The 115,343-nt window shown below is 35.7% G+C and carries 112 protein-coding genes, 1 other RNA gene, 1 riboswitch and 1 other annotated feature (1 of these 115 running past the window's edge); of the genes, 95 read left to right on the top strand and 18 right to left on the bottom strand.

Features of this window, described 5'->3' with window-relative positions; all coding sequences use genetic code 11:
• The 9 genes from csaB to ilvB all read left to right on the top strand — a co-directional run.
• Positions 1–848: the 3' portion of a polysaccharide pyruvyl transferase CsaB gene (gene csaB, locus EZV73_RS16560; protein WP_240841518.1), read on the top strand. The gene continues 238 nt to the left of window position 1, outside the view; only the last 848 of its 1,086 coding nucleotides appear in the window; its start codon lies off the left edge, out of view; the stop codon is at positions 846–848.
• Between the two features lie 8 nt (positions 849–856).
• On the top strand, positions 857–1,588 hold the full coding sequence (locus EZV73_RS16555; RefSeq protein WP_240841517.1) for a WecB/TagA/CpsF family glycosyltransferase: 732 nt from the start codon (positions 857–859) through the stop codon (positions 1,586–1,588).
• Positions 1,589–1,610: 22 nt separating this feature from the next.
• A complete protein-coding gene (locus tag EZV73_RS16550; RefSeq protein ID WP_240841516.1) occupies positions 1,611–2,432 on the top strand; it encodes a transketolase in 822 nt (273 codons plus the stop codon).
• Positions 2,425–3,351 (top strand): transketolase family protein, encoded by a 927-nt coding sequence (locus EZV73_RS16545; RefSeq protein ID WP_240841515.1) that lies wholly within the window; start codon positions 2,425–2,427, stop codon positions 3,349–3,351. The genes EZV73_RS16550 and EZV73_RS16545 overlap by 8 nt, the downstream gene beginning before the upstream one ends.
• 103 nt (positions 3,352–3,454) lie before the next feature.
• Entirely contained in the window at positions 3,455–4,558 is a 1,104-nt protein-coding gene (locus EZV73_RS16540; RefSeq protein WP_240841514.1) for an AI-2E family transporter, read from the top strand.
• Between the two features lie 164 nt (positions 4,559–4,722).
• Positions 4,723–4,963, top strand: a binding site (T-box leader).
• Positions 4,964–5,256: 293 nt separating this feature from the next.
• Positions 5,257–5,496 (top strand): ACT domain-containing protein, encoded by a 240-nt coding sequence (locus EZV73_RS16535; protein WP_240841513.1) that lies wholly within the window; start codon positions 5,257–5,259, stop codon positions 5,494–5,496.
• A gap of 1 nt (position 5,497) precedes the next feature.
• Positions 5,498–6,481 (top strand): ketol-acid reductoisomerase, encoded by a 984-nt coding sequence (gene ilvC, locus EZV73_RS16530; RefSeq protein ID WP_240841512.1) that lies wholly within the window; start codon positions 5,498–5,500, stop codon positions 6,479–6,481.
• Entirely contained in the window at positions 6,478–8,133 is a 1,656-nt protein-coding gene (gene ilvD, locus EZV73_RS16525) for a dihydroxy-acid dehydratase (RefSeq protein ID WP_240841588.1), read from the top strand. The genes ilvC and ilvD overlap by 4 nt, the downstream gene beginning before the upstream one ends.
• Positions 8,133–9,764 carry a biosynthetic-type acetolactate synthase large subunit gene (gene ilvB / locus EZV73_RS16520; protein ID WP_240841587.1) on the top strand — a complete coding sequence of 544 codons (1,632 nt, stop codon included), beginning with the start codon at positions 8,133–8,135 and terminating at the stop codon, positions 9,762–9,764. Before ilvD ends, ilvB begins: the two co-directional genes overlap by 1 nt.
• Positions 9,765–9,780: 16 nt before the next feature.
• Here ilvB and EZV73_RS16515 read toward each other — a convergent pair whose 3' ends face one another.
• Positions 9,781–10,140: a hypothetical protein gene (locus EZV73_RS16515; RefSeq protein ID WP_240841511.1), complete on the bottom strand. Its 360-nt coding sequence runs from the start codon at positions 10,138–10,140 to the stop codon at positions 9,781–9,783.
• A gap of 187 nt (positions 10,141–10,327) precedes the next feature.
• On the opposite strand from EZV73_RS16515, the gene rpsA reads away from it, so the two are divergent.
• From rpsA to EZV73_RS16340, 35 genes are all read left to right on the top strand, one after another.
• Positions 10,328–11,485: a 30S ribosomal protein S1 gene (gene rpsA, locus EZV73_RS16510; protein WP_240841510.1), complete on the top strand. Its 1,158-nt coding sequence runs from the start codon at positions 10,328–10,330 to the stop codon at positions 11,483–11,485.
• Positions 11,486–11,528: 43 nt separating this feature from the next.
• Positions 11,529–12,161 carry an endonuclease III gene (nth, locus tag EZV73_RS16505; protein WP_240841509.1) on the top strand — a complete coding sequence of 211 codons (633 nt, stop codon included), beginning with the start codon at positions 11,529–11,531 and terminating at the stop codon, positions 12,159–12,161.
• A 29-nt stretch (positions 12,162–12,190) separates the two neighbouring features.
• Positions 12,191–14,260 (top strand): cell division protein FtsA, encoded by a 2,070-nt coding sequence (locus EZV73_RS16500; RefSeq protein ID WP_240841508.1) that lies wholly within the window; start codon positions 12,191–12,193, stop codon positions 14,258–14,260.
• A complete protein-coding gene (locus EZV73_RS16495) occupies positions 14,257–14,946 on the top strand; it encodes a DUF2225 domain-containing protein (protein WP_330637160.1) in 690 nt (229 codons plus the stop codon). The genes EZV73_RS16500 and EZV73_RS16495 overlap by 4 nt, the downstream gene beginning before the upstream one ends.
• A 90-nt stretch (positions 14,947–15,036) precedes the next feature.
• Positions 15,037–15,732 (top strand): DUF2225 domain-containing protein, encoded by a 696-nt coding sequence (locus EZV73_RS16490; protein ID WP_240841507.1) that lies wholly within the window; start codon positions 15,037–15,039, stop codon positions 15,730–15,732.
• Positions 15,725–15,931 carry a hypothetical protein gene (locus EZV73_RS16485; protein WP_240841506.1) on the top strand — a complete coding sequence of 69 codons (207 nt, stop codon included), beginning with the start codon at positions 15,725–15,727 and terminating at the stop codon, positions 15,929–15,931. The genes EZV73_RS16490 and EZV73_RS16485 overlap by 8 nt, the downstream gene beginning before the upstream one ends.
• A 167-nt stretch (positions 15,932–16,098) precedes the next feature.
• Positions 16,099–16,659 (top strand): bifunctional adenosylcobinamide kinase/adenosylcobinamide-phosphate guanylyltransferase, encoded by a 561-nt coding sequence (cobU, locus tag EZV73_RS16480; protein WP_240841505.1) that lies wholly within the window; start codon positions 16,099–16,101, stop codon positions 16,657–16,659.
• A 2-nt stretch (positions 16,660–16,661) separates the two neighbouring features.
• A complete protein-coding gene (gene cobS / locus EZV73_RS16475) occupies positions 16,662–17,390 on the top strand; it encodes an adenosylcobinamide-GDP ribazoletransferase (RefSeq protein WP_240841504.1) in 729 nt (242 codons plus the stop codon).
• A 1-nt stretch (position 17,391) separates the two neighbouring features.
• Positions 17,392–17,970, top strand: coding sequence for a histidine phosphatase family protein (locus EZV73_RS16470; RefSeq protein ID WP_240841503.1), 579 nt, complete (start codon positions 17,392–17,394; stop codon positions 17,968–17,970).
• 9 nt (positions 17,971–17,979) lie between these two features.
• Positions 17,980–19,368, top strand: a complete 1,389-nt coding sequence (locus EZV73_RS16465) for a cobyrinate a,c-diamide synthase (RefSeq protein ID WP_240841502.1) — start codon at positions 17,980–17,982, stop codon at positions 19,366–19,368.
• Complete coding sequence (locus EZV73_RS16460) at positions 19,358–20,875, top strand: cobyric acid synthase (RefSeq protein WP_240841501.1); 1,518 nt, start codon at positions 19,358–19,360, stop codon at positions 20,873–20,875. The genes EZV73_RS16465 and EZV73_RS16460 overlap by 11 nt, the downstream gene beginning before the upstream one ends.
• A 1-nt stretch (position 20,876) precedes the next feature.
• Positions 20,877–21,821 carry an adenosylcobinamide-phosphate synthase CbiB gene (cbiB, locus tag EZV73_RS16455; RefSeq protein WP_240841500.1) on the top strand — a complete coding sequence of 315 codons (945 nt, stop codon included), beginning with the start codon at positions 20,877–20,879 and terminating at the stop codon, positions 21,819–21,821.
• Positions 21,818–22,861: a threonine-phosphate decarboxylase CobD gene (gene cobD / locus EZV73_RS16450; RefSeq protein WP_240841499.1), complete on the top strand. Its 1,044-nt coding sequence runs from the start codon at positions 21,818–21,820 to the stop codon at positions 22,859–22,861. Before cbiB ends, cobD begins: the two co-directional genes overlap by 4 nt.
• A complete protein-coding gene (locus tag EZV73_RS16445) occupies positions 22,849–23,658 on the top strand; it encodes an undecaprenyl-diphosphate phosphatase (RefSeq protein ID WP_240841498.1) in 810 nt (269 codons plus the stop codon). The genes cobD and EZV73_RS16445 overlap by 13 nt, the downstream gene beginning before the upstream one ends.
• Positions 23,659–23,668: 10 nt before the next feature.
• The gene (locus EZV73_RS16440) at positions 23,669–24,802 is read left to right on the top strand and encodes a DUF362 domain-containing protein (RefSeq protein ID WP_240841497.1); all 1,134 of its coding nucleotides are present in this window, start codon (positions 23,669–23,671) and stop codon (positions 24,800–24,802) included.
• 68 nt (positions 24,803–24,870) lie between these two features.
• The gene (locus EZV73_RS16435; protein ID WP_240841496.1) at positions 24,871–25,335 is read left to right on the top strand and encodes a chemotaxis protein CheX; all 465 of its coding nucleotides are present in this window, start codon (positions 24,871–24,873) and stop codon (positions 25,333–25,335) included.
• On the top strand, positions 25,335–25,802 hold the full coding sequence (locus EZV73_RS16430) for a tRNA (cytidine(34)-2'-O)-methyltransferase (RefSeq protein ID WP_240841495.1): 468 nt from the start codon (positions 25,335–25,337) through the stop codon (positions 25,800–25,802). The genes EZV73_RS16435 and EZV73_RS16430 overlap by 1 nt, the downstream gene beginning before the upstream one ends.
• Before the next feature lie 191 nt (positions 25,803–25,993).
• Entirely contained in the window at positions 25,994–27,661 is a 1,668-nt protein-coding gene (locus tag EZV73_RS16425) for a Na/Pi cotransporter family protein (protein ID WP_240841494.1), read from the top strand.
• 307 nt (positions 27,662–27,968) lie between these two features.
• A riboswitch (glycine riboswitch) is annotated at positions 27,969–28,070 on the top strand.
• Between the two features lie 175 nt (positions 28,071–28,245).
• A complete protein-coding gene (locus EZV73_RS16420; RefSeq protein WP_240841493.1) occupies positions 28,246–28,644 on the top strand; it encodes a GrdX family protein in 399 nt (132 codons plus the stop codon).
• Positions 28,641–29,585 carry a thioredoxin-disulfide reductase gene (gene trxB / locus EZV73_RS16415; protein WP_240841492.1) on the top strand — a complete coding sequence of 315 codons (945 nt, stop codon included), beginning with the start codon at positions 28,641–28,643 and terminating at the stop codon, positions 29,583–29,585. The genes EZV73_RS16420 and trxB overlap by 4 nt, the downstream gene beginning before the upstream one ends.
• A gap of 55 nt (positions 29,586–29,640) precedes the next feature.
• On the top strand, positions 29,641–29,958 hold the full coding sequence (locus EZV73_RS16410; protein WP_240841491.1) for a co-chaperone YbbN: 318 nt from the start codon (positions 29,641–29,643) through the stop codon (positions 29,956–29,958).
• Between the two features lie 84 nt (positions 29,959–30,042).
• Positions 30,043–31,329 (top strand): glycine/sarcosine/betaine reductase component B subunit, encoded by a 1,287-nt coding sequence (locus EZV73_RS16405; RefSeq protein WP_240841490.1) that lies wholly within the window; start codon positions 30,043–30,045, stop codon positions 31,327–31,329.
• Between the two features lie 38 nt (positions 31,330–31,367).
• Complete coding sequence (gene grdA / locus EZV73_RS16400) at positions 31,368–31,844, top strand: glycine/sarcosine/betaine reductase complex selenoprotein A (protein ID WP_240841489.1); 477 nt, start codon at positions 31,368–31,370, stop codon at positions 31,842–31,844.
• Between the two features lie 167 nt (positions 31,845–32,011).
• Positions 32,012–33,322, top strand: coding sequence for a glycine reductase complex selenoprotein B (gene grdB, locus EZV73_RS16395; RefSeq protein ID WP_240841488.1), 1,311 nt, complete (start codon positions 32,012–32,014; stop codon positions 33,320–33,322).
• A 72-nt stretch (positions 33,323–33,394) separates the two neighbouring features.
• Positions 33,395–34,930 carry a glycine/sarcosine/betaine reductase complex component C subunit beta gene (grdC, locus tag EZV73_RS16390; protein WP_240841487.1) on the top strand — a complete coding sequence of 512 codons (1,536 nt, stop codon included), beginning with the start codon at positions 33,395–33,397 and terminating at the stop codon, positions 34,928–34,930.
• Positions 34,931–34,939: 9 nt separating this feature from the next.
• Positions 34,940–36,118 carry a glycine/sarcosine/betaine reductase complex component C subunit alpha gene (gene grdD / locus EZV73_RS16385; RefSeq protein WP_240841486.1) on the top strand — a complete coding sequence of 393 codons (1,179 nt, stop codon included), beginning with the start codon at positions 34,940–34,942 and terminating at the stop codon, positions 36,116–36,118.
• Between the two features lie 643 nt (positions 36,119–36,761).
• Positions 36,762–37,988 (top strand): BMP family protein, encoded by a 1,227-nt coding sequence (locus EZV73_RS16380; RefSeq protein WP_240841485.1) that lies wholly within the window; start codon positions 36,762–36,764, stop codon positions 37,986–37,988.
• Positions 37,989–38,253: 265 nt separating this feature from the next.
• Complete coding sequence (locus tag EZV73_RS16375) at positions 38,254–39,780, top strand: ABC transporter ATP-binding protein (protein ID WP_240841484.1); 1,527 nt, start codon at positions 38,254–38,256, stop codon at positions 39,778–39,780.
• Entirely contained in the window at positions 39,780–40,886 is a 1,107-nt protein-coding gene (locus EZV73_RS16370; RefSeq protein ID WP_240841483.1) for an ABC transporter permease, read from the top strand. Before EZV73_RS16375 ends, EZV73_RS16370 begins: the two co-directional genes overlap by 1 nt.
• On the top strand, positions 40,886–41,857 hold the full coding sequence (locus EZV73_RS16365; protein ID WP_240841482.1) for an ABC transporter permease: 972 nt from the start codon (positions 40,886–40,888) through the stop codon (positions 41,855–41,857). Before EZV73_RS16370 ends, EZV73_RS16365 begins: the two co-directional genes overlap by 1 nt.
• 178 nt (positions 41,858–42,035) lie before the next feature.
• Positions 42,036–42,404 carry a DUF2089 domain-containing protein gene (locus tag EZV73_RS16360; RefSeq protein WP_240841481.1) on the top strand — a complete coding sequence of 123 codons (369 nt, stop codon included), beginning with the start codon at positions 42,036–42,038 and terminating at the stop codon, positions 42,402–42,404.
• 9 nt (positions 42,405–42,413) lie between these two features.
• Complete coding sequence (locus EZV73_RS16355) at positions 42,414–43,847, top strand: DUF4097 family beta strand repeat-containing protein (protein ID WP_240841480.1); 1,434 nt, start codon at positions 42,414–42,416, stop codon at positions 43,845–43,847.
• 10 nt (positions 43,848–43,857) lie between these two features.
• Positions 43,858–44,004, top strand: a complete 147-nt coding sequence (locus tag EZV73_RS16350; RefSeq protein ID WP_240841479.1) for a hypothetical protein — start codon at positions 43,858–43,860, stop codon at positions 44,002–44,004.
• Positions 44,005–44,075: 71 nt separating this feature from the next.
• The gene (locus EZV73_RS16345; protein WP_240841478.1) at positions 44,076–44,984 is read left to right on the top strand and encodes a hypothetical protein; all 909 of its coding nucleotides are present in this window, start codon (positions 44,076–44,078) and stop codon (positions 44,982–44,984) included.
• Positions 44,985–45,069: 85 nt separating this feature from the next.
• Positions 45,070–45,987 (top strand): DUF4097 family beta strand repeat-containing protein, encoded by a 918-nt coding sequence (locus tag EZV73_RS16340; protein ID WP_240841477.1) that lies wholly within the window; start codon positions 45,070–45,072, stop codon positions 45,985–45,987.
• A 55-nt stretch (positions 45,988–46,042) separates the two neighbouring features.
• Here EZV73_RS16340 and EZV73_RS16335 read toward each other — a convergent pair whose 3' ends face one another.
• The 6 genes from EZV73_RS16335 to EZV73_RS16310 form a co-directional block, all read right to left on the bottom strand.
• Complete coding sequence (locus EZV73_RS16335; RefSeq protein ID WP_240841476.1) at positions 46,043–46,732, bottom strand: response regulator transcription factor; 690 nt, start codon at positions 46,730–46,732, stop codon at positions 46,043–46,045.
• Positions 46,725–48,089, bottom strand: a complete 1,365-nt coding sequence (locus tag EZV73_RS16330; RefSeq protein WP_240841475.1) for a cell wall metabolism sensor histidine kinase WalK — start codon at positions 48,087–48,089, stop codon at positions 46,725–46,727. The genes EZV73_RS16335 and EZV73_RS16330 overlap by 8 nt, the downstream gene beginning before the upstream one ends.
• Before the next feature lie 64 nt (positions 48,090–48,153).
• Complete coding sequence (locus tag EZV73_RS16325; RefSeq protein WP_240841474.1) at positions 48,154–49,356, bottom strand: ABC transporter permease; 1,203 nt, start codon at positions 49,354–49,356, stop codon at positions 48,154–48,156.
• A complete protein-coding gene (locus tag EZV73_RS16320; protein ID WP_240841473.1) occupies positions 49,334–50,029 on the bottom strand; it encodes an ABC transporter ATP-binding protein in 696 nt (231 codons plus the stop codon). The genes EZV73_RS16325 and EZV73_RS16320 overlap by 23 nt, the downstream gene beginning before the upstream one ends.
• 10 nt (positions 50,030–50,039) lie before the next feature.
• Entirely contained in the window at positions 50,040–51,311 is a 1,272-nt protein-coding gene (locus EZV73_RS16315) for an efflux RND transporter periplasmic adaptor subunit (protein WP_240841472.1), read from the bottom strand.
• A gap of 103 nt (positions 51,312–51,414) precedes the next feature.
• Entirely contained in the window at positions 51,415–53,247 is a 1,833-nt protein-coding gene (locus EZV73_RS16310; protein WP_240841471.1) for a HAMP domain-containing sensor histidine kinase, read from the bottom strand.
• Between the two features lie 117 nt (positions 53,248–53,364).
• Between EZV73_RS16310 and rpoN the strand changes: the two genes are divergently transcribed.
• The 10 genes from rpoN (at position 53,365) to EZV73_RS16260 (ending at position 65,438) form a co-directional block, all read left to right on the top strand.
• Entirely contained in the window at positions 53,365–54,750 is a 1,386-nt protein-coding gene (rpoN, locus tag EZV73_RS16305; protein WP_240841470.1) for an RNA polymerase factor sigma-54, read from the top strand.
• A gap of 159 nt (positions 54,751–54,909) precedes the next feature.
• Complete coding sequence (locus EZV73_RS16300; RefSeq protein ID WP_240841469.1) at positions 54,910–55,962, top strand: sugar-binding domain-containing protein; 1,053 nt, start codon at positions 54,910–54,912, stop codon at positions 55,960–55,962.
• Between the two features lie 21 nt (positions 55,963–55,983).
• Positions 55,984–56,988, top strand: a complete 1,005-nt coding sequence (gene gap / locus EZV73_RS16295; RefSeq protein ID WP_240841468.1) for a type I glyceraldehyde-3-phosphate dehydrogenase — start codon at positions 55,984–55,986, stop codon at positions 56,986–56,988.
• Positions 56,989–57,263: 275 nt separating this feature from the next.
• Entirely contained in the window at positions 57,264–58,451 is a 1,188-nt protein-coding gene (gene pgk / locus EZV73_RS16290; protein ID WP_240841467.1) for a phosphoglycerate kinase, read from the top strand.
• Between the two features lie 9 nt (positions 58,452–58,460).
• The gene (tpiA, locus tag EZV73_RS16285) at positions 58,461–59,207 is read left to right on the top strand and encodes a triose-phosphate isomerase (RefSeq protein WP_240841466.1); all 747 of its coding nucleotides are present in this window, start codon (positions 58,461–58,463) and stop codon (positions 59,205–59,207) included.
• Between the two features lie 9 nt (positions 59,208–59,216).
• The gene (gene gpmI, locus EZV73_RS16280; protein WP_255813565.1) at positions 59,217–60,725 is read left to right on the top strand and encodes a 2,3-bisphosphoglycerate-independent phosphoglycerate mutase; all 1,509 of its coding nucleotides are present in this window, start codon (positions 59,217–59,219) and stop codon (positions 60,723–60,725) included.
• Positions 60,726–60,749: 24 nt separating this feature from the next.
• Positions 60,750–62,060, top strand: a complete 1,311-nt coding sequence (gene eno / locus EZV73_RS16275) for a phosphopyruvate hydratase (protein ID WP_240841465.1) — start codon at positions 60,750–60,752, stop codon at positions 62,058–62,060.
• Between the two features lie 296 nt (positions 62,061–62,356).
• On the top strand, positions 62,357–62,587 hold the full coding sequence (secG, locus tag EZV73_RS16270) for a preprotein translocase subunit SecG (protein ID WP_240841464.1): 231 nt from the start codon (positions 62,357–62,359) through the stop codon (positions 62,585–62,587).
• A 37-nt stretch (positions 62,588–62,624) separates the two neighbouring features.
• Entirely contained in the window at positions 62,625–64,646 is a 2,022-nt protein-coding gene (locus tag EZV73_RS16265; RefSeq protein WP_240841463.1) for a sodium-translocating pyrophosphatase, read from the top strand.
• Between the two features lie 480 nt (positions 64,647–65,126).
• Positions 65,127–65,438, top strand: a complete 312-nt coding sequence (locus EZV73_RS16260; RefSeq protein WP_240841462.1) for a hypothetical protein — start codon at positions 65,127–65,129, stop codon at positions 65,436–65,438.
• A 12-nt stretch (positions 65,439–65,450) separates the two neighbouring features.
• Here EZV73_RS16260 and EZV73_RS16255 read toward each other — a convergent pair whose 3' ends face one another.
• Positions 65,451–65,798, bottom strand: coding sequence for a helix-turn-helix domain-containing protein (locus EZV73_RS16255; RefSeq protein WP_240841461.1), 348 nt, complete (start codon positions 65,796–65,798; stop codon positions 65,451–65,453).
• Positions 65,799–65,940: 142 nt separating this feature from the next.
• Here EZV73_RS16255 and EZV73_RS16250 point away from each other — a divergent pair, with 142 nt between their 5' ends.
• From EZV73_RS16250 to EZV73_RS16180, 15 genes are all read left to right on the top strand, one after another.
• Positions 65,941–66,564 carry a flavodoxin family protein gene (locus EZV73_RS16250; protein WP_240841460.1) on the top strand — a complete coding sequence of 208 codons (624 nt, stop codon included), beginning with the start codon at positions 65,941–65,943 and terminating at the stop codon, positions 66,562–66,564.
• Positions 66,565–66,627: 63 nt separating this feature from the next.
• Positions 66,628–67,383: a DUF169 domain-containing protein gene (locus EZV73_RS16245; protein ID WP_240841459.1), complete on the top strand. Its 756-nt coding sequence runs from the start codon at positions 66,628–66,630 to the stop codon at positions 67,381–67,383.
• A 129-nt stretch (positions 67,384–67,512) separates the two neighbouring features.
• The gene (gene rnr / locus EZV73_RS16240; protein WP_240841458.1) at positions 67,513–69,642 is read left to right on the top strand and encodes a ribonuclease R; all 2,130 of its coding nucleotides are present in this window, start codon (positions 67,513–67,515) and stop codon (positions 69,640–69,642) included.
• A gap of 1 nt (position 69,643) precedes the next feature.
• Positions 69,644–70,456 carry an HAD family hydrolase gene (locus EZV73_RS16235; protein ID WP_240841457.1) on the top strand — a complete coding sequence of 271 codons (813 nt, stop codon included), beginning with the start codon at positions 69,644–69,646 and terminating at the stop codon, positions 70,454–70,456.
• A gap of 82 nt (positions 70,457–70,538) precedes the next feature.
• Positions 70,539–70,997, top strand: a complete 459-nt coding sequence (gene smpB / locus EZV73_RS16230) for an SsrA-binding protein SmpB (protein WP_240841456.1) — start codon at positions 70,539–70,541, stop codon at positions 70,995–70,997.
• A gap of 236 nt (positions 70,998–71,233) precedes the next feature.
• Positions 71,234–71,601, top strand: a transfer-messenger RNA (tmRNA) gene (gene ssrA / locus EZV73_RS16225).
• 203 nt (positions 71,602–71,804) lie between these two features.
• Positions 71,805–73,760, top strand: coding sequence for a sensor histidine kinase (locus EZV73_RS16220; protein WP_240841455.1), 1,956 nt, complete (start codon positions 71,805–71,807; stop codon positions 73,758–73,760).
• A 1-nt stretch (position 73,761) separates the two neighbouring features.
• Positions 73,762–75,348, top strand: a complete 1,587-nt coding sequence (locus EZV73_RS16215; RefSeq protein WP_240841454.1) for a peptide ABC transporter substrate-binding protein — start codon at positions 73,762–73,764, stop codon at positions 75,346–75,348.
• Positions 75,349–75,485: 137 nt separating this feature from the next.
• The gene (locus EZV73_RS16210) at positions 75,486–76,580 is read left to right on the top strand and encodes a leucine-rich repeat domain-containing protein (RefSeq protein ID WP_240841453.1); all 1,095 of its coding nucleotides are present in this window, start codon (positions 75,486–75,488) and stop codon (positions 76,578–76,580) included.
• 10 nt (positions 76,581–76,590) lie between these two features.
• Positions 76,591–77,040, top strand: coding sequence for a hypothetical protein (locus EZV73_RS16205; protein ID WP_240841452.1), 450 nt, complete (start codon positions 76,591–76,593; stop codon positions 77,038–77,040).
• 11 nt (positions 77,041–77,051) lie between these two features.
• A complete protein-coding gene (locus EZV73_RS16200) occupies positions 77,052–77,618 on the top strand; it encodes a response regulator transcription factor (protein ID WP_240841451.1) in 567 nt (188 codons plus the stop codon).
• Positions 77,619–77,746: 128 nt separating this feature from the next.
• A complete protein-coding gene (locus EZV73_RS16195) occupies positions 77,747–79,411 on the top strand; it encodes a methyl-accepting chemotaxis protein (protein ID WP_240841450.1) in 1,665 nt (554 codons plus the stop codon).
• Positions 79,412–79,700: 289 nt separating this feature from the next.
• Entirely contained in the window at positions 79,701–80,273 is a 573-nt protein-coding gene (locus tag EZV73_RS16190) for a helix-turn-helix domain-containing protein (protein ID WP_240841449.1), read from the top strand.
• Positions 80,274–80,283: 10 nt separating this feature from the next.
• Positions 80,284–81,432: an alanine/ornithine racemase family PLP-dependent enzyme gene (locus EZV73_RS16185; protein ID WP_240841448.1), complete on the top strand. Its 1,149-nt coding sequence runs from the start codon at positions 80,284–80,286 to the stop codon at positions 81,430–81,432.
• A 2-nt stretch (positions 81,433–81,434) separates the two neighbouring features.
• Complete coding sequence (locus EZV73_RS16180; protein WP_240841447.1) at positions 81,435–82,874, top strand: PLP-dependent aminotransferase family protein; 1,440 nt, start codon at positions 81,435–81,437, stop codon at positions 82,872–82,874.
• A gap of 27 nt (positions 82,875–82,901) precedes the next feature.
• Here the strand turns inward: EZV73_RS16180 and EZV73_RS16175 are convergent, their stop codons facing one another.
• Entirely contained in the window at positions 82,902–83,159 is a 258-nt protein-coding gene (locus EZV73_RS16175) for a hypothetical protein (RefSeq protein ID WP_240841446.1), read from the bottom strand.
• A 98-nt stretch (positions 83,160–83,257) separates the two neighbouring features.
• Here EZV73_RS16175 and EZV73_RS16170 point away from each other — a divergent pair, with 98 nt between their 5' ends.
• On the top strand, positions 83,258–84,517 hold the full coding sequence (locus EZV73_RS16170; RefSeq protein ID WP_240841445.1) for a diguanylate cyclase: 1,260 nt from the start codon (positions 83,258–83,260) through the stop codon (positions 84,515–84,517).
• An 18-nt stretch (positions 84,518–84,535) separates the two neighbouring features.
• Here EZV73_RS16170 and EZV73_RS16165 read toward each other — a convergent pair whose 3' ends face one another.
• Both EZV73_RS16165 and EZV73_RS16160 read right to left on the bottom strand, forming a co-directional pair.
• Complete coding sequence (locus tag EZV73_RS16165; RefSeq protein ID WP_240841444.1) at positions 84,536–85,282, bottom strand: Sir2 family NAD-dependent protein deacetylase; 747 nt, start codon at positions 85,280–85,282, stop codon at positions 84,536–84,538.
• A 10-nt stretch (positions 85,283–85,292) separates the two neighbouring features.
• The gene (locus tag EZV73_RS16160; protein ID WP_240841443.1) at positions 85,293–86,000 is read right to left on the bottom strand and encodes a hypothetical protein; all 708 of its coding nucleotides are present in this window, start codon (positions 85,998–86,000) and stop codon (positions 85,293–85,295) included.
• A 126-nt stretch (positions 86,001–86,126) separates the two neighbouring features.
• On the opposite strand from EZV73_RS16160, the gene EZV73_RS16155 reads away from it, so the two are divergent.
• The 7 genes from EZV73_RS16155 (at position 86,127) to EZV73_RS16125 (ending at position 92,757) form a co-directional block, all read left to right on the top strand.
• On the top strand, positions 86,127–87,797 hold the full coding sequence (locus tag EZV73_RS16155; protein WP_240841442.1) for a LytS/YhcK type 5TM receptor domain-containing protein: 1,671 nt from the start codon (positions 86,127–86,129) through the stop codon (positions 87,795–87,797).
• Complete coding sequence (locus EZV73_RS16150) at positions 87,794–88,546, top strand: LytTR family DNA-binding domain-containing protein (RefSeq protein ID WP_240841441.1); 753 nt, start codon at positions 87,794–87,796, stop codon at positions 88,544–88,546. The genes EZV73_RS16155 and EZV73_RS16150 overlap by 4 nt, the downstream gene beginning before the upstream one ends.
• 109 nt (positions 88,547–88,655) lie before the next feature.
• Positions 88,656–89,147 (top strand): hypothetical protein, encoded by a 492-nt coding sequence (locus EZV73_RS16145; RefSeq protein ID WP_240841440.1) that lies wholly within the window; start codon positions 88,656–88,658, stop codon positions 89,145–89,147.
• A 25-nt stretch (positions 89,148–89,172) separates the two neighbouring features.
• The gene (locus tag EZV73_RS16140) at positions 89,173–90,786 is read left to right on the top strand and encodes a carbon starvation protein A (protein ID WP_240841439.1); all 1,614 of its coding nucleotides are present in this window, start codon (positions 89,173–89,175) and stop codon (positions 90,784–90,786) included.
• A gap of 66 nt (positions 90,787–90,852) precedes the next feature.
• Complete coding sequence (locus EZV73_RS16135) at positions 90,853–91,128, top strand: hypothetical protein (RefSeq protein WP_240841438.1); 276 nt, start codon at positions 90,853–90,855, stop codon at positions 91,126–91,128.
• An 8-nt stretch (positions 91,129–91,136) separates the two neighbouring features.
• Positions 91,137–92,054, top strand: coding sequence for an ArsA family ATPase (locus EZV73_RS16130; protein WP_240841437.1), 918 nt, complete (start codon positions 91,137–91,139; stop codon positions 92,052–92,054).
• A 61-nt stretch (positions 92,055–92,115) separates the two neighbouring features.
• A complete protein-coding gene (locus EZV73_RS16125; RefSeq protein WP_240841436.1) occupies positions 92,116–92,757 on the top strand; it encodes an HAD hydrolase-like protein in 642 nt (213 codons plus the stop codon).
• Between the two features lie 13 nt (positions 92,758–92,770).
• On the opposite strand, the gene EZV73_RS16120 is transcribed toward EZV73_RS16125, so the two are convergent.
• Positions 92,771–93,154 carry a VOC family protein gene (locus tag EZV73_RS16120; RefSeq protein ID WP_240841435.1) on the bottom strand — a complete coding sequence of 128 codons (384 nt, stop codon included), beginning with the start codon at positions 93,152–93,154 and terminating at the stop codon, positions 92,771–92,773.
• Between the two features lie 84 nt (positions 93,155–93,238).
• On the opposite strand from EZV73_RS16120, the gene EZV73_RS16115 reads away from it, so the two are divergent.
• The 3 genes from EZV73_RS16115 to EZV73_RS16105 all read left to right on the top strand — a co-directional run bounded on the left by EZV73_RS16115 (position 93,239) and on the right by EZV73_RS16105 (position 95,779).
• Positions 93,239–94,834 (top strand): alpha-glucosidase, encoded by a 1,596-nt coding sequence (locus EZV73_RS16115; protein ID WP_240841434.1) that lies wholly within the window; start codon positions 93,239–93,241, stop codon positions 94,832–94,834.
• 40 nt (positions 94,835–94,874) lie between these two features.
• Positions 94,875–95,324, top strand: coding sequence for a MarR family winged helix-turn-helix transcriptional regulator (locus tag EZV73_RS16110; protein WP_240841433.1), 450 nt, complete (start codon positions 94,875–94,877; stop codon positions 95,322–95,324).
• 98 nt (positions 95,325–95,422) lie between these two features.
• Positions 95,423–95,779: a PilZ domain-containing protein gene (locus EZV73_RS16105; protein ID WP_240841432.1), complete on the top strand. Its 357-nt coding sequence runs from the start codon at positions 95,423–95,425 to the stop codon at positions 95,777–95,779.
• Between the two features lie 22 nt (positions 95,780–95,801).
• Here EZV73_RS16105 and EZV73_RS16100 read toward each other — a convergent pair whose 3' ends face one another.
• Positions 95,802–96,890, bottom strand: a complete 1,089-nt coding sequence (locus EZV73_RS16100) for an ABC transporter substrate-binding protein (protein ID WP_240841431.1) — start codon at positions 96,888–96,890, stop codon at positions 95,802–95,804.
• Between the two features lie 79 nt (positions 96,891–96,969).
• On the opposite strand from EZV73_RS16100, the gene EZV73_RS16095 reads away from it, so the two are divergent.
• Positions 96,970–97,860 carry a diguanylate cyclase gene (locus tag EZV73_RS16095; RefSeq protein WP_240841430.1) on the top strand — a complete coding sequence of 297 codons (891 nt, stop codon included), beginning with the start codon at positions 96,970–96,972 and terminating at the stop codon, positions 97,858–97,860.
• A gap of 3 nt (positions 97,861–97,863) precedes the next feature.
• On the top strand, positions 97,864–98,997 hold the full coding sequence (locus EZV73_RS16090) for a YibE/F family protein (protein ID WP_240841429.1): 1,134 nt from the start codon (positions 97,864–97,866) through the stop codon (positions 98,995–98,997).
• Here the strand turns inward: EZV73_RS16090 and EZV73_RS16085 are convergent.
• Both EZV73_RS16085 and EZV73_RS16080 read right to left on the bottom strand, forming a co-directional pair.
• Positions 98,994–100,952: a cell wall metabolism sensor histidine kinase WalK gene (locus EZV73_RS16085; RefSeq protein WP_240841428.1), complete on the bottom strand. Its 1,959-nt coding sequence runs from the start codon at positions 100,950–100,952 to the stop codon at positions 98,994–98,996. The genes EZV73_RS16090 and EZV73_RS16085 overlap by 4 nt on opposite strands.
• Positions 100,924–101,610: a response regulator transcription factor gene (locus EZV73_RS16080; RefSeq protein ID WP_240841427.1), complete on the bottom strand. Its 687-nt coding sequence runs from the start codon at positions 101,608–101,610 to the stop codon at positions 100,924–100,926. The genes EZV73_RS16085 and EZV73_RS16080 overlap by 29 nt, the downstream gene beginning before the upstream one ends.
• A 151-nt stretch (positions 101,611–101,761) precedes the next feature.
• Here EZV73_RS16080 and EZV73_RS16075 point away from each other — a divergent pair, with 151 nt between their 5' ends.
• From EZV73_RS16075 to EZV73_RS16055, 5 genes are all read left to right on the top strand, one after another.
• A complete protein-coding gene (locus EZV73_RS16075; protein ID WP_240841426.1) occupies positions 101,762–102,112 on the top strand; it encodes a RidA family protein in 351 nt (116 codons plus the stop codon).
• Positions 102,113–102,170: 58 nt separating this feature from the next.
• Positions 102,171–102,623 carry a GNAT family N-acetyltransferase gene (locus EZV73_RS16070; RefSeq protein ID WP_240841425.1) on the top strand — a complete coding sequence of 151 codons (453 nt, stop codon included), beginning with the start codon at positions 102,171–102,173 and terminating at the stop codon, positions 102,621–102,623.
• A 106-nt stretch (positions 102,624–102,729) separates the two neighbouring features.
• Positions 102,730–102,936: a hypothetical protein gene (locus tag EZV73_RS16065; RefSeq protein WP_240841424.1), complete on the top strand. Its 207-nt coding sequence runs from the start codon at positions 102,730–102,732 to the stop codon at positions 102,934–102,936.
• A gap of 29 nt (positions 102,937–102,965) precedes the next feature.
• A complete protein-coding gene (locus EZV73_RS16060) occupies positions 102,966–103,130 on the top strand; it encodes a hypothetical protein (RefSeq protein WP_240841423.1) in 165 nt (54 codons plus the stop codon).
• 37 nt (positions 103,131–103,167) lie between these two features.
• A complete protein-coding gene (locus EZV73_RS16055; RefSeq protein WP_240841422.1) occupies positions 103,168–103,716 on the top strand; it encodes a helix-turn-helix transcriptional regulator in 549 nt (182 codons plus the stop codon).
• Between the two features lie 14 nt (positions 103,717–103,730).
• Here EZV73_RS16055 and EZV73_RS16050 read toward each other — a convergent pair whose 3' ends face one another.
• From EZV73_RS16050 to EZV73_RS16040, 3 genes are read right to left on the bottom strand one after another with little or no spacing between them, the layout of a single operon-like run.
• Positions 103,731–104,582 (bottom strand): ABC transporter substrate-binding protein, encoded by an 852-nt coding sequence (locus EZV73_RS16050; protein ID WP_240841421.1) that lies wholly within the window; start codon positions 104,580–104,582, stop codon positions 103,731–103,733.
• On the bottom strand, positions 104,560–105,300 hold the full coding sequence (locus tag EZV73_RS16045; RefSeq protein WP_240841420.1) for an ATP-binding cassette domain-containing protein: 741 nt from the start codon (positions 105,298–105,300) through the stop codon (positions 104,560–104,562). Before EZV73_RS16045 ends, EZV73_RS16050 begins: the two co-directional genes overlap by 23 nt.
• Positions 105,297–105,989, bottom strand: a complete 693-nt coding sequence (locus tag EZV73_RS16040; RefSeq protein WP_240841419.1) for a GTP-binding protein — start codon at positions 105,987–105,989, stop codon at positions 105,297–105,299. Before EZV73_RS16040 ends, EZV73_RS16045 begins: the two co-directional genes overlap by 4 nt.
• A gap of 97 nt (positions 105,990–106,086) precedes the next feature.
• Here EZV73_RS16040 and EZV73_RS16035 point away from each other — a divergent pair, with 97 nt between their 5' ends.
• From EZV73_RS16035 to EZV73_RS16000, 8 genes are all read left to right on the top strand, one after another.
• Entirely contained in the window at positions 106,087–106,746 is a 660-nt protein-coding gene (locus EZV73_RS16035; protein WP_240841418.1) for a Crp/Fnr family transcriptional regulator, read from the top strand.
• A 40-nt stretch (positions 106,747–106,786) separates the two neighbouring features.
• Positions 106,787–107,386, top strand: a complete 600-nt coding sequence (locus EZV73_RS16030) for a TetR/AcrR family transcriptional regulator (RefSeq protein WP_240841417.1) — start codon at positions 106,787–106,789, stop codon at positions 107,384–107,386.
• 107 nt (positions 107,387–107,493) lie between these two features.
• The gene (locus tag EZV73_RS16025) at positions 107,494–108,867 is read left to right on the top strand and encodes an MATE family efflux transporter (RefSeq protein ID WP_240841416.1); all 1,374 of its coding nucleotides are present in this window, start codon (positions 107,494–107,496) and stop codon (positions 108,865–108,867) included.
• A 130-nt stretch (positions 108,868–108,997) separates the two neighbouring features.
• The gene (locus tag EZV73_RS16020; RefSeq protein WP_240841415.1) at positions 108,998–109,717 is read left to right on the top strand and encodes a ferric reductase-like transmembrane domain-containing protein; all 720 of its coding nucleotides are present in this window, start codon (positions 108,998–109,000) and stop codon (positions 109,715–109,717) included.
• A gap of 151 nt (positions 109,718–109,868) precedes the next feature.
• Positions 109,869–110,948: a GGDEF domain-containing protein gene (locus tag EZV73_RS16015; RefSeq protein WP_240841414.1), complete on the top strand. Its 1,080-nt coding sequence runs from the start codon at positions 109,869–109,871 to the stop codon at positions 110,946–110,948.
• A gap of 275 nt (positions 110,949–111,223) precedes the next feature.
• Complete coding sequence (locus EZV73_RS16010; protein ID WP_240841413.1) at positions 111,224–111,394, top strand: DUF362 domain-containing protein; 171 nt, start codon at positions 111,224–111,226, stop codon at positions 111,392–111,394.
• Between the two features lie 234 nt (positions 111,395–111,628).
• On the top strand, positions 111,629–113,443 hold the full coding sequence (locus EZV73_RS16005; RefSeq protein WP_240841412.1) for an ABC transporter ATP-binding protein: 1,815 nt from the start codon (positions 111,629–111,631) through the stop codon (positions 113,441–113,443).
• The gene (locus EZV73_RS16000; RefSeq protein ID WP_240841411.1) at positions 113,436–115,163 is read left to right on the top strand and encodes an ABC transporter ATP-binding protein; all 1,728 of its coding nucleotides are present in this window, start codon (positions 113,436–113,438) and stop codon (positions 115,161–115,163) included. Before EZV73_RS16005 ends, EZV73_RS16000 begins: the two co-directional genes overlap by 8 nt.
• The last annotated feature ends 180 nt before the right edge of the window (positions 115,164–115,343 follow it).

Raw genomic sequence — 115,343 nt, 5'->3', positions numbered from 1 at the left:
GTCTTTTACAGGAGTCTACAGGTAGACTCAGTATCTATTATTATTTGTTTATTTATTTTGTTGCCATGATTTTTAAGAAGAAAACCATTATTTTTTCTCATGGCATTGGTCCGATTTATAGAAAAAGAAGCAAGAAACTGGTACAGTTTGTTTTTAACAGGGCAGCTTGTATCAGTGTAAGAGATAAGTATTCAAAAGAAGAATTGATATCTTATGGCGTAAAACCATATAGGATTGATGTTACAGCTGATCCTGTTATCAGTTTTAAGAAATTTGGTTCAGAGCTTGGTCTAAACTTATTTAAGAAGTACGGTAACTTCGATCCGAATCTTAAGACCATTGGTTTTGCTGTTAAGGGGTCGAAAGTTAAAGATGTGACAGACGATTTTGTAGCTGTCATAGACAAGCTAAAACAAGAGCCTTGTAACATCGTTTTGATTCCTTTTCATTATTCTGAGGACTTGTCTTTAATAGAAAAAATTATAGAAAAGTCTTCTCATGAACTTATCAGTATTAATGAAAAACACAATGTTAGTGAAATATTCAGTATTGTAGAAGCTGTAGATGTTTTGGTCAGCGTTAGATTACATGCTTTGATTTTCTCAGCTGTGTCTGAAACGCCGATGGTAGGGATTACTTACGATCCTAAAATCGATGCATTTTTAGAGTCGATACATGAAGAAGCTGTTTGTAGTATTGATGATATGCAAACAGATTTATTAGCCGACAAGATTCACCATCATTTGGACAACAGTCAAGCAATCAAAAATAGGTTGAAAAGTGATGTGTTTAAGTATAAGGTACTACTTACAAAGTACAATAGCAGTATTGAAGCTATGATAGATTAGAGGTTTTTATGGATGATAATATTGTAAAACTATTTGGAGTGAAATTTCATAAAGTAGATGAAGATGGTGCTTTTAAAAGATTTCTATATCTCCTAAATAGAAAAACATATTCAATGATTTTTACACCAAATCCTGAAATTGTTATGATGGCACAAAAGGATTTGGAATATAAGGATATCCTGGCAGAGGGGGATTTGGTAATTCCTGATGGTATTGGTATTATTATGGCGTCAAGAATTAAGAAATTGGGTCTTGAACAGAGATTACCAGGTATAGAAATGATGGAAAGTATTTTGAAGTATTGCAATAATGCTAAAAAATCGATATACTTACTAGGGTCGAGTAATGAGAATGTGGAAAAAGCTGCTAATAACATCAAAGAAGCTTATCCAAATCTTGTTATTGCAGGCTATCATGATGGTTTCTTTGATGAAGCCGAAGAATTAAAAATCGTTGATAAAATCAATGAAGTAAAACCTGATATTTTATTCGTAGCAATGGGAGCGCCTAAACAGGAAAAATGGATGTACAAACACCGTAAAATTCTGAATGTAAGAGTTTCTATGGGTGTCGGTGGCTCATTAGATGTATGGGCAGGCGCTGTTAAGAGAGCACCTAAGATATTTAGATCAATTGGTATGGAATGGTTCTACAGAGTCATTACCAATCCGAGTCGTATCAAGAGAAGCTTGGTGTTACCTCAATTTTTATTAAAAGTTCTTTTATCACGTAATGGGTAAACTATATAAATGGAGGAAAACAATGAATTTAGGCGAAATGAAAGGCGTTGCTAGCCAGATTAGACAAGATATTGTTGAAATGGTTCATGCAGCAGGTTCTGGTCATCCAGGCGGTTCATTATCATCAGCAGACTTAATGACTGTTCTTTATTTTGATGAGATGAACATCGATCCAAATGAAGCAGATATGGCTTCTAGAGACCGTTTTGTTCTTTCTAAGGGACATGCGGCACCTGTGTTGTATTCAACACTTGCAAGAAGAGGATTCTTTGATCCATCAGAGCTTGTACAATTAAGAAAAATGGGTCACATGCTTCAAGGTCACCCAAATATGACTTATATTCCTGGCGTAGATATGTCTACAGGTTCTTTAGGTCAAGGTTTTTCAGCTTCAGTTGGTATGGCGCTTTCTGCTAAGTTAGACGACGCTTCATACAGAACTTACGCACTTTTAGGTGATGGCGAATTAAATGAAGGTTTAATTTGGGAAGCAGCAATGAGTGCTGCACACTATAAGTTAGATAACTTATGTGCAATGCTTGACTACAATGGTTTACAAATTGATGGTGCAAACGAAGAAGTTATGGGCATTAAGCCTGTAGATAAGAAGTTTGAAAGCTTTGGCTGGCATGTTATCCACGTAGATGGTCATGACTTAGAAGCAATTCAAGCTGCATTCAAGGAAGCGAAAGAAACTAAAGGCAAGCCTTCTGTTTTAATTGCACAAACAGTTAAGGGTAAGGGCGTGTCATTTATGGAAGGTGAAGCTTCTTGGCATGGTTCTGCACCAAATAAAGAGCAGACAGAACAAGCGATTTCTGAATTAGGAGGTGCTCATGAGTAAGATTGCAACACGTGAAGCTTATGGTAAGTCTTTAGCACGTTTAGGTTTAGAAAACAAAAATATTGTTGTTTTAGATGCCGATTTATCAAAATCAACTAAAACAGCTGAATTTAAGAAAGTGTGCCCAGAGAGATTCATCAATGTAGGTATTGCTGAGCAAAACCTTGCTGGTATTTCTGCTGGTCTAGCTACAACTGGTAAAATTCCATTTATGTCGACTTTTGCTATGTTTGCTGCTGGTCGTGCATTTGAAATTATTAGAAATGCTATCTGTTATCCAAACTTAAATGTTAAGGTGTGTGCAACGCATGCAGGTTTAACAGTTGGTGCTGATGGTGCATCTCATCAAGCGATCGAAGATTTAGCTTTAATGAGATCTATTCCAAATATGGTTGTATTAAATCCTGCTGATGCAGTATCTGCTGACAAGATTATTGAAGCAGCTGTTGCTTACGATGGTCCTGTTTATGTAAGACTTGGTAGAGCACCTGTTCCAGTGGTATACAATGAAGATTCTAAGATTGAAATTGGTAAAGCCAACACAATCAAAGAAGGTACTGACGTTACAATTATTGCAACTGGTATCATGATTGCTGAAGCGATGGATGCTGCTGAAACTTTAGAAGCTGAAGGCATCAGTGTTAGAATCATTGATATGCATACAATTAAGCCTTTAGATAATGAAGCAGTCATTAAGGCTGCTAAGGAAACAAAGGCAATTGTTACAGCAGAAGAACACACTATCTTTGGTGGTTTGGGTTCTGCAGTAGCAGAAGTATTGGTTGAAAACCATCCTACTAAGATGAGAAGAATTGGTGTGAAAGACACATTTGGTGAGTCTGGTACGCCAGCTGAACTTCTTGAGAAGTATGGCTTAACAGCTAATGATATTGTAAAAGCAGTTAAAGAAGTATTGTAATTAAGCGCTCTTATGAGCGCTTTTATAATAACTTAAGGAATTTGTAAGGATTATTTATTGTTCTTGTTATCTTTATACTTTACAATATTCTTAAGGAGGAAATATGAAGAAATTTAATCAAAGAAGCTTTATCGCCTTACTTGTGTTTGGTGGTATTTTATTCTATTACGTTTTAAGTAATTATGATTTGTTTCCATTAGTAAAAAAGGCCTTATCTCCAGTCATCGGAGGTTTTGTTATTGCCTATCTAATGGATCCGATGGTCAGATTTATTACTGAAATTAGTAAGGGAAAGATTCGTCGAGGATTCTCGATTTTAATATCTGTTTTCATCATTATCGGTATGCTGATTCTAATGGGTTCAGTCTTGATACCAAGTTTGGTAAATTCTATTACAGATATAGTTGGTAAAATTACAAATCTTGTAGATGGAGGTTTTGATTTTACATTCTTGCAAAACCTTTTAAATAGGATTAATAGTAATTTAGCTGATCAAGTTATAACAACTATTGAGTCATCTTTACAATCGATTCTATCAACTTTAGGAACCTTGACAACATCTATTTTAAATGGTGCATTGATAGCACTTGGAGGCGCATCGTCAGGTATTTATTCATTCTTTATGGCCTTTATTGTGGGCTTGTATATGTTGGGTGGAAAGGCCGATTTAATCAGTCGTGTAAAAAGACTTAACTATGCCATTTTTGAGAAAGATACAGCTGATGAACTCCTAAGAATCACTAGAAAAAGTGATGAAATATTCTCAGCCTTCTTCGTTGGTAAAATCATTGATTCTGCAATAATTGGTGTTTTATGTTTCATTTTGATGTGGATCTTCAAGATACCAAATGCAGCAGCTATTGGCTTCTTTGTTGGTGTGACGAATATTATTCCATATTTCGGACCGTTTATTGGGGCAGTTCCTGCTGTTTTGATTACTTTGGCAAGTGGAACATTCGTCCAAGTGTTTATTGTCATTGCACTTATTGTTGCTTTACAACAGTTTGATGGTCTGATTTTAGGACCTAAGATCTTGGGTGACAAGGTGGGTGTTGGCGCTTTCTGGATTATTGTTTCAGTAACCGCTGGTGGTGCAATTGCAGGTGTTGTAGGTATGCTTATTGGTGTGCCAGTTGTGGTGCTTTTCAAGACTCTAATTGAAGAGTATGTCGACAATACATTGAAAGAGAAAAAACTAAATGTGTAGCAAGTGCTACACATTTTTTTTAATTGAGATAAAATTGCAAGATGTAATAGAATTTTAAGTTTTCTGAATTGTTCGTTCAAATCAGTATTTATACATTCTTATAAATAATTATAAAAAAAGTGTTGACACCCAAATGTGGTATATGTATAATTGCTATTAATAAATCAAATGTTTTGATGGAGACAGAAGTAATAGAAACTGTTTTGCAGAGAGTCATCGTTTGCTGAAAGATGATAAATAAGACTTTTACTTAAATCACTCCTGAACTGCTCGTCGATATGTAGACGATGCCGCCTGCCACCGTTAAATGGCTATATGGTTGAACAAGATTAGCTTGCGACCTGAGTAAGAGAGACACGTATGTGTAATTAGAGTGGTACCGCGGATTTAGAATTCGTCTCTAAAATCCCGGACCTATATAAATGCTTTGATGGAGAAGAAAAATACTGAAGATCTGTTGTAGAGAGTCAATGGTTGGTGAAAATTGACACAGGTTAGTATAGAATGGTAGCTCCTGAGCAGTTTGCCTGAACAGTTAGTAGGGTAAAACGGCTGTCCCCGTTACAGGACTATATGGTTGAACAAGATTGGCTTGCGACCTGACGGACTACAAGAAGATTCTTTTATCTTTATGAATTTAGGTTCGTAGAGATAGAAGAGTCTTTTTTTAATATCAAATTTTACAGAAGGAGGAAACGATGGAAAAATTTTTACAAGCAAAAGCAGATCACGGTGTGGATACACTCTTAAAGGTTGTTGGTGTACTGAGAAGGAAAGAATTCACGGTCAGTGATGTAAAGATGTCATCACCGCCTAATGCCTGTTCCAAATTAGAGATTAGACTGCAAGACTCAAGTGATTTAAGTTTTAACAGAGCAATGGCTCATTTAGAAAAAATTGTGGGAATTAGAGATGTTGAATTAATGGAGGAGTTTTAAAATGAAAATGTATTACAATGGTGACAGTGACTTAAAAGTATTAGAGGGTAAAAAAGTAGCAGTAATCGGTTATGGATCACAAGGTCATGCACATGCACTTAACTTAAAGGAATCAGGTGTAGATGTGGTAGTTGGTCTTTATGAAGGTTCAAAGTCTAAGGCTAAAGCTGAAGCTGAAGGTTTAACAGTTATGCCCGTTGCAGAAGCTTGCAAGTCTTCTCAAGTGGTTATGATGCTTATCCCGGATGAAAGACAAAGAGATGTTTATGAAGCTGAGGTAAAGGCAAATTTAGATGATGGTGATGCTTTGGTATTTGCACATGGCTTTAACATTCACTATGGTCAAATCACACCACCAGAAAACGTAGATGTATTTATGGTAGCGCCTAAGGGTCCTGGTCATTTAGTAAGACGAGTTTACCAAGAAGGCAAAGGTGTACCTGGTTTATTAGCAGTTTACCAAGATTATACCAAAACAGCTAAAGACAAAGGTCTTGCATATGCTAAGGGTATTGGTGCAACTAGAGCAGGTGTTATTGAAACAACTTTTAAAGAAGAGACAGAAACAGATTTATTCGGTGAACAAGCTGTATTGTGTGGTGGTGTTACTGAGCTTATTAAAGCTGGTTTTGATACTTTAGTAGATGCTGGTTACCAAAAAGAAATTGCCTACTTTGAATGTCTACATGAGTTAAAGTTAATCGTAGATTTACTTTATGAGGGTGGTTTTGAGAAGATGAGATACTCTGTAAGTGATACAGCTGAGTATGGTGATTACATGGTTGGTAAGAGAATCGTAAACAATGAAACTAGAGATGAAATGAAGTCAGTTTTAGCTGAAATTCAAAATGGTGAGTTTGCTAAAAACTGGTTAAACGAAAATAAAATCAACAGACCACAGTTTAATGCTATTAAGAAGCAAGAACTAGAGCATGATATTGTAGAAGTTGGACAAAAGCTAAGAGGAATGATGTCGTGGATATAAGAAGTAAAGTAGTCAAGTCAGGCGTTGAAAAAACGCCTCACCGTTCACTTTTAAAGGCACTTGGCTTAACGGATTATGAGATGAAAAGACCCTTTATTGGTGTTGTTAATTCATACAATGAAATAGTACCTGGTCATGTGCATTTAAGACAAGTTGCTGAAGCTGTAAAAAATGGTGTGAGAATGGCAGGCGGTGTACCATTTGAGTTTTCTACCATAGCGGTTTGTGACGGTATTGCCATGAACCATGTTGGGATGAAATACTCTTTAACTTCTCGAGAGTTAATTGCAGATAGTGTAGAGATTATGACAAGAGCTCATGGCTTTGATGCTCTGGTATTTATACCTAACTGTGACAAAACGGTACCTGGCATGTTAATGGCTGCAGCAAGACTTGATGTACCATGTATCTTCATTTCAGGTGGCCCTATGTTAAAGGGGTATACAAAGTCTGGTAGAGCCATAGATTTAACATCTGCCTTTGAAGGTGTTGGTGCATTTAAGGCTGGTAGAATTGATGAAGTGGAGTTAAAAGATATTGAGGACAATGCATGTCCGACATGTGGTTCATGTTCTGGCATGTTTACAGCTAACTCGATGAACTGTATGACTGAGGTATTGGGACTTGGACTTTCAGGTAATGGAACAGTACCAGCGGTATATATGGAAAGAATGAGAATGGCAAAAGAAGCTGGTATCAAGGTTATGGAGCTTCTTGAAATGAATCTTAAGCCTTCTGATATCTTGACTGAAAAGGCTTTTGAAAATGCAATGGTTTCCGATATGGCCTTAGGTTGTTCAACCAATACGGTATTACACTTAACAGCCATCGCTCATGAAGCAGGCGTTGAACTAGACCTTAATAAGATTAATGAGATAAGTCGAAAAACACCGAATATCTGCAGGTTGAGTCCTGCTGGTCCACATCATATGGAAGACTTAGAAGCTGCTGGCGGAATCAGTGGTGTATTAAAAACTTTAAGTCCTTTACTACATATGGATGTGATGACTGTAGAAGGTGTATTAGAAGACAAACTTAAAAATGTTGTTGTTAGAGACCGAGAGGTCATTAGATCAATTGAAAAGCCGTACAGTGAAACGGGTGGCATTCAAGTACTATTTGGTAATTTAGCTGAAGACGGGGCGGTCGTAAAAAAATCAGCAGTATTACCTGAGATGATGACTATGAAGGGGCCTGCAAGAATCTTTAACTCTGAAGAAGATTGCGCAAAAGCCATATTTGAAGGAAGTATTAATAAAGGGGATGTTCTTGTGATTAGATATGAGGGACCTAAAGGTGGACCTGGTATGCAAGAAATGTTAACACCGACTGCTGCATTAAATGGTATGGGATTAGATGAATCGGTGGCTTTAATTACAGATGGTAGATTTTCTGGTGGCACAAGAGGTGCAGCCATAGGTCATGTTTCTCCAGAAGCTTATGAAGGTGGCTTGATTGCCTTTGTAGAAGAAGATGACTTGATTGAAATTGATATACCTAGAGGTCGTTTAGAACTCTTGGTAGATGTGACTGAAATCGCTCTTAGAAGATCGAGACATCAACAGATTCATAAATCATATCCTGGCTATTTAGAAAAATACCGTTCAGGTGTTTCATCGGCAGCAAAGGGAGCAATTTGGGAGAAAAAATAATGAACAATGGTGCTGAAATATTATTAAAAGCTTTGAAAAAGCAAGGGGTAGATGTTTTATTTGGTTATCCTGGCGGTGCGGTCATTCCTTTATATGATGCACTTTATAGAATGGGTGGCTTTAAGCATTATAGAACTGCCCATGAACAGGGTGCTGTTCATGCAGCAGACGGTTATGCTAGAGCAACTGGTGAAGTAGGTGTCTGTATTGCAACTTCAGGTCCTGGTGCAACCAATACCATTACAGGTATTGCTACTGCTTATATGGATTCAGTGCCTTTGGTTGTTATTACAGGACAGGTACCAAGTGGTCTTTTAGGAAAGGATTCTTTCCAGGAGATAGATATCACAGGGGTTACCTTCCAGATTACCAAACACAATATGTTGATTAAAAATGTAGAAGACTTAGAACAGGCTGTACACGATGCCTTTCACATTGCCAAAAGTGGCAGACCGGGTCCTGTACTGATTGACATACCAAAAGATGTTTTCTTACAACAAACAGCTTATCATGACGGCTCTTTATTTGAAAAGGCAAGTTTTGACTTTGCTGATTCTGACAAGGTAAAAGAAGTAGTTGAGCTTATTGAAAAGGCTGAAAGGCCAATCATTTATGCAGGTGGAGGTGTCAAACTTGGAGAAGCTTCAGAAGCCCTTCGAAAACTTGCAATCAAAAATGATATTCCTGTGTGTAACACCTTGATGGGCTTGGGGACTTTTCCTAGGGATCATGACTTATCACTTGGCCTAGTAGGCATGCATGGTTTTCCAGAAACCAATCTTGCCATAGCAGGCAGTGATTTGATTTTGGCCATTGGAGCTAGGTTCTCTGATCGTGTAACTGGTAATACCAAAACCTTTTCTACAAAAAGCAAGGTTGTTCATATTGATGTTGATAAGACAGAGTTTAGTAAGAACATCAAGGCTGATTTGACTGTTTTAGGTGATTTAAATGATTTGCTTGTAAAAGTAGAACGTGGTTTGTCTGTTAAGAAACGCGATAAGTGGAAGTTCCAAATTCATCAGTACAAGCCAACTAAAGAAAATATCGGTCCATTCCATCCGAAAAAAATATTTGATTCACTGAATGAACACTTTAAGGATGCAGTTGTATCTACAGATGTAGGTCAGCATCAAATGTGGGCAGCTCAGTATTATGATTTCAAGACCCCAAGATCATTTATAACATCTGGTGGACTTGGTACCATGGGCTTTGGCTTAGGTGCTGCGATTGGTGTTTCTGTTGGCCATAAGGAATCGCTTTTAATAACAGGAGATGGTTCTTTTAGAATGAACTTAAATGAGCTTGCAACAGTATCAAAGTATAAGTTGCCAGTAACCATTGTTCTGTTCAATAACCAGGCTCTTGGTATGGTTAGACAGTGGCAGGGCATGTTCCAAGATGAAAGATATGCTGAAACTTGTATCGATGACGAAGTGGACTATATTGCACTCGGTCATGCTTTTGGTATCAATGCCTACCGTGTAAGTAATTCAGAAGAGCTTGAAAGTGTGCTTTCAAGAAGAAAGAGAGATGAGCCATTACTGATAGAATGTAGAATTGATAAGGATGAAAAGGTATTGCCTATAGTACCACCTGGACAATCTATTAGTAACTTCATTTTAGGATAGGCTATGCCTATCCTTTTTAATACGGCAAAATATCTAATAGGACCAAGGCAACAGCAATTGCATTTAAGATGCATAAAATTAGATGGACCCATTTCACATTGAAGTGTTCAATATGATTGTTGGATAAATTTCTTTCAAAGGCCATGTTCTTTTGAAGTGTATGGGTATCCATTGGGTTACCTCTAAAGCTACCGGTTGCTATTTTATGGGCTCTCATGTTGACAACTGCCTGATTTTGACCGATGGCTCTTCTAATAAAGAAGTAAGCAAATGTAAGAGCGCCTAAAAGATAGATCATAGATTTGTCAAAGTTTAAAAATATCAGGCATAAAACTTCTATTGTAAGTAATAAGATGGGTTCGATGAATCGTTTCATAAGGTCCTCCTTTAGTATCTATTATAATAGATACATTTTACACTTTATAAAGAAGAAAAAAAGGGTCATAACATGAAAAGGAAAGAATGAGACATGAAAATGTACTTATTAAAAGAAGATTAAACTATTGGAATGACCTGTCTATCTAGTGTATAATAGTGGTGATTAATATTTAAGGAGGGTTTTCATGACAGAATCAATGGATGCCTACATGGACGAAATAGAAAAGTCTATGCAGGTACTAAAAAAAGGAGATATTGTAGAAGGTACAGTTATTTCTGCAAATGAGGATGAGGTACTGGTTAATGTAGGTAGTGCTATGGATGGCGTAGTAACTGTTGAAGAGTTAGAGGATCATCCAATTAATCCATCAGAACATTACAAGGAAGGCGATAAGATTACTGTTCTTGTTATCAAGGCTGATGATGGAGAAGGTAATATGCTTTTAAGTAAAAAGCGTGCTGAATATGTACAAGTTTGGGACGACTTTGATGCATCTATAGAAGGAAATAAGACTTTTAAGATTAAAGTTAAAGGTGCTATCAAGGGTGGTGTAACTTGCGAACTTAAAGGTGTAAGAGGTTTTATTCCTGGTTCGCAATTAGCACTTAATTATGTTGAAGATTTAGAATCGTATGTTGGCGAAGACTTAGAAGTAAAGGCTATGGAATACAACAGAGAAAAGAACAGTGTTGTATTATCAGCTAAAGCAGTGTTAGCTGAAAAAAGAGAGCAACTTGGCAAACAGTTATATGATTCTTTAACAGAAGGTCAAATATATACAGGTACTGTAACAAGACTTGCAGATTTTGGTGCCTTTGTAGATATCGGTGGTGCAGATGGTTTGATCCATGTGACAGAGTTATCTTGGAAGAGAATCAAACATCCATCTGATGTTGTAAATGTTGGTGACAGAGTAGAAGTTGCGGTTATAAAAGTAGATAAAGAATCAAAGAGAATTGGTCTTAGATTAAACGATGTTCAAGACAATCCTTGGATGAATATGGATGCATATTATCAAGAGGACGATGTTGTAACAGGTAAAGTTGTAAGACTTGCAAGTTTCGGTGCTTTTGTAGAGCTAGAGTCTGGTATTGATGGTTTGTTACACGTATCTGAAATCTCTGAAGAACGTATCAGCAAGCCAGCAGATGTGTTGGAGCTTGGTCAAGAAGTGGAAGTTTTAATCATTGGTATAGATACAGAAAATCAGAAAATGAGCTTTAGTATGAAAGCGCTTGTTGAAGATGAAGTAGAAGATTTCGATGAGTACCTTGAAGAAGAAACTCATGAAACAACTATAGGAAGCTTGTTTAAGGATAAGCTTAAGAATCTAAAGTTATAATCCTAAGTTTTCTTAGGATTTTCTTTTGTATATTGGAGAAAATATGAGACGAGAAAAAGCGAACAAGATAATTGATTTACTTCATGAGACTCATCCAGATGCGGTATGTGAACTTGATTTTACATCCCCCTATGAGCTTTTAGTGGCAACAGTACTTTCTGCTCAAACAACAGATGTGAAGGTCAATCAGGCAACAAAAAAACTCTTCCCAGTTGCCAATACACCTGAAAAAATGATCACATTGACGCCAAATGAGATTAGATCCTATATAAAAACACTTGGACTAAGTAATTCTAAAGCGGGCTATGTATATGACTTATCTATGTCTCTTTTAGAGAAATTTGATGGTCAAGTGCCGACAGAAATGGATGATTTGACATCTTTAAGTGGTGTCGGTAGAAAAACTGCCAATGTGGTTAGGAGTGTGGCCTTTAACATTCCATCTATGGCTGTTGATACACATGTCAAGAGGCTAGCCAATCGTATAGGTTTTTCTAATACTGAAAATGTTTTAATTATTGAAGAGGACTTGAAAAGACAAATACCTAAAAAAAGATGGATACTTGCCCACCACCTGCTGATTTTTCATGGCAGGAGGGTTTGTAAAGCTAGAAATCCTGAGTGTGACAGGTGTTCTTTAGTATCCCTATGTAAATATTATAAGAAAAACACTTAATATGGTATACTGTTTTGGGAGGGTGAATTATGAACGAAGCTTTATTCTCATTGGATATCGGGACTAGGACAGTCGTTGGTGTTGTATCGGTATTAGAAGGTGATCAATACAGGGTCATTGATTATGAAATCAAAGATCATCCAGACCGAGCTATGTACGACGGTCAAATCCACGATATCAGTAAAGTTACAGAAGTGGTTTCAAGTGTTAAAGAGACTTTAGAAGATAGAAACAATCTGACATTTAAGAGCGTGGCTATAGCCGCGGCGGGTCGTGCCTTAAAAACAGAAAAAATAAGCGTTGAAAGAGAGCTTGAGCCTGGTCAAACCATTACTCAAGAGGTTATCAACAATGTAGAAATGGAAGCCATACAAGAAGCCCAAAGTCAAATTGAAGTTGACAAACGTACTGGAGAAAGTCGTTATTACTGTGTGGGTTACAATGTATGCAACTATTATATCGATGGTGTTATTAATATCAATCCTAAAGACCATAGAGGTAATACTTTAAAGGTAGAGTTGATTGCGACTTTTTTACCTCATATTGTTGTGGACAGTTTATATACAGTAGTGGACCGTGTGGGACTTGAAGTACTCAATATGACACTTGAGCCGATTGCTGCTATTAATGTAGCCATTCCACAAAACTTAAGGCTTTTAAACTTAGCTTTAGTCGATGTAGGCGCAGGCACATCGGATATTGCCATTACAAAAGAAGGGACTGTTATTTCCTTTGGTATGGTTGCATCAGCAGGTGACAGGTTTACTGAAGAAATTGCCAAAAGTTTTTTACTTGATTTCGATCAGGCAGAGAAGTTAAAGGTGTCATTGAATCATCTAGATGTTCATACCTATACTGATATCATAGGCATGACTCATGAAAAAACAACTGAAGAAATCATTGAACCTATTAAACCTGCTATGATTCAGACTGCTGAAATGGTTGCCAAGCAAATACTTGAATTTAATGAAAAATCACCAAGTGCAGTATTTTGTATAGGTGGTGGTTGTCAGGTACCTGGATTTACAGATTTACTTGCAGCAGAATTAGAGTTGCCTAAAGAAAGAGTGGTAATAAAACCTGTAGAAACTTTAGATAAAATCAGTTTTGATGGTCAGGCCTTAAAGGGACCTGAGTTTATTACACCACTTGGTATAGGTGTGACTGCTATTAAAGAAAAAGAAAATGATTTTCTTCAAATCATGGTTAATGATAAATCTGTTAGACTGTTTAATTCAAAAGTATTGACTGTATCGGATGCCTTGATATTAGTGGGCTATCATGCCAGGGCTTTATTGCCTGAAAGAGGTAGGCCTCTTGCGTATACCATGAACAATCGCTCAAGAGTCTTAAAGGGTGGGCATGGCACGCCTTCTAGAATATTTGTTAATGGTAGTCTAGCTGCTTTAGACTACAAATTAAAAAATAAAGACGTTGTTCACGTTGAAGCAGGTGAAAAGGGTTCAGATGCCAAAATGAACTTAAACGATCTATTAAGACCTTTTGAATTTGTTTTTAATGATGAAAGACTAAAAAGCAAACACAGCATCAGGGTCAATGACCTTACGTGTGACTTAGACTATGATATTCAAAGTGGTGATGAGATTTCTTATGAAGAAATGCGTACTTTAAGTGATTTAATGTTATTTAGAGGGATTGATTCAAAACAAGTTGAAATCTATGTAAATGGTGAAATTGCTACTGGTGACAGGCTCTTACAAGCTGATGATATCGTAAGAACACGTATGATTCAAGAAATGCCTGATATCACAGAGATAATCAGTGAAGAAGTCATTCAAGACATTGAAGTAGATGATTTTGTGATTGAAGAAGTTGAACAAGCTACAAGTGAAGAAGTTAAGCCAGTTATTATAGAATCATACAACTATGAATTGATTGTTAATGGTCAACCTGTATCAGTAAAGGGCATCAACAGAAAAATGGTTTTCGTGGATGTTTTTGAGTACATTGATTTTGACATTAGCAAACCTCAAGGCATTTTAGAGCTGACTCTGAATGGGCAAAAAGCCAATTATAGGGAGTTCTTAAAAAATGGTGATGTGATAGAAATTTATTGGCGTCAAATGAAAGGGATGTGATTAAGATACACCTATATGATAAATCTGTAGTGTGCCCAGTGTGTAAACATGAGTTTCTAACAAAAAAAGTAAAATCAAAAAGTATAAAAGTCTTAGAAAGGGATACAGATTTAAAAGCTGAATACGAGTTCGAAGATCCAACCTTTTATGGAGTGAATGTGTGTCCTAATTGTGGACATGCAAGATTTGAAAGTGATTTTAACGATGTTAATGTAACTGCAACAGCTAAGATAAAAAACGAAATTTCTTTAAAGTGGAAGGCTAGAGACTTCTGTCAAGAAAGAACAATAAAAGAAGCTATAGAGGCGCATAAGTTAGCGCTTATCAATTATAATTTAACCAACTATAAACCTAGTGTTATTGCCAAGACTTGTTTAAGATTGTCTTGGTTTTACAAAGAAATAGATGCTACTAGCTCAGATAAGTTTGCTATGTATGCCCGTCAGAAGTTTGAAGAAGCCTATGTAGAGGAAGCTATAAATAATCCAAAAGAAGAACTGATGATTGTCTATCTTTTAGGAGAGTTTAACAGACGAGAGGGTAACTACAAAAAAGCCATGGATTGGTTTACAATGGGTTTAAGAAATCCATTTTTAAGAAATGATCGATTTCTTAATAGAACCCTCAGAGAGCAAATGGCTAAAGTCAAGGATGAATATAAGAAGACTAAGGAAATAGCCAGCTAAATACAAATTTATTTGCATGAAACTCTTTAGCATGACTTTGAATGGGTATTATAGAAAGTGTACGGTTAATTATGTACAACCGAAAGGAATGTGATTAATATTTATTTATATGATAAATCTATCGTATGCCCAGTGTGTAAACATGAGTTTACAACAAAAAAAGTAAAATCAAAGACAATTAAAGTCGTTAAGAGAGAAAGTGATTTTAGAGCAGAATATGAGTTTGACAATCCAACCTTTTATGGTGTAGATGTATGTCCTAATTGTGGCCATGCTAGATTTGAGAGTGATTTTAACGATGTGAATGAAGCTGTAAAAAAGGCCATTCAGGATAAAATCGGATCAAAGTGGAAATCTAAAGACTTCTGTCAAATCAGGTCTCTAAATGATGCTATAGAAGTTCATAAACTTGCTCTTTTAAACTACAATATATCTCATTACAAACCGAGTGTTATTGCCAAAGTATGTTTGAGACTGTCTTGGTTTTATAGAGAGATGAACAGTGAAGATGCGGATAAGTTTGCCATGCATGCCCGTCAAACCTTTGAAGAAGCATATATGAAAGAAAACTTAGATGAGAATCCTAAAGAGGAGCTTACTATACTTTACCTGTTAGGAGAGCTTAACAGACGAGAAGGCAACTTTAAAAAGGCTATGGAATGGTTTTCTTTAGGACTCCGTAGTCCGGTTATTAATGATGAAAAGTTTTTAAGTGAATCATTAAAAGAGCAGATGGTTATTGCAAAAAATGAGTTCAAGAAACTAAAGGATAAAGAAAATGAATAAGATGGCTTATGGTTTGATTGTTACAGGTATAATAATTGTTCTTGCTTATATAGTTTATCAACTATTAATAGCTACCATGCCTTTGATACTTAAAATCGCCATCATATTCATACTAACAGGCATTAGTCTTTTAATCTTTAAACTCTTGAAAGATAGAAAAACAGAAGTCAAAGAACAAGAAAAATACAAAGATTTATAGTCAAAAAAGCATATCGCAGAGATGTGCTTTTTATTGGTTTGAACACTTTGTTTTCATAAGTATCGAAGCACTCGATGTGCTGAGTTCTTATTTTTTTGTTTTCTCTTCAGATATGTTTGTAATCTGATAAAGTCTTGTCTATAATAAGGATGTATAAAGGAGTGATTATGAGTAAAATAGTGCTTGTAACAGGTGGTGCAAGAAGTGGTAAATCTACATTTGCAGAAAATGAAGTTAGAAAACTAAATAAGAAAACAGCTTATATAGCAACGGCTATTGCTTTTGATGATGCTATGAAAAGCAGAATCAAGAAACATATTGAGCAAAGACCGAGTATTTGGACGACTTATGAAAAGCCAACTCAAGTCCATGAAGTCATTGATGAAGTAAGAAAGTCTAATGAGGTTGTCTTATTAGATTGTATTACAGTATTGATTACAAATACCATGTTTCAAGATAGACTTGATTTTGATAGATTGACAGAAGAAGAAGTGGATGCAGTTGAAAAGAAAATAACAGATGATCTGAAGTTATTGGTGGCTGAGCTTGAAAAGACCGATTTAACAGTTTATATGGTAACCAATGAGGTCGGTTCAGGTATTGTGCCGGAAAATAGACTGGCAAGAATTTTTAGAGATTTTGCAGGACGTGCCAATCAGTATTTGGCTTCTCTTGCTGACGAAGTATATATGACGGTATCTGGTATACCAGTAAAGATAAAGGGGTAAAAATGAAACGTTTGATTCTGATGTTGCAGTTTTTAACCAAGTTGCCTTTGCCTTTTGAAATAAATGCCACTGAAGAGGATTTCTCTAAAGGGGTCATTTATTTTCCTGTGGTTGGTTTGATCATAGGTCTTCTAATGGCAGGCATTTTTTATGGGGTAAGTTTAATCAGTAACAGTTTGATAGCTGCAGTTCTAGTTGTAGCTTTTGAAGTCTTTATTACAGGTGGTCTGCATCTGGACGGACTTGCAGATACTTTTGATGGTCTGTATTCCTATAGAGACAAAGACCGTATGCTTGAAATCATGAAAGACAGCCGTGTGGGTACAAACGGGGTCCTGGTTTTAGTGATCAGCTTGACTTTAAAAATGGCACTCTTATATTCTATTAGTGACCCTGTTAAAGTCATTATTCTTATGCCTGTGGTATCTAGATGTATGGTTGTTCTGACAGCTGCTATTTCAAAATATGCTAGAGAAAAAGGCATGGGTGGCTTTTTTATTGAAAAAACAAGTAAGGGACAACTTGTAGTTGCACTATTGATAACTGCAGTTCTTCATATTATCAAACCTGAACTCTTGTTTGTGACTCTTGTGGTTTTAGTTTTAACCCTTATCTACAGATATCATGTCTACAGTAAAATAGATGGTGTCACTGGCGACGTCTTAGGTGCAATTGTTGAGTTAAGTGAAGTTTTTTATTTAATGATTTATGTATTGGTTTTAGGAGTTTAAGATGAAAGTTTATTTATTACGTCATGGTGAAACAGATTCTAATATTCGTCATGAATTTGCAGGGATAACAGATTCAAAGCTATCGGATTTAGGTAAGAAGCAAGCGGTTGATGCGCATTTAAGATTTGAGCATTTAGAGTTTGATACGGTTTTATCATCACCTCTTTCTAGAGCGCTTGATACAGCGCGCGTTTTTACAGACAGTAAGGTTGTTGTCCATGAAGGTCTAAAAGAAATGAACTTTGGCATGTTTGAAGGCCTTACCTATGAAGAAATCAAAGAAAAATATCCAGAGCAAATAGAAATCTGGCACAAGGATACTAAAAACTATGTTTTTCCTGAAGGACAGAGTTTGAGAATGTTTTATGACCATGTGGTAGAAACATATCAAGAAATTCTAGATACATATAAAGTAGAAAATCTTTTGATTGTTGCACATTCTGGTGTTATTCGTTGTATTTTGGCACATGAAATTGCAGAGAACTTTGAACATTATTGGAGATACTCAGTTGATAATTGTAAACTTGCAGTAATTGAATATACTGAAGATTATCATTACTTAACAGGATTAAACTTATAGGAGTTGTTTATGAGAATTATGTTAGCTGGGACCAGCAGTGATGTTGGCAAAACAACCGTTGTTCTTGGCATTATGAGGGCTCTTAGAAACCGAGGTTTAAAGGTACAAGGTTACAAAGCCGGTCCCGATTATATAGATACAGCATTCCATACCTTTGCAACAGGCGTTTCATCTAGAAATCTAGATACCTGGATGCTTGATGAAAACATCATAAAGGGGCTTATGGGCAAGCATTCAAGCCAAGCAGATATTGCCATTATGGAAGGTGTTATGGGCATGTATGATGGTGCCGATGTTAAATCTTTGGTGGGTTCATCAGCACATCTGGCAAAAATGACAGATACACCAGTTATCTTGGTCATCAACGGTGCTGGGGTTGCTGCTAGTGCTGCAGCCATGGTTCTTGGCTTTAAGATGTTTGATCCCCATGTAAATGTAGCAGGGGTTATTGTTAACAAGGTATCTGGTAAAGGACATTATGATCTTATAAAGGAAGCCATTGAACACCATGTGGGTATTCCATGTGTGGGTTATTTGACTAAGAATGAAAATATCTCTTTAAAAAGTAGACATTTGGGCTTGATACCAAGTGTTGAGGTAGACGCACTGGATGAAAAAATTGATGAAGTTTCAAAGATGATTGAATCGACTGTTGATTTAGATCTCTTAATGAAACTGGCGACACAGGCAAAAGATCATCCGGCAATAGAGTCTACTGTTAAGGATAAGATTTTAAAGATTGGTCTTCCTCTAGACAATGCCTTTAACTTTTACTATCAGGACAACTTAGACCTATTAGAAGAGATGGGATGTGAATTGATTAAGTTCAGTCCACTTGAAGATGAAAAACTACCTCTTGGGCTTGATGGCCTTTATATAGGCGGTGGCTTTCCAGAAGTCTTTTCCAAAGACTTATCTAATAACAAGTCTATGATTACGTCTATTAAAGACAGTATAGAAGCTGGTTTACCAACCTATGCTGAATGTGGTGGTCTTATGTATTTGACGGCCTATATTGAAAACTTAGATGGTCAGAAGTTTGATATGGTGGGTATTTTTGAAAATGGTTCTAAGATGACCAAAAGGCTTCAGAGATTTGGTTATGTAGAGGTCGTTCAAAATGCACCTACTCCAATTGGAAACAAGGGACTGGAGTTTAAGGCCCATGAGTTTCATCGATCGGTTGTATTGGAGTCACCTAATGATTTGGGACCTATACAAAAATATGATATTAAAAAACAGAAAAAAACGGACTTATTGTCTTGGCATTGCGGTTATATGAAGTATAATTGTTTAGGAGCTTATCCTCATATACATTTTTACAGCAATAAACAAGTGGCAAAGGGTTTTGTTAACACATGTATGACATATAAAATGGAGAAGAATAATGAAGCGTAAATCAATTATGATACAAGGGACGGCATCTTCAGTAGGGAAGTCTATTTTAACAGCAGCATTTTGTAGAATTTTTAAGCAAGATGGCTATTCAGTAGCACCATTCAAGTCTCAAAATATGGCTCTAAACTCATTTATAACTGAAGAAGGATTAGAAATGGGTCGTGCTCAGGTTGTACAGGCAGAAGCTGCACAGGTTACACCGCATGTTCTTATGAATCCAATACTTCTGAAGCCATCTACAGATAAGAAGGCACAAGTTATTTTTATGGGAAAAGTTCATAAGAATATGAGTGCTGTAGAATACCATGAGTTTAAACCAGAGTTAAAATTAATGGTAAAGGATGCTTATAGTAAGTTATCTGATCAATACGATATTGTGGTTTTAGAAGGTGCTGGTAGCCCTGCTGAAATCAATTTAAGAGAAAATGACATCGTTAATATGGGGATGGCAGAACTTTCAGATTCTCCAGTAATCTTAGTTGGCGATATCGATAGAGGCGGTGTGTTTGCTTCTATCTACGGTACCATCATGTTGATGACTGAAGAAGAAAAGAAACGCATCAAGGGTGTGATCATCAACAAGTTTAGAGGGGACATTGAAATCCTTAAGCCAGGTTTAGAGATGATTGAAGATTTGACGGGTGTTCCTGTTCTGGGTGTTGTACCATACACACACTTACGTATTGAAGATGAAGATTCATTATCTGAGCGTTTTAAGTTCGATGCAGAAAAAGAAGGTCAAATCAAGGTTGAAATTCTTTATTTACCGCATGTGTCTAACTTTACAGATTTTAATATTTTTGAAACTCAGGAAGATGTTAATGTAAGATATGTTATGAGAGGTCAGACTATTGGTGATCCAGATGTTTTAATCATTCCGGGGTCAAAAAATACCATTGAGGATTTGATTTATTTAAGAAATTCAGGTCTTGAAGAGCAAATCATCCGATTATCTAGAAAAGGCAAGAGAATTGTCGGTATTTGTGGTGGTTATCAAATTCTAGGTAACAAACTTTCAGATCCGCTTCATACTGAAAGTGCCATTTCTGATATCCATGGCCTTGGACTTTTAGATATTGATACCGTTTTTGAAGCAGAAAAAACAACAACACAAGTTTCTGGTAGAATCACATCTTCTACAATAGAAAGTTTAAATAACCTTGAAGTAGCAGGTTATGAAATTCATATGGGTGTGACAAGCTTAGGTGAAAAAGCGAGTCCATTTGTAGAGATTACTGAACGTTTAGAAGAAGAAGTCTCAATTATGGATGGAGCTATTTCTGATGACGGTAAGGTCTTTGGTTCTTATATTCACGGTATTTTTGATGATGTCAACTTTACTAGAACCTTCTTAAACGAAATTAGAAAAGAAAAAGGTCTAGATGATCTTACTTCAAAAGTACAAAGTTTTGATGAGTTCAAAGAAACAGAGTATGAGAAGTTAGCAGATGTTGTTAGAAAGAATGTCGACATAAAAAAAGTATATGACATTATAAAGGCTTGGTAAGATGATACAGATTACAGTCGGTTATGTCATGGACTTGATATTAGGTGATCCTTATTTCTTATACCATCCGGTTAGGATCATAGGTCATCTGGTAAGGTTCTTAGAAAAAGGACTTCTAAATTTAAATGACAAGCCAAATGTTCAAAAATTTAAAGGCTTGATACTTTTAATCACAGTATCAGGTCTATCTTTTCTTGTCCCATTTGTCATTTTATTAGCCTTACATAAAATTCATCCACTATTAAATCATGTTATGGAAAGTATCATGATTTATCAGATATTTGCAACTAGGTGTTTGGATGTAGAAACAAAAAAAGTATATAGGGCCCTAAAAGAAGGAGACATGGAAACCGCTAGAAAGATGATTGGCTATCTTGTATCTAGAGATACAGATGTGATGACTGAAGAAGACATCATCAAGGCAGCTATAGAAACCATAGCTGAAAATCTAGGTGACGGTGTTATAGCCCCTATGTTTTTTATTTTCATTGGCGGTGCACCACTGGGCTGGTATTACAAGGGTGTCAACACCTTAGACTCTATGGTGGGTTATAAAAATGACAAGTACAATCATTATGGCTATTTTTCGGCTAAATGGGATGATGTTTTAAATTACATACCAGCTAGACTGACAGCCTTGTTCATTATAATAGCTGGCTTCTTTTTACGATTGGATGTAAAAAGGGGCATGAGAATTTTAGCTAGAGACAAACGCAACCATTCAAGTCCAAACAGTGCTTATCCCGAATCTGCCGCAGCAGGCCTTTTGGGTATACAGCTAGGTGGCAAGGCCTCTTATTTTGGCAAGGTATCTATGAAGAAAACCATGGGTGATCCTTTTAAGCCTATTGATCTTTTAGACCTACTTAGAACTAGGAAGCTCTTATACATGACTTCTATAGTAGGATTTGTTGTTTTCTCTTTAATTAGATTGGGGTTAGTATGATCAAAAAACACGGTGGCAATGTTTATAAGTTTGCAAAAGAAAATCATATAGCAGTCAGCGAAATTCTGGATTTTTCTGCTAACATCAATCCACTAGGTTTGCCGAAGGGTGTTCATGAAGCTTTTTCAGATTTAGAAAGTATTTTAAATTATCCAGATCCAGATTATGTGGACCTTGTAGAGGCCATTGCAAGATTTGAAAACATATCAAGTGATTATATTCTTGTTGGCAATGGTGGTATAGAGTGTATTTTTCTTGTTGCTGAACATTTAAAACTTAATAGGATGTTGATTCCAGTACCGACATTTGTTGAATACGACAGGGCCTATAGCAAGTATGGTCAAGTTGAAAAAGTAGTTATTGAAGAACCTTTTACTTTGGATGTTGAAAAACTTATAACTAAACTTGATTCCTGTGATGGCATTGTTATCTGTAACCCTAATAATCCGACCGGTCATTTGGTTGATAGAAAGGATTTACTAAAGCTCTTAGAGACTGGTAAGATGATTGTTGTAGATGAAGCCTTTATAGATTTTACAAATGATGAGGCTAGATCGTCAATGGTTAAATACATAAATGATTACGACAATCTGGTTATCACTAAGTCATTAACAAAGTTTTTTGCCATGCCTGGTTTAAGGCTGGGTTATCTGATGACCTCGAATAAAGCACTTTTAAATGATATCAAAGAGTCAAGGATGCCTTGGTCAATAAATGCCATAGCAGCAAAAGCTGGTAGCCTCGTATTAAAAGACGAGGACTATATAAGTAAAACCAAAAGTTGGATTAAAGAAGAGCGACAGTACATGCTTAAAGCATTAAGAACTTTAGATATTGAGGTCTTTAACACAGAAGGAAATTATATTTTTTTAAAGTCTATACTTGAATTAGACAAAAAGCTTGCTAAATATGGTATCATGATAAGAAGCTGTTCAAATTATGATGGACTTACAGCAGGTTACTATAGATTTGCTATAAAAGATAGAGAAAAAAATGAAGTATTATTGGCAGCACTAAAGGAGATATTATGGAAATCATAAAAGTTATCATATTAGGAATTGTTGAAGGTCTTACAGAGTTCCTACCGGTTTCTTCTACAGGACATTTAATTTTGGTTTCAAGATTTATGTCTTTAGAAGGTAAGTTCAATGATATATTTAATATTGTCATTCAATCAGGCGCTATACTGGCGGTAATCGTTTATTTCTGGAAAAAGGTCTTTCCACCGCTTCCTAAGAAAGGTGATCTAGACAGTGCAGATAAGCTTAAGAGATACATCAACCTATGGCTTAAGGTTATTGTTGCTATTATACCTGCAGGTGTGATCGGCGTTTTATTTGAGGACAAGATAGAAGAACTTTTGTTTAATCCACTTACAGTGGCCATAGCCCTTATAGTGGGTGCAGTGATACTCTTATACATTGAATCCAAACCAAAACCAGAAAAAGTAACACATGAAGATGATATTACATATAAAGAAGCTTTTATTGTTGGTATTTTTCAATGTTTGGCTTTGATTCCAGGTATGTCTAGGTCTGCTTCTACTATAATAGGTGGCCTGGTCATGGGCTTTAGAAGAGCTGTTGCAGCAGAATTTTCATTCTTTATGGCCATTCCTGTTATATTAGGTGCATCGCTGATTAAGCTATTAAAGGCTGGTTTTGGCTTTACATCTTATGAATATTTACTCTTAGGCATTGGTACTCTTGTATCATTTGTTGTTGCATATGCAGTTATAGCAGTCTTTATGAATTTTATCAAGAAACATGACTTTAAGGTATTTGCATATTATAGAATAATCTTAGGTATTGTTGTTTTAATTTCAATGTTTATTTAGTGGAGTTATCATGAATGTATCAATTAGAGGGTGTGACTCATATGATGAAACCCTACTTTATAACCAAATAAAAAAGAATATTGAAGACTTAGGTGGTTTAGACAAGTACTTTGAAGTCGGCCAGACCATACTTTTGAAAGTGAATCTTTTAATGAAGAGAAGGCCGGAGGAGGCAACAACGACGCATCCAAGCTTCGTTAAGGCGCTGGCAAAACACCTAGTAGACTTTGGTTTAAAGGTCATCATCGGTGATAGCCCTGGTGGACCATATAATAAGTCGGCTCTTGCCGGTATTTACAAAGTATGTGGTTATGAAGACTTGGTGAATGACCATATTTCGCTGAATCAAAATTTTGGAAGCTTTACATCCGCTTGTGATCAGGCCTTATTAATGAAACAAATTGAAACCATTGATGTCATTAATGATGTGGACCATGTTGTTTCTGTATCAAAACTTAAAACACATGGCATGACCCTATTTACTGGGGCAGTAAAGAACATGTATGGTACCATTCCTGGTCTTAAGAAGGCAGAGTATCATTATACTTTACCTTCAATAGACGACTTTTCAAACATGCTTGTAGATGTATGTTTGAATGCAAAACCGACCCTATCTTTTATGGATGCTGTTGTTGGCATGGAGGGGGCTGGGCCATCAAGTGGCGAGCCAAGACAAATAGGGCTTGTAATCGCTTCAAATTCCCCGTATTATTTAGATGTAGTGGCATGCAAGATTGTTGGCATAGATCCACAAGATGTACCAACTATCAAACGTTGTTACGAAAGAAAAATTATATTAGAAGAAAATTTAAAGGTTGTGGGAGAATCGGTCGAAGACTATTATATCTCTGATTTTAAGATTCCAAGTATTAAAGGTGTTGGTTTACTTGAAAACCGAGTACCCAAGTGGCTTAATAATATGGTTGATTATGTTATTAAACCCCGACCAGAAGTTATGTCAACCTGTATTGGTTGTGGTGAATGTGCAAGATGCTGTCCAGCAAAGGTTATAGAAATGGTGGATGATAGACCGGATATACATTTATCAGAGTGTATCAGATGTTTCTGTTGTCAGGAACTTTGTCCAGCAAAAGCGATTAATATTTACAGGCACCCAATTGGAAAAATTATGATGAAAATTTAAGAAGTATAGGTTATTCTTTGTTAATATGGGTATACGAGAAGTAATCGCGACTATATCAGGAGGTTCGAATGAAAGTTGAATATATAAATCCATTTATTAAAGCAAGTACTGAAGTGTTAAAAATGATTGCACAAACTGAATTTAAAACAGGTAAACCATATATGAAATCAAGTCCGTTTACACCATCGAGTGTTCTTATAGTTGTCGGGATTACAGGTGAAATACAAGGTCAAGCTGTTATCAGTATGACTCAAGAGTTGGCTATGGGTGTTGCATCAAAGATGATGATGGGCATGCCGGTAACTGAGTTAGATGAAATGTCTAAATCAGCCTTATCAGAGTTAGGCAATATGATCATGGGTAATGCTGCGACTTTATTATACAATGAAGAAGTACAAGTAGACATTACACCACCATCATTAATGGTTGGAGAGGGCATTACTATATCATCTTCTACTATGACAACAATTGGTGTACCGCTGAATTCAGAATTAGGTACAATGAACTTTGACATTTCTATTAAGGAGAATTAATGATAAACATCGTATTATATCAACCAGAAATTCCACCTAATACGGGCACGATTGCAAGAACATGTGCAATAACAGGTATTAAACTTCACTTGATTAAGCCACTTGGCTTTTCAATAGATGACAAGGCCGTAAAAAGAGCGGGATTAGACTATTGGCATCTACTTGATTTAGAAGTACATGAGTCTGTAGAAGACTTTTTAGACAAGTATGGTGAGGAAGATATATATTTAGCTACAACTAAAACAAATAAGTTTTACACAGATGTTAAGTATACTGAGAATTCTTTTATCATGTTTGGTAAAGAAACTGCTGGACTGCCAGCTTGGTTACATGAAAAATATAAGGGAAAAGAAATAACAATACCGATGAAAAGTCATCCAGACGTGAGATCTTTAAATCTATCAAATTCGGTGAATATCGTTGCATTTGAGGCTTTACGCCAACTTGATTTTCCTGGTTTAAAGTAAGAAATAGCGGGTAATTTGTATCATATACACTTTACCTGTTTTTATTTTTTTTGTAATTTCACATTAACATTTTTAACAAAAAATCTGCTCTGTTAACAAAGTTAACACAATCTTAACACAAGACATAAAAAAGTAGTGTATAGTAACCTTGTTAGTTATTGTTTATTTTATTGGGAGGAATATTTTACATTATGAAAGAACTGATGAGCACACCCGGTTGGGAAATGTTTGTACTTCTATTTTCTGGTTTAGGTTTATTCTTATATGGAATGAATTTAATGAGTGAAGGTCTTGAAAAAGCAGCGGGTAACCGTTTGAAATCTATTGTAGGTGCATTAACAACCAATCGATACGTTGGTGTAGCGGTAGGTGCATTTGTAACAGCAATTGTACAGTCATCTTCAGCATCGACTGTAATGGTAGTAGGTTTTGTTAATGCAGGTATTATGACATTAACACAAGCCATTGGTGTTATTATGGGTGCCAACATTGGTACAACAATGACTTCTGTTCTTGTCGCTCTAAAGTTAACAGACTTAGCACCGTTCGCTATCGGTATTGGTGTTATGTTGATGTTATTTTCTAAAAATACAAAAACAAAGAAATACGCACAAATTTTACTTGGCTTCGGTATCTTATTCTTAGGTATGGATACAATGAAAGCTGGTATGAGTGATCTTAAGAAGAATCCGGTACTAGGAGAAATCCTTGCATCATTTGGTGAACCAGGCTTCTTTAATACAGCGGCAGCTATATTTGTTGGTTTTGCTATGACAGCTATCGTACAATCATCATCTGCAACAACAGGTATCTTAGTTGGTCTTGCGGCAACTGGTAATATTTCATTAGCTGCAGCATTCCCTATCTTATTAGGTACAAACATCGGTACATGTGTAACAGCTATGTTATCTTCAGTAGGTGCCAATAAAAACGCAAGAAGAGCGGCGGTGATGCATTTAACTTTCAACTTGATAGGTACAGTTCTATTTATTATAGCTCTTAGAATACCAACCCTTTGGTTTGTAGAAGAAATACTAGCAGGACGATTTGGATTTGATACAGCTAAGCAAGTTGCATCTGCACACGTTATCTTTAACTTAGTAACTACATTCTTATTAATATGGTTTGCACCTATCCTTGTTAGATTTGCAAAACTTATTATTCCTGAAACGGAAGATGAGAAAGAAGAAGTTGAAGGTGTTAAGTACCTTGATGAGCGTATCTTAGAAACACCATCTATTGCAATGGCTCAGGTTTCAAGAGAAGTACTTCATATGGGTAAACTTTCATTAAAAGAATTCCAGTATGCTGTAGATTCATTTATTGAAGGTGACGTAACAAAAGCTAAGAAGACATTTAAAACTGAAAGAATCGTTAATGAGTTAGAACATGATATTGCAAACTATCTTGTTAAACTGACGAATACAAGCATTTCTTACCAAGAAAGAGAAATGATCGATGGTTTATTCTCAACAATTGGTGATATTGAAAGAGTTGGTGATCATGCTGATAACTTAGCAGAGATGACTGTATATAGAGTAGAAAACAATTTATCATTCTCTGAAAGTGCTATGGAAGAAATCAAGCACATGAGTGAGAGAGTAATTAAGTCTTACAAACAATCTTTAACTGCTATTAAAGAAGGCAACCATGAATTAGCCAGATCTGTTATTGAACGTGAAGGCGAAATCGACTTAATGGAAAAGAATTTACGTAAGAAACATATCAGAAGATTAAACGAAGGCAAGTGTCAACCTGCTGCTGGTGTTTTATTCTTAGATATCATTAACAACCTTGAAAGAATTGGTGACCATGCAAGTAATATTGCAACAGCAGTTCTTGATAGTGCAGTCGCATAAACTAGTGCCAACTGACTTTCAGTTGGCCTTTTTTTGTCCCGATTTTACTGGGAAAAAAATTGCTCAACGCTAGTTGTTTCAGTGGTCTAAGTAATATAACACAATCTGCTTATTTAGGTGTATAACCTACTAATTTTCATCCAATTATTGTCAAAAAGGAAAACGTTTTCTAGAAAAAATGCATTTTTCGTGATTTTTTTTAATTTTGACAAAAATATATCATTCTTTTTCTTGCATTTTGAGAATTAATTATATATAATCAACGTGTAACAAATCAGAAGACGAAAATTTCATATGAAGATTCTGAATGACGAAACAGGGAGAGAGCTCATTGGAGCCGCCGAAGGCATAAGTTGTATACACGCCCGTATACAGTGAATTTCTCAGGCAAAAGGACCGGTTTTTGACAGATCTCTGGAAAGCAAATAGAATTTGCACCGACGGGGCAATTCCTTTTAAGGAAGGAAGAAACTCTCAGGTTATTAACAGAGGAAGTGGCAAGCTTATTTGTCATTTCCTTTTTTTATTTTCGATTTAAACATAATCTATTGGGTATGAAGAGGATGTTTTTAGAAAGGACAATCATGATTATTATTACAAATAATGAATCTGTATATAATACATATAAAGATGACATTGAAATAGAATATTTTGAGGCGTACAAATTTCTCGATGTGCTGAGATATTGTAGAGATCGTGTACACAAAGGTGCCAAACTCTTAACGCACCCCTTAACAGGGAGTATAAAGCCTAATGAAACACCTTTCAAATCTGTTATGATGTCAAAGGAAACAGGTCCATTAGATGTGGAATCATTAATGATGATTGACAGTGCCATTGAAGTAACTGAAAAGTTTTTAAACAACCATGAAGTGAAAGATTGGCCTGAAAAGATTTTAGATGATTTTAGACTGATTGATTTTGGCCTTATAAAAGGTGCAATCGAATCAGCTGGAGTGTTAATTACAGGAGGATTAAAATGAGCAAGTTATATGATGTAATCATCATCGGCGCTGGTCCTGCAGGTTTAGCTGCTGGTCTATATGCTGCAAGAGCTAAGATGTCTGCTTTAATCATTGAGAAAGACAGAAATGGTGGACAAATCGTAACAACTGATGAAGTTGCTAACTACCCTGGTGGTGTTGAGGAAGAAACTGGTCCTTCTCTAATCGCTAGAATGGTTGCTCAAACTGAAGAGTTTGGTGCTGAAAGAGTTAAAGCTACTGTAGTAGATGTTAACTTAGAAGGTGACATCAAAGTTGTTAAGTGTGAAGAAGCTGAATACCAAGCAAGAGCAGTAATCATTGCTACTGGTGCTTCTCCAAGAAAATTAGGTTGCCCAGGCGAGCAAGAATTAACTGGTAAAGGTGTTTCTTACTGTGCTACATGTGACGCTGACTTCTTTACTGATTTCGAAGTATTCGCAATCGGTGGTGGTGACACTGCAGTAGAAGAAGCAATGTTCTTAACTAAGTTTGCTAGAAAAGTAACTTTAGTTCACAGAAGAGGTGAGTTAAGAGCTGCTAAGTCAATCCAAGAGAAAGCATTCAAGAATGAAAAGATTGAAATCATCTGGAATTCTGAAGTTGCTGAAGTTAAGGGTGACGGTATGGTAGAGTCTATCGTATTAAGAAACAGAGAAACTGGCGAGTTAACTGAGCATCACGCTCACGAAGATGATGGCACAATGGGTGTATTCGTATTCGTAGGTTACATTCCTCAAACTGGTTTATTCACAGATAAGATTGAATTAGACAAAGCTGGTTACATTTTAACTGACGTTGATATGAAGACAAACGTTGAAGGTGTATACGCTGCTGGTGATGTTAGACAAAAGACATTACGCCAAGTAGTAACTGCTGTTGCAGATGGCGCTATCGCTGCTGTACAAGCTGAAAAGTACATCGATAACAAGTTCCACTAAGAGTGGATTATACAAGATAGGTAAGCATTTAGCTTAAATATATAAGGAGGTTAGTATGTTAGTACTAGATAAAGATAACTTTCAAGAGAACGTATTAGATGCAAGTGGTTTTGTACTTGTAGATTACTGGTCAGATGGTTGTGAGCCATGTAAAGCTTTAATGCCAGACGTAGAAGCATTAGCTGCTGAATACGAAGGTAAAGTTGTGTTCGCTAAGTTAAACACAATGAAAGCTAGAAGATTAGCAATTTCTCAAAGAGTTCTTGGTTTACCAACAATCATTCTTTACAAAGATGGTGAAAAAGTTGGCGAAGTAACAAAAGACGATGCTTCAAAAGATGGCATCAAAAACATGATCGAAGCACATATCTAATGTGTTTATCTTGCAGGGGATTCAATTGGGGGACCCTGCAAGATGATAAATAAAGTGGTTTATAAATATTAGGAGGTGGCATCCATGCGTTTAGAACTAGGACATATCATAATCAAAGATGTTCAGTTTGGGGATGTTAGTAAGGTAGAAAATGGTACATTGTATGTAAATAAGGCTGAGTTAAGAGATTTACTATTACAAGACGACCATATTGCTGAAATTAACATTGAGTTAGCTAAACCAGGTGAATCAACAAGAATTACACCAGTTAAAGATGTTATTGAGCCAAGAGTGAAAGTTTCTGGCAACGGTGGTATCTTCCCTGGCGTGAAGAACAAGGTAAAAACAGTAGGTGAAGGTAGAACTCACGTACTAAAAGGTGCAGCGGTAGTAACTGCTGGTAAGATCGTTGGTTTCCAAGAAGGTATCATCGATATGAGTGGTGTTGGTGCTGAGTATACACCATTCTCAAAGCTTAACAACGTTGTAGTTGTTATTGAACCAAAAGAAGGCTTAACACAATATGAGTATGAAGCTGCAGCAAGAAATGCTGGTTTAACAGCTGGTTTATACTTAGGCGAGTTAGCTAAAGAATTAACACCAGACGAAATCGAAGTATTCGAAACTAAGCCATTATTTGAGCAAGCAAACGAATATCCTGAACTTCCAAAGGTAGGATACGTATACATGCTTCAAACTCAAGGTTTATTACATGATACTTACGTGTATGGTGTGGATGCTAAGAAAATTGTTCCAACAATCTTATATCCAACTGAAGTAATGGACGGCGCGATCTTAAGCGGTAACTGTGTATCTGCATGTGACAAGAACACGACTTACCATCACTTAAACAACCCAATCATTAAAAACTTATATGCTCAACACGGTAAAGAAATTAACTTTATGGGTGTTATTATCACAAATGAAAACGTATTCTTAGCTGATAAAGAAAGATCTTCTGACTGGACAGCTAAGTTAACTGAGTACATGGGTCTTGACGGAGCAATCGTTTCACAGGAAGGTTTCGGTAACCCAGATACAGACTTAATCATGAACTGTAAAAAAGTTGAAGGTAAAGGCGTAAAGACTGTAATCGTAACAGATGAGTATGCAGGTCAAGATGGTGGTTCTCAATCACTTGCTGATGCTGACAAGGCTGCTGATGCGGTTGTTACAGGCGGTAACGCTAACGAAGTTATCACATTACCTCCAATGGACAGAATCATTGGTATGTTAGACTATACTGACACTATCGCTGGTGGTTTTGCTGGTTCATTAAAAGAAGATGGTAGCATTGTAGCTGAGATTCAAATCATCACAGGTGCTACTAACGAGTTAGGATTTAATAAATTAACTGCTAGAACTTACTAATTTCTAGCCTAATCGAATAGAACGAAAGGATGACTGAAATGAATATTTTAGAAAATAAAAAAGTAATCATTATCGGTGACCGTGACGGTGTACCGGGTCAAGCAATTGAAGAGTGTGTTAAAACAGTTGCATCTGCAGAAGTTGTTTATTCAGCAACAGAGTGTTTTGTCTGAACGGCTGCAGGCGCAATGGATTTGGAAAATCAAAATAGGGTTAAAGCATTAACAGAAGAGCATGGTGCAGAAAATGTAGTTGTAGTTTTCGGTGCTGCTGAAGCAGAATCTGCAGGTTTAGCTGCAGAAACAGTAACTGCTGGTGATCCAACTTTCGCTGGTTCGCTTGCAGGTGTTGAACTAGGATTAACTGTATACCATGCAGTAGAGCCTACTTTCAAAGACGCTGTAAACTTTGATGTTTACGACGAGCAAGTTGGTATGATGGAAATGGTTCTTGAAGTTGAAGAAATTGAAACTGAAATGAACAACATCAGAAACGAGTTCTGTAAATACTTATAGTATTTAAATATTAATGTTACAATGATCTAACCCGTCAGAGTAGCATAGCAACATTTTGATTCCAAATCATTTGTAAGAATAGCTCGTGGAGCTATTGGAAATAAAAGAATTACCGTAAAATCGGATAAACGTGATAACGTGCATATAAGAGTTTAGAGGTGGATAAAATGAGTAAATTAAGAGTAGTTCATTATATCAATCAATTCTATGCTGGCATCGGTGGCGAAGAAAAAGCTGACATCAAGCCTGAAATCAGAGATGGTTTCGTAGGTCCTGGTATGGCTTTAAACAAGTCGTTCGGTGAGGAAGCAGAGATTGTTGCTACAGTAATCTGTGGTGACTCTTACTTCAACGAAAACATCGATGAAGTAAAAGCTGAAATTATTGATATGATTAAGTCATATAATGCAGACGTGTTTGTTGCAGGTCCTGCATTCAACGCTGGTAGATATGGTGTAGCTTGTGGTGCTATGTCAAAAGAAGTACAAGATGTACTTAACATCCCAGCAGTTACTGCAATGTACGAAGAAAACCCAGGTGCTGATATGTACAAGAAATTTGTATACACAGTAGCAACTGGTAACTCTGCTGCAACTATGAGAAAAGCTGTACCTGCTTTAGGTAAGTTAACTTTAAAAGTTGCTAAGGGTGAAGCTATTGGAACTCCTGCTGAAGAGGGTTACTTAGCTAGAGGTGTTAGAAAAAACATCTTTGAAGAAAAAATCGGTGCTGAAAGAGCGGTTGACATGCTTGTTTCTAAGTTAAAAGGAACTGAGTTTGTTACTGAGTATCCAATGCCTGCATTTGATAATGTTGAGCCAGGAAAAGCTATCGTTGACTTATCTAAGGCTAAAATTGCTTTAGTTACTTCAGGCGGTATCGTTCCAAAAGGAAACCCAGATAGAATCGCATCTTCATCTGCTCAAAACTATGGTAGATATGACATTACATCAGTAAACGACTTAACGTCAGAAACTTATGAGACTGCTCATGGTGGTTTTGACCCAGTTTACTGTAATGCTGACTCTGATAGAGTTTTACCAGTTGATATTCTAAGAGAAAAAGAAGCTGCTGGCGAAATCGGTGAGTTATACAAATACTTCTACACAACTACAGGTAATGGTACTTCAGTTAAGAATTCATTAGCATTCGCTAGAGAGTTCACTAAAGAGTTAATTGCTGATGGTGTTGACGCTGTAATCCTAACTTCTACGTGAGGCACTTGTACTCGTTGCGGTGCAACGATGGTTAAGGGTATCGAAGAATCAGGTATTCCAGTAGTACACATCTGTACAGTAGTACCAATTTCATTAACAGTTGGTGCAAACAGAATCGTTCCTGCTATTGCTATTCCTCATCCACTTGGTGATCCAAACTTAAGTGAAGAAGAAGAAACAAAAGTAAGAAGAAGAATTGTAGAAAAAGCATTAAATGCATTAACAGTTGAAGTTACTGAGCAAACAGTATTCGAAGACTAGAAATTAGAATAGGGAGATTTTTAATCTCCCTATTTTTATAAAAAATTGAAGTAGAATCACGGAGGTGTAGTGATGAATAATGCTGTTATTAAAGCGGCGGGTTATGTATTAGTGCATACACAAGATATGATTATGCACAATGGTACGACTCAAACTGTTGAGATGAGAGTCAATCCAGAATCAGATTACTTAAAAGCAGTGCCAAAGCACTTAAGAACTTTTGAAGAAGTGGTAAACTATGCGCCAAACCAAACTTACATTGGTAACATGACGCCAGCTGAGCTTGGCCAAATGGAAAAGCCATGGGTTGGTAAAGATGTGCCAAACGCAGATCGTTTTGGTAAATTTGGTGAGATCATGCCTCAAGAAGAATTCATCCTTATGCTTAAGAATGCAGATGTGTTTGACTTAGTAATGTTAGAAAAAGGTTTTGTTGCTGAATTTAAAGCGAAATATGCAGATCATAAATTAGTTACAGAGGAAGAACTTGCACAATTAGGTGAAGGTGTTGAATTATCAGAGATTGAAGAAGCTGTTGCTGATCATTCTGAAGCAATCTACCACAACGAAAAGTTAGTTGGTTGTGTTAAGAAGGCGCATGATGTAGACCCTAACTTAAATGCTCACGTTATGTTTGAAAACCTTGTAGTAAAGGCTTCTGGCGTATTAGCATTTAAACACTTAGTAGCAAACAACAACATTAACGTTGAAGACATTGATTATGTTATCGAATGTTCTGAAGAAGCATGCGGTGACATGAACCAAAGAGGTGGCGGTAACTTTGCTAAGGCGATTGCTGAGGCATGTGGTGCTGTAAACGCAACAGGATCTGACTTAAGAGGTTTCTGTGCTGCTCCAACTCATGCATTAATTTCTGCAGCTTCACTTGTTAAGTCTGGTACATACAAGAACGTAGTAATCGTTGCAGGTGGTGCAACTGCTAAGTTAGGTATGAACGGTAAAGACCATGTGAAGAAAGAAATGCCAATCATCGAAGATGTATTAGGTGGTTTCGCAGTGCTTATAAGTGCTAATGATGGTGTTAACCCTATGGTAGTTTCAGACTACATTGGTAGACATACAGTAGGAACTGGTTCGTCTCCACAAGCGGTTATTCAATCACTTATTACTATGCCGTTAGATGCTGCTGGTTTAAAAATTACTGATGTTGACAAGTACTCAGTAGAAATGCAAAACCCAGATATCACTAAGCCTGCAGGTGCTGGTGATGTACCAGAAGCGAACTATAAAATGATCGCTGCACTTGGTGTTAAGAGAAAAGAATTAGAAAGAGCTGACTTAAAAACATTTGGTGAAAAGCATGGTATGCAAGGATGGGCACCTACTCAAGGTCACATTCCATCAGGCGTTCCGTACTTAGGATTTGCAATAGATGATATGACGACTGGTGATGTTAATAGAGCTATGATCGTTGGTAAAGGTTCATTATTCTTAGGAAGAATGACAAACTTATTTGATGGTGTTTCTGTAATGATCGAAAGAAACCCAGGTAAAGTAGAAGAAGTATCAGCAGTATCTAAAGAAGAAGTAAATAAGATGGTTGCTGAAGCTATGAGAGATTTCGCTAAGCACATGTTAGCAGAATAGGAGTGTACAATGTCTGAAAATAATATTAAGAAGATGTTGGGAAACACTTTTATGGATATCGCTGATGCGATTGAAACTGGTTCATTTGGTGCAAAAGTGAGAGTTGGTATTACAACTTTAGGTTCTGAGCATGGTACTGATAACTTGGTACAAGGTGCTGAACTAGCTGCAAGAGACGCTGCGGACTTTGAAATCGTACTTATTGGTCCAAAAGTAGATACTGAGCTAGAAGTTGTAGAAGTTCAAACTGAAGCTGAAATGCATAAGAAAATGGAAGAATTACTTGATAGTGGTTATATCCAAGCTTGTGTAACAATGCACTATAGTTTCCCAATTGGTGTATCGACTGTAGGTCGAGTGATCACACCAGCTGTTGGTAAAGAAATGTTTATTGCAACAACTACAGGTACTTCAGCGACAAATCGTTCTGAAGCTATGGTTAAGAATGCTTTATATGGTATTGTAGCTGCTAAAGCTATGGGCCAAAAAGAGCCAACTGTAGGTATCTTAAATGTTGACAATGCACGTGGTGTTGAAAGAGCTTTAAGAGAGTTATCTGATAATGGTTACCCAATCAACTTTGGTGAGTCAAAAAGAGCTGATGGTGGTTCTGTTATGAGAGGTAACGACTTATTAATGGGTTCAGTAGATGTTATGGTTACTGATACTCTAACAGGAAATATCATGATGAAAGTATTTTCATCTTATACAACAGGCGGTAGCTATGAAGCCTTAGGTTATGGCTATGGTCCTGGTATTGGAATAGATTATGATAAGGCAATCTTGATCTTATCAAGAGCTTCAGGTGTACCAGTAGTAGCAAATGCTATTAAATATGCTGCATCTTTAGCTAAAGGTGGTTTATTAGATGTTGCAAAATCAGAATTTGCTGCAGCTAAAAAAGCTGGTCTAGATGAAATCTTAAAGTCTTTCCATAAAGCAGCGCCAGCTGCAGCTACTGAAGAAGTAGTTATGCCTCCAAAAGAAGTGGTTACTGCTGATATTAACGGCATTGACATATTAGATTTAGAGGATGCTTGTGAAGCATTATGGAAAGAAAAAATCTATGCTGAATCTGGTATGGGTTGTACAGGTCCAATGATTCTTATTAGTGAAGCTAATAAAGAAAGAGCCATTGAGATCTTAGCAAAAGCAGGCTATGTTGCTGCGCAAAAGCCTGACTGTTAATTAGTTTTTTAGGGATAAGCCCTTAATATATGTCCCTATAATAAGCAAATACTTTGTAAGGCCCTTTCTAACGAAAGGGCTTTACTTTGTTTGTAGGCCTTGAAACGACCCTGTTTCAGTCGTCAGAAAAGTTGAAAAATCTGAGACACTTTTAGCACATATAACATTTATAAACATTTGCTTAGAAATGCCTAAAAAACCTTTGTGTATGTTTAACAAAAAAGAAAATGGGTATGACTATGCATGTGGACAAATGTCCTTATTTCTTCTAGAATACTTTTGTACCTTAATCAGGAGTATATCTTGAAATTGTTAAGGTTTTGATTCACAAGAAGAAGTTCTTGTAACTTTTTAATGCACTTTGAAAACAAAATCATTAAAAAATGGTGATATTATTTTCACGGATTTATTTTTGAGTATTGGGAAATCGTTTTTCTTAGTATCTTCAAATAGTCTGTGGGAATATTCCGTTAATTTTAGCGGTGTGTGTGACATTTTCACAGAAAATATTAGTATATATTTGTATATAAATTATATTGTGTTTTTTTGTAAAATGAAGCACAATAAAGTGTATGGTTAATTTGCGACATTAGTCGCATTGTATTACATGAGTAATATAAAAGAAATTAGGGGAGGAACTAACATGTTAAAAAGAACAATAGCTATGCTATTAGTTGTGTTATTAGTAGCTGCAAGTTTCGTAGCTTGTGGTGGTTCTAACAACGCAGCAAACGACAATGCTGGTACTGAAACTGCTACAGAGACAGAAACTGCTACAGAGACAGAAACTGAAACTGAAACAGAAACAGAAGAAGCAACTGAGCCAGCAAATGATTATGCAGGCACAAAAGTAGGTATGGTAACTGACTCAGGTACTATTACTGATAAGTCATTCAACCAAGGTACTTGGGAAGGTATTTTATTAGCAGTAGACGAGTTTGGTATTGCTGAGAAGTACTTACAACCAGGTGGCGAAACTACAGATGATTACTTAACTGAAATTGGTAACTTAGTTGATTCTGAGCACGAGATCATTATCACACCAGGTTTCAAGTTTGAAGAAGCAATCTTCATCGCTCAAGATGAGTATCCAGATACTAACTTTGTATTAATCGATGGTACACCACACTCTGGTGACTACTCAGAGTTCAGACAAGAAAACAACGTTGTATCAGTATTCTTTGCTGAGCACGAAGCTGGTTTCTTAGCAGGTGTTGCTGCTGCTTTAGAGTCTGAGACTGGTAAAGCTGGTTTCATCGGTGGTATGGAAATTCCTCCAGTACAAAAGTTTGGTTGGGGTTTCACTGCAGGTGTTGCTTATGCTAATGCTAACTATGGCACAAACGTACAAGTTGTTGATTATATCTACCAAGGTACTTTCCATGAAGTAGATGCTGGTCAGCAAATCGCTGCTTCAATGTTCGATAAAGGCGTTGACGTAATCCATGCTGCTGCAGGTGGTGTTGGTGTTGGTGCTATCAACGAAGCTAAGACAAGAAAAACTAACGACGAAAAAGTATGGATCGTTGGTGTTGACGTAGATCAATATGCAGATGGTATGATCGAAGATGGTACATCAGTAATCTTAACTTCAGCTATGAAGAAGATTGATGTTGCTGCTTACGACTACATCAAAGCTCACTTAGAAGGAAACTTCCCAGGTGGTCAAACTATTTCATTAACTGCTAAAGAAGGCGGTGTTGGTCTTCCAGCTGAGAATCCTAACTTACAAGCAGATACAGTTGCTAAGACTGACGAAGTATTAGCTGGTTTAATCGATGGTTCAATCGTTGCTCCAGATACTGCTGAAGCTTTAGGCGAGTTCTTAAATGCTAATGGTTACACTACTCCAGATGGCGTAGTATACTAAGAAATTTTATAAGTCACTAAGTATTAGTACTTAGTGACTTTTCTTATGAAGTAATTTTATTGTATAATAATTAAGTACACCAGTAACAATAATGGTTGAGAGACAAACTGAATAAAAGTAAAATACCTGATAATATCAGGTTATTATATTGTAAATCGGGTATAAGTTTATTCAAGTATGAATTGAAAATATACAGATATTTTTTGTTACCTAGCAACTATATTGTAATCGGTTACAGTTGTTATTGAGGAAAAGGAGGGAAAGAATGGATTATATTATTGAGCTTCTCAATATAACAAAAGAATTTCCAGGTATCAAAGCAAATGATAATGTCACATTAAAACTAAAACCACAAACAATCCATGCTGTTTTAGGTGAAAATGGTGCTGGAAAATCTACTCTAATGAGTATTCTTTTCGGGTTATACCAACCAGAGGAAGGAAAGATTAGAGTTCGTGGTAAAGATGTTAAAATCACTAATCCAAATATTGCGAATGACTTAGGTATTGGTATGGTGCATCAGCACTTTAAGCTTGTGGAAGACTTTACAGTTGTAGAAAACATCATACTAGGTTCAGAGCCTACAACGAAGTTTGGTACAATCGATATTGCTTCAGCAGCTGAGAAAGTATCAAGAATCAGTGAGCAATACGGATTAAAAGTTGATCCTTATGCTAAAATCAAAGATATTTCTGTTGGTATGCAACAGAGAGTTGAGATTTTGAAAATGTTATATAGAGATGCCGAGGTATTAATCTTTGATGAGCCTACTGCTGTATTAACACCGCAGGAAATTGAAGAACTATTGAATATCATGAAGGGTCTTATTAAAAAAGGTAAGTCTATTCTTCTTATCACTCATAAGCTTGCAGAGATCAAACAAGTTGCTGATGAATGTTCTGTTTTACAAAAAGGTCGTTATATCGGTACAGTTAATGTTGCTGAGACAGACACATTGAAAATGGCTGAAATGATGGTTGGTAGAAACGTTAACTTTACAGTTGAAAAAACAGAAGCTAAACCAAAGCAGACAGTTTTAAAAGTTGAGAACATCATGTTACAAGGTGAAACGGATAAGCCTATCATAAACAATGTATCATTTGAAGTTAAGGCTGGTGAAATTTTCTGTGTAGCTGGTATCGAAGGTAACGGACAAACAGAACTAGTAGAACTAATTACTGGTTTAGAGAAACTGACATCAGGTAAGATAACGCTTAATAATAATGAAATTCAGAATCTTTCTATTAGAAAGAGAACTGAAGCAGGTATAGGTCATATTCCTGAAGATAGACATAAACATGGTCTTGTACTTGAGTATTCAGTTGAAGAAAATATGGCACTTCAAACTTACTACATGGAACCATTATCTAAAAATGGTATCATCAACAGAGGTGAGGTTAGAAAGTTATCTGACGAGCTTATTGAAAGATTTGATGTTAGATCAGGTAAGGGTTCTGAGACAACAGCAAGATCGATGTCTGGTGGTAACCAACAGAAGGCGATCATCGCTCGTGAAATCAACAGAAGTCCTGATTTATTAATCGCTGTTCAGCCTACTAGAGGTCTAGACGTAGGTGCGATTGAGTATATTCATAAAGAATTAATTAGAGAAAGAGATTCTGGTAAAGCAGTACTTTTAGTATCTCTTGAATTAGATGAAGTATTAGATGTATCTGATAGAATTGCCGTTATGTACGAAGGTGAAATCATGGATACAGTTTACTCTAAAGATACAAACGAAAATGAATTAGGTCTTATGATGACTGGTTCTAAAAAGGCAGGTGACAAATAGTGAGAGAATGGTTAAAGAAAGAAAAAACTTTAGAACGTATAGCCCCATTTGCTGCTATTTTGTTCGGTTTAATTGTTGGTGTTCTATTAATCTTATTTACTAAGAACAGTCCAGCAGAAGGTTTTAAATACTTATTCCAGGGTGCTACAGGCATCAAGAACTGGGAAATTACTAACTGGAAAAAGATTGGTAATTTACTTCTAGTAGCGACACCTCTAATGTTAGCAGGTTTAGCAGTAGCATTCTCATTCAGAACAGGTATCTTCAACATTGGTGTATCTGGTCAGATGTTAGTTGGTGGTCTTGCTGCTACAGTAGTAGGTACTCAATTTGAATCAATCCCAAGACTTATTCATGTACCTATGGTAATTGTTGTTGCAGCTATCGCTGGTGCTTTATGGGCCTTTGTGCCTGCAATACTAAAGGCTAAATATAAGGTTAATGAGGTTGTTACAACCATCATGATGAACTATATAGCCTTAGAGACAGTAAGTTATGTTGTAAGAAACTTCATTCAGTCAGATCACTTCGATACTGAATCTATGAAGGTTTTACCTACAGCTACTTTAAGAATGGATTGGTTAACAGCTTTATTTGATAGATCAAATGTCAATATGGGTTTATTTATTGCCCTAATTGTTGCAGTAATCTATGCATTTATTTTAAATAGAACGACATTTGGTTATGAACTAAAGGCCGTAGGTTATAACAAAGATGCTTCTGAATACGCAGGTATCAAGGTAAACACTAGAATTCTACATGCATTAATGATTTCAGGTGGTATCGCTGGTTTAGCAGGTGTTACATTCTACTTAGGTAATACAGATCATATTGCAATTGGTAAGTTGCCAACTTATGGTTTCGATGGTATCGTTGTTGCTTTATTAGGTCTTAACTCTGCTATAGGTATCGTATTATCATCATTGCTTCTTGCATTCTTCAAGGTTGGTGCTGGTTCAGTTAAGGCAAACTTAGTTAACAATGTACCGAACCAGTTGGTTCCAATGATTATTTCAGTTATTATTTACTTCTCTGCAACATCTGAGATGTTCAAGAAGATGATTAAAAAACTGGTTTCAAGTAAGAAAAAAGGAGGTGCTAAATAATGTTAGAGTTCTTATATCAAATATTCCCATATGCACTAGCATTTACAGCACCGATTCTTATAACAGCTATTGGTGGTTTGATTTCAGAAAGATCTGGTGTAGTTAACATTGGTCTTGAAGGTTTAATGATCATCGGTACTTTTGTAGGTGCTTATGTCATTCACTTATACACTCAAAACTTAGACCCTGGTCAAGGTGTTTCCTTCGGCATGGTGTCATCAGCTTTATTAGCTGCTGCCCTAGCAGGTGGTATATTTGCACTGCTACATGCTTATGCGAGTATTTCTCTTAATGCTAATCAGATTATCTCTGGTACAGCAATCAATATGCTTGCTGCTGCATTTGCATTATTCATGTCAGAATTATTAACAGGTTCTGAAAGATTAGGTGTATTATCAGGTGTTGAAAGATTTGACTTCCCTGTATTAAGTAAGATTCCTTTAATAGGACCTTTGTTCTTTACTAAAATGTATATGACAACTTACTTGGTACTGTTCATAGTATTAATCGTATGGTTTGTACTTTATAAGACGCCATTCGGTTTACGTTTAAGATCATGTGGTGAATTCCCTCAAGCTTCAGCTTCTATGGGTATCAACGTTATCAGAATGAGATACATTGGTGTATTCTTCTCTGGTGTATTCGCAGGTCTAGGTGGTGCAATTCTAGTATTAACTTACAAGGGTGAGTTTACTGGTGCCGTTGATGGTTTAGGTTTCTTGGCCTTAGCTACATTAATCTTCGGTCAGTGGAAGCCTTGGAGAGTTGTTGGTGCTTCGTTCTTCTTTGGTTTTATGAGAACAATGTCAACTATGGCTTCTGTTAATGACAGCTTAAAGGCATTAGCACTTCCACAAGAACTTTACAAAGCGTTACCATACGTATTAACATTAGTAGCATTATTACTATTCAGTAAGAACGCAGTTGGTCCAAAAGCAGCTGGTGAAAGCTACGATGCAGGTAAAAGATAAAGTATTTAAGATCAAAATCTTAGGATTTTGGTCTTTTTTTTAGTTTTTGACTTAAAATTAATTATTTTAATGTATATATTAATATTATTTAGTTTATAATTAAAAATATTAATTTTGGTATTGACTTAAACTTTTTTTGGGTGTATATTGAACTTAAGATAAGACATAAGGAGGAAAAATGAAAAGAAATGTTTTAGGTACTTGCCCAGTTTGTTCATCACACTTAGATGTTACAGAATTACATTGTCCGGACTGTCATACAAGTATAAAAGGTGAATTTAAGCTAGATAAGTTTAATTACTTGTCTAAAGAAGAAAAGTATTTTATTGAAATATTTGTGAAGAATCGTGGGAATATCAAGGAAATTGAAAAAGATTTAGGGATATCTTATCCGACTGTTAAGAAAAACTTGGAGCAGGTTATTGAAGCTTTGGGTTATGGACAGCAAGCAGAAGAAAAGAAGTTGAGTAAAGAGGAAATACTTGAGAAACTTTCAAATGGCGAAATGACATCAGAAGAAGCCATGAGAATGATCAAAGATTTATAGGAGGTTGGTATGTCTAGTGAAAAGATGAAGATACTTGAGATGGTCGAAAAAAAGACCATATCAGTCGATGAAGGTCTAAAATTATTAAATGCTTTGGAAAAACTTGAAAGTTCAACGGTGCTTTCAGAGGCATCTAAAGAAAGCATACAAGAAAATATAAATGAAGCCCTCGAAAGTGCTGAAGAAGATAGGGCGGAAGCTTTAGAAGAATTATCTGAGGAACTTGAGGAAATTGTTGAGGACCTTGAAGAAGAAATTGATGAAATGGTTGAAGAGATTGAAGATGCCTATGATGATGTGACAGACAATATGGATGAAGATGCTAAAGAGGCACTTCATGAAAAAGTGGATGAAATAAGATCCAAGGCAGAAGAAATCAAGGAAAAAGTGAAGGTTAATGTTAACATCAATGGTCAGAAGTTTAAGAAGGAATTTTACACTGATGACTTTAAGAACATCTTCCACAATGACTTGAAAAAAGAATTTGAAGGACTTAAAAAGAGCTTCAAAGGAGACCTTAAATCATTTAGTAAAGAGGCCAAAAGATTTGGAGAAGAAATGTCTAAACTCGGTAGAGAAACTGCTAACATCACAAAGGATGTTGTTGATGAAGCATTTTCAGTTTTGAATGAAGTTGACTTAACAGGCCAAGCAGAGTTTTCAGAGGACGAGTTTCAAATGGATCCGGACACAGAGGTAAGAAATTACAACTTAGCCCAAGAGTTTTCCATAGACTGTGACGGTAAGAAAGATGTTGCCATTAATGTGATTTCAACAGATGTAAATATAGTGACTGAAGAGAGAGATGATATACTGGTTAATTACATCAAATACAATCCAGCAGATGAAGGGCGTTTTGTAGTTGTGGTTGAAGAGGACTCAAAGAAAGTTAAAATTACTGAAAAGTCTGATGCCAAGAAGAAAAGAATGTTCAATTTTCAATCTGGCGGCAGAGAACTATTGGTTAGACTACCACGTAAATACAAGGAAAGTTTAAGTGTTAAAACAGTATCAGGTGATTTAGACTTAAACTACTTAGACAGCGATTTCTTTAGATTCACTTCAGTGTCAGGGGATGTAACAGCTGATATCGTTTATTCAGTCAACAGTCTGGTGAAGACAACATCTGGTGACTGTGAAATAGGCTTATTCAGAGGCTCTATGATGTTTTCAAGCGTATCTGGCGATCTGCAGATGAAATACGAACACTTAGATGGCGATATGACAGCTAAAACAGTATCAGGTGATTTAGATGTTGTTCTACCTAAGAATTCAGAGTTTGAGGTCATGGCAAAAAGTGTTTCTGGGTCTATGACATGTGATTTTCCAATGACAGTCATAGGTACTCAAAAGAGAGGTAGAATGAGAGGTCAGGTTGGAAGTGATGCCAATAAAGTAACTGCATCAACTACTTCTGGAAGTTTACATTTAATCAGGTATTAAGGAGAAAATCATGATAGGTTGTCTTGATTGCATGGCACTAAAGGATTCGATAGAAGATAAAACTGAATATTGTATATCACCTAATAAACCATGTGAACAAGTAAAAATCAAGAAGAAAAATGATACCTATTACTATGGTGAAGTGATTATACTTTGAAGACAGACGGCATTGCCGTCTGTTTTAATGTTTTAATAGTGGGTAGGTTATCTATGAAAGGAGATGAGATAATGAAAAAGTTATTTGTAATGATTTTGGTTGTCTTATTGGTACTGGTTGCTTGTGGCAAAGAAGCAGCATTAGAAACTCAGGAAAAAGTGATAGAAAGTCAAGAAGGCATAGAAAATGTAGAAGTGGATAAGGATCAAACAGAAATTACGACAACAGATGGTACCAAGGTAACCGTATCCAATGATATGGAAGAAAGTATTGCCATACCTGAAGCCTATCCAGAAGATGTCTTACCAGTCTTTGATGATGCACATATCGTAGCGGCTTCTGAAAATGACGATGGCTCTTTTATGATTATGGCAGCAACAAATGAGGCATTTGATGAAATCGTTTCTTATTATGAAGAAATCTTAGATGGCTCAGAGGTAACCATGCAGCAAACATCTGCTGATACTTATCTTAATATGGGAAATCTAAAGGAGCATGGTTACACAGTGACCATTTCAAAGTCAATGGATGAAAGTTTTGGTTTTGAAAATTCATTTACATTGATCATCATGGAGCAAATAGATATGGGAGAAACTGAATCAGAAGAGGTAATCGTTGATGAGGTTGTAGACATGGCGCCAGCAGAACTTGTTATACCTGATGGTGTGACTTGGCCTGAAAATTATCCAGAGGACATCATACCTGCTTATGACAAGGCTTATACAGAAGTTAAAATGGCAGTAACTCAAGGAGATGAGTCTATGATTGGATTTATGACTGAGGACAAGTTAGATGTTGTTGTTGATTATTATACGGACTACCTTGAAGGTGCAGGGGATTTTACAAAGGTGGAGATGTCTGGTACCAATATGCTTTCTGGTACCATTGATGGCTTGATGATTACAATTATGTTAACTGAAAATGATGGCTCATTTGGAGAGGATGAACGCTTTAAGACCTTGATTCAAATCGTCTATTAGAGTGAGATTAGAAAACAATTAGAAAGCATTTTGACCTATTGTTATCCTATTTTTCGCGTGTTATTCTTGACCTAGGAGGGGTGACATGAAGAGATTATTTTTATTAGGATTGATAGCTTGGGTATTCTTATCGGGCTGTAGTGTAGATTTTAACTTAGGTTCATTAGGATCTAACGAGGCAATTAGGTTTTCTGGCTATGACGAGTTTAAGAAAATGGAAGAAGAATTAGATAGTGATTATTTTGCAGTAGACAAAAGTATTGAAGTAAAAGAAAAGGATGTGGATGCCTTATTATTTGGTACAGTTTCAGGTGACATTGAGATTGTCTATGAAAACAGAAAAACAGTACTGATTCATTATTATGGTTTCTTTAGTGATAAAGACAAAGAGCCAGAATATAAAATCAGTGAAAAAGGTGATGTTAAATTTGAGGTGACATGGAATAATCTAAGAGGCCCTCACCATACAGAAATGATGGTTTATCTACCTAACGATATGGATGTTTCTATGACAGGTGATTCAGTATCTGGTGATATCCGTTCTGACAAGCTTTTATCTGAAGAATTGAAAATGAACACGGTATCTGGTGATATAAAGTTGGCTACTGTTATGGCTGAAAAAGTTACTTTTGAATCTGTTTCAGGCAAAATTCATATAGAAGAACTTGAAGGTGAAGATCTTAAAGCAGAAACAGTATCTGGCGATGTAACAATATATTCTGATTTAGAGACATGTAGGATTGATACAACATCGGGAGATATTAATTTAGAAGTCAAAGAGCAAAAAGGTGATTTAAATATAGATACAGTATCAGGTGATGTTTCACTAGCTTCAAAGAAGTACAATGCTTCTATAGACTTAGATAGCGTATCAGGTGATATTCAAGTTCAGGTAAATATGGACGTTGTGACAAAGAAGGATCATTCATTAACAGGTAAGATTGAATCTGGCAAGTATGCCATAAATATTGAAACCGTTTCTGGTGATATAGAACTTAAATAAAATACTCCCTTAATAGTAGCCGTTTTGAGAGAACAGCTTGCCATTAAGGGAGTTTTTATATCTTGTTAAAACGATAGCCCGCCCCCCATACAGTTTCAATGATCTTAGGGTCGGATGGATTGATTTCTATCTTTTCTCTGACTCTTTTTATATGAACAGCAACAGTTCGAATATCCCCATAACCATCAAAACCCCAGAGTTTTTCAAATAAAGCTTCTTTACTGAAAACAATATTAGGATTGGTCATTAGAAAGTGAAGGAGGTCAAACTCTCTTGTTGTTAAAACGAGTTCTTCATCAAATTTATAAACCCGTCTTGAATCAGCTTCAAGTGTTAAAGAAGAGAGTTTAATGATGTTCTTCTCATCACTGGTGTTGATCAGTCTTTTATAACGGCCTATATGGGCTTTGACACGAGCAATCAGCTCTTGTGGACTAAAAGGCTTGGTCATATAATCATCTGCACCTAAGCCGAGACCTCTTATTTTATCAATATCCTCACTACGTGCTGTTACCATAATTATCGGGATTTCCTTTTGACTTCTTATGTCTTTACATATTTGAAAGCCTGAAACTTCTCCTAGCATTACATCTAAAATAACCAGGTCAAAATCTTCCTTAAGAGCTAAATCCCACCCTTTCTTGCCATCTGTCTCAATGGTCACATCATAACCATTTATGGTTAGATAATCCTGTTGCAGTTCTGCGATATCAATTTGATCTTCTATGATTAATATTTTATCCATTGTGTTCTCCTTGTTTAGGAAGTTCTATAGTAATGGTTGTCCACATACCTTTTTTACTACTGGCATAAACAGAACCCTGGTGATTTTCAATGATTTGGTAAACAATGGCCAGTCCGAGGCCAGAAGACCCCATATTGGTATTTCTTGAGGCGTCTGCCCTATAAAATCTTTTAAATATATGTGGTAGATTATCTTCGTGGATGCCTTTGCCGTTGTCTGTGATTTCGATAGTCAAAGTAGAATCAGTTTCCGAAAGGCTGATGTCAATTATTTTATCATTTTTATCAAAATGTTTATCCGAGTTGGATATAATATTTTGCATGACTTGTCTAAGTCTTAATGTATCGGCATGCACAAGCGTATGATTGAGCTGAGGCATGGTCCAGTTTACTTGTATGTTTCTTTCTTCTAAATCAAGTTTTAGTTCATCTACATAATAGTCTAAGAAACGATCAAGGTGAATAGGCTTCAAATCAAACTCTACTTGGTTAACATCTAATTTAGAGTACAAGAACAAGTCGTTGATAAGATTATCTAAATGCATGGTGTTGTTGTATATGATGTTGAGATACTTATCCATCTTCTCAGGTGTTGTTGCCAAACCATCATTAATTGCAGTAACATAACCCTTGATTGATGCAATTGGGGTTTTTAAGTCATGAGAAATGTTTGCAATCAGTTCTTTTCTGTTATTCTCATAAGTCTTAAGATTATTCCTCATATTGTCAAAGGCTTTATAGACATCACCAATCTCATCTTTTCTAGGTGTATCAAACTCAAAATCGTAGTTTCCATGACTGACATTATTAGCTACTGTAATAAGTTGTTGTGAATCGGGTAATGCTTTTTTAGTAGCAAAGAATATAAAGATGGCATGGAATATGGTAAACATGATAAGACTTGTGAAAACACGTTCAACAAATATATTTCTCAGTTGCTTGGAAGCAGATGTAAACTCAGCATGTTGGTAGGTAATCTCATATATTTTATTATTCCGCTCTAGTGTAAATTGTGAGCTATGAAGCGGCACATCTTCTGGAATTTCCTTGTTGGCTTCATAAATAACTATACCGTTTTCTTTTATGAGTAAATCTGCTACATCGAAGTATCTGTTAAATAGCAAGTTGATATAAGCTTGACTGCTTGCAAGTGAAGGTTCCGATTCTGTAGTAGCAATCAGATTTCTCTCAAACGGGTGGGTTTGGTCTGCTTCTGAAGACGGCGTTATTGTTGAGAACTCTCTTGTGATAAAAGTTCTTACTTTTGTGTTAAGACTGGTGGTCATAAATGCAAATATGATTAGAGGTATAAGTACACTTAACATATATGACAGAATTAATTTTCTTTTTAAACTCATAACTTATCCTTTCTAATATTATTGTACATTAAAAGAGAAAACCAACCAAGAAGGTTGGTCTGAATTATTCGTATCTAAGTGCTTCGATAGGATCGAGCTTGGAAGCTTTATTAGCAGGGTAAACCCCAAATCCTACACCGATTGCTGTTGAAAAAGTTGTTGCAAGTAGAATGGATGTCATTGAGATACTCATTTCCATGCCCATGATGTTAGCAGCAATTTGAGTAAATATGGATCCCAGTCCAACGCCTATCATACCACCGATTAAACATATGGTAACTGCTTCTATTAGAAACTGAACCAGTATGTCAGGTCTTTTGGCACCTAGAGCTTTTCTGATACCGATTTCTCTTGTTCTTTCAGTTACAGATACCAGCATGATGTTCATAACGCCAATACCACCAACAACCAGTGAAATACCGGCTATAGCACTGACTAACAGAGTGACTTGACCAAGAACGTCTGTTACCATTTCGATTTGTGATGCCATACTGTAGTAGCGGTACTTAAAATCTCCAAAGTTTTGATGTCTTTTTGAAATAAAATCAATGATCTCTTGTGAGACGGTTTCTATATCTTGGTTTTCATTGAGTGTAATTGAAATTGTGTTAAACTCACCATTCTTCTTAAGTACTTTATCAGCTGTTGTATAAGGAATATATGACGATGACATAGAAAATCCAAGTGAAGAATCTTCCACTTCATAAACACCCACGATGGTGTACTTTTGAGTATTTTTTCCTGTTTTGATAAGTATACTCTCACCAGCTACTTGCGTTGTGCCGTAAAGTGCTGTAGCTGTTTCGTTGTCTATAATAATGACATTGCGGTATTCTGTGACATCCGTTTCAGCAAAAGTTCTGCCGGCAATCATGTTGAGGGTGTTAACATCTTCAACGTGTTCATCAGCAGATTTAAGTGTAATATCAGTTTCTGTTACATCTGCGATAATGGTACCATTGCCTTGATAATTAGGAATGGCAGACAATACTTGATCACCAAATTCTTCAGTGATGGCAGTAATATCATTTTGATTGAGCTCCTCAGAAGGCGCAATGTCGACATTTCTCTCATATGTCACACTGATATTATTTAGGCCTAAAGAACCTAAATCGGAAGAAATAGAGGCTTGAGAGCCGTCACCAATTGCCAATATAGTTACAACTGATGAAATACCGATGATAAGACCCAGCATGGTTAAAAGGGATCTCATTTTGTTTGATCGGATAGATGAGATTGCTATGTTAAACAGCTCTAGTATTTTCATTGTTCCTCCTATCCTCAGCTATCTTACCATCTCGGATGGTTAATGTTCTTTCAGTATGAGCAGCTACTTCGTCTTCGTGTGTAACGATGATGATGGTTGCACCATCTTTATGAAGATTATCAAAGAGCCCTAGTATATCTTTTGTTGATTTTGAATCTAGATTCCCTGTTGGTTCGTCAGCAAGTATGATAGATGGGTTATTGACAAGCGCTCTTGCCACTGCAACCCTTTGCTTCTGACCACCTGATAATTCGGATGGCTTATGGTCGTATCTGTCAGAAAGACCGACACGATCAAGAACAGTTTTAGCCATTTCTCTACGTTTTTTTCTTCCGATACCCGTATATATAAGGGGCAGTTCAACATTCTCTAATGCCGTTAGCTTGGGTAGTAAGTTAAAGGATTGAAAGACAAATCCAATCTTGTTGTTTCTGATATCAGCTAATTGTGCGTTTGACATTTCACTTGTTTCACTTGTATCCAATGAATAACCCCCATCTGTTGGCTTATCCAAACATCCAAGAATATTCATTAAGGTTGATTTTCCAGAACCAGAAGGACCTATGATTGAAACATATTCGCCTTCTTTGATATAGACATCAATGTTATCAACTGCTTTGACCAGTGTTTCATCCATACCATAATATTTTTTTAATTCTTTAATATGAATCATAAGTCACCACCTAATTGCCGTTCTTTTGCATACCAGCTGGTCTCTGGCCGCCGTTCATGCCACCCATGCCTGGTAATCTTAAACCATTTGTGTTAGTCATTTGTGCAGTTGTAGCATTGATTACAATTTGGTCATCTTCCATAATTTCATCAGAAATAATCTCTACAAACATATCCGATACAATACCCTTTTCAACAGGAATTGTCATTTCCTCACCGTTTCTAGAAATTAAAAGCATGGTGCCTTTTTGTGTTGTTATAAGTGATTCGTAAGGTACCATCATGGCATTATCTTTTGAGGCAACAACAATTTCAATGTTAGCAGTAAAGTTAACCTTGATATTTTGATCGACCTCATTGATATCGATTGTAATCGGAACGATGATCTCACCACCTTCATTAGAGGCTTTTGGAGCAATGTATGAAACTTGACCATCATAAACCTTATCATCGCCTAAAAGTTCTATTTTAACTGTTTGTCCCAATCCGATAGAGTTAATGTCGTACTCTGATACTGATGCTTCTACAGTTAGATTTTGAAGGTCCTCAATTGCAAATAAGAGTTCGCCGTTATTAAAAGATTTGTTGATGTCATCGTAAACTGTTACAAGTGTACCGTTTACAGGTGCGTAAATAGTTGCCGCTTCGATATCCTCTAATATGTTATCAATTTCTAGTTGGTCTATTTCAATTTTAGTTTCTAGTGACGCAATGGCTTCGCTGTTATCTGTATTTTTCAGATTTTCCTTAGCTGTTACATAAGATACATAGGCATTTTCTAAAGCCGTTTGGCTGTTAGTTAATGCTTCTTGTGTGATAATGCCTGAGTCATACAATGCTTGATTGTTGTCCAAATCTTTCTTTGCCTGATTATAAGCATTCAGGGCCTTGTCATAATTGGCAACAGTTGTCGAGTTGCTTTGATTGAGTAGATCATTTAATGACTTCTGGTCATTTTGTAATGAATACTCAGCAGATTTTAGCGATTTTTCTAAATCTGAAGTATCTAAAAGTGCGATGACGTCACCTTCTTTTACAATGTCACCTTCTTTAAAGTTGATGACGGAAAAAGTAGAAGCATATGCCGCATAAAGATTGTTGGTGTTTTTTGTCGCTACAAGACCATCGCTGAAGATTGTTTTTTCTATGTGTCCAGTCGTAATAGGGGCCAGTACTGTTGTTGGTGTTGCAGCTTCAACAGGTTGGTTTGTAGATTGGTAATAGAAGTATCCTCCGCCAGCTAATGCTAAGATTAGTAAACCTATAATTATTTTCTTTTTCATGTTATTCCTCTCCTTAAGTTCTTTATGGCTTAAGTATATTGGAGAGAATTAAACTGACATTAAAATAAATATTAAAAAAATATGAAAAACGAGTTTTCATATTTTATAGTAGCGGTAATTCAATTTTTAAGAAGAAACCCTCATGTGGCGTAGAATGACAAGAAATGGTGCCTTTATGAGATGAAACGATATCTTTTATCTGGCTAAGACCTAGGCCGTGATGTTCTTTTCCCTTCATACTATAAAGGGGTTTGAAGATATTATTAAGCTCTTTTTCCTGTATACCGTTGCCGTTATCATGGTAATTGATTAAGAGTGTTTCCTGTTTTTGAATAAGTTCTATCCTTATCTCTTTGTGTTCTAAACCTTTAAAACCATGTTCTATGGAATTCTGTATAAGATTATTAAAGATTTTATAGTACTCTCTCTTTTTACCTTTGATAATCAAATTGTCTTTACTGATTAAAATGATCCTATGCTTATGGGTTGAAAGAAGGGGGGCGTAGGTTGTGATCAAGTTCTTTAAATAGAAGTTTAAGTCAAACTTGTCTGTGTCATCATTTTCATGATGGTCAGAAAAAACTTGAAAGGCGGAAATCAGTTCATTGGCACTTGTTAAGCTTTTCATGAGCATATCAGAAGAATACTCAATATGATTAAGCTTTTCTAGAAGTAGTGATTTTGAAAGCTTGCCATCATTAAATTGATTTAAAAGCTGTTCGTTTGATTTAACAATATAAGATGCATTGGTCAAGCTGTTTCCCAGAGGTTCATTGAGTTCTGTAGATATCCTGTTAATCATTTGACCTAATGAGGCCATTTGATCAGCTTCGTCAAGCTTGCTGTTATAAAGTACATTCTTTTGATGCTGGTATTTAACTTGATACCTGAGTACAAGAATGTAAACCACAAGTATAGTAACAATTAATACAGATGCCCAAATCACATTGGCATGTCTTTCTATAAAAGATTGTGGCTTGTTAATAATGAGTGAATTCTCTGGTAAATGTCTGTCTGTAAAGCCTGCTGCCTTTAAAGCTGAGTAATCATATTTATGAAGGTTGGCGTCAAAGGTCTTAATAAGATTGTCCTTGAGTTCACCAGCAAAATAATTGGTCATAATGGTGTTGATGGCCTTACCATGTTCATAACCTGATGTGAGCTTACCTCCGACAATACCATGGTTAAAACTAAAATCATAAAGACCGAATACAGGTACTGTAGAAGCCTGGGTAATACGCTCTGTCATAATATTTGTATCGTAGGAAGTACCAATTGGATCAACAATATAGAAGGCTAAGAGAACTATGGCATTTGGATCATCAATCTGACGTAAGGCAAACTCTATTTCATCAAGGGTCTTGTTGTCGTAATAAACAACATTAAAATGGCTGGAGAGCTTTTTCTTGATTTCTGCAGTTGTAGATTGACCAGTTGGACTAGAATCAGCTACCACATGAATGGTGCGCAGTACCGGCATCAAAGTAGTGGCTGTATCGATTGTCTCTTCAATAGATACTTCTTCAATGATGCCATATACATTTTGATAATCATCAAAATTATAAGCATCTGCTGAATTGATACCAACAAAAAAGATGGGTGCATTCCCATAAAAGTCTCTATTGTTAATGGCATACTTAAAAGCAGCATCATCAGTCGTGATAATAGCATCTATCTTTAAGTCGCTGTATTTATGTACCATGAGCTTATGAAAAGCTCTAATGTCTTCATCAGAATAAAAGTTTTTAGCATCCATATATTCAACTCTTACGTCTAGGTTCTGATCAATGGTGTCCATAATACCGTTCATGGTTTCACTGGTCCAATTGTAACCTTCGTTGTATGAGTTGATGATTAATATGCGCTCTGGATTTTGTCCCTCTGCTAGAGTAAATGAGAACATAAATGCTAAAAGAATGAGTAAAATTTTTTTCATATGACCCCTCCATCTTCTTATATACCCAAGTCTTTTGTCGATATGCAGATGGTATGGGAAATTATGCCGTTGTTTAAGAAGGCAAATCTTGCTATAATGTGATAGGGAAGGTGACGTATGAAACTTAGTTATAATTTGAATTTACAGCAAACGCAAAAACTTGTTATGACACCTGAACTCAAGCAGTCCATAGAAATACTTCAGTATAATGCTATGGAACTGAATGAGTTTATTAATGATGCGCTACTTACCAATCCCATTCTAGAAAAAACAGATACCTCTAAGGTTGAAGAGCCTAAGAAGGATGACTTAGAAAGTAAGATGGATAAAATCGATTGGACTCAGGTTTCAGACGATATTCAGATAAAATCACGTACAAGGAAGTATCAAGAAGCAGCGGAACAAGTTAACTACGATAATTTTGTTGCTTCAGAGATTACTTTACATGAACATCTTTTGTCACAGCTTCAATATACTTTAATAGAAGAAAAGTATTTTAGGGTGGCAACCTACATTATTCAGTGTATTGATCCAAGTGGTTATCTTCATATGGAAGATCAATACGTGATGGACCACTTTAAAATTGATGAAGATACCTTAGAAGAAATCATTTTGACGGTACAGACCTTTGATCCTGTAGGTGTAGGTGCTAGAGATTTAAGCGAATGTCTTTTGATACAGGCTGTCTATAAACACATCGAGGACAAGCTTGTCTATAAAATAATTACAGACTATTTAGAAGATGTTGGTGCCAACAAGTTAAACAAGATTGCCAAAGATCTAGACGTAACCATTGAAGAGGTAAAAGAAGCCATAAAAACCATTAGGTGTTTTGAGCCTAAACCAGGAAGAGCTTTTGCATCCTTAAAAGATATTGCCTATATAAAACCTGATGTAACCTTAAGACGCATCGATGGTGAGTTTACCATTTTAGTTAATGAATCTACAGCACCAAAGTTATATATCAATAATTTTTACAAGCAAATGCTTAATGAAGCTTCTGTTAATGAAAAGGCTTCTGAGTACATTTCAAAAAAACTCGGTGCGGCACTTCGATTGATAAAAAGTATCGAGCAAAGACGTAACACAATTTACAAAGTGGTGGAGGCAATTCTAGAATATCAACTAGATTTCTTTGAAAAAGGTCCCATCTATTTAAAAACTTTAACGCTGAAAACGATTGCCGACCAAATTGGGGTTCATGAGTCGACAGTCAGTCGTGCAACGAGTGGTAAATATATTCAATGTCCCAATGGTTTATATGAGCTGAAATATTTCTTCCAGTCTGGTGTAGCTACCAATAGAGGAGAAGGTGTTTCTGCAGAAAGTATTAAGATCATAATCAAGGAAATGATTGAAAAAGAGCCATCTGAGAAGCCTTTGAGTGATCAAAACATTTCTCTTGAGTTTGATAAAATAGGCGTTAAAATATCTAGGAGAACGGTTGCTAAGTATCGAACAGAACTTGGAATTCCATCGACTTCTAAAAGAAAGAAATTTTAAACCGATTTTCGTGTAAAAAATGTATAAAATTTGAGTTTTTCTATTGCATGTTATTCAAATTATGATACAATAATACACGTTAAGAGGTTTTTTTTTGGAGTTGATGGGTCAAAAAACGTATCTAGGGACGAAAACCGACCCGATAGTGAATGAGGTGCTGTGTTGAAGATAGAAAGTGAATTGAAATTTAGTGAAATTGCTGAGGTCTTAAAGCAAGTCGCACCCGAAACTATTGAGCTTCTAGAAAACAGATACAATATCTTAAAAGTTGTAAGTTTACTACAGCCAATAGGCAGAAGAGTTCTTTCTACTAAAGTAAACTTAACAGAAAGAATCATTAGAAAAGAAGCCAACATTTTAAAAGAACAAGGTCTGTTGGAGTTTTCACTAGAAGGCATGACCATAACAGATGCCGGTTTAGAAACCATAGAAGTCTTATCGGTATTCTTTAGAAAGATAAGAGGTATTCACGAGTTAGAAACCAAGCTTAAGGAATACTTAAATATAAAGAAGGTTATTATCGCACCAATGGTTAACGATGATAACGAATTGACTTTAGATGAGATTGGTAGAAAAGCTTCTTCTTATACTAAGAAGCTAATTGACAAAGATAAGGTCATAGGTATTACTGGCGGGTCGACAGTTTATACAGTCATCAATCAGTTTAAGCCTAAGAACAGAGAACAAGATAATTTAATGATACTGCCTGCTAGAGGTGGTCTTGGTAGAAAATCTGATTATCAAGCCAATACCCTGGTAGAGAAGTTGGCAGAAAAGTTAAATTGTCAATACAAGCTTCTTTATACACCAGACTGGATCTCAGAAGAGGCAAAAGCAACACTTTTAAAAGAGCCTGAAATAAAAGAAATTGTTTCAATGCTCGAAAAATTGGATATATTAATCTTTGGAATAGCACGTGCAGATGTTATGGCAAAGAGAAGACAATTAGACGATGCTTCTATAACAGATATTGCTTATAAAGAAGCTGTCGCAGAGGCTTTTGGATATTACTTTGATAAGGAAGGTAATATCGTACATGAGATTACAACCATTGGTGTTGAACTTGAAAAGCTTAACCAAGTTAAAGAACTGATTGCAGTAGCTGGCGGAGTAGATAAAGCCGAAGCGATTGCAGCGGTTTGCAAAATAAATAGAAATCTTGTCCTAGTGACGGATGAGGAAGTAGCAAAAAAAATATTGAACAATATTTAATTGTAAAATGGAGGAAGAATAATGAAAACAAGAGTAGCGATTAACGGATTTGGTAGAATTGGTAGATTGGCATTCAGATTAATGTTTGATAGCCCAGAGTTTGAGATTGTAGCACTTAATGACTTAACAGACGCTAAGACATTAGCTAACTTATTAAAGTATGACTCTGCTCAAGGTAAGTACAAGCAAGATTCAATCACAGCTGGCGAAGGTTCAATCACAGTTGATGGTCAAGAAATCAAGATCTACGCTGAAAGAGATCCAGAAGCATTACCATGGGGTGAGTTAAACGTAGACGTAGTTATTGAGTCAACTGGTTTCTTCAGAACTAGAGAGTTAGCTGAAAAGCACATCAAAGCTGGTGCTAAGAGAGTATTAATTTCTGCTCCTGCTAAAGGCGACATGAAGACTGTTGTATTCAACGTAAACGATGATATCTTAGATGGTACTGAAACAGTTCTTTCAGGTGCTTCTTGTACAACTAACTGTTTAGCTCCAATTGCTAAAGTATTAGACGATAACTTTGGTTTAGTAAAAGGTTTAATGACTACTATCCATGCTTACACAAATGACCAAGTTACATTAGATGGTCCTCACTCTGACTTAAGAAGAGGTAGAGCTGCTGCTTCAAACATCGTACCTACAACTACTGGTGCTGCTGTTGCTGTTGGTCTTGTTTTACCACAATTAAAAGGTAAATTAGATGGTGGTGCTATGAGAGTTCCAACTATCACTGGTTCATTAGTAGACTTAACTGTAGAGTTAGGTAAAGAAGTAACTGCTGAAGAAATCAACGCTGCAATGAAAGCTGCTGCTAACGAGACTTTAGGTTACACTGAAGACCCAATCGTATCTACAGATGTTATCGGTATCGAGTATGGTACATTATTTGATGCTGGTTGCACAAAGGTATTAGAAGTAGAAGGCAAGCAAATGGTTAAAGTTGTTATGTGGTATGACAACGAAATGTCTTACACTGCACAAATGGTAAGATTAGCTAAGAAAATGGCTTCTTTCAACGCATAATTAATGTTTTAAATAAGTGTCATAGCGGGTTTTCCCGCTATGACGTTTGTTCTGATGTTTATAATTTATTCCCCAAATTATTAACACATGGATGACCTAGATTATAAGTTACTTTAACGAGTGGCTATATACTGGTGATCAGAACTTAATAATTAAGCATTGTAATCTAATTACTTTCCCCCAATTGTAATTATATTGTGAAACGATGACTTAATTATTAACTTTTGATAATCAAAAACAACTTATAAGAATAATGATAGGAGGATCCTGGTCTTATGGCTAAGAAAAATGTAAGAGATCTAGAACTTAAAGGTAAGAAAGTTTTAATCAGAGTTGATTTTAACGTACCAATGAAAGATGGCGTTATTACTAACGATAACAGAATCGTCGCTGCACTTCCAACAATCAAGTATATCTTAGAGCAAGGTGGTAGAGTTGTAGCATTTTCACACTTAGGTAAAGTAAAGACTGAAGAAGATAAGTTAACAAAGTCTTTAAAGCCTGTTGCTGAAAGATTAGCTGAGCTTTTAGGTCAAGATGTAACTTTTGTTGCTGAAACAAGAGGTGAGGCTTTAGAGGCTGCTGTAAATGCTTTAAATGATTCTGAAATCATGTTATTTGAAAATACTAGATTCGAAAAAGGTGAAACTAAAAACGATCCTGAATTAGGTAAATACTGGGCGTCATTAGGTGATGTATTTGTAAACGATGCATTCGGTACTGCTCATAGAGCACATGCATCAAACAAAGGTATTGCATCTCACTTAGGTGCTGCTGCAGGTTTTCTGATGCAAAAAGAAATTGACTTTATCGGTGGTGTTGTAGAAGCGCCTGAAAGACCATTAGTAGCTATCTTAGGTGGTGCTAAGGTTTCAGATAAGATTGGTGTAATTAACAACTTAATCGAAAAAGCTGACAAGATTCTTATTGGTGGCGGTATGATGTTTACATTCATGAAAGCACAAGGTAAGGAAATCGGTAAATCATTATTAGAAGAAGATAAAGTGGAACTTGCTAAAGAGTTAATGGACAAAGCTGCTGCTAAAGGTGTTGAGCTTATTCTTCCAGTAGATGCTTTAGTATCAAAAGAGTTCTCAAACGAAGCTCCATTTACTACAGTTTCTGTAGATGCTATTCCTGCTGATGAAATGGGTCTAGATGTTGGCGCTGAAACAGTTAAATTATTTGCATCTAAATTAGAAGGTGCTAAGACAGTTGTATGGAATGGTCCTATGGGCGTATTCGAAATGTCAAACTTCGCTGGTGGTACAATTGGTGTTTGTGAATCAATTGCCAACTTAGAAAATGCAACAACTATTATCGGTGGTGGTGATTCTGCTGCTGCAGCAATCCAATTAGGTTTTGCTGAGAAATTTACACACATTTCAACTGGTGGTGGTGCATCACTGGAGTACTTAGAAGGTAAAGTATTACCTGGTATTGAGTCAATTGATAACAAATAGGAGGCTATCATGAGAAAACCAATTATTGCTGGTAACTGGAAAATGAACAAGACAATCAAGGAAGCTGTTGAGTTCGTTAACGAAATTAAAGGTCAAGTTGTAGATACAGATGTAGAGGTTGTACTTTGTGCACCAGCTACAATGCTTAAAGATATGAAAGAAGCTGCTAAGGGCTCAAACGTTAAGATTGGCGCTCAAAACATGCACTTCGAAGAGTCTGGTGCTTTCACTGGTGAAATCGCTCCAGCAATGTTAAAAGAGATCGATATGGACTACGTTATCATCGGTCACTCAGAGAGAAGACAATACTTCAATGAAACTGATGAAACAGTTAACAAGAAAGTATTAAAAGCTTTAGAAGTAGCTATCAGACCAATTATGTGTTGTGGTGAAACTTTAGAAGAAAGAGAATCAGGTAATATGGAAGCTGTTGTTAAGACTCAAATCACAGGAGGTCTTAAGGATGTTCCAGCTGAGAAACTAGCTGAAGTAGTTATCGCTTACGAGCCAATCTGGGCTATCGGTACTGGTGTTACAGCTTCAAGTGAGCAAGCAAATGATGCAATTGCATTTATCAGATCTTTATTAAAAGAAATGTACAATGAAGCAGTGTCTGAAGAAGTTCAAATTCAATACGGTGGTTCTGTAAAGCCAGCTAATGTTGAAGAAATCATGAACCAATCAGATATCGATGGTGCTTTAGTAGGAGGCGCAAGCCTTAAGACTGATAGCTTCATGCAATTAGTTAACTTTTAAGGAGACATTATGAAAAAGCCAATAGCTTTAGTTGTCCTTGATGGTTGGGGAATTAATAAGCCGAGTGAATCCAATGCGATTCATTTGGCTGATACACCTAACATGGACGCATATTTTAAGCAGTATCCTAATACTAAACTTCATACAAGTGGTTTAGCAGTAGGTTTACCAGATGGTCAAATGGGTAACTCTGAAGTTGGTCATCTAAACATTGGTGCTGGTAGAGTAGTTTATCAAGCACTGACAAGAATTACTAAATCGATTAATGATGGTGACTTCTTTGAAAATGAAGCACTTCAAGTAGCGGTTAAGAATGTAAAAGAAAATGATTCTGCTTTGCATTTAATGGGACTTTTTTCACCGGGCGGCGTTCATAGTCACACGGAACATTTAAAAGGTTTATTACAATTAGCAAAAAAAGAAAACGTTTCAAAAGTATATGTTCACGCATTTTTAGATGGTCGTGATACACCACCTCAATCTGCAATTGACTTTGTTAAAGACATGGAAGACTACATGGCAAAAGAAAACATTGGCCAGGTAGCAACACTTTCTGGACGTTATTATGCTATGGATAGAGATAAGCGTTGGGAAAGAGTAGAAATTGCCTATAACAACCTAGTTTTAGGTAATGGTAAGAAGGCAGAAAGCGCTGTTGAGGCTTTAGAAGCTTCATATGCTGAAGAAGTTTATGATGAGTTTGTAATGCCTACAATCATCAATGAAGATGCTACTGTAAAAGATCATGATTCTATTATCTTCTTTAACTTTAGACCAGATAGAGCAAGAGAAATTACAAGAGCTTTTGTTGATAAAGATTTTAATGATTTCGAAAGAGCAAAAAAAGACGTTACTTATGTTTGTATGACTGAGTATGACAAAACAATTGAGAACGTATCTGTTGCATTTAAACCAGAAATCTTAAAGAATACATTAGGAGAGTACTTATCTAAGCAAGGTAAGACTCAACTGAGAATTGCTGAGACTGAGAAGTATGCTCATGTAACTTTCTTCTTTAACGGTGGTGTTGAAGAAGCTGAGGAAGGTGAATCGAGAGTTCTTGTTAATTCACCAAGTGTTGCTACTTACGATCTTAAGCCTGAAATGTCAGCTTACGAAGTAACAGATGCTTTAGAAGCTGAGATTGACAAGGATATTCACGATGTGGTCATCTTAAACTATGCTAACCCTGATATGGTAGGGCATACAGGTGTCATTGATGCAGCTGTTAAGGCTGTAGAAACTGTAGATACATGTTTAAAGAGAATTGTGGATAAGGTTCTTTCTAAGGGTGGTACGCTGTTAATTACAGCTGACCATGGGAATGCAGAAGAAATGGTGAACGAAGAGACCGGTAAACCACAAACTGCACATACAACTTATGATGTACCACTTTTAATGATTGGTACAGACAGAGAACTTAACGAAGGTAAATTATGTGATTTAGCGCCAACACTTTTAGAACTGATGAACTTAGATGTTCCAGAAGAAATGACAGGGAAATCACTTTTAAAATAATTAAACTATTATGGAGGTAGAACTATGTCAAGAATTATTGATGTATATGCTAGAGAAATACTTGATTCAAGAGGTAATCCAACTGTAGAAGTTGATGTACAATTAGAGTGTGGCGGTTTTGGTAGAGCTGCTGTACCATCTGGTGCTTCAACTGGTGAAAGAGAAGCTGTTGAGTTAAGAGATGGCGACAAAGCTAGATACTTAGGTAAAGGCTGTTTAAAAGCTGTTAAGAACGTAAATGAAATTATCGCACCAGAAGTTGTTGGTATGTCTGCATTTGATCAAGTTGAAATCGATAGATTAATGATCGAATTAGATGGTACTAAGACTAAAGCTAAATTAGGTGCTAACGCTATCTTAGGTGTTTCACTTGCTGTAGCTAAGGCTGCTGCTAACTCTTTAGGTCAACCACTTTACAAGTACATCGGTGGTGTTAACGCTAAAGAATTACCACTTCCAATGATGAACATCTTAAACGGTGGTTCACATGCTGACTCTGCTGTAGATGTTCAAGAGTTCATGGTACAACCAGTTGGTGCTACGACTTTCGCTGAAGGTTTAAGAATGGGTGCTGAAATTTTCCACCACTTAGGTAAATTATTAAAAGCTAATGGCGACTCTACAAACGTAGGTAACGAAGGTGGTTACGCGCCTGCTAAGATCCAAGGTACTGAAGGTGCTTTAGATATTATCATGGAAGCTATCAAAGCTGCTGGTTACAAGCCAGGTGAAGAAGTTACTTTAGCATTAGATGCTGCTGCTTCTGAGTTCTGTACTAAAGATGGCGAAGATGGTCAAAAGACTTACCACTTCCAAAGAGAAGGTGGTCACAAGAGAACAACTGATGAAATGGTTGACTGGTATGCTGGTCTTGTTGAGAAATACCCAATCACTTCTATCGAAGATGGTTTTGATGAGAATGACTGGATTGGTTTCGCTAAGTTATTAGACAGAGTTGGTGATAAGGTTCAAGTTGTTGGTGATGACTTATTCGTTACAAACACTGAGTACTTAGCTAGAGGTATTGAGAAGAAATCTGCAAACTCTATCTTAATCAAGTTAAACCAAATCGGTACATTAACTGAAACTTTAGAAGCAATCGAAATGGCTAAGAGAGCTGGCTTCACTGCTGTAGTATCTCATAGATCAGGTGAAACTGCTGATGATACAATCGCTGACGTTGCTGTAGCAACTAACGCTGGTCAAATCAAGACAGGTTCTGCTTCTAGATCTGATAGAATGGCTAAATACAACCAATTATTAAGAATTGAAGAAGAATTAGGCGCTACTGCAGTATATGCTGGTAGAGGTGTATTCTACAACTTAAACAAGTAATAAATTCTACCCAGCAGACGCTGAGTCTGCTGGGTATTTTTCTAAAATTAAATAATTCAAACACTGTCCTTATATTGGGTGACAAAACCTCGTTACTAAACTAATTGAATTTTGTGATTTTTAGGGAGTTATAAATAGTTTACAAGTAGAAAAATGTAAGCGTATTTTTTATTGCTTTTAAAGAGTCCTTGTGATAGAATGTTTATGTTAAATACGACGGAGGCTATTTTGTGGTGCCATTTTTTATTTTATAGAAAATACCGTTGTATAAATTATAAGTATAAGGAGGTACTGCAATGAACGTAGTAATCAAAGTATTATTTGCGCTTTCAAGTTTGGTGTTAATCGCTAGTATTTTAATGCAATCTGGAAAGTCAGCAGGTTTATCAGGTTCTATCGGCGGTGGCGCTGAGCAGATTTTTGGTAAGAATGAAGCTAAAGGCTGGGAAAAAGTATTTGATAGAATGACTAAAATTGCTGCAATAGTATTTTTACTTTGCTCACTTTTAGCATATGTATTTGTATAATTTTTTTAGTCTAGTTTAGTAATTAGGGGGACAGTCGATGTTTGAATTAGGAGTATTTCCATTAATTGCAGCCGGTGTCGGGGTACTGGCTTTACTTTTTGCGCTGTATTTAGTTGTTTCTAAAATTAATACAGTGGATGTAGGAACAGAGAGAATGAAAGAGATTTCTACATACATTCAAAAAGGTGCAATGGCGTTTTTAATGAGAGAATACAAAGCTTTAGCAGTATTCGTAGTAGTATTAGCAGTTATTATATTCTTTGGTCTTGGAGCAAAGACAATGTTTGCATTCGTTCTTGGTGCATTATTCTCTACTTTAGCAGGTTTCTTCGGTATGAGAGTTGCAACAAAAGCTAATGTAAGAACCGCTAATGCCGCAAAAGAAAGTGGTATGAACAAAGCATTATCAGTAGCATTCTCAGGTGGTGCTGTAATGGGTATGAGTGTTGTTGGTTTAGGTGTTGTTGGTGTATCTGTGATATTCCTTGCATTTAGAGATCCAACAATTTTAACAGGTTTCGGTTTAGGTGCTTCATCTATCGCCTTATTCGCAAGAGTAGGTGGTGGTATTTACACTAAAGCAGCAGACGTAGGTGCTGACTTAGTAGGTAAAGTTGAAGCTGGTATTCCAGAAGATGATCCAAGAAATCCTGCAACAATTGCAGATAACGTTGGTGACAACGTAGGTGACGTTGCTGGTATGGGTGCTGACTTATTTGAATCATATGTTGGTTCAATTATCGCAGCAATCACATTAGGTTCATCATTAATGATTAATGGTTCTTCATTCTCAAATGAGGGTGTATTATTCCCATTAACATTAGCAGCAGTAGGTATTGTTGCATCAATTATTGGTACATTCTTCGTTAAAGGTAAAGAAGGTTCTGATCCGCATAGAGCTCTTAAGATGTCTACATACGTATCAGGTGCGTTACTTTTAATCGCAGCATTTGTATTCTCTAATATGTACTTTGGATCATTTAACGCAGCATTTGCTGTAGTAGCTGGTTTAGCTGCTGGTATCTTAATTGGTCAAGTTACTGAAGTTTATACTTCAGAAGAATATAAGCATGTTAAGAAGATTGCTGAGCAATCTCAAACAGGTCCTGCAACTACAATCATTTCTGGTTTAGCTGTAGGTATGTTCTCAACAGCTGCTCCAATTATCTTAATTGGTGTTGCTACATTAGTATCATATGGTTTCATGGGCTTATACGGTATTGCACTTGCTGCAGTAGGTATGTTATCAACAGCTGGTATCACTATCGCTGTAGATGCTTATGGTCCAATCGCGGATAACGCTGGTGGTATCGCAGAAATGTGTGAACTTCCTAAAGAAGTTAGAGGTATTACAGATAAGCTTGATGCTGTAGGTAATACAACTGCTGCAATTGGTAAAGGTTTCGCAATCGGTTCTGCTGCACTTACTTCACTTGCATTATTCGTAGCATTCGCAGAAACTGCTGGTTTAAGTGGTATTGATATTCTTAATCCACTTGTAGTTGTTGGTTTATTTGTTGGTGGTATGTTACCATTCTTATTCTCAGCAATGACTATGGAATCAGTTGGTAAAGCTGCTGGTGCAATGATTGAAGAAGTTAGAAGACAGTTCAGAGAAATTCCAGGTATCATGGAAGGTAAAGCGACGCCAGAGTATGAGAGATGTGTAGATATCTCTACTGGTGCAGCACTTAAAGAAATGATTTTACCAGGCGTTATGGCTGTTGTATCACCACTTCTTATGGGCTTCTTATTTGGTCCTGAAGCATTAGGTGGTATGTTAGCTGGTGCCTTAGCATCAGGTGTTGTTATGGCGATCTTTATGTCAAACGCAGGTGGTGCATGGGATAATGCTAAGAAATACATTGAAGAAGGCCATCATGGTGGTAAAGGTTCAGAAGCACATGCTGCCGCTGTAACTGGTGATACTGTAGGTGACCCATTCAAAGATACATCTGGTCCATCAATTAACATCTTAATCAAGTTAATGACAATTGTTTCATTAGTATTTGCAGAGTTAATGGGTTCAGGTATTTTAGCTAACTTATTCGTTAAGTAAATAATTATAGAGCTATCTCTTAGGAGTTAGCTCTTTTTTTAGTTTTTGAATTTAAATCTAAAGAAAAAATTAACTCATACTTTGGAAAATAGATTTCTCATGTAGTGTAAGGTAAAATGGTAGATGTTTAAAAAGAGTATGACAGTAAATGGAGTAGTTATGTTAGAATCATTTGGTGGCATTATATTAATCATTTATTTTCTTCTATTAGTGACGGTACTAAATATAGTAGATTATAAATACTTGAACCTAAGAAGAAAATTTTATAAGAAGAATAGGGTTTTTAAAGTGATTGGTCTGATAAGTCTTTTCATTTTATCAGAAGCCATAATGGGAGAAATGACTTTATATAATAAGGGATATTTATATTATACGAAATTAGGACTGCTCGTTTTTTTCATCTCTTATTATGAGGTAAGTTATTGTAAGTAAACGACTGTCTTACAAGTGGTTTTGTCAACTGAATGAAAAGAGGTAAAGATGGTTGAGTTTATAGTCATGAGTGTTATAGAAATTTCAGTAGTCATTGCATCTCTTATGATTTCTATTAAGTACTTTCATAAAAACAAACGACATAAAAGGTTATGGCAATCTATTAGAAACAAGTTTGCCTTCATTAAGCCTATGGTTATCTGGTTTATATCTTTCTTTATCATCTATATGATTGTCAACCTAACTACTATAGTTGTATTCGGTGAGGGCTTAATAAAAGAAATTATTGAAAACGCTTGTATGGGGATATTATTAAGTTTAATACCTGACTTGAAGATCTATGATAAAAAAGAGTCGTAAAGTAAAAAGCTATCACTTTCGTGATAGCTCATCTATATTTTCTGGGAAATATTTTATGCCCCATTTTTCAAGGGTATTTAAAGCTGGTACAAGTTCTTGGCCTTTATCGGTTAGAGAAAATTCAACTCTAGGTGGTACTTCAGGGAAAACTTCTTTTTTGATAAGGCCATCTTCTTGAAGTTGCTTTAGATTATCATTTAAAACCTTATGGCTGATACCAGGTAGGTATCTCTGTAATTCTAAAAAACGTTTAGAGCCATCTATAAGGTGGCATAGGATAACTGCCTTCCATTTGCTTCTAATAAACTCCATGGCAAAATCTAAGTGGCAGATGTACTCTTTATTTTTGTATTTAAGCATTTTAACCTCTTTTCTATCCTTATTCTATCAATATCACAAGTGTCTTTCAAGACTAACCATTTGGTTAGATACCTTACTTAAAAGTGCATACTTGCATTATTTTTTGAATGATATATGATAGATAATGAAAAGGGAGGTAAGGATGAAAGTTATAGCATTTAATGGTAGCCCGAGGGCAAAAGGTAATACACATACAGCAATAGAGCTTGTAACAAAACCGCTAATTGCAAATGGTGTAGAGGTTGAAGAAATTCATGTTGGTAACAAGGTTATCAGGGGCTGTTTGGCATGTAATCAATGTGGTAAAAATAGAGATGAAAAATGTGTCATAGATGATGAGGTAAATGGTTGGATTCAAAAGATGAAAGAGGCAGATGGTATCATCATTGGTTCGCCAGTCCATTACTCAGGTATTGCAGGTACAATGAAGTCATTTTTGGATAGAGCCTTTTATGTAGGTGGCATGAATGGTGGTCTATTCAGACACAAGGTAGGTGCTTCTGTTGTGGCTGTTAGAAGATCTGGTGGTATGACAACATTTAATGCACTTAACCACTACTTAAACTACTGTGAAATGTTGATGCCAACATCAATGTATTGGAATGTTATTCATGGTACAAAGCCTGGTGATGCTCATGAAGATCACGAAGGTGTTCAATTGATGGAAACTTTAGGTGAAAACTTTATGTATATGTTAAAGCTTAGAGAGACTGAGGTTCAAGGTCCTGATCCTAAGAGAAAGGTATACACCAATTTTATCAGATAGACTCTTTTGAGTCTTTTGATTTTTTTTTGATAAAACATTATATAATGGACATGGAGGTGGATGATGTTTTCCTTGTTAAAAGATGTTTTAAAGTTGGATAGAGAAATAGTTGGTGTGACACTTTGTATGAATAAAGAGGACTATCTAGTCTCTGGTGTAAAAGAGCTTAAAGAAAAAATGTCCTACTGCAACATGGTCAAGTATGGGACTAAAGGTAAGGCTTTTAAAGCAAGACTTGATCACTTCTTTTGTGGTGGTTCACAAAGGGCTCTTGGTATGAGGCCTCTTGAAGACAATGTTATGACCGGTGAAGAATACTATTCTTATAAGATGTATGAATCTTTACAAGTTGCCAAATCGGTTCAAGAAGAAGTAACCTATTTACCAAATGGTACTTATGGTGTGATTGTAGAACCTTTAAAGGATGCTAGAAAGCCTGATATCGTGATAATGATTCTTAATCCCTACCAAGCTATGAGACTTACCCAGGCTTATGCCTTTTCTAATGGTGTTGCAAAGAATATTAAATTCACGGGCAATCAAGGTATTTGCTCAGAATGTACAGCTGTCCCATATATCAATCAAGATATGAATGTATCTTTACTATGTGCCAATACGCGCTTTTCTGCAAAGTGGCAAGATCATGAAATGGCTGTAGGTCTTCCTTATCAAATGTTTGAGGACCTTGTTACAGGTCTGGTTAAGACTCTAAATGCCAGTGAACCTGATAAAAGAAAAGTTGAAATGATGGATTTAAAGGATAAGTATGGTTTAGATATTTCTCTAAAAACATCCTACTATAAGAGCTCTAAAAGATAACTACTACATATGTGGTAGTTTTTGTTGTTAAAAGCATGTAAATTTGGGTCTATTATTATTTGAACCTTGATTACTATGGGTATAATAGTAATATCATGTTACAATGGGATGAAGAGAATCGAGGTAATAATGGTAACTAAAATAGAAATTTTAAAAGTATTAAGAGAAGACGTAACAAAACCAATTTTTGATTTTGATTTGTTTAAATTGATGGAATTAGATAAAAAAGACAGTGATGAGTTTTTAGAAATGCTTGATGAACTAGAAGCTGAAGGTAAAGTATTAAAAACTAAGAAAGATAAGTATGGCATTCCAGAAAGATTTGGTCTGGTATCAGGTAAGGTTCAAGTAACCAAAAAAGGTTTTGCCTTTTTATTATCAGAAGAAGCTGGTGTATCGGATACATTTATTCCTGCAGCTGAGCTTAATACAGCAATGAATGGAGATACAGTCCTTGTAAAGCTTACCAAGCAACCAGAAGACAATAGGCGTGGTGAAGGTAAAGTTGAACGTGTGATCAAGCGTGCTTATGATACAATCGTCGGTACTTTTGAAGCCAGTAAAGATTATGGTTTTGTTGTTGCTGATGATAAGAAGATGGGGAGGGACTTCTACATCGGGAAAAAAGACACCAAGGGTGCTGAGTCTGGTGACAAGGTTGTTGTAAAAATAATTAAGTATTCGGAACAGAATAGAAATCCGGAAGGAAAAATCATAGATATACTTGGTAAAGCAGGAACGCACGAAGCAGAGATCCAGTCTATTATTAAGATGCACGGTTTACCAGAGGCATTTCCTAAGAAAGTACTGCGTCAGGCTGATAGAATTGATACAAGTATCAGCCAGGAAGAGATTGATAGGAGAAAAGACTTTAGAAATGATTTGGTAGTAACCATTGATGGTGCTGATGCAAAAGACTTAGATGATGCGATTTCCATTTCTAAGTTGGATAACGGTCACTATGAACTGGGTGTCCATATTGCGGATGTTACCCACTATGTACAGGAACGTTCAAAGCTTGACGTTGAAGCCTTAAAGAGAGGTACTTCTGTCTATTTAGTAGATAGAGTTATTCCCATGCTTCCAAAAGTATTGTCAAATGGTATTTGCTCATTGAATCCTCATGAAGATAGACTTACCATGTCTATTGTTATGGAAATCAATGAACATGGGAAGGTGATCAACCAACAGATTTATGAGTCAATCATCAACTCCAATGAACGATTAACTTATACAGATGTATCGGATATTTTAGAAGACAATTTAGAAGGGAAAGACTTAAGTAAATATGATTACTTAAATGAGACCTTTATTTATATGAGAGACTTGGCTGCTATTTTAAGAAAAAGCCGTGAAATGCGTGGTATGATTGACTTTAATTTCCCAGAAGCTAAGGTAGTTACGGATGAGGAAGGTCTTGTTACAGATATTGTTATCAGAGAAAGTAGAGTTTCTAATAAGATTATTGAGGAGTTTATGCTTAAGGCAAATGAGACCATAGCAGAATATATGTATTGGTTGGAACTGCCTTTTGTATACAGAGTCCATGAGAATCCGACGGAAGAAAAAATTGCTGAGTTTAACAAGCTCATTCATAACTTCGGTTATACCATTAAAGGTAATCTTGAAGAAATACATCCAAGGGAAATCCAGAAGCTTTTAAATCAAGTTGAGGGTAAAAAAGAAGAAGCCCTGATTAATAAGATGATGCTTAGATCACTTAAGCAGGCCAAGTATTCACCATTTAATGATGGTCACTTTGGTCTAGCTGCCCAGTATTATTGTCACTTTACATCACCGATTAGAAGATATCCAGACCTTCAGATTCATAGGATCATCAAGGAGTCTTTAAATGGTACAATTGATAAGGGGAGAACTGACGAACTTGATGTTATTGTTGCCAATGCTGCTGAACAGGCTTCCAAACAAGAACGTATTGCTGAAAAAGCCGAACGTGACACTGTAGATCTAAAGATGGCTGAATATATGTCTAACTATGTCGGTGAAGAGTATGACGGCATCATTTCATCATTAACTTCATTTGGTATCTTTGTTCAGCTTGAAAATACCATTGAAGGCTTAGTTAGAATGGTGGATTTAGTAGACGACTACTACATCTTTGACGAGGCAAATATGTTATACATTGGTGAGCATACAAGAAAGACTTATCATATTGGTGATGAGCTGAGAATTAGAGTAGAAAATGTATCCATAAAAGATCGTGAGATTGACTTTACGATTCTTGAGAAAAAGGAGTAATATGTACAAAATGATAGCTTGTGATCTAGATGGCACACTTCTAGATTCCAATCATGAAATCACAGATGACAACAGACAGATCATCGACAAGCTGAAGGAAAAAGACATCCCATTTGTCATAGCGACGGGTAGAATTTATCCATCAGCAGCAGAGTTTTCTAAAGACTTAAATCTATCCACACCCATTATAGCTTGTAATGGTGCTGTGATTAAAGACCCAGTTGAGGACAAGATTCTATTTGATTATCCTGTACCAACAGAATCCATGCTTGAGTTGGTAAGAATATGTAAGAAGCATGATATCTATTTTCATATCTATACCATAGATACTGTCTATGCTGAAAGAAATGAAAGGCTTATCTTAAAGTACAATGAGTGGAAGAAAAAAGATCCTATGAGATCTCTTGTTAAGACTGCTGTTGTAGAGGATATTGTTCCAATCATTGAAGCCAATATAGTTTATAAATTAGGCATTTATGTGGATGAAGAAGGTGCCCAGGAAGCTTATGAGGAAATGGTAAAAGTACCAGGCATCACATCATGTTTTTCTTTAACAACTCTTGTTGATATCTTTAACGAGGAAGCTTCTAAGGGAATAGCTGTACAGGCTTTAATTGACATGTATGGCCTAAATAAAGACCAAGTAATGGCGCTTGGTGATAACGAAAATGATATTTCTATGCTTAAGCATGCTGGTCTTGGCATTGCTATGAAGGATGCAAGAGACCATGTGAAAAGTGCTGCAGATGAAGTGACTGAAAGTAATGATGACAGCGGTGTTGCAGTGGCCATAAAAAAACATCTTGCCATTTAATTAAAAGTAAATTACACCTGCCTTAGCTAGTTGACGCAGGTGTTTTTTTTTGGTAAACTCAGTAGGTACTAAAGGAGCAGTTATGGAAAAACTCATTGCTAATAATAAAAAAGCAAGGCATGAATTTTTTATAGATGAAGTACTTGAAGCGGGTATCGTTTTAAAGGGTACTGAAGTTAAGTCTATTAGAATGGGACGTGCCAATATAAAAGAATCATATGCAGTTATTAATGGTGGTGAAGTTTTTATTCAAGGAATGAACATTACGCCTTATGAAATGGGTAATCGTTACAATCCTGATCCTCTTAGAACGAGGAAACTGTTACTTCATAAAAGAGAAATTGACAAGTTGATTTCTTTAACCACTAGAAAAGGTTATACACTGGTACCCCTAAGACTTTATATCAATGATAAAGGTCTTGTAAAACTTGAAATTGGTGTTGCAAGAGGTAAGAAAATGCATGATAAAAGACATGATCTTGCCAAGAAAGATGCCAATAGGGATATACAAAGAGCACTTAGGGATAAACAACGTTATTAATGTGGATAATATGTGAAAAACATGTTAGTAACTGTTGATAAGTTGATAAGTATGTTAGTAAGTCAAAAAAATGTGCATTACTATACTACTTGTTGTATAAAAAACAGTGGATAAGTATTCAAAAACCTCCAGTTATCCACAAAGTATGTGAATAACATATGGATAACTGTTAATAAACACTGAATATCTTGTGAAAAACTACTTGTGGACAAGTTTCGCATGTGGATATTATACAAGGGGATGTACAGGTTTCGACAGGGGTTTAGAATTTATATAAGCGAGCCGTGTTTCTTTTTCCTGGGGTACACGTTAAAGAACTGGGAAACTAAATATAAACGCTAAAAATAATAACTTAGCTATCGCAGCGTAATTGCCGCGACCCACTCCTAGATAGCCTTTCTCTATTGCCGCGCTAGGACTGGTCATTTCTGCAATAGACGAAACTAATGGGTGTCATGACATTAGGGGGTATTTATCGTGACTGGTTTGTTATTTCGTTGGTTTAGAGACCTGGTAACAAATAAGATTTGAATCTAAACTGCGCTCGGAGAAAGTATTTAGGACAGGCTTTTGGACATGGGTTCAATTCCCATCATCTCCACCAAAGAAAAGACCATCATTTGATGGTTTTTTTATTTGCAATTTAAAATATGGTTTGCTTTGATTACATGACTTAATATGTCTAAATACAGGTATTTTTAATAAGTCATTAGAAAGTTGAAGACGTAAATTTTGTTTTGATGCAGCATGTTGACAATGTTTATTTTTATGTGAAAAGTGTATAAATTAAATAGAGAGGAGGTATTGATGAACATACGAAAAAAAATTGGTATATCATTGGTCCTTCTTTCTTTGATTACAGGGATTATGATGCTTGGGGTGACCAATGTGATTGCTAGGCGTATATTGATTATACGAAGTGAATCATTTATGACTTCTATATTGTCTCAGAATGCTCAAAATCTTAACTTGCACATTGGTGCTGTAAAGAAGGTAACAGATTCTTTGTATGATGATATTAATCTTACTTACAATGACAATGATGATGCTGAGTATATGGATATATACTTGGAAAAAATCGACTCTATGGTGAAGATAGCAGCGGAATTGTCACCTTCAAAGTCTGCCTATGTTGTGTTTCAAGATACTCATGATTATGTTTGGTACTCGGATTTTAACTTCACAGGTAGCCCTGAGAGATATTATCCTGATAATGATGATAAGCTTTTGCAGATAAGAGATATGCTTGAGCCACAGTGGATTACGGATTTTTCAACTAGGACCATTTCTTACAGAAGACCCGTCATAAGAGATTCAGAAACTGTCGCTTTAATCGGCAATAATTTAAACTTTACTCTGATTGAATCCCAGCTTAACCTGGTTAGATACCTCAGTTCAGGCTACTTGTATCTTGTTGATGAAAATGGTCAAGTCGTCTATCATCCAAAGAGAAATACAAATCCAGTCCAGATTGACAAAATGACTGAAGATGGCATAATTGAAAACAATGAGTCAGTATCAGCCCTTTACAGGTTGGATAATGATTTATACTTGGTTCTTACCATCAATATTGATGAGATATATGAAGGCTTGAATTTACTGGCTATTGCCACAACGGTCATTGTTTTTGCTTCTATTGTCTTTATCATCGTATACAGTGTGTATGTATCAAAACTCATTGGTGAACCCTATGTCTATCTTGCAAATCAAATAAACAAAGTAGGACATGGTAACTATGACATAGACTTGGAACAAACATATTTTGAACGAAGCGACGAAGTTGGCACTTTGACTAGAGCACTGGCTTCCATGATTGAAAAACAGCAAGAAAGCTTTGAGAAAATAAGAACTTACAATCTCAACTTAGAACAGCTTGTAGCTGAACGAACAGAAGAGCTACAAGAATCAAATGCCTTGCTTGAGGAATCGGTTGAGGAAGTTCAAGCACAAAAAAGTTCTTTGGAAGATGCAAATCGAAAGTTGATGTTGTCCTTAGAGGAAATAGAAAATACGCGTAAGCAATTGATTGAATCAGAAAAATTAGTTTCAACAAGGTATTTAGCCATTGGGATTGCTCATAATTTAAATACACCGATTGGGAATATTATCTCTTTGATCAGTTATATGGAAACAAAAGTAAATGAACTTAAAGATAAGGTGGAAAACAAAGAGTTGTCAAAGTCTTATTTAAATGATTATATTTCTGCTTACCAACAATCCATAGATAATATACAATTAAGTCTATCTGCCAGTAAGGCTCTGATTGATCGATTACTGGATCTATCCATGATCAATACGACACATTACTTAACTGATTTTAATGTGATTGAGGCCATTATAAGACAATATGAAGTTAAAAAATCCAATATGAAAATAGAAAACACTTCATTGAAAGTTCTTGAGGGTGACCATCAACTGATTAAAGGCAATTACGATGCCTTTAATCAGTTGATGGCTGAGCTGATTGAAAACTCATTTGTTCACTTTCAGAACGAAGAGGAGTTGGTTATTACAGTTGCCTTTTACAGAGATCAAGCAGAGGCAAACTGCTTTATACTGGAATATGAGGACAACGGACCGGGTGTCTCTGATGAAAAAATCGAAGAGATATACACACCTCTCTTTACAAGTAAACTGAGTCAAAGGCATGGATTAGGTTTGTCCATGGTATTCAATTTAGTGACTCAGCAATTTAAGGGAAAGATTGAAGTAAACTCAGAGGCTGGTTTGAAGTTTAGAATTCTTTTGTATGAGGAGGGATAGGATGAAGAAATTTGTGATATTCATTTTAGTAATCTTCCTGGTATCGTGTGTTTCAACAGAGGAAGATGTTACATCTAAACAAGTACTTAACTTTATGTTACCAAGTGAACCAAGTGAGCTGGATCCTAATTTGATTTCAGAAACTTATGCTGCAGCCATTATAACCAATACCTATGAAGGTTTGGTTTTATTGGCCGAGGATGGTTCAGTAGCACCTGGTGCTGCTGAAAGTTGGAAAGTGAATGATGATAACAGTGAGTTTACCTTTTACCTGAGACAAAATGCAAAATGGAGTGATGGTTCTCCTGTGACAGCGGAAGATTTTAAGGACTCCTTTATCAGAGTTTTAGAGGAATCTGAAACTAATGGTGCTTTACTTGCAGGTTATGTACGAAATGGTATAGAGTATTTTGAGGGCAACTATGATCTTGAAGTTGGTATTGAGGTCGTCAATACTTATGAACTTAAAATTACCACATATGCACCAACACCCTTTTTCCTTGAAGTTTTAACTTACTCTGGATTTGTGCCTGTACCTCTTTCTATAAGAAATGGACAGGATTCATCTTGGATTACTAACAAAGGGTTAGCTATTTCAAATGGCCCATATATGGTAGCTGACTATAAGAAAGATGAGTATCTGACAGTAGAAAAAAATCCACATTATTGGGATGCAGAAAATATTAAACTAGATCAAATCAAATTCTTGTTTAGGGCTAATGATACAGATATTATGGCCATGTATACAAATGATGAAATTGATGGTATATATGAAATAACAGCCTCCGAATTAAGAATGATTCCCAATAGTGAAATTGACACATACTCAAATGTACTTGCAAGCACGGCCTATTTAACTTTTAACCATGACAGTGATATTTTCTCTAATAAAGACATGAGAGAGCTCTTGTCCATAGCCATTGATCGAGAGGGTGTTGTGGCTGAAGCCTTGTTAGGAGCAGGAATTGTTACTGAGTACTTTGTACCTTTTCAATACAATGTAGAAAAGGAGAGTTTTAGAGACTACACAGAGTTAGGCTCGGGACAAGAATTAGAAAAGGCAAAGAAATTGCTGCAATCTGCAGTTGATAGTGGTACATACGATGGTAGGCCTATTAAATGGTATTATATGTTAAATGGACCGGATACAGATACCACAGAGTATATGATCAAGCAACTTGAAAGAGACTTAGAGCTTTCTTTTGAACTCTATCAATTACCGTGGGCTGAACTCTATGAAGTTGCAGTAGGGGGCGATTATGATATCTTGACCATTGGCTGGTCAGCAGATTATCCTCATCCTATGACTTTCTTATCCACTTTTGGAAGTAATGGTATCATATCTAAAATTACACGGTGGTATGATCCAACCTATGATGATATGATAGATGATTTCTTTTCAGGTGACTTTGAAGGTTCTATTCTAGACCATATGAAATCAATGGAAATTATGATCCTTGAAGACCATCATATTGCACCTGTATATTACCGAAAAGGTTTGTCTCTAATTGATAGAAATCTAAAAGGATGGTATAGAAATACATCATCTATGTTTAATTTCACGAGAGCATATTTTGAAGACAATTAAACTTAGCGTAGCAGAAAACTGCTACGCTTTATATTAAGCCCTGAATTCTACTCTTTTACTACTTATTTACGCCCATAGAGTAATTTATTTGAAAGATGGATTATCGTATGATTTAAGTAGAAAGGGGGAGTTGACTTATGAGAATAAGGCAAATTTGGATTATATTTTTAATTGGACTGGTTATGATTGCCTGTTCACAGTCAGAAGTGCCCGGGGGTCAGTTTATTGAATTTCAAGATCCATTTCTAAAAGAAGCTCTTTTATTAAAGTGTACCAGTGAGAACTATGAGTTTAGAGAGTCCTATCTTGATATTAACAGGGATGGTGAGATTTCCTATGAAGAGGCAGCTTCAGTTGAGTTTTTAAGTATTGTTCAGGGAAATATAGAAAAGCTTGATGGCCTTGAACATTTTGTTAATCTAAGAGTATTGAAAATATCGAGTAATCGAGTCAGTGATTTAAGACCATTGGCAAGTTTGACTAAACTAGAGAAAATTGATGTGTTTGATAATGAACTAGAAGATTTAAGAGGATTAGAGAATCTTGTTAATCTAAAAGTACTAGGTTTAGAAGGCAATCATCTGAACAACCTTGATGAAATCAAGGATTTGAAGGAGATAAGAGATTTAGATGTATGCAGTAATGGTATTGAAGATATTTCTGCTGTAAGTAACTTTGAGAAGATAGAATATTTCTGTATATTAGGCAACAATGTCACGGATTTGAGTGCGCTTGAAAACCTAGAGAATATCACATCTCTGAATTTAAGTCTAGGACCTGTAAAGGATTTAACATCTCTTAAAAACCTGACATCATTGGAAACTTTGTTCTTATGGGACTGTCATGTAGAAGACTTATCACCTTTAGAAGGGCTGGTTAATTTAAGACGGTTGGGTATTGATGAAAATAGGATTTCTGATATCAGTTCATTGGCGTATCTTGAAAAGTTAGAGGAGCTAACAGCTGGATTTAATGAAATCGAAGATATTTCTGCCATAAAATTTTTGAATGGTTTAAAGGTAATTGATTTTGAGAATAATAATATTATAGAAATAGATGCGCTTGAGAAGATGACAAATTTAGAAGAGTTGAATTTAAGAATGAATGATATTGAGGATGTTAAGCCGCTGGTAAACCTAAATCAGTTGGTGTGGGTTAATCTAGGCGGTAATAAAATAAAAAACATCCATCTACTTGAGAAACTAGAAAACACACGTATCTATATGCAGTAGGGAGGTTACCATGTATCTAATAGCATTAATTGTAACGCTTATTATTATGATGTTGGCTGTATTTGGTTCAGGATTGTTTTATGTATTTGATAGCTTGTCGTTGATTGTTGTATTTGGTGTATCTATAGCCCTCTTGCTTGTAACAGGCTTATGGAGAGACTTCAAGCGCTCTGTAAGAATTATGTTTATCAAGAAAAATCCATACAATCTCCATGAACTCTACAGGGCAAAGCTTTCTGTAACAGCCTTTCAGGCCTTGCTTTTAACCAGCGGTTTGTATGGTACTGTGCTTGGCTTAATCGCACTATTACAAGGTAATCAAAGACCCAATATCTTTTTACCATCTGTTTCAGTCTCTCTAATTACGCTTTTTTACAGCTTAACTGCAATCATCATATTGATGCCTATACGGTTTAAAATAAAATCTCTCATCATCGATCTAGAGCATAAGAATGATTAGTTGGTGATCTCATGAGAAAGTATATTATTAATGGGATCGTATTGGTAGGATTTCTTATAACGACTATGATCGTTGTTGATTTTGAGATTGTTAGGATATTTAACTTAAGAGTTCTACTTGCCATGGTACTAGGAACAACACTCCTAACTATTGCATCTTCTTGGAAAAGTCATGCAGATTTTAAAACACTTTTTGCCTATCAAGTTGTCATAACCAGTATATTTACAACAACCCTTTTATTCATTAAAGAGTTTTCAAGAACTTCAGCTGTTGATTTTTATTCACCTTTGCAACCCATTTTGTATGGTATTTTAATTTACTTAATTGGCTTTGTTTATTATGAGTTAACCCATAAACAAGCATCCAAACAGGTGGATGAACAAGTGCTTAGAAGTAAATATAACTTATCTGACCGAGAGATCATGATTGCCAGGGAGTTGTTAAAGGGAAAATCCAATGCTGAAATTGCAGGATGTCTTTTTATAGCGGAATCAACCGTAAAGAAGCATATTCAACATATTTATAAGAAAACTGAAGTGACTTCTAGAGGAGAATTTAAAAAGATATTTCATGAGTGAGCTCTAGGGTTCACTATTTTTTTGCATCTAAAAATACTGAGTTAAGATATTATTAAGTAGATTTATCTCGAATTATAAGGTAATATAAGGCTTAGAGATATCAGAATTTTCTGAGAAGGAGGGCTATTATGCTATGGATTGTATTACTTTTGCTATCATTGCTTGTTAATATTGTTTTACTTGTCAAGCTTAATAAGAAGCCAGAGGTAAAAGAAATCGTTAAGAAAGAGTATCTTGTTGATGAATCCAACAAGGCCTTGTATTTGAGTAATAAGTTTTCATCTTTTACAGATGAGTTTTCAATTGAAATGCAGAATCTATTAAATCGAGTGGTGCTCTTGTCTGCAAGTACAGAAGAACAGACCGCTAATCTGAGTTCAATTACTGATCATGTAGACAAGGTTTTTGAACAGATTGAAAGCAATTCCAGTCAAACTGTAGAAATATCAAGTGTTGCAAAAAAAGCGTCCAGCACAGTTTCTGAAAAGGTGGATAATATAGTACAGTCTATTGAAGCTTTTTCTGAGGTCAGTCGTTCTCTAGATACCACTGTGGCCTATGTTGATAGTTTATCAACTAAAACATCTGAAGCTGAGGCCATGATAGACTCTATTGACCAGATCTCAGATCAAACCAACTTACTTGCCTTAAATGCATCTATTGAAGCGGCAAGAGCAGGAGAAGCTGGAAGGGGATTTGCAGTTGTAGCAGAGGAAATCAGAAAGCTTTCACAGCAGACATCTGATGTTGTCATCCAAATCACAGATTTGATTAAAGATATCATTACCATTTCTAACAATACAAGAAGCAACTTGTCAGATACAATAGACAAGATACATGTACAGGAAGTATCACTTGAAAGCTCAAGAGCAGATTTAAGTCATGTTCAATCTTCAACAGCTTCTTTATATGATATGAATCAAATGGTAGAGCAGTCCTCAGCAGATATGTTAAAATCATTTGCTGATGTAAGGGTCTTGATACAGGATTTAGATCAGGCTGTTGAGGAAGTTGCAAAGAACACAGATGATATCAGTATGGGACTCGATGAGCAAAACAGCGCCCTTAAGATATTATCAGATACCATTCATCTGTTGAGAGATATGGCGATTGGTCTAGAAGAAAAGCAAAAGCAGGAGAAAGTCTTAAAAGTTGTTTCTACACCCAATGAGCCCTATTACATTTATGATGACGTTCGAGATGAGTTCAGTGGTAGAGATGTTAGTATGCTTAGAGAGGCTTTTAAAGATACAGATGTGAGGCTGGAGTTTAAAATAGCCAATTGGGATGACGCCATTGAAATGCTTAGAGATGGTGTTGTAGATATGATTCCTAATATCGCAAAGACTAAAGAGCGAACCATGTATATGGACTTCTCTAATTGTTATCGCGATGAATGTAGCTTTGCCTTTTATTATTTGAATGAGCCTATTCATACTTATGAAGACTTATCTGACAAGCGTATTGGCGTGGTAGAAGGGTATGAGTATTTTTCTAAGTTTGATACAGATGCCAGACTTAACAAGATTGACAATGTCAATGAGAGCATCATGTTTAAGAAACTTCTTAAGGGTCAAATAGATGTTTTGATTATGGATGAAAATGTTGGTGACTATTATTTAAATGAAGTTGTTAAGGCAAATATACATAAAGCACCTTATAAGTATATAGAGAGTGATCAGGAAATTGCAAACCTTGCCTTTTCAAAGAAGAATAAGTTGACTGACTATATCCAGATCTTTAATAATCATATAAGTAAAAATGAAAGTAAAGTTAAAACTTCAATTAATTAATGCAGCTTAAAGCTGCATTTTTTAAGGTGTATAAGATGTTATTAGGCGTAATATAAGGCCTATAGCTTGACATTTAGCTTTGGAAATTCATTATATTAATATTTTGTTCTTTATATTGACATTGTTAAATTATTGGCGTATTCTTTATATAGGACATAAGTTCATTATATTGTTTATCGTGATGATATCATATAAGCTTCCCCAAGCATTGTTACACGACCCCGTAACAATTATGACTCATCATATCCAATAACGCATTTTATGCGTTATTGTTATTTTGGGAGGATAAATGGAACAATTAAAAAAATGTATTGGTCTCAATTTGTATAATTATAGAAACAAAGCGGGATTAACTTTACAACAGTTGTCGGAGTTGACAAAGGTGAGCAAGACCATGTTAAGTGGTATTGAAAAGGCGGAGATGAACCCTTCGATAACAACATTGTGGAAGATAGCAGATGGTTTAAAGATTCCTATTTCTTGGTTGATGAATGAAAAGAAGAGAGAAATCACTTTAGTAAGAAATCATGATTGTACACCAACCATAACGGAAACAGGCTATTGCATCAAAACCATTTTTCCTTTTGATCCACAAAAGCATATTGAAGTTTATGTAAAAGAAATTGAGGAATCTCATATTATCCATTCAGATGGCCATAGAGAAGGCATTATGGAATATCTGATGATTCATGAAGGCACACTAGAGATCAACATTGCAGATACTATTTATCAACTCTACGAAGGGGATTCTATAAGATTTGCAGCAGATGTGGAGCATTCTTATAAAAACATTGGCAAAGGTTCGGTTAAGGCTTATACAATAATATATTATCCAGAAAAAGATATGATAGAGATCACCTAGGTGGTCTTTTTTGGTTGGAGGCAAAAGAACTGGTTTGGGTGATTTCATCCTTCTTATTATTGTTTACAATAAGGTAAAGATGGAGGTGTCTATGTATCCGAGACTGGAAATTGATAAAAATAAGATAAAAAATAATCTGAATGTTCTGACGACGTTTTTAAATAAGGAAGGTATTAAGATGACCAGTGTCATAAAGGGATGTGCTTCTATGAATCAAGTAGCAGAGCTTTATGTGGCATGTGGTTCTGATTCACTGGGTTCTTCTAGAATGAGTCATTTAAAAAGAATTAAATCCTTTTTAGATATAGAAACCATGCTCTTAAGAATTCCAATGCTATCTGAAATAGAGGATGTTGTTAAATATGCAGACATCAGCTTAAATTCAGAATTCCAGACCATTCAAGCCCTTAACCAGGCATGTAAAGAACAGAAGACAAGCCATGACATTATTTTGATGATGGATTTAGGTGATTTAAGAGAAGGTTATTTTGATGTAGATGAGATGATTGAAGTTGCTAAAGAGGTTGAACGCATGAATCATATAAACCTAAAGGGGATTGGTGCCAACTTAAGCTGCTATGGTTCCATTAGGCCGACTTGTGATAATATGACTCAGTTAGTTGAAGTTGCTGAAATGATTGAAAGTGAATTAAATAGAAAACTGGACATTATTTCAGGCGGTGCAACATCTACCATACCACTTATCTTTGAAGGGTGTTTACCAAGTAGGATCAACCATTTGCGTATAGGGGAGTCAGTTTTATTGGGAAGAGAACTAGGTGAGTTTTATGAATGTGATTTGCCTTTAGAAACAGACAGTTTTGTTATAAAAGCTGAGCTGGTTGAGCTTAAGGAAAAGCCATCATACCCCATAGGTGAAATGCTTTATGATGCCTTTGGTAATAAACCTGAGTATATTGATTATGGGATCCAAAAGAGAGGTATACTAGCTATAGGCAAACAAGATATAGGAAGTCACGAGAAACTTATTCCAAAAGATGATAGAATATTAGTAGTAGGGTCAAGTAGTGATCATTTAATAGTAGCACTTGATGATACAGACTATATATTAGGTGACGTGATAGAGTTTGAACTCTACTATCAGCCTATGTTGTTTGCAGTACTAAGTTCAGACGTATACAAAGTATTTAAAGGATAAATATGATAACAATTGATTGGAAACCAGACAAAACACTGCCAGTAAAAAAACAGATAGTTGAATATATGAAAGAAAGAATCAATGAGGGGCACTGGCCCATTGGTTCTAAATTACCGACTCAGCGCACCTTAGCCGAAACTTTTGGTGTTAACAGGTCTACAATTGTTACTGCGCTTGATATTTTAAAATCAGATGGTTTAATTGAAGGTAAAGGAAGAGCTGGTATGGTTGTGGTTGCATCGACGGTTCCGCTTTTAGCCCTGTCTCAGACCAGATGGGTAAATTACATTGAAGAAGGCATCCATTTGCCTAATTATAAAACTATTAAAATGATCAATGATTCTGATCCTGATACGACTATGAGACGTCTGAGCTCTGGTGAGTTGTCTCCTGAGATATACCCAAAAGAGAGTATGGGGAAAATCTTACAAGATTTATCCTCAGAAATTGAACACTTAGGCTATGAATGGCCAACGGGAATGGTGCCTTTAAGAGAAGCCTTATGTGAGTATCTTTCTAAGAAAAACATAAATGTTAAACCCGAAAATATACTTATTGTATCAGGGGCCCTTCAGGGCTTTCAGTTGATTACCATGGGGCTTCTCCAGATGGGCTCAACAGTCTTTGTGGAAAAACCCTCTTATTTGTATTCGCTTCAAATATTACAAACACTTGGTATGAGAAGGATGGGGGTCTCTATAGACGAAGATGGATTAATACCAGATGAGATTGTCGATAAGATTCCTAGCAACCATGCATCAATTCTATATACCATTCCAAACTTTCAAAATCCTACTGGCTTTGTTATGTCAGAGGAGAGAAGAAAAAGGTTATTAGATATTTGTTATAAATCTAAAATGCCTATCATAGAGGACGATGTTTATGGAGATTTGTGGTTGGATGATCAGCCACCTGCTAGCCTAAAATCTATGGATAAGATAGGCAATGTACTTTATGTAGGCAGTGTCTCAAAGACCTTAAGTCCAGGCTTAAGGATTGGATGGGTTGTTGGCCCTGAAACGGTTATCAATAGACTTGCAGATATTAAAATGCAAATGGATTATGGTTCAAGCTCTATATCACAGTTGATAGTTGCCAAATACTTATCGTCTGGTTTATACGATCAGCATATGACCTATGTTAGACAACACCTTAGACAAAGATTGGATTTTACCATGGCTCTATTAGACAAGTATTTTTCTGACTTTGCTACTTGGAAAAGACCGAAAGGCGGTTTTTATATCTGGGTAGATATTCATAAGGATATCAGCATGTTTCGCGTGTTTGAGACGGCCTATCACAAGAAAGTCCTATTCAATCCAGGTTATATATATGAGGCTGCTTCTAATCATTCCTTAAGGATATCGTATTCTTATGCACCATATGATGAATTAGAAAGCTCTATTAAAACATTGGCTGAAATAATTAGTTCTAGTAAATAAGCTCTTACAACCGTAAGAGCTTATTTTTTATAATAATTGAAAGATTGTATCCAATTTTGTTAATACGTCAACAGAAGTCATTGAAGCGTTGGCGCCAGAAAGGTAGCCATCAATGTCCTTAAGTTCGTTGATTACGAAATCACTACTGCCTTCGTTTTCTTTTGCGATTGTATCAGTAGCAGTCTTTAACCAAGTTCGACACATGGTTCTCTGACTTGCTTCTTCAAAATTGTCTTTTATAAACTGAAGACAAAACATTATTGTATCTTTGGATGATGTATTCATATTACCTCCTGACTAGATTGTATCATAAAAAGGTTATGAACCGTATGAATTTTGCATAAATCTCGAAAAAACGGGCATATATAAATGTGGAGGTCTGTATGAAAATATTACATGTTGAACATAGTAAGATGATTAGAAAAGCATCGAGAGATATCATAGAATCATTAGGTCATGAGTATCTAGAATCAACTGGTGTAAAGGAGACTTTTGATATTTTAGAAAAGGAGAAAATCGATCTCTTGATCACAGGTCTTGAACTGGATGATTTAGATGGAGAAGGTCTTATTGAATTAATAGCTGACTCAAAAAATTCTATGACACCTATTGTTGTATTGACATCATATGATAATCTCGAGATTAGAAAGAAGCTTTTTAATCTTGGTGTTGTAGACTATCAGCTTAAAAAGAACTTCAATCATAATAGGTTAAAGACCTATATCAATGCCATTCAATTAAATGAAGATCTGCTTGTGACTATGAAATCACTTAAGGTGGCAGTCATTGATGATTCTATTTTAACAGTTAAAATCATTCAGAACATATTTGAACTTAATAAGGTGACCAATGTAGATTATTTTCTAGATGCCAGCTCTTTATTAGAAAGTGATAGAGACTATGATATATATATTATAGACCTGGTACTACCTGAAACGACTGGTGAAGCTTTAATCAGTGAGTTAAAGTCCGTTGAGAAGGATAATATCATCATTATGATTTCATCAACTTCTAACTTTAAGACCATCTCTCATATCTTAAATTCAGGCGCAGATGATTTTATTGTGAAACCATTTGATGCAAACACCTTTTTAGTAAGGATTAAAAATCATATCAAGCAACACATCTTGATGAAAGAATTAGAGGAGACCAATGAGAAGCTGCTAAAGGTTTCTATAACAGATGGCTTAACCCAGGTATTCAATCATAAATACATCATTCATCGATTAGAAGAGGAATGCATTAGGTCTGAGCGTTATGATGAAGACTTGTCTATTATCTTACTGGATTTAGATTACTTCAAGAAGGTCAATGATACCTATGGTCATCAGTGTGGTGATGAAGTCTTGAGAAGGGTTGCTGAAACCATTGAAGATACCATTAGAGAATCTGATATAGTTGGAAGATATGGTGGTGAGGAGTTCTTAATCATACTGCCTAATACCAGTAAAGAGGCTTGTTATCAGGTCGCCAATAAGATAAGACAAGCTATTTCAGAAATTAAGTTTGAACAGGAAGGACTAAAAGTCACAATCAGTGGTGGTGTTTCCACCTATATGCACTTTTCTTACAGCCAAATGATTATGACTGCTGATATGAATCTTTTATCTGCAAAGAGAAATGGAAAAGATAGAATTGAGTAATGCACCTGATTAGGTGCATTATTTTAAGTAGGTCATTAATTCTCTTAGGATTTCAGAACAATCCCCAATGATTTGGGTAGCATGTCCTTGATAATCAATGGGTTCCTTATTGATGACAAAAACCTCAAGGTCCTTATTAGGATTATTGTAGGATATCATGTTGAAGGGAGATACCACATAGGATGTTCCGATAATGATATGTGTCTTGACGGCGTTTGAAAGCAAAAGACTTTCAGACCATTTGGTAATTCCTTCTCCATAAAGAACAACTTGAGGCTTATATATGTATTTACCTTGCCTATAAGCCAGTTGATTACCGTCCATAATAGAATGAACGGGAACATCCGAATTAATAATCCTATAAAGTTGTCGGTTCTTATCAGTCACATGTATTAAGTCATAATCAAATATATTACCATGAAACTCAATGACTCTTTTTGAGCCACCTTTTTGGTGGAGACGGTCAACATTTTGCGTAATAATGCCCTTAACATAGCCAGCTTTTTCTAAATCAGCAAGTATCTTATGGCTATCATTTGGTTGTGCATCAAAGACACTAGAAAACTTCTCCCAAAAGGCTGTAAAGAACTTATCAGGATCATCGAAATAAGCTTCGATGGCCAAATCATCTTCATGATATTTCTTATAGAATCCTGTCTCACTACGAAAGTCTGGGATACCCGAATTGGTACTGACACCTGCGCCAGTAAAAACAACTGCAGGTGATGCTTTTAAAGCACCTGCTAATCTTTCAATAGGTTTCATAATTACCTCCTTAAGAACATCCTCTGAATAGGATAAATAGTATAAATACAATCACACCAGCAAAAGGTTTTAACTTTTCTAGATCAAACTCATCTTCTGTTGGATCATATTTTGGAGGTGAAAAATCCCTTCTTTTAGGTTCTGTAGTTACAATCTTATCTAAGTCATGTTCAAGAATATGGTTGATGGTTTCTTCATCGTAGACCCTAGTTTCTTCCTGATAAGATCGATTAAGAGGCCTAATTTGTTCTTGATGAACCTTTTTTTCTTCTTTACTCGGAAGTTCATATCTTTTTTCAGGCACATTTTCTACACTAATCAGGTTTTCTATGAACATGTCATTAAGTTCATTATCACTCGCCTGTTCATGAACTTGAATTGAATCTTTTAAAGTTATATCTTCAACTTGAAAAGAATCATCTAGAGTTATCTCTTCGAAATCGGATTTGCTTGTAACAAAAGCTTCTATTTCTGCAAGCTCTTCAAATGCTTCAATTTCTGGCAGTTCAATAGAAGTATTCCAGTTATCAGGTGTGACTTCTAGTTTTTCTGCCAAATTTGCAAAGTCAGAAGACAGCTTTTTTTTATTGATTTTTTTCTCGGGCTTAATGATGATTTCAGGCTTGTATTTAGGGTCTTGATTATAGCGTGGCAATCTAATGGTGTATCTACTAGTAGAATGATTGTATTTTCCTGTACTTCGATTATATCTTCCCATAATATTTCCTTTCATTATCATAATTTTAGCATGAAATACTTTTGCAAATCGATAGAATATGAAAAAAACTTTGATTTTATGCGGATTAATAATACAATAAGTACATATAGAAAATGTGAGGTATTTATGCATGAATTGTTGGAACTCTTTGTAGAACTTACAAATAGAGTTGGTTTGATTATTATGTTGGCGTTTGTTTTTTCTAAGACAAGTGCGTTCAAAAATGTCTTCGTAAAAAAGGATGCTTTGACCTTTAGTGAGAAGGTCATTATGGCACTTTTTTATGGCGGACTGGGGATATTGGGATCTTTAAGCGGTATTGCCTTTAAAGGTGCAATCGTCAATACTAGAGTCATCGGTGTTGTAGTAGGTGGTCTGTTAGGAGGCCCTTTGGTTGGTGCCATGGCAGGTGCTTTTGCAGGCATTCATAGATATATGATTGATCCTGGTGGGATGACTTCCTTTGCATGTGCGGTATCCACTATTGTAGAAGGTGTATTTGCAGGTTATTTAAGTCATCGCTTTTGGCGGACATCAAAACCTGTTATATTTGCATGGCTAACAGGTTCTGTAGCAGAAATACTTCAGATGGCTATTTTACTTTTGTTAGTAAGACCACTAGCATATGCTGAAAATCTAGTATCTATTATCAGTGGACCTATGATTATTATGAATGCCATAGGTATCGCAGTCTTTATAGCCATTACACAAAATATCAAACAACTACAGGATTCAGAAGCAGCCTTTAGAGCCGAGCAGACTTTAAGGATTGCAGATCGAACATCACAGTTTTTTAGGATGGGTTTAACTTCAGAAGCGGCTATAGCCATAACCGACATTATCTTGGAGATGACTGATTTTTCTGCTGTAGCCATGACAGATGAAGTCAGCATACTGGCCCATACGGGTATGGGAAATGACCATAAAAGAGTTGGTGAGAACATTGAAACTGATATGACCAGGCATGTACTTATGACTGGAGAGCCATTAATCAATCAAAATGTTCATGCCATTAATGAGTTTTATTCGAAACATAATCTTAAAAGTGCAATACTTGTACCACTTAAGCTAAAGCAAAAGACCGTTGGTACTTTAAAACTTTATAAAGATAAGGAAAATGACATCAAGAGGGTAGATGAGGAATTGGCGATAGGACTTGCCAACTTGTTTTCAACGCAACTTGAACTCAGTCAAATAGAAGAAGAAAAGAGTTTAAGAGACAAGGCTGAGCTCAATGCCTTACAAGCTCAAATCAATCCCCACTTTTTATTTAATGCTATTAACACCATTGTTTCATTGATAAGAACTGATCCAGATCAGGCCCGTGAACTGATGATTCATTTAGGGGATTATTATAGAAACAACATGCAGTTTAACAAGGATATGATTCCTATTAAAGATGAACTGAAACATATAGAAGCTTACTTAAAAATTGAGAAAGCAAGGTTTGGTGACAAACTTCAAATCATCTATGAAGTGGATCAAGAAATAGAAAGAAAGGTACCGCCTTTATTGGTTCAGCCACTTGTAGAAAACGCAGTTAAACATGGGATTTTTCCTAAAGAATCCACTGGAACCATTCATATTAGGGTTTATGAAAAAGACAAGTTCTTGCGTATAGAAGTTGAAGATGATGGTGTCGGCATGGATGGCAAAATCAATGATGATTCGATCGGCCTTATGAATGTGGAGAAAAGACTTAAGGTCATCTATGGTCATGATTATGAGTTTGATATAGAATCTGAAAAGAACAATGGCACTAAGGTGATGGTAAGTATTGGTGAGGTGAGTGTATGATCAAATGTATCATCGTTGATGATGAAAAACCAGCTCGTGATGAGCTCTCATATTTAATATCTAAGGACTATAGATTTGATATAGTTGAGTCATATGATAATGGCAAGAAACTTTTAGAAGCAGTTAAGTCATTGGATTTCGATGTGCTCTTTATCGATATCAATATGCCTATTATGAATGGCATTCAAGTCGTTGAAGCCTTAGTTGAGCATGGTGTAGCCTGTCATGTTGTATTTGTGACAGCCTATGATGATCACGCCATAAAGGCCTTTGAACTCAATGCGGTTGATTATCTTTTGAAACCTGTTTCTGATGAAAGATTACAAGCCAGTCTTGATCGGATTGTCCAGCATGTAGATGAACTGAACTATGAAAATAAAATCGGTCAACTGCTTTTGCAGCTGAATAAAGACAAGAAAGAGCATGTTTGTTTTCATAAAAACGGTAAGATTGTTCCTGTGAAGTTTGAAGATATCATCTATGTAAAGGCTGAAAATAAAGGAGCTATGGTCAAAACGAGAAATGATGAATATATTTCTTCCTCAACACTTCAAGAGTTTGAGAAGAAGTTATTTGATGGTAATTTCTTTAGATGTCACAGATCTTATTTGATTAATGTATCCTTTATCACCCATATTGAACCTTGGTTTAACAGGACTTACCAAGTAGATCTAGAAGGTATAGAGGAGAAGATTCCTATATCAAGAAACTACGTTCAAAATTTTAAAGACCTCATGAACATAATTTAATCCTCATTTTGTGCAACTAAGTCACCAATATGGGTATCTGAGTTTATAATTTCTTAATATTTCTCTTTTTAAGACTATAATTTAAGTAGTCTTGAAAGGAGATTTTTTTATGCTTGGATATAGAGAATATCTCAAAGGAAGCTTAGAAGCTTACTTTGATATCGAAGAAAATTATGAACTGGGTCGTGAGAAGTTTGATTTATTTGCCACATTTAATCAGAGAAATGCAAAATACATGCTTCTTAAGAATGTAGAAGTCTATGCATTTACAAGTAATGAGTATATTTTCCACAAGAAAATAGATCGTGAAATTACTTCAGATGATTTAACTTGGATTAAAGACTTTATAAGAGATAACTTAGACCAGATCGTGAATAAAGATGATGAGCATATGTCAAGTGTTTTAACGTTTATCTTAGAAGGGCCTATGCCAGATGAAAAAACGAAAAAGAGAATTGAAAAGTTTAAGTACTATAAGAGTTTTTCATTAGGCTTAAAGGGGTGGGTAAACACCAAAATTATGTTAATTGATCCTGTTCAAAAGGACGGGATAACTAATAAACTTGGAAGACCAGATCTTCAAAGGTTTATTATGAACTAATTATATATTATTGGGAGGTAATAATATGAGTGCAATGTTTTTGGTTTTAATCGCAGTTGTTGTTTTTTTAGCAGCATATGCAACCTATGGTGCATTCTTGGCAAAGAAATGGGGCATTGATGTCAACAGAAAAACACCAGCGCATACGCTTAATGACGGTGTAGATTATTTACCGGCAAAAGCACCAGTCTTGTTGGGGCATCATTTCTCATCAATTGCAGGAGCTGGACCAATTGTAGGTCCAATTGGTGCAGCAATCTTTGGTTGGGTACCAGTATTCTTATGGATCCTAATCGGATCAATCTTCTTTGGTGGTGTACATGATATGGGTGCATTATTTGCATCAGTTCGTCACGATGGTAGATCTTTAGGTGAAGTTATCGGTGAAAATATCGGTTCTTCAGGTAAAAAGTTATTCTCAGTTTTCTCATGGTTAACATTACTATTAGTTGTTGCAGCATTTACAAATATTGTTGCAGGTACTTTTGTAAGTGTACCTGAGGCAGCAACAGCTTCAGTATTATTTATTGCAATTGCAGTAGGTTTTGGTATCTTCGTATACAGAAGAGGTGTGAGCTTAACAGTTGGTTCTGTTATTGGTGTTATCTTATTGGTTGTATGTATTTGGTTAGGTAACATGTTCCCACTTGCATTATCAAAAGAAGCATGGATGTTTATTCTATTAGGTTATATCTTCGTGGCAAGTGTTACGCCAGTATGGATCTTATTACAGCCTAGAGATTACTTAAACTCATTCTTATTGTATGCTATGTTAATTGGTGGCTTAGTCGGTATCTTTATTGCCAATCCAAGTATGGAGTTAGCACCAGTTGTAGCATTTAATGTTGGTGGTAAGGCAATGTTCCCTATGCTATTTGTTATTGTAGCATGTGGTGCAATTTCAGGTTTCCACTCATTAGTTGGTTCTGGTACAACTTCTAAGCAGTTAGACAGTGAAAAAGATATAAAACTAGTTGGTTATGGTTCTATGTTAATTGAAGGTGTATTAGCAGTTATCGCACTTATTACTGTTGCATATATTTCAGCTGATAAGGCTGCTGAACTAGCTAACCCAGTGACTATCTTCTCAACTGGTTTAGGTAACTTTATGTCATCATTTGGTTTACCAGCAGAAGTTGGTACAAGCTTTACAGCACTTGCTATTTCTGCATTTGCATTAACATCATTAGATACAGCAACACGTCTTGCTAGATTTATATTCCAAGAGGCATTCACTACAAGAGGCGAAACTTTATCACCAACAACTAAAGTTTTAACAAATAGATTTGTTGCAACTGGTATTACAGTAGCATTCGGTGGTATGTTAGCATTTAAAGGTTGGACTGCTATTTGGCCGATATTCGGTTCTGCAAACCAATTATTATCTGCGATTGCCTTACTGGCTCTAGGTGTTTGGCTTAAGGCTATGGGTAAAGAGCATAGAATGGCAACAATCCCAATGTTCTTTATGTTCGCTGTAACATTAACTGCACTTTATCAGTTAATCTTAGCAAACTTAACCAACTATGTACTTTTATTCTTCTCTGTTGCATTGTTTGTTTTAGCAATCGTATTGATTGTACAAGCATTTAAGGCATTTAGAAATACTTCTTCTCTAGAGAATAGAAAAGTTGGTTAATAACAAGTATAATAAGTTTAACAAAAGCATAGGCTATGCCTATGCTTCATTTTCTAAGGAGTTATTATGTCATTTCTAGAAAATATAAAGCTTTTTTTTGAAGGCGCACTGGATTTAAAGGGACGGTCAGTTCATCATATTGAAGCTGAAGCAGATGAAACCATGGATCAGTTTATGATGTTATGTTATTCTGATTTACTTGGGATTGATATGCCCACAACCTATTATGCATTAGAACTCTTGCCCTACCTAGGGGATGAGTTGGAAGATTGGATGAAACGCATGGACAGCAAGAAATCTGTTTGGGAAGCAAGAGGCGCTTCACTAGATATGGATCCCTAGGAGTGTGTATGAGTAAGATATTATTTTTCGGTGGAAAAGGCGGCGTAGGCAAAACTTCATGCTCGTCTGCATTTGCAGTAAAAAGAGCCAGTGAAGGTCATAAAGTTTTATTGGTATCAACAGATCCAGCCCATTCAACATCAGATTTATTTGAAAGAAAAATTGGTCCTAAAATTGTGCCTTTAAGAGACAATTTAGATGCACTAGAAATTGATCCACAAAAAGAAGCAGATGACTACATTAAAATGATCAAGGGGAACATGAGTCAAATTGTAAGTCCTATTATTTTAGATGAAATGAATCAGCAATTAGATGCAGCTAGAGTATCACCAGGTTCTCATGAATCAGCTCTTTTTGACAAGATGATTGAAATCATCAATAAGACCTCTGCTGATTATGATTACATCATATTTGATACAGCACCGACAGGTCATACGGTTAGACTTTTATCATTGCCTGAAATGCTTGGTGCATGGATGGATACACTTTTAAGGAAACGCCGTAAGACAATGGCTTTAAAAAGAATGGTAGACCGAGCCAAGGGTAAAGAATCAGAACAAGATCCTATCATCAAGATTCTCATGAGGAGAAAAGAAAATTTAGAAAAAGCTCGTCATATTATGATGGATGAAAAAAGCTTGAGTTTTGTCTTTGTAATGAATGCTGAAAGACTGCCTATAGAAGAAACTAAAAAGGCTGTGAAGCTTTTAAAGAAGTATCAAATACCGGTTCAATCTTTGGTGGTTAATCGAATCTTACCTGAATCAAAAGACGAGTTCTGGAAAAATAAAAAGTTGAGTGAGACCAAATATTTAGAGGAAATCAATGAATCCTTTGATGTATCACATATCTATAAGATACCAATGTTTCAAAGTGATATGAAGGCATCTTCCATTGATCAAATGGCAGACTACTTTAGAAAGTGACACTGTTTACAGTGTTATTTTTTTTGCTTATAATATAGAAAACATATAAAAAGGAGACAGCATGTATAATACAATCTTATTTGATCTAGACGGTACCATCACAGATTCTGCACCTGGTATAACAAGAGCAGCAGCTTATGCCTTAAAAAAATACGGCATTCAATATGAAAATTTTGAGGATTTAAGATTTTTTGTAGGACCACCTTTAATAGACTCTTTTAGGAAATACGATGAGATTTCTGATCCCATGGAAGCGGTAGCATTCTTTAGGGAGTATTATTCAGAAAAAGGTATATTTGAATGTGATGTTTTTAAAGGTATTGAGATCATGCTGAAGAAACTCAAAGATATGAACAAAAGATTGATAATAGCTACATCTAAACCAGAAGCTTTTGCTGTAAAGATTTTAAAGCATTACGACTTGGATGCTTATTTTGATTTTATAGCAGGCGCTACTATGGATGAGACAAGAATAAAGAAGAGTGATGTGATTGATTATGCCTTAAAATCTAATAATATTGGAGATTCAAAAGGTCTTGTTATGATTGGAGATAGACACCATGACATAGAAGGGGCCAACTTGCATCACCTGGATTCTATAGGTGTCTTGTATGGTTATGGTGATTTTGAAGAACTAAAAAAAGCAGGGGCCACATATATTGTTAAAGATGTTAATGAACTAGAAAGCTTATTATTGAAGTAGCAGATATTTTCTGCTACTTTTTATAATCGTGAATTTCTTTTCTTACCATCTGAATGTAGTTGTCTGACCTTGTTTCCCATAGTTCAACAATGTTTCCAAAAGGATCTTTAATCTGTGCAAACTTGCCATAGTCATATTCTTTGATAGGACTGGTGATTTGTACAGATTTCTCTTTAAGCATGTTAATAAAGTCATCTAGGTTATCTACAGTGAAGTTTAGGACTGTTTCACCTTCAGATGCTTCAAATGTGATGAGTGTGAGTTCATTTGGGACTAAGAAATTGAGTCCATACTCAGTGATATCTAGTTCTAAGACATCTCTATACCACTCCAGCAGTCTAGTAACTTCTGATTTAGTTTTAATAAAGACGCCACCTAAACCTGTTATTTTTGCCATAAATCCTCCTCCTGTATAGGTGTATTATACACCTATTGATAATCCTCATGCAAATAGATATACTTCAAAAAAAGGAGTGATTTTATGAAGAAAATGTGGTGGCATGATTCGGTAATTTATCAGATATATCCTAGAAGTTTTAAGGATTCTAATGGAGATGGCATTGGTGATATCAATGGTATCATAGAGAAAATCGACTATTTAAAGGATTTGGGTGTAGATATTGTATGGTTAAGTCCTGTTTATACTTCTCCAATGGACGACAATGGCTATGATATATCCGATTATCAAAACATTGCAAGTGAATTTGGTTCCCTTGAAGAAATGGATAAACTTATTAAGAAGTGTGATGAAAAGGGCATCTCGATTATGATGGACTTGGTAGTTAACCATACTTCTGATGAACATGAATGGTTTGTTGAATCTAAAAAATCTAAGGACAATCCTTATAGAGATTACTATATCTGGAGAGATGGTCAAGGGGACTATCCAAATGACATCATTTCAACATTCTCTGGTCCTGCCTGGGATTATGATGAAAAGACAGACCAGTATTATTTTCACTTGTTTTCTAAGAAGCAACCTGATCTAAACTGGGACAATGAGAAGATGAGAAATGATATCTATCAGATGATGAACTGGTGGTTAGATAGAGGTATCCGTGGCTTTAGAATGGATGTTATTGACTTAATAGGAAAGAACATCGATAAGAAGATTGTAGGAAATGGTCCGACCCTTCATGAAAGACTTCAGGAGATGAACCAAAAGACCTTTGGTCATAGAGACATTGTTACAGTTGGTGAAACTTGGGGTGCGACACCTGAGATTGCAAAGCTTTATTCAAAGCCTGAAAGAAATGAGCTTTCTATGGTTTTTCAGTTTGAACATGTAACAGCCTTTCATGATGAGAAGTTTGGCAAGTGGGCATCTAAACCAGTTGATTTTTCAGTCATCAAAGACATTTTGTCAAAATGGCAGGTAGAACTTAAAGAAGATGGGTGGAATTCATTATTCTGGAACAACCATGATTTGCCTAGAGTGGTATCTAAATACGGCAATGAAGCCTACAGAGATAAATCTGCTAAGATGCTTGCGACTATGATTCATATGATGAAGGGCACCCCTTATATCTATCAGGGTGAAGAAATTGGTATGACAAATGTTCAATATGATTTTTCTGACTACAGAGACATTGAACTTATCAATGCCTATCATGATCTTGTACCAGAAAAGCTTTCCCACGATCAAATGATGACAGGTATTTATGCAGATGGTCGTGACAACGCTAGAACACCTATGCAATGGGATTCAAGTCAACATGGCGGCTTTACATCTGGTCAGCCTTGGTTAAAAGTAAATCCTAACTATAAGGATATCAATGTAAAAGAATGTCTAGAAAATAAAGTTTCTATCTTCTATTACTATAAAAAACTGATTGATTTACGTAAGAAACATGATGTGATTGTATATGGCGACTTTAAAAGACTTTATTCAGATCATCCAGACTTGTTTGTTTATGAAAGAACCTATATGGATGAGAAACTCTTGGTTATTTTAAACCATACTGATAAAGTGATTTCAAAGCCTCAAGGTCTAGATCAAGGTCATCTTATAATCTCTAACTATCAAGATAGTGATGAAGAAATCAGACCATATGAAGCCCTAGTCTACAGCTTGTAAGTTTTATCTATTTATGATTAAATGGATAAAAGGAGAGCTTATGGATCCATATGAACATCATAAAAAAGTATACGACATCATTGATAGAGCCTATTTTCTTAGAACAATGATGTCCAATTTTTCTAAGGTAATAGATGAGAGTTATCAACTGCCCAATTCATTACAGGCACTCTTAGGCATGATTTATAGATATGAAGGTTCGACTCAATCGGAACTTGCAGTCATTTATAAACGTGATGAAAAGAACATCATTCATTATGTATCAGATTTGGTTAAGAGAGACTTGGTTTATAAGGTCAAAGATGGTCAAAAGAAGAGACTCTATTTAACAGATGAGGGCAAGACTGTCAACAATCATTTGATGATCAAAAGAGGCGAGTTGATAGAGGTCATACTAGATGCCATCGATGATAAAGATTTGGAGATTACCAAGGCGACCCTGGATCAAATAATTACAACCATAAATACTAAGATTGAAAGTAGCGGGTAAGACGTTTTAAATGGCTTATATTCGGTATAATGATATTAGTAGCTCTATATTGCTATTTTATGTGATAACATGTAAAATGATGTCTATAAGGAGATATTATGGGGGAATCAAGGGTACATGAGAGGGTACCGTATCGAGTAAAACTTTGGTGCTATCATTATTATAATGACTTGGGTGAAAGGGTTAATTTTGAAACACCTGTTATGATGGAAGCTTTTGATGTTTCCTTGGGTGGACTGGGTATAGTTACAAGACTGCCCTTACCTAAAAATTCTACTTTAGAGTTTACATTTTATTTAGAGAATATTCCATATCAGGTAATGACTCAGATAAAATGGCACAACACCAATTACGTTTTTCATAGGTATGGTTTAGAGATAATTGGTCATAATAACATGTTGTTTAGGCATTTACAGCAATTTGTTAAAGGTGACAGTATATTAGAGGCAAAGTAAAAGACATCGTAAGATGTCTTTTTTAGTAGCCTCTTATTTGACCGTCGATAATCTTTAATTTCTTATAGTCTCTGATGGCGTCTCCATATTCATTGAGATAATAATTGCCTGTAAAACCTTCAACCTCATCTAATTCATCTAAGGCTTTCTTTACACTTTCTACATCTGCTGAACCACTCTTTTCAATTGCTGCCTTAAATAGATATACGGCATCATAGGCCAGAATACTTGTAGATGCAGGTTCTGTTGAAAAACGTTCATAATACTTTTCTTTAAAAGAAAGAAGTTTCTCGTCTTGACTATAAGCATCATAGAAGCCAAGACCTAATACACCTTCAGACTCCTTGCCGCTGTTTTTAATAAGCTCTGTTGATAAAGCCCAAGTAGAGACAAACTTAGTCAAATGAAGGTCTTTTATTTGCATTAGTTGTATTAGCTCAGAGACATGTACAGAACCTGTTAGGAAAACAAGACCATCAGGTCTAATAAAATCAATTTGATCAACCAAAGCGACTAAGTCAGTATTTTTACTCAGTTCCAGTACACCTAGTAATTCAACATCTCCAGATATGATGTACTTTGTTAAATCTTCTTTGATGGTTTGAGTCATCTGTGAGTTATCGGTATCTTGAATAATCACAATGCTATTTACATCTGTAGAGGCGATTAGGTCATAAATACCACTTGCCATCATATGTGTATCTCCAATAACTCTGTAAAATTGATCGTCTTCATTGGATAGATTAGAAGAAGTAATGGTTGGACTGATATACAAATGGTTGAAATTTTTCATGCCGACCCTTATTTCCGGTTCATGACTAGAGATGAATGGACCAACGATTAGATGAATGCCTTCATCATGAAATTCTTGGTTCACACTTGCCAGTCCTTCTAAAGTTGAAGCATCATCTTTTGTAGTGATTTCTATCAGGCTGCCATTGATACCACCTGCTGCATTAATTTCCTCTGCAGCCAAAACAAAGCCATTTCTAGTAGCAATAGCCTCGTCAGATAATATGCCGGATAAACCGGCTGTAAAGCCAAGTTTTATGGTATCTTCTTGACATCCCATAAGAAAAATACATAAGATGATAAGAATTAATTTTTTCATATGACCTCCGCTATTTTTATACCCGTTTTTAAATGCTCTAATCGAGTGAATGTGTTATCATAATATTATGGAGGTAGTCATGAGTAAAGATTTTTATAAGAATATATTAGAGAACATCAAAGATGGTGTCTATTTTGTTGATAAGGAGCGGAAGATAACATTTTGGAATAAAGGTGCTGAAGCCATCACAGGGTTTAAGGCAAATGAAGTGACCGGTTGTCATTGTTATAACAATATACTTAATCATATGGATAAGGACGGGATTTACTTGTGTAAAAACGGATGTCCCCTACATAAAACACTTGAAGATGGTCAGGAGCGAGAGACTGTTGTTTATTTAGATCACAAGGAAGGACAGCGCATAAAGACTCATGTACATGTCGTACCTATATATGAAGATGAAGAGATTATTGGGGCTGTAGAAACCTTTTCAACCGATGAAGACAAAACTCAATTAATCCAGCATTTAGATGAGTTGAAGGAATTGGCCTATTACGATCAATTAACTGGATTACCTAACAGAAGGTATTTAGATAATAGACTAGACCATTTAATAGAGGAAAATAGGGTGAATAAGATTTCCTTTGGTGTTGCCATCATGGATGTAGATTTTTTCAAAAAGTTTAATGATAATTATGGTCACGATGTTGGTGATGAGGTTCTTGTTATGTTGGCAAAAGTTTTCAAAGGGGCTCTAAGAGGACATGATTTCATTGGCAGATGGGGTGGAGAAGAGTTTGTAGCTGTTATAAAAGATGTAAATGATGAAAACTTTTACACTGCTTTAGAGCGTATAAGGTTATTAGTAGAAAGATCATCACTACGACAATATGATCCGCCGCTGAAAGTAACCATTTCAATTGGTGCAACACTAGCAGGTGATGATGATATAGATAGTATTTTTAAGAGAGCAGATAAGCTTTTGTATACTAGTAAGGAAAATGGTCGTAATAGAGTAACGATAGGATAAAAAATGAATCAAGATAAAATACATAAAATAATATTAGCTGTAACCATTATACTTATTCCCATAATTATTATGGTATCTGGTATGATTAAAGACCAGATGAACATACCGAGTTTTTATACTCAAGACTATGAAGAAGCCATCGTCAGACTGGTTTTAGAAGAAAGATTAGAAGATGATCCAGTTGTTGAGGATTTGGTAGTTGGTCGACAAGTACTTGCTTTAGAAGTCTTAACAGGTAAACACAAGGGCTTTATTCAAGATGTCATCAATACCATCGATCAAGGACATCAGGTTGTTTGCCATGAGGGTCAGCGTATTATTGTTGGCATCACAGAAAACGATGAAGGCCCAGATTTATGGGTGTATGCACATAAACGTTCACCGGTACTTTATATCCTAATAGCTCTTTTCTTAGGTGTTATGATTTACTTTGGTGGTAAGCAGGGCTTTTATTCAATTGTTGCCTTACTCTTTACAGCCACCATGTTCATATTTGTCATGGTGCCAATGATCTTTAATGGCTTTCACCCAATTGTCATCACCATTATATGTGCAATCATTTCTGCAGTTGTATCCTTTATTCTGATTGGTGGTTACAATGAAAAATCATTTGTGGCCATATTAGGCACCATGATGGGAATTATTGCAGCAGGCCTAATTGCCTTTGTATTTGGTAAGATGGCAAATATCACAGCTGTGAATATGGACAAGGGAACTCAGCTTGTCTATGTCGCACTAGAGTATGGTGTTAAGGTAAAAGGTCTTTTATTTGCATCTATTCTAATTGCATCCATGGGAGCAGTTATGGATGTAAGTATGTCTATTGCATCATCGATACAAGAGATTTATCAGTTGAATCCAAAACTAACCGTCAAGCAGCTCTATAAATCAGGTATGAGCATTGGTAGAGATATCATGGGTACCATGTCCAACACCTTGATACTCGCTTTTATGGGTGGCTCATTAGGTCTTATGCTGATTATTTGGGGCTACAATATGGAGTTTGTCCAGCTGATCAACATGCCATTTTTATCAGTGGAGTTGATACAAGGATTAGCGGGCTCTATCGGTATTGTTTTAACGGTACCCTTTACAGCATTGATTGCTAGTCTAATATACAAAAAAGGTAGAAGCTAAGCTTCTGCCTTTTTCACTTTTACGATGACCTTAAACAAGTCCCCGTCAATATGAATTTCTGGTCTGCCATCTTGCAGATAAATAAGTTTTTCCATAATAGACAAGCCAAGGCCGCTGCCTTCAGTCGTTCTAGAAGCATCACCTCTTTTAAATCTCTCAAACAACTCATGGGGTTCCACATTTAGAGGGAAAGCTGAGATGTTTTTAAAGATCAGCATCAAGTAGTCGTCATCTTCTTCAATATTGATGTAAACCCGACTGTTCTTTAGTGAATACTTGAAGATGTTTGACATGACGTTCTCAATGATTCTAAACATCAGATTTCCATCTACAAGAGCAAGCTTGTGGTGGTGATAATAATTGATGACAAATTCTAGTCCTGAATCCGACATCTTTTCACTAAGCTCACCTAGACACTGAGACAATAGAAACTGTAAGTCGATGACTTCTAAGTTGATCGGTATATTGCCACTGTTGACTTTAGAAGCTTCGAACAAGTCATCTGTTAGGTTCTTTAGCCTTTGTGACTTTTGATCAATGATCTTTAAATACTCATCCTTCTTTTCAGGATCGTCTGTCCTTTTTATCAAGTCTACATATGTGATGATGGATGTCAGAGGTGTCCTTATGTCATGGGAAACATTACTGATAAGCTCTGTTCTCATCCTTTCACTTTTAAGTTCATTTTGTACAGCATTTTTTAAACCATCTGTAATTGTATTGATGTCTTCAGCTAGGGTCTTATAAAGACCTGAGGTTCTGGTCTGAATGCTGTGGTCTAGGTCACCATTGGAAATAGACCGAACACCGTGAATGATATTGTCCAAGTCTTTTGCCTTAAAAGGGGTTGGGATCATCCGTATCATGGTTGGCAGTTTTGCAAAGATTGTCCCTATATATTTACAGATGTTAAAGAAGACCTGTAAGACCAATATGCTCTTTACAAAATTTCTATCATGATAGTGTTTCACAACAGACAAATAAACATTTAATAGGGTAAATGACAATACCAAACTTGCAGGTAATACAAGGTATAAACCGAAGTACCTGTAATACTCAACCTCAAACATGGTGATAATAGCTGAAAAGAGCATAAAGAGTATAAATTTTAGATCAAAGTACATAGAATTTTTTACCCAAGGGAAATACTCAGTTTTGTATTCGTATGTCATATAAAAGAAACCTACTAAAAGGAATAAACCTAGGCCAAAGAGTAAAATAATTGAGGGTTTATAGATCCCCATTTCAATATTCCAAGTTCTAGCCTGATTCTCTAAAGTTGTGTTATTGACTGTTAGATAGAGCGTGTCTTGCGGATAGGACTCTAATGCATGAAGTCCATATAAGAGCGGCTCATAATCTGTAAATGATGATAATACATTGTCAGCATCAAATGTGTAGTAGACTTTGGAATTTAAAAAGTAATCCTTATTTTTATCAGGAACATTGGTCAATTTGACGCCTTCTGATTCAATGTAGTACTCTACACCATATTGCTCTAAGTGACTTAATTTTTCTCTGTAATCAGCTAAATCCTTATTGATCTTTTCCTGGCGATAAGCTTTGTATTCCTCGGGATAGTCTTCAGCAAGTTTTTCGAAAACAAGAGATTCTGGAATAGATTCATCATCGTTACGTAAATCATCCTCTAACTCCTCATAGATGAGTCTTAAGTCAAAGGGGAGACTATTTTCGTTGATAAAGAGGGTACCACCACTAATAATATTTTCTTCGCTCTTGTAGTAGTTTAATATCTCAGTTAAATTATAGAGATAATGTGTGATATTATCTCTTAATTGAAAACTTTGATAGAAATCCTTTTGAACAACAATTTCTACTGAGGAATCCATCCTATGAGTCAGTACAAACATGGCATTAATAATTACCGTAATGATTATTAAACAAACAACAAAGGTTATTCTTTTTCTAGTGCTTTTCGATTTTATATCCAACACCCCACACCACCTTTAGATATTTTGGATTTTTAGGATCAATTTCTATTTTTTCGCGTATCCTTCTAATATGAACTGCAACGGTATTTTCTGGTTGATAAGCAGGTTCATTCCACACTGATTCGTAGATATGGTCAATGGAAAAGACCATACCAGCATTTTGAAGGAGTAGATGAAGAATATTGTATTCTATCCTTGTCAGTTTAACCTTTTCACCATCAACAGTGACTTCCTTGGTTTCGTCATTGATGACTAGGCCGCCTGATTGACATGTAGAATGAGTCACGGCAATACTGCCCAGTGAAGTATAACGTCTAAGCTGCGATCTTACTCGAGCAATGAGTTCTAATGGATTAAAGGGTTTTGTTAGGTAATCATCCGCTCCCATATTCAGGCCCATAATCTTGTCCATGTCTTCTGATTTAGCAGAAAGCATGATAACAGGAATATTGTACTTTTCTCGTATTTTATGAGTGGCATTTAGACCATCCATATATGGCATCATGATGTCCATTATAATCAAATGTACTTCGTGATCTTTTAAAAGATCAATGGCCTCTTGGCCGTTATAAGCTTTGATTACATCATAACCTTCATTCTTTAGATATATTTCTATAGCACCTACAATAGCTACATCGTCATCACAAACTAATATTCTCATAAGTCCTCCTATTTTCATTATAACCACGACCTTTTAAGGTAAACAGATAATTTTCTTAAGACTTTATTACATTATAGTTTAAAGCGGGTAAATTACCAATAGCAATAAACTTATAATGGTGGTATACTATTTTGGAAAAGGGGGATTAATTATGGAAATCAAAAGATTTGAAGGCACAGGAAGAATGAGCCGCGCAGTTGTACATAATCAAACAGTTTATCTATGTGGTCAAACACATGGCGAAAAAGACGCAGATGTTAAAGAGCAAACAAAGGTATGTTTAGAGAAGGTTGAAGCTTTACTTGAAAAGTATGGTTCTGACAAGAGACACATCCTTTCAACGACAATTTATTTAAAAGACATCGCTTTATTCCAAGACATGAACAGTGTATGGGATGCATGGGTTGAAGATGGTTTTGAACCAGCTAGAGCATGTGTTGAAGCTAAAATGGCTAGAGAAGATATTCTAGTTGAGTTATCTGTAATAGCAGCTGTAAAATAATATCTTATCCTTTTTCATGTTATAATGAAGAAGGATATTTATTTTTTTGGAGGACTTTATGTTGCAGTTTAAATCATTTAATAGAGACAATTACGAAGAAGCCTTAAAGATGTGTGTGGGTGACGATCAAAAGGCTTATGTACCATCCGTTCTTGAAGCCTTGGCATATGCCTATATAAAACCATGGGATGAAGCCTTTGATCCTTATCTGATTTATGACGGTAGAAAAATGATTGGCATGTTCTATCTTTCTTATACGCCAGACAGCAAAGATAATTATTGGTTAGGTGGTTTCTTTATTGATAAAAAGTATCAAGGACTTGGCTATGGGAAGAAATCTCTGTCATTGATTATAGAGTATATAAAAATGAAATATGCAGCTTGTCAGCAGATAAACTTAACCGTTGTTAAAGATAATAAAAAGGCAACAGGGCTTTATAAATCACTGGGCTTTAAAACGGATAATAAAGAGAACCGAGATGGAGAAATAATCTTTACTTTTAAGCTGTAGTGTTTGCAATAGTTGTATGAGGTCTACTCCTAGGATTATCCCTAGGGATAATTGTATTACATGTCGATATCTTGTAAGCTAAACACAATATTGAAAGGAGCGTTTTATGTTTGCTATTGCCATTATTATTGTTCTTGCTGCCATGATTTTCGCAACGGGTGGAGGTCTAGCTGCCATTCTTGATATTCCTTCTGTTATAATCCCGCTTGCAATTACCCTTGTTGTACTTGCTGGTGCAGGTTTGTTTAGAGATTTTTTTAGGGCAATAAAGATATCTGTTGAAAGGATAACATATATACAAAAAAGGAACTAGAAAAGTCCAAATTGTCCATAGGTTTGGCTATGAAATCCTTACTTTTATCAGGACTTGGAACTACTTTTATAGGTTTTGTTGTCCTTTTACCAAGATATGATGATCAATTGTCTTTAAAAGCCAGTATGGCTGTGTCTATGATTTCGTTTATGTACAGTATATTTTTGATGCTTTTATTGTTACCGGATGATTAAAAGATTAGAACTATATTATTTGATTTAGAGGAAGAAAATGAATAAATACAGTAAGGTAACAATCATTCCAGTTTATTTGTTTATTCTTTTCTATCTAGTTGACTTCAAGTTATCATTAATTATAGATGTGAAGATGATGTTTGTTATGTTAGGCTGTATTTCGTTACTTTATCTGAGTTCTTACAAAAAAGATAACATAGATCGAGTCAGATTGTTTGGAATGGAAACACTATTGACATCAGTATTAGCTGCAACTTTACTTTTTCTAAAAATGCTCTCATTAGATGCCTATAGTTTAGAACCAGTAAGACCCTTTTTCTATGGTGTTTTTTATTTTATTATTTTTAAAATAGGGCATGATTTGTATGGAAAGGTGGAGGAAAATTTTTTTGACATTGATAAATTTAACTTAACTGAAAGAGAAAAGATGCTTGCAGAACTTCTCTTAAAGGAAAAGACCAATAAGCAGATTGCTGCAACTCTCTTTATTGCTGAAAGTACAGTGAAAAAGCATCTTCAAAATATATACAGAAAAACTGAAACTAAAGATCGACATGATTTTATAAAGAAGATAAGACCAGAATAAAGTGCGAGAGCACTTTATTGTGATTTTAAGAGAGTTTCAAATTTATCATAGTCTAGAGAATCAAAAAATGATTTTGGTGGATAGTATAGAGGACATTGACTGTCTTTAATAAGTGGACTTGAAATACTGCCTCTACTAACCAGTAACTCATGAAATCTTTCGTTGGCTATCAGCTGGTCATATATGTATGTTTCTGTTTCTATGTCGCATGACTGATGAACGGCATAAAAGGATGGTATAGCAATAGCACCTTCTTGAGGTACAACTTGAATGATATCATTGATGCCGGCTCTGTTAGAAAAAATAGTTGGTACAATGGCGATGGGATAATCACCAGATGTGGCTAGTTTAAATGCAGCTGCAGGCATAGAAGCTGCAAAACTATTGTTGATAAAAGACTTAACATCATCCATGCCATACATTGACCATATTGCTTTTAAAAGTGATTTGCCTGCTGAGTTGTCAGGTCCTCCATAAGTTACAAGATCCTTATACTGACTTGAACACAATTCTTTAAATGATTTAGGTCTTAAATGTGTTTTTTTCGTATTTATAACAATCACTAGTGGAATGGCTATAAAAGGTTTAAAGAAGGTATGTTGATCAATTGCATTGTTGAAGTTCATAGCTAGACTTGGCTTCTTTAAAGTAATTAACTGCTTTTTAAGCACACAAGGGTCATGAAAAATTTCAGTATCAGTAGACACCAGTACTTGCCAAGTATCATTGTTTTGCAAATATTTTTTTAGATTTAAAGGTCTTCCTAAGCCAAAATATGAAGTGTCTATAGTAGGAAGAGTTTCATCAATGTAGGCTTCTTCAAGTCTGGTTAAAAGACACACGTTATTCCATAGTAACTTTTGCATGGTAATTTTCCTCGATTCTTAATCCATTTCTCAATGATTGACGAAGATGAAAGATATAATCATCGATTTTGGTCAAATCATGGATGAGTGATGCTTCAAATGATGAACGATGTATCATGTCAACGATACTACCATTCTTTAATGCAATTCTATAGTCAGCCATTAAAGCTAAAAGGGGATCGTGGGTAATCATGATGACAATTTTTCCCTTTGTTCTTAAAAGATTGAGCACTTCCAAGCGATTAATACCTGCATTTTCAATTTCATCTAACAAAATGATATTTGCTTTTGGATTAATAGCTACAGTTGCTATCATTAGAGCTCTAGATTGTCCGCCACTTAGACAGGTCAACTGACTGGTTTGTGTAATTGGCTCTCCGCATAGGGTGTTTGCAAGATTAATTATGGTTTGTGCATATGACTCTAGGTTATGAATGGACAAACTTTCACCATAAAGTTTTAAAAAATCACCTATAGACATATCCACCATATAGTGCATTTTCTGTGATAGATGTTGGATATTAGGCTGGATCTCTGAAATAACTTTTCTACCAGTTACCCCATCTCCAGGACTGAGGCGTTCTATATCATCGAGAAGTTGTGTTTTTCCGGAACCTGTAGGTCCCACTACACTATAAATTCTGCCCACTTCTAGATTCAATCTATCAAATGATTCAGGTTCATTTGTCTTGCTATAACCAGGGTATATTGTGATCAATTTGCACCTCCCAAAATAGTGTTAACAATGCCTTGATGAAAATCCTTTGATAATCTTTGTTCACCAACGCAATATGAGCATGTACCAGATGGCATGGTGTACTTTAAAATTGAATTTTCTAAGGTTAACAGTTCATCTCCATCAAGTATACAGTTTGAAAGCGTTTCATACCCTTGGCCACTGATACCGTTGACATCAATATATTTGGCATGGGGGTTAAGTTTTTTTAGATTACTTTTAAAGACGATACGTTCACTTTGTGAGATTAAGTCACCTTTGCTAAGAATGATAACATCTGCTGTTTTTACAATTGGACCAAATTTCAGTGGAGCTTGAATATGCGTTGTGTAATCTATTGAGCATATGTTAAGAGCAATGTCGATAAAGGGGGCGCAGCGATTACATAGTCCAGCGGTTTCGACAATCATTAAATCAGATTGATTATTAAGTCCCCATTGGAATAAGTCAACATAATTTGTTGCTAAATAGTGGTCGGGGCATAAGTCTTTAGATAAACCTTCTAAATAATCTATATCTAAAGTACGATAAATACCATCGCTGGTAGCATCAACACAATCAATTTTTGCTACTGATATTTTGAGTTTCTTCTTTAAGAGATTACTGATTACTTTACATATGATAGAGGTTTTTCCTGTAGAAGGACCTCCAGCGACGATTATAAATTTCATTTCTTGACTCCTTTTGCGAGAACGGTTATCATTATCATGTACAATATACTACATTTTGTATGTACTATATGTGTCAAATGAAACGTTGGAGGTTGTTTTGTTAAAGGTTTTGTTAAAAAATCCAATATTTAAAGATATGAGTTATGATGAACTGAAGACCTGTTTGGAAGATATCGATACAGAATTTATGTCTATGGATAAAAATTCCGTAGCCTATGATTTCAATAGAAATAAGAAGGGCATCATGTTTTTACTCAAGGGACGTGCAAAAGTAGAACAAGAACATATTGATGGTACAAAAACATTTATGAAATACATAAAACCTGGTGATGTGACTGGTGTGTTATCCATATTTTCTGATGGAGACTTTTATCCAACTTTTGTCCATTTTGATTTATCAAGTGAAGTCATGTATCTATCGGAAAGTGCACTTATGATGCTTATACAAAAGGATAAGAGACTTATGAGAAATTATTTTTCATTTCTTAATGGACAGGTCAAATACTTGTTAAAGAGAATTGATTTGTTTTCTGTTCAAAATACAGAGGAGAGAGTTGCTCAGTTTTTCCATATGACAATGGAAATGAATCAGGCAAAACTTGAACTAAAGAAAATTGAGTTGTCAGAATATTTGGGTATCAGCCGTTCCACTTTATATAGAATCATTGACAAGTTTGAGGAAAATCAAATTCTGACCATCAAAGACCAAAAGATTGATTTTGATTACAGAAAGTATGCTTTAATGGCTGACTTATAAAACTCCAATGTGTTATGATATATAGATAAGGAGTATGCCATTGACTAAACGAAAAACTAGAGAAGAAAGAAGACAAGAAATATTTGAAGCCGCTAAAACTGTTTTTGTAAAGAAGGGCTTTCAAAGAACTACCATGGAGGATATTATTGAGTTAACAGATTTATCTAAAGGTGGATTCTACTATTATTACAGCAGTACTAAAGAAATTCTAATTGATATGATGAAACGCGGTAATACACTTTATATGACTCTCAACCCATACTTCCCAGAAAATTTTTCTTCTCTTAGTGAGAATAGAAAAATTGATCTGTTAATGGATGCATTTATTGAGAAATGTACTGTTGTCACTGATGATCGTAAAGTGTACACGATGTTTATCCATGAGTCTATGTACGACGAAAGTATCTGGAGGGAGTATGTCAAACTAGAAGAGGAATTCTATAGTTTTGTTTGCACATGCCTTAATTTGAATCAAGTCAGTGCAAAAGAGGATTTTCTTTTTTTAAGTAGAATGATGAACGCCATTTTATTTGGTCAAAATGTCTCTAGACAACCAGATATAATTTTAGATCGAGATGTTAAAATCAGACAAATGTTCAAGCCACTTTTGGTAGAACTTATCCATAAAAATAAAATTTAGTTGACAGAAATCATATTAGTGATAGACTGTTAATGATAACGGTTTTCAATTGGAAGGGAACCATTTTATTTAGTTTTAACCGACGCATTCGTCGGTAAGGAGGTTTTATGGAGAAGTTAAAACAGAAACATCTCATTTTAAATGACAATCTTTGGCAGGTAACTTTTAAGCTGTCTTGGCCAGCAATATTGGCCATGGTTCTTTATGGGTTAAACACAGTATTTGATGCTTTTTTTGTAGGAAGATTTGTTGGTGAAGATGCACTTGCAGGTGTATCACTTGCATACCCACTAACACAGTTGAGCTTGGGATTAGGTTCCTTAATTGGTGTTGGTGCAGGATCGGCTTTAAGTATTGCTATTGGGAAAAATGACACAGATACACAGAAAAAACTGCTTGGAAACGTCAATTACTTAAGTATAGTGATTTCCCTAGTCTTCATGATGTTGGGATTGATTTTTACAAATCAGCTAATTCAATTTATGGGGGGGAGTGGTCTTACATTAGATTTTGGAGCTGCATATTTTAGAGTAACCGTTTATGGAGCCTTATTTTGGATCGCAGGTCTAGCTGGGAACATGATAGTAAGAGCTGAAGGAAAGATGAAAACAGCAGCTCTTATGATGGGGATTGGTCTAGGTGTGAATATAGTATTTAATTACATATTTATTGTGATTTTCAAGTGGGGTGTAGAAGGTGCAGCCTGGGGTACCAATATTGGTATGATTATTTATACACTGACCTCACTTGTTTACTTCAAGAGAGAGGGGGCAAGTTTTGAAGCCAAGCCATTTTCTATTAGAAGAGACAAGGCAATTATGAAACGTATTATCTCAATGGGGGTACCATCTCTAATAATGTCTGTAATGAGTTTGTTGCAAGCTGTAGTGGTATTAAATGCAATCAGTAATTATGGCAGCAACAGTGATCTTGCTTTTTATGGAGTAGCCTTTAGGATTTTTACATTTATGTTAACACCAATTTTTGGTTTAATGCGAGCTCTACAGCCAGTCGTAGGGATTAATTATGGTGCCAAAAATTATGAACGTGTTATCAAAGGTTTTAAGGTATTCGCTGTAGCAGCAACTTTGGTTATGTTACCATTTTGGTTATTGATGATGATTGGGCCACAATTGCCTCTAAATCTTATGATGCCTGATAAGGTCTTGGCTGCTCAGGATTTATTCAATTTTAGAATTTTTATGGCCTTGCTACCTATACTGCCAGTCATATTTATGGGGATGACCTTCTTTCCTGCAATTGATAAGGGGAAGATTGCTTCTATGATTGGTATAGCTAGACAATTGGTTTTCTATGTTCCATTAATGTTGATATTACCAAGATTCTTTGGTGTGGATTTTGTTTATATTGGTGCTTTTGCTATTGATTTTATTATTGTACTTTGGAGTGTATATCTTGTGAGAAAAGAGTTTAAAGCACTTCGTGAGTTAGAAGAAGTTGACTTAAATAGATCGGCTTAACTGTGGATAAAAGTTAGTTTCTATAATATTGTCTGATACTTTACTATTTTAATGCAGTTTTCTTGAATTACTGATCAAATGTTGCTAAACTGATTCGGTAGTGAGAATAATTATCATTAAAGGAGGGCATATGGTATTAGAAGGCACAATCGAGTTAATTATTTCCATGATAATCTCAGGATTAATTGTATTTAAATTTGGAGAATCTCTAAGGAGCAACTCAAAAAGGTGGTACTTAGGTGGAAGTTTAATCTCTTTGGTTAGCATCGTCATTTCTGTGATTGTTTTTCTTCAGATTATTGAAGTTGACTTTACATCTTGGTGGGTGAGGACTATACGTGGGGTAGTAAGTGGTTATCTTCCAGCGACGATGTTTATGTATGTAATGTACGCAGGGGTTTTGTCCAAAGATCATAATTGGAAGAAAAAAATGATGAGCATTCGAACGGAGTTGTCTATTCTTGGGGTTATACTATATTTACCACATACACTCTTGTACACTATATTTTCTGCACCTTATGGTATAGGTCAGTTAATGAGTGGTGAGATAACACTATTTACTCAATTGATGACTTGGACTGGTTTAATGAATAGCCTTTTATTAGTTGTTCTAGGGATCACATCTATTAATGTGGTTAAGGTGAAGATGACATTGCCTAAATGGAGAAAGTTACATAAATGGTCTTACTTATTCTATTTTAATTGCTTTGTTCATTATATGACCTTGAGTATTCGTCATGAAAGTTATGAGCGTGCATTCATGTATACTCTTATATATGGTTTATACGCCTTACTTAGGCTTAAAAAAGAAACCATGAGTGAAAAAAGTGAATTAGCAAGAGCTTCATAGTTGTTTGAAAGAATCAATATTGACTTATTGATTCTTTTTTTTGTCCATTTATGGAGTAATTATTTAATCTAATCTTGAAATTATCAGAAAAACTTGATATGATATTCTAAGTGAAAATGATTCTCATTTAGAAAAGTGAAGGTTAAGTAAAATGAAAAAAAATACATACTTTGTTGAAGAGATATATTTTGGTTTTCAGATAATCATAATGCTAATTCTACTTAATATTGGATTCCCATTGTTTGGATCAAATGATGATTTAGCAATGAAGGTTCTGAGTGTTGCCTATGTGCTTGTAATCGCATATAGGTTCTATCATATCCTACTACATTCATCAGATAATCAGTTGATCTTACATGATGTTAATCACAAAATGCTTGTTGGTTTTATAGATGGATTATTCTTGTTTGCATATGTTGTTATCTCAATTGAATCAAGTATGAAGTTGAACAATTTAGTAATCATATATGTTCTGATACAATCTATAAGAATGCAAAATAAAAAGCCCTATGTTTCATTGTTTATGGGTTGTCTGACTGTAGCCTTTATTGACACACATACTGGATCGACTACTATGAATTTAATGTCGATTATGAGTGATATTGTGTTACTTTTTTTCATTGATTGGATTATAGGCATTGTTTTTAAAGAATTATTCAGATTACAAGAGGAAAATGATTTTTATTTAGGCGAGTTAGAGGAGACGAATGAGAAACTTGGGCAATTAGCAAGTACAGATTACTTAACCGGATTATACAATCACAAATCTTTTTATTTAACCATTTGTGAAATGAATCGTAACGATAATGAAAACCGTGAATCTATCTGTATGGCATTGATAGATATAGATAATTTTAAACAAGTTAACGATTCTTATGGTCATTTAGCGGGAGATGAAATTCTTATTAAATTATCGGAGCTAATGAGAAGAAGCGTAAGAAAAGAAGATTTTATTGCTCGATATGGTGGAGAAGAATTTGTCATACTTTTTTCAGAGTTATCTTTAGAAGATGCTGAAAAACTTTGTGAAAGACTTCGAAAAAATGTGGAAGAGGAAGTTTTCCTTGTTGATAATAAATCTTTGAGAATTACTATAAGTACAGGTCTTAGTTATGTGGAAACGATAGAAGAGAAGAAAGTACATTCTTTTGTTAAAGCAGTTGATGAACTCCTATATGTTGCAAAGAATAATGGGAAGAACAAGGTTGTTTCTAGTATGTTTTCCACTTAAAGATTTACTTGGGTCATTGACTCCTTAAATTGGGGTTAGGTGTTTTCCTTTACCTAAAAGAGTTACTATTTGACTTGATAATCACTAGGCTGTGCTTTAAATAAATCTTTCAAATCCCAGTAAAATACTGAGTCTTAGCAGTGGTTAACACAAATAATGATTCTCACTTGATTTTAACTTGTTTTTGAATTTTCTTTTGTATTTTTGTTGCATGGCGTCAAATGATTTCATATAATCAAGACAGTTAAGTAAAGAAAATATAAAAGGAGGTCATTATGGCTTATAAAATTACAGATGCATGTATTTCATGTGGTGCTTGTGAAGGTGAATGTCCAGTTAGCTGTATTTCTGCTGGTGATGCTGCATACGTTATCGATGCTGATACTTGTGTAGATTGCGGTGCTTGTACTGGTGCTTGCCCAGTTGACGCTATTGTTCAAGGTTAATTAGACGAAATCTCATTGAGTAATCAATGAGATTTTTTGTAGTGTGTATAATAAGAGATTTTTTTAGACATTGGTTTATTGGATTAAACCCAGTGTCTTTTTTATTGACTTAATTTCTAATTGATATTGAATTTCAATTAAACTAGAGTTATGATGAATGAGAAGGATTCTCATTTGATAGATATGACTTCTATCTTGAATCTAAATGGGATTTAGTAAATGGAGGTGTAATTAATGGAACAAAGTAAGAAACAATCACTCCTAAGTAGGTTTAAACCCTACATGGGAAGTAAGAAGAGTTTATTGCCATTAGCACTATTTTTGTCAGCAGTGTCGGCAATACTCAACATGATACCATTTGTTTTAATATGGTATATTATCAGAGAAATATTAACAAATCCAAGTGGTGGGGTAGCGAATGTATCTAATTTTGCTTGGTTGGCATTCATAGCTGCTATAGCGGGTGTTGTAGTTTATTTTCTAGCACTTATGTGCTCACACTTGGCCGCTTTTAGAGTTGAAGTAGGCTTACAGAAGGTAAGTATGAAAAAGGTTTTATCAATGCCCTTAGGTTTTTTTGATACACATTCAAGTGGTAAACTGAGAAAAATTATCAATGATGGTGCTGGTACAACACATACTTTTCTTGCTCATCAGCTTCCAGATATGGCGGCCACAATGATATCACCAATTATCCTATTGATCCTAATATTTACAGTAGAATGGAAAATGGGGTTGGCGTCGTTGGTACCAATAATCTTAGGATTTATAACAATGAAATTTATGACTTCGACAAAGGGCAAGGAGTTTCAGAACAGATACTTTGATTCTTTAGAAGAGATGAGTGCCGAGTCTGTTGAGTATGTAAGAGGTATTCCTGTAGTTAAGACTTTTGGACAGTCTATCTTTTCTTTTAAGAGATTTTACAATTCAATTATTAGATATAAAGAAATGGTTCATGCTTATACATTATTGTGGCGTTCACCCATGTCTTTCTATACGATTATCATGCAGTCAGCAGCCTTTTTCTTGATTCCTATGGGTATATTCTTAATTGGTAGCGGTGGTGACATAGCTTTGGTCTTATCGGATTTTATATTTTATCTCTTGATTTCTCCAATTTTCACTATGTTGTTAATGAAGTCTATGTATTTCCAACAAAATACACGAATTGCAGAGCAGGCAATCAATCGAGTTGATAACTTGTTTATCTATCCAGATATGGTTTACACATCTCAGAAAGTTCCTGTTAAGAAACGGACAATAGAGTTTAAGGATGTTGTTTTCTCATACAAAGGTACAGATGAACCAGCAGTTAATGGCATCAGTTTCCAAGTTAATGAAGGTGAAACCGTCGCACTAGTCGGTTCGTCCGGCGGCGGTAAAACAACTCTTGCAAGGCTAGGAGCGAGGTTTTTTGATGTTGATCGAGGACAAGTCCTAATCGGAGGGATAGACGTAAAGGATATTGGTAAAGAAGACTTAATGGACCATATCTCTTTTGTATTTCAAAGTACCAAACTCTTAAATGGTAGTCTAAGAGATAACATTATTTTTGGTAAGGAAGATGTAAAGGAAGAGGAGCTAATAAGAGCTGTAGAACTATCTCAGTCTAAAGAAATCATTGATGCTTTGGAGAATGGTTTAGAAACTGTGATTGGTTCTAAAGGGACTTACTTATCTGGAGGTGAACAACAAAGAATTGCTCTAGCTAGGGCTATTTTAAAGGATTCTCCAATTGTGTTTTTAGATGAAGCAACGGCTTTTGCAGATCCTGAAAATGAACATTTGATTCAACGTGCTTTAAAAGAACTGAGTAAGGATAAAACGACTCTTATGATTGCTCATCGTTTAACAAGTGTTACTGATGTAGATAAGATACTTGTTATCGATCAAGGGAAGATTATTGAAGCAGGAAGTCATAAAGAACTCATTGATAAAGCCGGTCAATACAAGAAAATGTGGGATGAATATCAGACTTCTGTTGCATGGAAACTAGAAAGTGATCATGCTAGTGAGAAAAGTGAGAAAGGAGATTTAAATGTCTAAGTTACTTCAGAATAAGTTTGCCTTGTCTCAAGAAGGGGCAAGGAATCTTATTAAGGCGATTATCTTATCTAGCATACTAAATATCAGTTTTATGTTGCCGGTTATGTTTGGTTTCCAGTTTATAGACCAAAGCTTAAAACTTATGTCTGGCGATTCGATGGCATCTCTTTCGAGTCTGGGCTATTATGGCGGATTTTCAGTACTGTCTTTAGTTATTATGTTTGTAATTGCCTACTTTCAATATGATTCTACCTATACACGTATATATGAAGAAAGTGCTAAATCAAGAATTAACTTGGCTGAAACACTAAGAAAATTGCCCTTAGCCTTTTTTGGAAAAAAAGATATTGCTGATTTAAGTGCTACAATCATGGAAGATGCGACGCAAATAGAGCAGTTATTTTCGCATGTGGTACCACAGATATTTGCTGCAGGTATTTCAATTTTATTAATGGCTATTATGATGTTTGTCTATAACTGGCAAATGTCACTTGCAGTATTCTGGGTTGTACCAGTTGCATTTTTAGTTTTCTTTTCATCTAAGAAACTTCAGAATAAAGCACATCTTGAAGTGTATCAAATCAAACGTGGTATCTCGGATACAGTTCAGGAAATGCTGGATTCTGTTCATGAAATCAGATCTTATAACAGAGAAAGGGATTTTTCAAATAAGTTAAACGATGAACTGACTGGTTACGAGAGGTATCTTATTAAGACGGAGCTGGTCTTGGGTGCTTTGATCAATTTTGCTTATGTAGTCCTAAAATTAGGATTACCAACTGTTATGATTACAGGTGGTTATTTGCTATCTCAAGGTGGTATAGATGTGTTTACCTACATTGTCTTTCTAGTTGTAACGGCAAGAATTTATAACCCCATTATGGAAATTATGGACAATTTAGCAGCGCTTTTATACTTAAATGTACGTATTAAACGCATGAAAGAAATGGAAGCGATGCCACGACAAGAAGGTAGAACGGAATTTGAACCAGATTTCTTTGATATTGAGTTTAAAAATGTTGATTTCTCATATATAGAAGGTGTTCAAACTCTTAAAGATGTGAGTTTTACAGCGAAGCAGGGACAAGTGACAGCACTCGTTGGCCCTTCGGGTGGTGGAAAATCTACAGTAGCCAAACTGTCTGCTAGATTTTGGGATATCGATTCTGGATGCATTACCTTAGGCGGTCAAGATATATCAAAGATAGATCCAGAAACATTGTTAGGCTACTATTCAATTGTTTTCCAAGATGTGACCTTATTCAATTCTAGTGTGATGGAAAATATAAGATTAGGCCGTAAGGATGCAAGTGATGAGGAGGTTAGACAAGCTGCCAAACTGGCAAGATGCGATGACTTTATAAAAAAACTACCTAGTGGTTATGACACATTAATTGGTGAAAATGGTGCTAGATTGTCAGGTGGAGAAAGACAACGTATTTCTATAGCAAGAGCTATGTTAAAAGATGCTCCAATCATTCTTCTTGACGAGGCAACAGCTTCATTAGATGCAGAAAACGAAACCAAGATCCAAGCTGCATTGAGTGAGTTGATTAAAGATAAAACTGTCTTAATAATAGCCCATAGAATGCGAACTGTATCAGGTGCTGATAAAGTTGTTGTTATAAAAAATGGTTCTATTGAGGAAATGGGCTTACCTTCAAACTTGAAAGATGGCATATTCTCAAGTATGTTAGAAACACAATACCAAGTTGGATAATCTAAATTAGAAAGTCTCGATTGAGATTTTCTTTTTTGGTGCGCTGGGCATGTGCGTGAGCTGATAGTCTGAAAAGTTGACTATCTCACCTACCAAGCTTGGGAAGAGAAGCTGTAAGCAAGGGCGTCTTTGGCGACAAAGGGGTCTGAAGGAAGCTGATGGCGGCTACTGGTGTGGAGT

The organism is Acidaminobacter sp. JC074 (assembly GCF_022496765.1).
Classification (GTDB): domain Bacteria; phylum Bacillota; class Clostridia; order Peptostreptococcales; family Acidaminobacteraceae; genus JABXKX01.
Note: the sequence above shows the minus strand (reverse complement) of the source record. Positions and strands in the feature narration are given on the sequence as shown.

Coding starts and splice junctions, on each gene's coding strand:
- secG (WP_240841464.1), top strand. CDS start 62,357: ATGAACGTAGTAATCAAAGTATTATTTGCGCTTTCAAGTTTGGTGTTA.
- EZV73_RS16410 (WP_240841491.1), top strand. CDS start 29,641: ATGTTAGTACTAGATAAAGATAACTTTCAAGAGAACGTATTAGATGCA.
- EZV73_RS16465 (WP_240841502.1), top strand. CDS start 17,980: ATGAGAATTATGTTAGCTGGGACCAGCAGTGATGTTGGCAAAACAACC.
- EZV73_RS16545 (WP_240841515.1), top strand. CDS start 2,425: ATGAGTAAGATTGCAACACGTGAAGCTTATGGTAAGTCTTTAGCACGT.
- EZV73_RS16165 (WP_240841444.1), bottom strand. CDS start 85,282: ATGAAACCTATTGAAAGATTAGCAGGTGCTTTAAAAGCATCACCTGCA.
- EZV73_RS16105 (WP_240841432.1), top strand. CDS start 95,423: ATGGGGGAATCAAGGGTACATGAGAGGGTACCGTATCGAGTAAAACTT.
- EZV73_RS16445 (WP_240841498.1), top strand. CDS start 22,849: ATGGAAATCATAAAAGTTATCATATTAGGAATTGTTGAAGGTCTTACA.
- cobD (WP_240841499.1), top strand. CDS start 21,818: ATGATCAAAAAACACGGTGGCAATGTTTATAAGTTTGCAAAAGAAAAT.
- ilvC (WP_240841512.1), top strand. CDS start 5,498: ATGAAAATGTATTACAATGGTGACAGTGACTTAAAAGTATTAGAGGGT.
- EZV73_RS16180 (WP_240841447.1), top strand. CDS start 81,435: ATGATAACAATTGATTGGAAACCAGACAAAACACTGCCAGTAAAAAAA.
- EZV73_RS16380 (WP_240841485.1), top strand. CDS start 36,762: ATGTTAAAAAGAACAATAGCTATGCTATTAGTTGTGTTATTAGTAGCT.
- EZV73_RS16235 (WP_240841457.1), top strand. CDS start 69,644: ATGTACAAAATGATAGCTTGTGATCTAGATGGCACACTTCTAGATTCC.
- EZV73_RS16335 (WP_240841476.1), bottom strand. CDS start 46,732: ATGGATAAAATATTAATCATAGAAGATCAAATTGATATCGCAGAACTG.
- EZV73_RS16340 (WP_240841477.1), top strand. CDS start 45,070: ATGAAGAGATTATTTTTATTAGGATTGATAGCTTGGGTATTCTTATCG.
- EZV73_RS16260 (WP_240841462.1), top strand. CDS start 65,127: ATGGTTGAGTTTATAGTCATGAGTGTTATAGAAATTTCAGTAGTCATT.
- EZV73_RS16405 (WP_240841490.1), top strand. CDS start 30,043: ATGCGTTTAGAACTAGGACATATCATAATCAAAGATGTTCAGTTTGGG.
- nth (WP_240841509.1), top strand. CDS start 11,529: ATGAGACGAGAAAAAGCGAACAAGATAATTGATTTACTTCATGAGACT.
- EZV73_RS16365 (WP_240841482.1), top strand. CDS start 40,886: ATGTTAGAGTTCTTATATCAAATATTCCCATATGCACTAGCATTTACA.
- EZV73_RS16190 (WP_240841449.1), top strand. CDS start 79,701: ATGGAACAATTAAAAAAATGTATTGGTCTCAATTTGTATAATTATAGA.
- EZV73_RS16055 (WP_240841422.1), top strand. CDS start 103,168: ATGAATAAATACAGTAAGGTAACAATCATTCCAGTTTATTTGTTTATT.
- EZV73_RS16220 (WP_240841455.1), top strand. CDS start 71,805: ATGAACATACGAAAAAAAATTGGTATATCATTGGTCCTTCTTTCTTTG.
- EZV73_RS16145 (WP_240841440.1), top strand. CDS start 88,656: ATGCTTGGATATAGAGAATATCTCAAAGGAAGCTTAGAAGCTTACTTT.
- EZV73_RS16175 (WP_240841446.1), bottom strand. CDS start 83,159: ATGAATACATCATCCAAAGATACAATAATGTTTTGTCTTCAGTTTATA.
- EZV73_RS16425 (WP_240841494.1), top strand. CDS start 25,994: ATGAAAGAACTGATGAGCACACCCGGTTGGGAAATGTTTGTACTTCTA.
- EZV73_RS16170 (WP_240841445.1), top strand. CDS start 83,258: ATGAAAATATTACATGTTGAACATAGTAAGATGATTAGAAAAGCATCG.
- EZV73_RS16255 (WP_240841461.1), bottom strand. CDS start 65,798: ATGCTTAAATACAAAAATAAAGAGTACATCTGCCACTTAGATTTTGCC.
- EZV73_RS16325 (WP_240841474.1), bottom strand. CDS start 49,356: ATGAAAATACTAGAGCTGTTTAACATAGCAATCTCATCTATCCGATCA.
- EZV73_RS16060 (WP_240841423.1), top strand. CDS start 102,966: ATGAAATCCTTACTTTTATCAGGACTTGGAACTACTTTTATAGGTTTT.
- EZV73_RS16420 (WP_240841493.1), top strand. CDS start 28,246: ATGATTATTATTACAAATAATGAATCTGTATATAATACATATAAAGAT.
- EZV73_RS16160 (WP_240841443.1), bottom strand. CDS start 86,000: ATGGGAAGATATAATCGAAGTACAGGAAAATACAATCATTCTACTAGT.
- cbiB (WP_240841500.1), top strand. CDS start 20,877: ATGATACAGATTACAGTCGGTTATGTCATGGACTTGATATTAGGTGAT.
- EZV73_RS16470 (WP_240841503.1), top strand. CDS start 17,392: ATGAAAGTTTATTTATTACGTCATGGTGAAACAGATTCTAATATTCGT.
- cobS (WP_240841504.1), top strand. CDS start 16,662: ATGAAACGTTTGATTCTGATGTTGCAGTTTTTAACCAAGTTGCCTTTG.
- EZV73_RS16360 (WP_240841481.1), top strand. CDS start 42,036: ATGAAAAGAAATGTTTTAGGTACTTGCCCAGTTTGTTCATCACACTTA.
- EZV73_RS16125 (WP_240841436.1), top strand. CDS start 92,116: ATGTATAATACAATCTTATTTGATCTAGACGGTACCATCACAGATTCT.
- EZV73_RS16515 (WP_240841511.1), bottom strand. CDS start 10,140: ATGAAACGATTCATCGAACCCATCTTATTACTTACAATAGAAGTTTTA.
- rpsA (WP_240841510.1), top strand. CDS start 10,328: ATGACAGAATCAATGGATGCCTACATGGACGAAATAGAAAAGTCTATG.
- EZV73_RS16090 (WP_240841429.1), top strand. CDS start 97,864: ATGAATCAAGATAAAATACATAAAATAATATTAGCTGTAACCATTATA.
- EZV73_RS16310 (WP_240841471.1), bottom strand. CDS start 53,247: ATGAAAAAAATTTTACTCATTCTTTTAGCATTTATGTTCTCATTTACT.
- EZV73_RS16075 (WP_240841426.1), top strand. CDS start 101,762: ATGGAAATCAAAAGATTTGAAGGCACAGGAAGAATGAGCCGCGCAGTT.
- cobU (WP_240841505.1), top strand. CDS start 16,099: ATGAGTAAAATAGTGCTTGTAACAGGTGGTGCAAGAAGTGGTAAATCT.
- EZV73_RS16095 (WP_240841430.1), top strand. CDS start 96,970: ATGAGTAAAGATTTTTATAAGAATATATTAGAGAACATCAAAGATGGT.
- EZV73_RS16350 (WP_240841479.1), top strand. CDS start 43,858: ATGATAGGTTGTCTTGATTGCATGGCACTAAAGGATTCGATAGAAGAT.
- grdD (WP_240841486.1), top strand. CDS start 34,940: ATGTCTGAAAATAATATTAAGAAGATGTTGGGAAACACTTTTATGGAT.
- EZV73_RS16320 (WP_240841473.1), bottom strand. CDS start 50,029: ATGATTCATATTAAAGAATTAAAAAAATATTATGGTATGGATGAAACA.
- gap (WP_240841468.1), top strand. CDS start 55,984: ATGAAAACAAGAGTAGCGATTAACGGATTTGGTAGAATTGGTAGATTG.
- smpB (WP_240841456.1), top strand. CDS start 70,539: ATGGAAAAACTCATTGCTAATAATAAAAAAGCAAGGCATGAATTTTTT.
- EZV73_RS16050 (WP_240841421.1), bottom strand. CDS start 104,582: ATGCAAAAGTTACTATGGAATAACGTGTGTCTTTTAACCAGACTTGAA.
- EZV73_RS16205 (WP_240841452.1), top strand. CDS start 76,591: ATGTATCTAATAGCATTAATTGTAACGCTTATTATTATGATGTTGGCT.
- EZV73_RS16135 (WP_240841438.1), top strand. CDS start 90,853: ATGTCATTTCTAGAAAATATAAAGCTTTTTTTTGAAGGCGCACTGGAT.
- EZV73_RS16540 (WP_240841514.1), top strand. CDS start 3,455: ATGAAGAAATTTAATCAAAGAAGCTTTATCGCCTTACTTGTGTTTGGT.
- EZV73_RS16355 (WP_240841480.1), top strand. CDS start 42,414: ATGTCTAGTGAAAAGATGAAGATACTTGAGATGGTCGAAAAAAAGACC.
- EZV73_RS16250 (WP_240841460.1), top strand. CDS start 65,941: ATGAAAGTTATAGCATTTAATGGTAGCCCGAGGGCAAAAGGTAATACA.
- EZV73_RS16065 (WP_240841424.1), top strand. CDS start 102,730: ATGTTTGCTATTGCCATTATTATTGTTCTTGCTGCCATGATTTTCGCA.
- EZV73_RS16010 (WP_240841413.1), top strand. CDS start 111,224: ATGGCTTATAAAATTACAGATGCATGTATTTCATGTGGTGCTTGTGAA.
- EZV73_RS16110 (WP_240841433.1), top strand. CDS start 94,875: ATGGATCCATATGAACATCATAAAAAAGTATACGACATCATTGATAGA.
- EZV73_RS16555 (WP_240841517.1), top strand. CDS start 857: ATGGATGATAATATTGTAAAACTATTTGGAGTGAAATTTCATAAAGTA.
- EZV73_RS16460 (WP_240841501.1), top strand. CDS start 19,358: ATGAAGCGTAAATCAATTATGATACAAGGGACGGCATCTTCAGTAGGG.
- EZV73_RS16020 (WP_240841415.1), top strand. CDS start 108,998: ATGGTATTAGAAGGCACAATCGAGTTAATTATTTCCATGATAATCTCA.
- EZV73_RS16435 (WP_240841496.1), top strand. CDS start 24,871: ATGAAAGTTGAATATATAAATCCATTTATTAAAGCAAGTACTGAAGTG.
- ilvB (WP_240841587.1), top strand. CDS start 8,133: ATGAACAATGGTGCTGAAATATTATTAAAAGCTTTGAAAAAGCAAGGG.
- EZV73_RS16245 (WP_240841459.1), top strand. CDS start 66,628: ATGTTTTCCTTGTTAAAAGATGTTTTAAAGTTGGATAGAGAAATAGTT.
- pgk (WP_240841467.1), top strand. CDS start 57,264: ATGGCTAAGAAAAATGTAAGAGATCTAGAACTTAAAGGTAAGAAAGTT.
- EZV73_RS16155 (WP_240841442.1), top strand. CDS start 86,127: ATGCATGAATTGTTGGAACTCTTTGTAGAACTTACAAATAGAGTTGGT.
- EZV73_RS16015 (WP_240841414.1), top strand. CDS start 109,869: ATGAAAAAAAATACATACTTTGTTGAAGAGATATATTTTGGTTTTCAG.
- rnr (WP_240841458.1), top strand. CDS start 67,513: ATGGTAACTAAAATAGAAATTTTAAAAGTATTAAGAGAAGACGTAACA.
- EZV73_RS16440 (WP_240841497.1), top strand. CDS start 23,669: ATGAATGTATCAATTAGAGGGTGTGACTCATATGATGAAACCCTACTT.
- gpmI (WP_255813565.1), top strand. CDS start 59,217: ATGAAAAAGCCAATAGCTTTAGTTGTCCTTGATGGTTGGGGAATTAAT.
- EZV73_RS16000 (WP_240841411.1), top strand. CDS start 113,436: ATGTCTAAGTTACTTCAGAATAAGTTTGCCTTGTCTCAAGAAGGGGCA.
- EZV73_RS16430 (WP_240841495.1), top strand. CDS start 25,335: ATGATAAACATCGTATTATATCAACCAGAAATTCCACCTAATACGGGC.
- EZV73_RS16130 (WP_240841437.1), top strand. CDS start 91,137: ATGAGTAAGATATTATTTTTCGGTGGAAAAGGCGGCGTAGGCAAAACT.
- EZV73_RS16200 (WP_240841451.1), top strand. CDS start 77,052: ATGAGAAAGTATATTATTAATGGGATCGTATTGGTAGGATTTCTTATA.
- EZV73_RS16040 (WP_240841419.1), bottom strand. CDS start 105,989: ATGAAATTTATAATCGTCGCTGGAGGTCCTTCTACAGGAAAAACCTCT.
- EZV73_RS16345 (WP_240841478.1), top strand. CDS start 44,076: ATGAAAAAGTTATTTGTAATGATTTTGGTTGTCTTATTGGTACTGGTT.
- EZV73_RS16005 (WP_240841412.1), top strand. CDS start 111,629: ATGGAACAAAGTAAGAAACAATCACTCCTAAGTAGGTTTAAACCCTAC.
- EZV73_RS16140 (WP_240841439.1), top strand. CDS start 89,173: ATGAGTGCAATGTTTTTGGTTTTAATCGCAGTTGTTGTTTTTTTAGCA.
- EZV73_RS16100 (WP_240841431.1), bottom strand. CDS start 96,890: ATGAAAAAATTAATTCTTATCATCTTATGTATTTTTCTTATGGGATGT.
- EZV73_RS16375 (WP_240841484.1), top strand. CDS start 38,254: ATGGATTATATTATTGAGCTTCTCAATATAACAAAAGAATTTCCAGGT.
- EZV73_RS16150 (WP_240841441.1), top strand. CDS start 87,794: ATGATCAAATGTATCATCGTTGATGATGAAAAACCAGCTCGTGATGAG.
- EZV73_RS16070 (WP_240841425.1), top strand. CDS start 102,171: ATGTTGCAGTTTAAATCATTTAATAGAGACAATTACGAAGAAGCCTTA.
- EZV73_RS16080 (WP_240841427.1), bottom strand. CDS start 101,610: ATGAGAATATTAGTTTGTGATGACGATGTAGCTATTGTAGGTGCTATA.
- EZV73_RS16500 (WP_240841508.1), top strand. CDS start 12,191: ATGAACGAAGCTTTATTCTCATTGGATATCGGGACTAGGACAGTCGTT.
- EZV73_RS16195 (WP_240841450.1), top strand. CDS start 77,747: ATGCTATGGATTGTATTACTTTTGCTATCATTGCTTGTTAATATTGTT.
- EZV73_RS16215 (WP_240841454.1), top strand. CDS start 73,762: ATGAAGAAATTTGTGATATTCATTTTAGTAATCTTCCTGGTATCGTGT.
- rpoN (WP_240841470.1), top strand. CDS start 53,365: ATGAAACTTAGTTATAATTTGAATTTACAGCAAACGCAAAAACTTGTT.
- EZV73_RS16120 (WP_240841435.1), bottom strand. CDS start 93,154: ATGGCAAAAATAACAGGTTTAGGTGGCGTCTTTATTAAAACTAAATCA.
- EZV73_RS16550 (WP_240841516.1), top strand. CDS start 1,611: ATGAATTTAGGCGAAATGAAAGGCGTTGCTAGCCAGATTAGACAAGAT.
- EZV73_RS16485 (WP_240841506.1), top strand. CDS start 15,725: ATGAATAAGATGGCTTATGGTTTGATTGTTACAGGTATAATAATTGTT.
- trxB (WP_240841492.1), top strand. CDS start 28,641: ATGAGCAAGTTATATGATGTAATCATCATCGGCGCTGGTCCTGCAGGT.
- EZV73_RS16115 (WP_240841434.1), top strand. CDS start 93,239: ATGAAGAAAATGTGGTGGCATGATTCGGTAATTTATCAGATATATCCT.
- EZV73_RS16315 (WP_240841472.1), bottom strand. CDS start 51,311: ATGAAAAAGAAAATAATTATAGGTTTACTAATCTTAGCATTAGCTGGC.
- EZV73_RS16265 (WP_240841463.1), top strand. CDS start 62,625: ATGTTTGAATTAGGAGTATTTCCATTAATTGCAGCCGGTGTCGGGGTA.
- tpiA (WP_240841466.1), top strand. CDS start 58,461: ATGAGAAAACCAATTATTGCTGGTAACTGGAAAATGAACAAGACAATC.
- EZV73_RS16025 (WP_240841416.1), top strand. CDS start 107,494: ATGGAGAAGTTAAAACAGAAACATCTCATTTTAAATGACAATCTTTGG.
- EZV73_RS16330 (WP_240841475.1), bottom strand. CDS start 48,089: ATGAGTTTAAAAAGAAAATTAATTCTGTCATATATGTTAAGTGTACTT.
- grdC (WP_240841487.1), top strand. CDS start 33,395: ATGAATAATGCTGTTATTAAAGCGGCGGGTTATGTATTAGTGCATACA.
- EZV73_RS16535 (WP_240841513.1), top strand. CDS start 5,257: ATGGAAAAATTTTTACAAGCAAAAGCAGATCACGGTGTGGATACACTC.
- eno (WP_240841465.1), top strand. CDS start 60,750: ATGTCAAGAATTATTGATGTATATGCTAGAGAAATACTTGATTCAAGA.
- EZV73_RS16210 (WP_240841453.1), top strand. CDS start 75,486: ATGAGAATAAGGCAAATTTGGATTATATTTTTAATTGGACTGGTTATG.